This window comes from Devosia limi DSM 17137 (genome assembly GCF_900128975.1).
Lineage (GTDB): Bacteria > Pseudomonadota > Alphaproteobacteria > Rhizobiales > Devosiaceae > Devosia > Devosia limi.
In genome coordinates this window covers 182765-297775 of sequence record NZ_FQVC01000004.1, presented here as the reverse complement: position 1 = coordinate 297775, position 115011 = coordinate 182765, and the positions used below count along the sequence as shown (strand labels likewise).

The following is a 115011-nucleotide window of genomic DNA, read 5'->3' as shown; positions in this document are numbered from 1 at the left end:
GCGTAGCTCCCCGGCTGCGCCTCTTCCCCTTTTCAGCGCCCCAGCAACTTCCTATGATCCCCACACCTTGGGAGGGGGCGCGCAGATGAGCATTTCGGTGGGTATCGCCATTGGCGTCGCCATTGGCGCAGGCATTGGCCTGGTCATGGGCAATCTGACCGTGGGCATCGCTTTGGGCATTGCTCTCGGCATCGCCATCACGCTGGGCTTCGGCTACCGCAAGCGCAACAGCACCAGGGACTAGCTGGGGCCGGGAACTAGCTGGCGTCCGGCTCGTCTTGCGCCTGTTGTCGCAGCATGCGTTCGGCATTCGCCCGCATCTGGCGCATCCCTGTCAGCATAACCTGCTCCGCGTCGGGCGAAACGTCCTTGAGGAGCTTGCAGAACAGCGCCGTGCCCTCATCCTGCATCACTGAAAATACCGGCACGACCGGCGGGCTGAGATAGACCCGGCGCAGGCGACTGTCGGTGGCGTCGGCGCGTCGCTCGATCCAGCCCTTGGCCTCCAGCCGCTCCAGCAGCGTACCGGCAGAGGCCCGGCCCATCTGCATGATGGTCGCCAGTTCGGTCTGCGTCACGCCTTCGCGCTTGTAGATATGCATTAGCGCCCACCATTGGGCATGGGTGAGATTGTGCCGGATCATGACCTGATCGAACCCGGTACTGATCATCCGCGACAGCTCATGCATCAGATAGAGCAGTTCGCTATGCTCCATGCGTCCCGGATTTGCTCGTTCGCGTTCCCGCAGGACCGCCGTGCCGCCGATAACCCGCTTGCGCTCGCCCACCCTCGCCTCGCACCAGTTTCCTCCGGCCCTGTCATGCAACAAAACGCATCCGGGCGGAAGCGGGATTTCTCTCCAACTCCTGCGCAGCACCCTGCGCCATGCAGGCGGCACGGGACGCAGCCATCTTCCCTCTTTTCACCCGCGACCAGCTGTGGAACATCTCGGACAACCGCAGGAGTCCAAATGTCTTTCGCCAAACTTGATGATCTCGGCCGCAAGCTCGAAGCGCTGGAGCATGCCTTGTCCATTCTCGGTGCCGACGAGGCCACACATATGGCCGTCGGCGGCGGCGAGAAGCGCGCCGAAGCCATGTCGAACCTCGCCGGCATGTATCACGCCCAGGCCACCGCTCCCGAAATCGCCGACTGGATCGAGGCCGCAAAGCCCGAGAACGAGGACCAGCAACGCGCGCTCGCCGAGTTCAAGCGCCAATATATCAATGCCACGTGCCTGCCGACCGAGTTTGTCGAGCGCCGCACCGCCGCCACCATGCGCTCCGAGCAGCTGTGGCGCGAACTGCGCGCCAAAGGCGATTGGGACAGCTTCCTTCCCGCGCTGGAAGGCGTTGTCACCCTGGTGCGGGAAGAAGCGCAGTTGCGCGCCGATGCGCTCAAGCTGGCACCCTATGACGCGCTGATGGACCAGTATGATCCCGGCAACCGCACAGCCGAGCTCGATGGAGTGTTCGCCGACCTCAAGAGCTTCCTCAAAGGCTTTGTGCCAGAGGCGCTGGAAGCTCAGGCAGAGCGCCTGAGCAAGCGCCCGATCAAGCCGCTCAATGGCCCCTACCCGATTGAAAAGCAACGTGAACTTGGCCTCGCCGCCATGCGCGCCGTCGGCTTCGATTTCACCCATGGCTCGCTGGCCGTGTCGCATCACCCGTTCTGCGGCGGCGTGCCCACCGATGTGCGGATGACGACCCGCTACCGCACCGATGAGTTCCTGTCCTCGCTGATGGGCGTGCTGCACGAGACCGGGCATGCGCTTTATGAGCAGGGTCTGCCCAAGGCATGGTCGCATTGGCCGCTGGGCAAGGCGCGCGGCATGGGCATCCATGAGAGCCAGAGCCTGTTCGTGGAAATGCAGCTGGCACGCAGCCCCGAATTCTGGGAATTCGCCCTGCCGCTGGTGCACCTGCATCTGGGCGAAGACGCGATTCCGGGCTGGGATATCGAGGACGTACTGGCGCAGGTCAATTTCGTCGAGCGCGGCTATATCCGGGTCGATGCCGACGAGGTCACCTACCCGCTCCACGTGATCCTCCGCTATGAACTGGAGCAGGAGCTGGTCAATGGCAAGCTCGAAGCCAGCCAGATCCCCGAGGCCTGGGACGCCAAGATGACCGAATATCTCGGCATTTCGACCATCAACGATCCCAAGGATGGCCCGATGCAGGACGTGCACTGGCCCGGCGGCGCTTTTGGCTATTTCCCCAGTTATACCCTGGGCGCCATGATCGCCGCCCAGCAATGGGCCGCTCTGGAAAAGGCGCAGCCGAACGTTCGCGGCGCTATCGCCAAGGGGGATTTCTCCGGCATCAACCAATGGCGCAGCGACAATATCTGGAGCCAGGCCAGCCGCTTCTCCACCCCCGACCTGATCACCCGCGCCACCGGCGAACCGCTCAACGCCGACTTCTTCAAGGCGCACCTGAAGCAGCGTTATCTGTAGGTAAGGCGGGCGACTCCGGGGCGTCTGTGGTCGCAGATCCTTTCGTCCCCAATCCCTCCCCCATCGTCACCACCCGGCTTGTCCGGGTGGTCCACCTTCCGCCGCGCCGAAGATGGATTGCCCGGACAAGCCGGGCAATGACGGACTCAGGAGGTGATGCCGAGCTCCCACCCTCAAACGCGGTCCCCGACGCCTCCACAACGCCACATCAACGACCACGCCAATACGATGAACGCATTCTGAACTGCGGCTTCAGCCCCGGTTCGGGCACCTGAGTCTACTCCTCATGTCATCGGCAAGAAGCGCTCGGAGGGAGCGCAGCCAAACAGGAGAGAGATCAATGACCCGCAAGCTCATCATCACCAGTGCCGTCGCCGCCATCATCGCCATCACCGCCGCTCCGGCCATGGCCAATGACGTGTTCCTCAACCAGTGGGGCTGGGCCAATTCGGCCGGCGGCGCCCAGTTCGGCAATGGCAATGTCATCGGCGTCGACCAGAACGGCGCCTTCAACGAAGCTGTCGGCCAGCAGTTCGGCGACGGCAATGTCGGCGCCATCGGCCAGCAGGGCGTCAACAACTATGCCGACACCTGGCAGAACGGCGATTTCAATGCCGCCGGCGTTGGCCAGTTCGGCGCCAATCACAATGCCATCCTGACCCAGGACGGCAGCGGCAATATCGCGGCAGGCGTGCAGGTCGGCAATGGCTGCAATGCCAATGTCAATCAGGCAGGCGCCGGCAATGTCGCCGCCTTCGTCCAGGCCTGCCCCTGATCCCCAATGTGAGCCGCAACCGGCCGGAGGGCAGCCCCTTCCGGCCTGCCTCACTCAATTCAGGAGATGATCAGATGACCAAGACAAACCGCTTTGTTATGCCCGCGCTGCTCGGCCTCGCTCTGGTCGGCATCGCTGCCACCACCGGCTTTGCCGGCACCAATAATGCCGGCCCCGTGCAATGCGGCATCGCCGAAAAGACCGAAAGCGGCATGCTCTCGATCGAGGGCAAGATGCTGTCCAGCGTGCCGGTCGACGGGTCCTATCAATTCCGCGTTCAGGCCAGGGGCCCCGGCGGCAGTTCGCAGGTCAGTCAGGGCGGTGCCTTCACCGCCGCCGCCAATGATCCGGTCGTGCTCGGCAAGATGACGCTCAATAGCGGCGCCAATTACGATGCCGAACTCGCCATAACGGCCAATGGTGTCGCGGTAACCTGCGACATGGATATCAACGACCTGCGCTGACATGAAAACATCAACGGCCTGAGGGGGTTCCGGGAGACTGGAGCCCCTTTTCCATGCCCGGCGCACGGCGGAAAAATCGTGAATGGAAAGTGAATGCACCGCTCCGGATGGGTTCAGTCCAGCCCCGCCATATTGGGGTCATCGGCTGGAACACAACCAGCGCACCGCAACGCCAAACCAATCAGGAGAGACGCCATGACCACCAAGATCGTAAAGACCGCCCTTGCCAGCCTGCTTGCCGTGACCATGGGCGCCATTGCCCTCACAGCCCCCGCCTATGCCGGCGGCCAGGTCTCGCTGAGCTACACCCCCACCGATCCCGACGAAGCCCAGGCCTTGGGCACCGGACTGCAGCTGTTCTCGCTGTTCCAGGGCATGTCCGCCAACGGCGGCAATATCAGCCAGAACGGCTTCGGCAATGCCGCCGGCATCGGCCAGAACGGCTCGGGCAATCACGGCCTGATCATGCAGGAGGGCAATGGCCACGAAGGCAGCATCCAGCAGAACGGCAACAACAACAATTGTGGCCTGTTCCAGTTTGGCCAGAACACCAACGCCCAATGCGACCAGAACGGCAATGGCCAGTCGAGCGTCACCACGGTGTTTGGATTTTAGGTTTTTTGACTGGGGCAGCGGTGTCTCGGGCGACCACCGCTACCAACGACACCTCGCCCATCGACCGCACTACGCCAGCCGGCATGCTGGGCCTCAGAGCCGAGCCCAAGCCTCCCACCCACCGCGTCACCACCCGGCTTGTCCGGGTGGTCCACGCTTCCGCACACGCACAAAGATGGATTACCCGGACAAGCCGGGTGATGACGGTCGGGAGGGATTGGGGCTTATCGGGTGAAGTCGTGTTAGCGGGTCCAGCGGGAGGCGCAGCCATCACCAAAGGCCAAAAGCCCACGCCAAACAATCACCCAAAAACAAACGGGGCCCGAAGGCCCCGTTTCTATTGCATCAGATATAGCCGAGGCCGTTCGGCGCCGGAATGCCGGTATTGAGCACCACAACTTTCGAGCCCACGGTGACGCGCCCATAGAGATCGATGATGTCGTGATTGAACAGACGCACGCAGCCGCTCGAAAGTGACAGACCGATCGAGTGCGGATCATTGGTGCCATGGATGCGATAGAGCGTATCGCGGCCATTATTGTAGAGATACAGCGCCCGCGCCCCGAGCGGGTTGCCCAGCCCCGGCTCCATGCCCTTGGCCCAGGGGCCGTTCTTCTCGGGATCTTCGCGGATCATCGTCGGCGTCGGCGTCCAACGCGGCCAGGGTGCTTTGCGACCGACCGTGGCATTACCGGTGTAATCGTAGCCGGCACGGCCGACGCCAACACCATAGCGCATGGCCTGGCCGTCGCCCCGTACCAGGTACAGGAACTTGGCACCCGGATCGACGACGATGGTACCAGCGGTTTCAGCAGTCTGGTACGGCACCACCTGGCGCAACAGCTCCGGCTTGATCAGCGCGGGGTTGATCGCCGGAATCGGATAGGTTTCATTCGGCAGATCGCCATAGATCTGGCGGTACATCGGATCGACATAGGGGGTCGCTGCAACACCCGAGCCCGGCATCGTCCGGCTGGACGTGCAGGCAGCAAGGGCAAACGGAACGAGCGCCAAAAAACCGCGGCGCGAAACTTGATCAAACACTTTGGGGCAGTCCGTCTGTTAAGGTGACTAGAACGTATCGGAAAGCAGCAAACACTTTCCTAATTACTGCTGACCTAGCGCGTCCTATTTTGGACGAAAAGCGCCCACAGGCCACAGCGGCCGGGCAAAAGCCCCTTGCGGATAACATTCCCGCGATCAGCAAAACTTGACACAATAGTGTTGGCCACTATGTATGGCGCATCCGCAGCACCAGCAGGACGGTACCCAATGGAACTCTCGATGATCGACGGCCTCACCCGCATCGCCCATCTGGAATCCGCCCATGCCTGTTTCGGTTACACTCCAAAATCTCACCTATCGCACCCCTGACAATGCCCCCCTGTTCAGCGGCCTCGACCTTGCTTTCGGTCCCAACCGCACTGGCCTGATCGGCCGCAATGGCACGGGTAAATCCACCCTGCTGCGCCTGATCGCCGGTGAGTTGCAGCCGCTTGAAGGCAGCATCACATTTGGCGGCACGCTCGGCGTGCTCAGCCAGTCGGTGCAGGTGGACGACAATCAAACCTTGGCCGACCTGCTTGGCGTTGCCGATGGCCTGGCGCGACTTGATCGGCTTGCAGCCGGTATCGGCAGCGTCGATGACGCCGGCGAGGCCGATTGGACCCTGCCCTCGCGCATCGAAGCAGCGCTGGATCAGCTCGACCTGCCGCAATCGCCCCCTGACCGCCCGCTATCGAGCTTTAGCGGCGGGCAACGCACACGGCTGGCGCTGGCGGCATTGCTGCTCAACCAGCCCGACATGATCCTGCTCGATGAACCGACCAACAATCTCGATAGTGATGGCCGGGCCGCGGTGGCCGGCTTGCTGCGCCAGTGGCGCGGCGGCGCCATCGTGGTCAGCCATGATCGTGAACTGTTACGGGAAATGGACGCTATCGTCGAACTGACGACGCTCGGCGCCAAGACCTATGGCGGCAATTGGGACCATTATAGCGAACGCAAGGCCCTCGAACTCGCCGCCGCCGAACATGGCCTCGCCATCGCCGAGCGCAAAGTGGGCGAGATCGACCGCAAGGCACAGCAGACCGTCGAGCGCCAGGCCCGCCGCGATGGCGCCGGACAGCGCAAGCGCGACCGTGGTGACATGCCCAAGATCCTGCTCAATGCGCGCAAGGACAATGCCGAAAAGACCAGCGGCGAAAACGCCCGCCTGGCCAGCCGGCAACGAGCCGAAGCGGCGGAGGCGGCAGGCGAAGCCCGCGCGCAAGTCGAAGTGCTGACGCCGCTTTCGGTCAAGCTGGCCAGCACGAAGCTGCCCGCCGGACGAACGGTGCTGCAGGTTGATGGCCTGACCGGCGGGCCAGTGCCGGACCAGCCGATCATCCGCAATCTGAGCTTTTCCATCATCGGGCCGGAACGGGTGGCGATCACCGGTCCCAATGGCGCAGGCAAGACTACCTTGTTGCGGCTACTGACGGGGGAGCTGACGCCCATTGCCGGCGCGGTGCGGATCAACGGGCGCTTTGCCCTGCTCGACCAGACTATCAGCCTGCTCGATCCTCACCTGACCATTCGCGACAATTTCCGGGCACTTAATCCTGACGATGACGAGAATGCCTGCCGGGCCGCCCTCGCCCGCTTCATGTTCCGCGCCGATGCGGCGCTGCAAGTGGTAGGGAGCCTGAGCGGCGGGGAAATGTTGCGGGCAGGACTGGCCTCGACCATTGGCGGGTCTGCGCCGCCCGACCTGCTGATCCTCGACGAGCCGACCAACCATCTCGATATCGGGGCTATCCAGGCAGTCGAGGCGGGACTGCAGGCCTATGACGGGGCGCTATTGGTGGTTAGCCACGACAAGGCGTTTCTCCAAAATATTGGCCTCACGCGAGAAATTCGGCTCGGAGCCCTGTGACCGCCGAGATGCATCCTTGCGGGAAGGCCAATAGGTAGAATTAGCGCCGGTCCTCCGGGAATAGCCAGAGGTCGAGAGCTCTCGAAGAGTGAGATTGAGCGAGCACCGCGCGGTGCTCGCTCAGAGCTTAGCGGAGCACGCGATAGGAGCCGACATTGTTCTGCAACATGCGGTTCAGCACTGGCACGTCACGGTCGAAGAAAGTGCAATTGCGGAAATTGCGCGATGCACAGATGTCGACTGCAGCACGGCCATTGACCTCCACCGACATAATGCGATCACCCCATGACCCCAGGCGCGCTTCGCTGTCGCCCGGCCAGGCACAGAAACTGCGGCCGCGGAAATTGGGCTGGTCGAAGAAGCAGACATTGCTCTGACTGACGGGCGGACGAATGACCGGCGGCTGCACCACGGGCGGACGCGGTCCTGGACCCGTCTGAATGATATCGCGCAGATAATTGCGGGCTGCCCAGCCGGTTGGCCCGCGGCTTTCCACCAGGCACCAGCCATTGGAACACCGCAGGACATCGACTTCCTCGCCACGCTGCAGGACATGGACCACAGGATTGTTGGGCCCCGGGCCGCTGCGCACGTTCAGGTTGGTCGTCGCCACGGCGCGGTTCGCCGAGCCCCCGCCAGGGCCATCGGGCACCAGCACGAACGGTTGCTGCGCCAGCGCCGCAGGCACGCTCGCGGCCCCCAGTGCCAGAACCACGGCGGCAATCAGGCTGCGGACGATCTTGGATGCATTCATGGTGTTCTCCTTGGCAGCAGGTTACTGGGCACGCCTAGATGCGGTGCGCGTTGAAAGTCCGCGAACTGACGCCACGCACTGTCGGATGATAGGTACAACGCAGGCTCGACAGCACCGGCACATCCGGCACGATCACCCGTCCACCAACGCCGACACCACCGATTGGGCTGCAATCAATCGCTGCAGCCTCCCAGGCAACGCCATTGCCACAGGACGTCCGGTGCAGGTCGATGAAGATGTCACGCCGACGAACGTCGAAATCCAGACGCCCGTCGCAACGCACCCCGCCACCACGGATCTGGTAGGTGCCGCGCCGCTCCAGGCAGAAAGTCAGCCGATAGGGTCCGAACAGGTCCCGATCGGCCCGGAAGCAGCCATTGACCGCCACGCCACCACCACCCGGCTGGTCAGGCACCAGCACAAACGGTTCCTGCGCCATGACCGGGCCGGATAGCAGGCCGATCAGCATGAACAGGGCACTCATAAACCCAGCGAACGTCTTGCGCATCTTGGTCGCTCCAAAGCCAGTCCTCGATCGCCAAACCTAGCCTGTCTCGCTGCCCCGGGTAATGGCACCACGTCCAGAAACTAGGCATGGCGTTTCACCCTGCGCCACCGATGCGGTGATGCAGCATGCGCGCTATCGGCCTTTGCCGGAACGAAAAAGGGCCCGCATGACTGCGGACCCTTGCAATTTTCCTGAGCGAAAGAAGCCAATTCCCTGCAGCGGTAGCACTCCTCGCCGCTACAGCGAAATGCCTCTATTCGTCGCGATACACCTTCTCGCGCCGTTCATGCATTTCCTGGGCCTCAAGGCTCAGGGTTGCAATCGGGCGGGCATCGAGACGGGCAATCCCGATCGGATCGCCAGTTTCTTCGCAGAAGCCGTAAGTCCCGTCCTCGATACGCTTGATGGCAGCATCGATCTTGGAGATCAACTTACGCTGCCGGTCACGCGTGCGCAGTTCCAGCGAGCGATCACTTTCCGATGACGCCCGATCAGCCATATCTGGATGATTTTGGCTTTCTTCCTGCAGATTTTCGAGGGTTTCACGGCTTTCGCGGAGAATATCGTCCTTCCAGGCATTTAGCTTGGATCTGAAATATTCGCGCTGGCGCGGATTCATAAACGGCTCGTCGTCACTGGGCCGATATTCAACAAGGTCAACTACCGAAGACATTAGCAGACTCAACTCCAATGCACCCCTAAGGCGGCCTATATATGCGCGCACAACTCCATGGGCAAGCGCGCAAAGCATGCACGATGAACATGTGAAAGTGACGACAGCCCCATCTTCAATCTATGGAGCGCTAACGTCTTGGCAAAAAACGAGAATTATCAGGCGGGATAGCGGCCGAACTTGGCGAGTTCTACCCGCACCCGCAGCTCGATGTCATCGAGCAAAGCATCCAGCCCGGGCATCGACTGCTCGCGCGCCTCCGAAAGCAGGCTCATCAGCTGGCTGAGTCGGTCTTCGCTCACCCGGCCCACCAGCAGGTCCGCCTTCACGTCATCCAGGCTATCCAGCAGATCGGTCCCACGGGCGACGGCCCGCTTCTTGCGGCCCTGCAGCGGATCCTCGACACCCTGCAGCGCCAGGAGCGAACTCAGTTCTGCGGGAGCCGTCATCGGCGCCGTGCCGGCAACCCGCGCGGGTGTCTCGCCACCAATCGGCTGGAAAGCTGCACCGTTGCCTGTCCGGCCCGCATTGCTGCGGCCGTTCACTGCATTTGTGCTTTTGGTGCTGTCGATGCGCAAGGCGATGAGACTCAAATCATGGGCGGCGATACCGGCAAAATCTGCCGCCACCAGTTAACAGGACCTTAACGAGCCCGGCAAGAATTGCTCACCCACCCCATCCCCAGCGCAGAGGACACCACCGAAGCCGTCCAGACGCCAAAATTAATCACTTATTTTCAATGTCTTAACCGACGGCAATCGCATCTGGCACGATTTTCGCAATGCAACACCCGACGGCTGCACCATGGGGATGGCGCGGCCAGTAACGGGGATGACGATGCGCATTTCAATCTGGCGAATCCTGATGGCGGGGCTGATCGGCACCGCAATGATCCTGGCACCGGCAACGACAGCCAATGCAGCGACGGCGCGCATCAAGGATATCGTCGACATCGAAGGCGTCCGCGACAACCAGCTGGTCGGCTATGGCCTGGTGGTCGGGCTTAACGGCACCGGCGACAGCCTCAACAATTCCCCGTTCACCAAGCAATCTCTGCAATCCATGCTCGAACGGCTGGGCGTCAATACCGCCGGTGAGAATGTCCGCACGGCCAATGTCGCCGCCGTCATGGTCACCGCCAACCTGCCCGCCTTCTCCACCCAGGGCTCGCGGATGGACGTTTCGGTCGCCGCACTCGGGGATTCGGGCAGCCTGCAGGGCGGCACGCTGCTGGTCACTCCGCTGCTCGGAGCCGATGGCGAGGTCTATGCCATCGCCCAGGGCCCGGTCAGTATCAATGGCTTCAAGGCCTCGGGTGATGCCGCCACCGTCATTTCCGGCGTCCCCACGACCGGCCGCATTTCCTCGGGCGCGCTGATCGAGCGCGAGATCGAGTTTCACCTCGGCGCCCAGACTTCGCTTCGCCTGGCCCTGCGCAACCCGGACCTGACCACCGCCCGCCGCATCGCGCTCTCCATCAATGACTTCATCGGCACCCCTACTGCGACACCGGAAGACCCGGCCACCGTGCGCCTCACCCTGCCCCGTGGCTTCAATGGCAATATTGTCGACCTGCTGACCGATATCGAACAGCTGATCGTCCAGACCGATCAGACAGCAAAGATCGTCATCGACGAGAATTCCGGCATCATCGTCATGGGCAAGGACGTGCGCGTCTCCTCGGTCGCCGTTGCACAATCCAACCTGACCGTGACCATTGCCGAGAACCCCACCGTCGTGCAGCCGGCCCCGTTCAGCCGCGGCGTCACCGCAGTCGAGCCCAATACCACACTCGACGTGACCCAGCGCGATACTGCGCTCGCCGTGGTGGAGGAATCGGTGACGCTGCAGCAACTGGTCGATGGCCTCAATGCTCTGGGCATCTCCCCGCGCGACCTGATCGCCATCCTGCAGGCCATCAAGGCTACGGGCGCCCTTCAGGCAGAAATCGAGGTGCTGTGATGAACATCACCTCCGGCCTTCCAGCCTCGTCGCTCTCGCCATCGCAGGTCGCCCGTGTGCGCCAGCAGGCCGAGGAATTCGAGGGCGTGTTCCTCAATACCCTGGTCAAGGAAATGTTTGCCGGCGTCAAAAGCGACGGACCGTTCGGCGGCGGCTTCGGCGAGGAGACCTGGCGCTCCATGCAGACCGAACAGCTTGCGGCCACCATGGCCCAGAACGGCGGCCTCGGCATTGCCGACCAGATCATGGGCGACCTGATGGCGCTGCAGGAAGCAGCCCAGAACCAGCCCTTCGCAACCCAATCCAGTTCATCTCTCAAGGGATATTCAGCCAAATGACCGCCGCAGCCCGCCTTGCCGCCCTCGACACCCTGCCGGCCACCGAACTATGCGCGCGCGCCGAATCCGCGCTCACCGCGCTGGTCGATGTGATGAACCAGGAAACCACGCTGCTGCGCGCCGGCCATATGCGCCAGGCCAGCATTCTCACGCCCGACAAGGCGCGGCTGGCCCAGGACTATGTGGTGCTGGCCCGCTCGGTGCAGCGCCAGACGGAGCGACTCAAGCAGGAAGCCCCCAGCGCCGTCGATCGCCTGCGCAACGGCCATGAAAGCCTTGCCACCCAGATGGCGGAAAATCTGCGCGTCCTGGCAACTGCCCGCACGGTCACCGAAGACTTGCTCACCGACGTCGCCAAAGTTGTCGGCCAGAAAGAGCGCACCCACGTTTACGGACGGGCCGGCACGATTGCTAACGATCCATCCAGTTCTGCCCGCGGCATTGCCGTCAATCGCGCGCTTTAGACTTGCCGCAATTTGACGAAAACTGGATCAACTTGCGCAAGTTGACAGAAATTCTGGCTGTCCTATCCTGCGGACGGCATTGGTGCCAGGTTAGGACAGCGTCATGGTCTACGCCATCGATCCCGTATCGCCGGGAAATGCCAATATGGGCGACTTGCGATCACGCCATCAGACCGGCGACCGCGCCCTGTTGCCTGACAGTGCTCCACCGGCGCCGAGCAGCCCGGAAACCGGCGACAATTTCCCCAAGCGCGACGGTTCCCGCCAGGAACAGGAGCGGCCCGCTCCGCCGCCCCCCGCCCCGGCTGGCTCGATGTTTGCCGCCGCGGTGATTGCCGGCAATCTGCCCCCGCGCCCTGAAACCCTGGACGAATTGTTCCTGCGCATCGGCAATGCCCCGATTCCCCCCGAGTCCGAACTGCGGCTGCGCGACCTCGTCGTCTAGTTAACGCACCGTCACGAGGCACTTCCTGCCACAAACAAGCCAGAGCCCCGGTTTCCGGGGCTTTTTGCTATTCGCAAACCGGCGATACCAACAAAGTCGGTGCAAGAATCCGACATGGATTTAACGAATCCTTATGACCTGTCTGGCAAGGATTTCGATGTCTCAGGAAGAGGCGTTTCGTAATCGACTCCTAGAAAAGGATGCCATAAATGGCCGATATCAATCTTTCCAAAGCCGTCCGTTCCAACCTCTCGTCGCTGCAGAATACGGCGACGCTGATGGCCAAGACCCAGGACCGTCTCTCGACGGGCAACAAGGTCAACTCGGCACTGGACAACCCAACCAACTTTTTCACCGCTGCTTCGCTGAACAGCCGCGCCGGTGACCTGAACAACCTGATGGACTCGATGGCTAACGGCATCAAGACCATCGAAGCTGCTGACAATGGCCTGTCCGCCATCACCAAGAACCTGGAATCGATGCAGTCGACCCTGCGCCAGGCTCGCCAGGACAAGTCGTTCCAGACGGCATCGCTCGAAATCGGGCCGAACCTGACCGATGCCGAGAGCATCTCGTTCGACGGTGGCTCCATTGGCGCAACACCGATCACCATCGCTCTGGGCACAGCAGCAACCGCAGGCACCCCCGCGGTTCCCGGCACGCCTGCGGTCCCAGGCACTCCCGCTGTTACCTCTTCGGTGACTGGTGTTGGCGGTGCTGACCTTACCGCTGTGACGGCCGGTGACGTCACCGTTACCGTTGCTGGAGTTGACTTCAACGTCACCCTCGCCGACGGGGACGACGCCGCCGCCGCCGCCGGAAAGATCAACACTGCTGTCGGTTCGACCGTTGCCGACGTCGATGGTGGCGAACTTCGCCTGCAGAATGCCGCTGGTACTGGCATTTCGATCGCCGACGCTGGCGGCAACGGGAACGGCACTACTGCAGCAATCATGGGCACCCCGGCAACCGTCGCCGGTTCCGCCGCTGTTCCTGGTACCCCGGCAGTTCCGGGTACTCCAGAAGTTCCTGCCACTGCCGCCGCCTCCAAGAGCGTCGATCAGCTGGTCAACGAAGTGAACAACCACGCTGGCCTCAAGGGCAAGCTGCGCGCTTCGAACGACAACGGCAAGCTGCGCATCGAGAACCTGTCGACTCAGGAACTCAACCTTGGTGGTGTTTCGAGCACTGGCGTGATCGATGGCACCTCGACCGGCGCCAACAAGATCGACGGTAACAAGGTTCGTTCGGATCTGGCCAACCAGTTCAACGAACTGCGCGACCAGCTCGACAAGCTGTCGGACGATGCTTCGTTCAACGGTATCAACCTGCTGCGTGGCGACAAGCTGAAGATCACCTTCAACGAAACCGGCACCTCCTCGATCGACATCCAGACCAAGGGTGAAGAGGCAGTCAACGCCGGCACCCTGAAGCTGACCACCACCCTGACCGCTGCCGATCTCGACAGCGATGCCGGCATCGACAAGTTTCTGGACGAAGTTAAGGCCGGTCTGAACTCGGTCCGTTCGCAGGCTTCGGCCTTCGGTTCGAACCTCTCGATCGTTCAGAACCGTCAGGACTTCACCAAGTCGATGATCAACACCCTGGAAACCGGTGCTGGCAACCTGACCCTGGCCGACATGAACCAGGAAGCTGCCAACATGATGGCTCTCCAGACCCGTCAGTCGCTGGCCTCCTCGACCCTGTCGATGGCCAACCAGGCCGATCAGGGCGTGCTGCAGCTGCTCCGCTAATAGCGGCTTAGCCACAGATTGGAAAAGGCGGGCCCCGGCCCGCCTTTTTCTTTTTTCGCGTACACGCGCAGTGGGTTACACTCGCCGCGAAGTGATTCAATCCGGAGGCGGGCCGAATGGCGCTCAAGGTCGAACTGAAGCCGGGTGAAAAGCTGTTGGTGGGCAATTGCATCATCACCAATTCCGACCAGCGTACACGGCTGTTTATCGAGGGCCAGGCGCCCATCCTGCGCGAGAAGGATATCCTGACGCCAGCGACCGCCGACACCCCGGCCAAGCGCGTCTATCTGGCCGTCCAGATCATGTACATCGAGAACAATACCGACATTCTGCGCAGCGAGTATTTTTCGCTGATTAACGACATCGTCACGGCAGCGCCCTCGAGTACGGCAATCGTTGATAGGATCAATAACGACATCTTAACTGGGGCCTTATACAAAGCTCTGAAGTCGGCCAAACAGCTGATCCAGTTCGAAGAGGATCTGATTGCAAATGCAGCATCACGGGGCACTCGCCTATCAGCAGACAGCCAAGGCGACTGAATCGCCGCGAGAGCGCGAAGCCGCCTTGTTGATCAAGGCCGCAGCCCGGTTGCAGGCGATCCGCGACACCTGGCCCACCGATTTCGACCTTTTGCCGCCTGCCCTGACCTTCAACCGCAAGCTCTGGACCATCTTCATGAGCTCGGCCAATGGCGCGGATAATCCGCTGCCGGCCCAGACCCGCCAGAACATCGTCAATCTCGGCCTGTTCGTGCTGAACCAGACCCGCGAAATGATGATCGAACCCGCGCCGCAGACCCTGGACGGCATGATCAACATCAATCGCCAGATCGCCGCCGGCCTGCGCTCAATGCCCGCCTGAGGCACCTCATTGCAACAAAAAGCCCCCGATGCAGATCGGGGGCTTTTTTGTTGTCCGTATCGCGCGTCCTGGAGGAGAGGGCGACCCGCTTGGGGCGAGTGAGGGGCGTTGCCTGATGCGGCGCCCGACTGGTTTTGCCTCTTACAGGTAGTTCGCCAGGCTCAGTTTGCTGACCATGGCGGTCACCTGGTAACTGGCCTGCATGCGGGTCTGCAGCGCCAGGATTTCCATGGAGACATCTTCCTTGGAGACCGTTTCGACATCGCTCAACAGGTTGTCCAGCTGCGACTTGTAGTCGGTGTGGCGCTTGGCGGTATTCTCGAGCGAGCCCTGGGCAATACCCAGTTCCATGGTCAGGATCTCGATCGAGCCGCGCTTGGAATTGTGCGCTTCCGACAGCTGGGAATGCTGGCGCGTCGCCATGGCGTCAAAGCGCCCCTTGGCATTGGGGTCGCTGTCCGGATAGGTCTCGACAGACATGGCGCCAAGCGAGCGCACCATGCGCAGGAACCCGTCTTCATTGCCCTGCATGCCATAGGCCGTGCTGGTGCTGTCATCGATCTGGGCGGTGACGCTCTGGCGCGGATTGCCCTCGGCGGCCTTGGCAGCAATGGTGACGCTGGCATTGAGCGCGGTGGAGAAGTTGGCGGCCGTGCTGTTGACATCGCCACCGATGCGGAACTGGCCCGGGCCGGGCGTCCCGCTAACCGCCGTCAGCGTCAGGGTGCTGCTGGTGCCATCCGGCTTGGTCAGCGTCATGGTGACGGCTTCGTCTTCGGCCGGCACATTGGCGAAAGTCACCGCTATGCTGCTCGGATCGGTCGCGGTGTGGGCAGTGGTGATGTTGGCCGTCGACAGGCTCACATCGGTCAGCTGGAAGCCATGCTTGGGCGAGACCGGGGCATCTTCCGCCAGCGTGACTGCATTGGCGTTGGTGGCAATCCCCAGCCGCCCCAGCCCCTCGGCAGCAATTGCCGGGCTCTGGCCGCGATACCACATCACGGTGTCGGCCTCGGTGCCAACGCGCAGGGACGTGGCTGGATTGCCCGAAACGCGCAGCACCGGCTCGCCGGCGCCGTTGAAGAAGTTCTCGCTCGCCTCATAGACCGACGCCCCGGCCAGCTCGGAGCCGCCGACCTGGGTCAGCCGGGTCTCGAGCGCACCCTTGAAATTGGCGGCAGTCGCATCGGCGTCGGTGCCGATAGTGAACTCGCCCGCGCCCGGCGGGTTATCGGTGGTGGCGCGCAGCGTTATCTGGGTCTCGGTGCCGTCGGGCAGCGTGAAGCCCATGGTTACGGATTCGCCGGCCCTGATCTGCTCGGCCGGAGCCGGCGCAAAGGTCACGCTCAGATTCTTGGCCGTCGGCGGATTGGTGGCGGCCGGCGAAGTGTAGGTCACGGAGGTATTGGCGGCGGTGGTCGAGATATTGGACAATTTGAGCCCGAACGGGTGCACCCCGTCCTCGCCAAGGGTCACCGTGCCACCGGCAATGCCGGTATTGACGCGGCCATAGCCATTGGCACCGAGATCGGCGGCCTTGCGCTCGCTGACCACGGTCTTGAAGCCGGCGCGGCCCCCTGCCCCTTCGAGCAGTTCATTGGTATTGGGCAGCGGCGGCGCATCGGTCGCGGCGCCACCGAACAGGTAGCGGCCGGCCACTTCCGAATTCAGCATGGTGACAATTTCGTCGAACCGGGCCCGGGACAGGTCCGGCAAGGTCGCCATGTTGATATTGCCGGTGCCGTACTGGCCCTGAATGGCCGAATTGCGGGCTTCGCCCTCGATCTTGTCGAAGCGCGACAGGGTCTTGTCGAGAAAGCTCAGGCGCAGGTTGACGGTCTCGATACTGGCCGAGAACCCTTCGATACGATCGAGGCGCTGACGCACGCTCAGCGACAGCGGCAGGTCGCGGCCCATGCCGGCCAGGGTTGGCGACTTGGCCCCGGTGCCCAGCTGCATCTGCAGCGTCGCCATCTTGTCCTGCATCTGGGAGATGACGGAGAATCCGGTCTGGATCGGATACATCGACTTGTTGACGATCATCTACGTGCTCCCTAAACGGCGCCAAACAGGGCGTCGAGCAATTCCTTGACCACTGAAACCACCCGCGCATTGGCCGAGTATGAGTTCTGCAGCTCCATCAGCCGGGCCATTTCCGAGTTCACATCGACCCCGTACTCGGAATCCATCTGCTGGATCACCGTGTCGAGCGTCAGCTGCCGGTCATCGCGCCTGGTCAGGGCTGCGTTGATCGAAGACCCCTGGAAATTGATGACCTGGTTGATCACGTCGTTCAGATTGCCGGTCATCTGGAACCGGCCGTTGTTGACCGAGCCATCGCCGCCGGTGGCGAATTTCATATTGGCCAGCTGATCGACCAGGTAATTGGCGCGATCGGCATTGCCCAGCGTCTGGCCGGCCTTGTCCTGCACCAGCAGGCGGTTGTCGGCGATGACGGCCGGGTTGACCGAAATACGTGCAGCAAAGCCCAGCTTCTGCGGCGGATTGCCATTGATGCTGTTGGTAAAGGCATTGCCCCCATCGACGAACAGGGACATGGCGAGCCCGTCACCCTGCAATCCCTGCGAGGTCGCACGCTTGGTCAGCCCGGCAATTTCAATATTGCTGTCACCGGTGAACTCGAGCGCATTGCCATTGGCATTGACGGTAATGCCCAGAGCCGGCCCCGCAGCGCTTGGCGTGTTGAACGCCAGCTGCAGCTGGGCCGATGCTGCGGCAGCGCCGGCATCCATGTTGACACCGATGACGCGATTACCGGCAGCGTCCCGATAGTCAACGCCAGGCTCGGTGGTGTTGACGATCTTGACGTTCTGCTCGACGCCGCCAACCTTGATCTTGAGCAGCAGGTCATTGCCCGCCGCCATCCCCGACAGGTCGCTGGAGAAACCGCCGGCGATCTCCGTACCCGGCGTCTGTACGGTCGAGAACGCCTGGGCCAGCCCGGCAGCGATCTCATCGAGCTGCGACTGCGCTTCCACCAGGGTCTTGTCGCGCAGCGTGATCAGGCCCGCCAGCTCGCCGCCCTGCAGCACGCCTTCAGACACCAGATCAACCTGCAGGCCCGATGGCGTGGTCAGCAGCAGCCGGCCGACCTTGCTGGCGTCCGGATTGTGATCGAATTCAGAGGTCGCCGCCAGCGAACCAGCGCTTTCAAAGCTGAAAGTCGAGCCGCCGCCATCAAGCAGCCCGACGCCCGAACGGGTCATCAGCGCAACGGTGCCATCGGGGCGGTAGTCGGCGCGAACGTCGATCAACTCTGCAACAGAGGACACCAGGCGATCGCGCTGATCCAGCAAGGCCGAGCGCGAGGTATCGGTCATGCCCAGATCGAGCAGACGCGCATTGACCTCCTGCAACGACGACATCATGCCGTTCAGATTGTGGACGTTGGCGGCAATCTGCCCCTCCGTCTCCTGCCGCATGCCCTGGATATTGTTGGAGAGCCGGTTGAGGGTCTCGGCCATGGACTGGGCCTGCGCCACGACCTGCGCGCGCACGGTGTAGTCGTCAGGGCTGGTCGAAAGGCTCTTCAGCGAATTCTGCAGCTTGCCATAGACGGTATCGAGCGAATTGGCCGAACCCGGCTTGCCCAGGAAGCCCTGCAGGCGATCGAGATAATTGGCCTGAACGCCGGAATTGGCGGTGTCTGACACCTGCCGCGTATAATAGGTCTGCAGGCTCGAATTGAAGGCCCGCTCGACCCCAACGGTGCGGGCATAGCTGGACGACTGTGAATTGTAGTCGACAACGGTCAGCGACTGCCGGTGATAGCCCGGCGTCCCCTGATTGGCGATATTGCGGCTCAGGATATCGAGCGAATCCTGATTGGTCCGCAAGCCCGAGACGGCATTATTCAGCGACGTTGTAAGACCCATTGCTTGGGCTCCTCACAAGAGAGTACAGGTCCGGCCCTCCTGGGCCGAACCACGCAGAGAGCGATCCGCCTAGCGGACCATGTTCAGGGCTTCCTGCAGCATCTCGTCGGCGGTGCTGACGATACGCGTGCCGGCGGCATAAGCCTGCTGGGTCACGATGAGCTTGGTGAACTCGTCCGAAATGTCGGTATTGGAGGCTTCGAGCGAGCCGCCAATGATGCCCGAACCGGAGAGATCGAAGATCGCCTCGCCCGATTCCGTGGTGGAGGCGAACACGCCGCCATCCAGGCGCTTCAGCTGGTTGATGGCGTTGAACTGCGCCGTCACCACCTGGGCCATGTCGATGCGCTGGCCGTTGGAATAGCTGGCTACCACGCGGCCGCTGTCATTGATCGCCACCGAGACGAACTCGCCGGCGGCATAGCCGTTCTGGTTAAGCACCGAGACGTTGGCCTTGCCGTTGACGTCCGCGAACTGTGAGAGGCCCTTGGTGTCGTAGCGCAGCTCGACATTGTTGACCGCCACGCCATTGACGATGACCGAACCCAGATTGGTGGCGCCACTGGAGGGCGACAGCAGTGAGCCGTCCGGACCGAACTGGAAGGTCTCGTCGACGCGCTTCCACTTCTCTTCGCTGCCTTCAGCATTGGAGTTGGACGCGTAGTAGAGGTGCCAGGTATCGGCACCCGGTGGGGTGGAGGTCGAGCTATCGACCTTGGCCCAGCGCATCATCACCTGCGCCGGTGCGCCGTTCTCGGCGTAAATGGTAATAGCGCCGCCATAGATGGAGTTGGATTCAAACAGCGTGTTCTGATTGGCCGAAATCGAGTCGACTGGCGTGCCCTGCGGCACCGAGCTGATCGCCGGCGTTTCGGTGAAAGTGCCGATCCCGGCGGTGCCGGTCACCTTGAGAGCATGCCCTGAACCTGGCGGCATGGTGACCTGCAGCTTGCCAGTGCCATCGATAGCAACCGTCGCGCCGGCCGCGTTGGGGCGCGTCACCATATGGGTCTGGATGGCGGTTGCCACTTCAGCCGCAGTCGTCATGCCCGAGACGTCGATATACTGATTGGTGCTCGTATTGGTCGGCGCCGTGCCGCCCGAATAGAAATTGTACGTCATCGGCGTACCGGCCACCGTAATGGTGATCGACTGCGCCGTTGCCGGGGCGGCTGGAACCAGGTCGGCCGGGTTTGCCGGGAAGTTCGCCTGCGAGACCGACGTTGCCGGCGTGTAGGTGGCGCCAGCAACGTAATCGGCAGCGCGCAGCAATTCACTGCCCGGCACGGTCGGCTTGTAGGCGTCCGTCTTCGGCAGCTGCGGCAGGTTGGCCTGATAATTGATGCGCTGCGTCTGCTGGGCAGGCAGGAACGCATTGGTCAGGCGCAGCACTTCAGGCACCGAGCCGGAAACGTTGCCCGTACCCGGATCGATCGGCAGACCCTTGAGGTAATAGCCCGCGCCATTGACCAAAAGGCCATCCTTGTCGATCTCGAAATCGCCGCGACGGGTATAGTAATTGGTACCGGCAAAGGTCGGATCGCCATCGGACTGACCCGAGCGTGGCTCGACCACGAAGAAGCCATTGGAGTTGAGCGCGATGAAGGTCTCGTTGGAAACCGTCTTGATATCGCCCTGCACGTCATTGGTGCCACGCGACTGCGCCAGCACGGCGCCCGGCACCTGACGGCGCAGCGGAGCATCGGGGATCAGATCGATGAAGTCGGTTTCGATCCGCTTGTAGCCAGTGGTCTGCGAGTTGGCGATATTGCCCGAGATGTTCTCAAGCGCATGCGCCTGAGCCCGCAGGCCAGTCACTGCACTGGAAAGAGCCCCATAAATGCCCATCTAAAACTCCGTAAGCCCCATTGGCGTCCTGCGACGCATTTCAGGCCTAACGATGCAAGGCGAGTGCCAAGTCGGAACGCCATTGATATTGCTGGATAATTTTCCAACCGAGCCACGAAGCGCTGCCAAAACCCGGCAAGAGAGTCCGGGCATCAGGCAGAAATTGCCGCCTGCTTGTGTGGCCGGGGCAAGTGTTCTAAACGCAGGGGCACGTATTGCCGGGGCGAAGTCGTAATGCTGTTCAAATCCGCCGATGAGTTCGTGAAATCGCCAAGCCGGGCGGTCACCGTGTTCGGCATGGCCGGCGTCGGCAAGACCCGCCTGAGCGCCATGCTGCGCGCCAGCAACTGGTTTCACTATTCAGCCGATTACCGCATCGGCACGCGCTATATGGGCGAGTACATCGTCGACAATTTCAAGCGCGAAGCCATGAAGGTGCCGTTCCTGGCCGATCTGCTGCGCTCGGACTCGATCTATATCTCGTCCAACATCACCTTCGAAAACCTCGACCCGCTGTCGAGCTATCTCGGCACGCCCGGCAATCCCGAACGTGGCGGCCTGCCGCTGGAGGAATACCAGCGCCGTCAGGAGCAGCATCGCGTCGCCGAAGTCGCAGCCCTGCACGACGTGCCCTACTTCGTCGAGCGCGCCAAGCTGCTCTATGGCTATAACGACTTCATCGCCGATACCGGCGGTTCGCTGATCGAGGTGGTCGATCCGCACGACCTCAACGACCCGGTGCTCCAGACCCTGGCCGGCGCGACTGCCCTGCTCTACATTCGCGGCACCGACAAGGACGCCGCCGAACTGGTGCGCCGCTTCAAGCAGAGCCCCAAGCCGATGTATTACACCCCTGCCTTCCTCGTGCAGAAATGGGCTGAGTACAAGGCGCTCAACAATATCAGCGATGACCGCGATGTGGACCCGGCCGGCTTCGGCGCCTGGGGCTTCGAGGCACTGCTGCATGACCGGCTGCCGCGCTACCAGGCGCTGGCGGACAATTACGGCTACGTGGTTGAAGCATCCGATCTCGCCATGGTCCGCGACGGCGACGAATTCGTCGACCTGATGGCCGCAGCGATCGAGACGCGAATGCGCTAGCGCGTTCTCCTTCGGGAGACGCGCCAGCATGCATCACGCCGAATTGCACCACCCGAAAGAGGGTCATCATGCCTATCCGCATTCCCGATAACCTGCCCGCCCGCAAGACGCTCGAGGACGAGGGCGTCTATGTGATGGACTCGACCCGCGCTGCGCGGCAGGACATCCGCCCGCTCAAGATCGGGCTCCTCAATCTGATGCCCAACAAGGAGCGCACCGAGACCCAGTTCACCCGCCTCATCGGCTCGACCCCGCTGCAGGTGGAACTGACACTGGTGCGCGTCACCGATCACCAGTCCAAGAACACCTCCGAGGATTATCTGCGCACCTTCTACAAGACCTGGGAGGATGTGCGGGCCGAGAAGTTCGATGGCTTCATCGTCACCGGCGCGCCGATTGCCAATATTCCCTTCGAGGAGGTGCGCTACTGGCCCGAGATGATCGAAATCATGGATTGGACCAAGACCAACGTCCACCACACCATGTTCATCTGCTGGGGCGCGCAGGCCGCTTTGCACCATTTCCACGGCGCCGAGCGCTATCGCATGGAGCACAAGGCCTTTGGCGTCTTCCGCCACCAGGTGGTCAACACCCGCTCGCCGTTCCTGCGCGGCTTCTCCGACAGCCCGATGATCCCGGTATCGCGTTACAACGACATCGACCGCACGACACTGGGCGACAATCTCGAAGTGCTGATCGACAACGCGGACATCGGCGTCGCCATGCTCGGGGACCTCAAGCATCGCGCGGTCTATTTCCTCAACCACCTGGAATATGACAACCGCTCGCTAGCCGACGAATATGAGCGCGATGTCAAATCCGGGCTGGATACGCCGCTTCCCGCCAATCTGTTCCCCAATGACGACGTCACCGCCGAGCCGGAGAACCGCTGGCGTAGCCATGCCCATCTGTTGTTCCAGAACTGGATCAACGAGATCTACCAGACCACGCCTTACGAGCTGGATGAAATCGGCCAATAGGCCACGCAGCAGGGCGGGCCGGCGGCTATGCCGGCTCGCGCCTTGCGCCTATTCACCACTGCCATCTTGCTTTCCGCTCTCCAGCCCCTACGTTCTGGCCTGAACGAGGGACTAGCCGCTTGCCCCAAAATCCGACCAAGATCGTCGACGAACTGGGCATTGCCCTCGCCAATCTGGCCGACGCCGCCACCGGTAGCTTTACCCCCACTCTACGGTTGGGCGTGACCGGGCTGAGCCGCGCCGGCAAAACCATTTTCATCACCGCTCTGGTGCATAACCTGCTGACCGGCGGGCGCCTGCCCGGCTTCACCCCGCTGACCGAAGGCCGCTTCATCGGCGCCAGGCTGGCCGAATATCCCGAAGCCACCATTCCGCGCTTTGCCTATGAGCAGCACCTTGAGGCGCTGACCGCCAAGACGCCCTATTGGCCCGAAAGCACCCGCCGCATCTCGCAGCTGCGCATCGTGCTGAAATACCAGTCGGCCAAATGGTTCTCCGGCATGTCGGGACCTTCGACGCTCAATCTCGACATCGTCGACTATCCCGGCGAGTGGCTGCTTGACCTGCCGCTGCTGGGCCTGAGCTTTGCCGAATGGAGCGCCGAAGCACTGGAGCGCGCCAATCGCCCCGGCTCCGGCCGCGAAGCCCAGCCCTTCCTGCAATTGCTGGAAGGCATCGATCCGCTCAAGCCTGCCAATGATGGCGATGCCGAAAAGCTGGCTTTGGCCTTTACCGACTATCTCCGCCGCAGCCGCGAGCATGGCGCCCTCTCCACCCTGCCGCCGGGGCGCTTCCTGCTGCCCGGAGATCTCGAAGGCTCACCCGCCCTGACCTTCGCGCCGCTCCCCGCACAGGGCCACAGCATGCGCTCCACCAGCCTCTATGCCATGCTGGAGCACCGCTACGAGGCTTACAAGGACCAGGTGGTTCGCCCCTTTTTCCGCGATCACTTCGCCCGGCTCGACCGCCAGATCGTGCTGGTCGATACCTTGCGCGCGCTCAATGCCGGCCCCGCCGCCGTGGCCGATCTCGAAACCGCGCTGACCTCGGTGCTGGCCTGCTTCCGCCAGGGCGAAACCAATGTCCTGCTCCGCCCTTTCGTGCGCAAGATCGACCGTATCCTGTTTGCCGCGACCAAGGCCGATCACGTCCACCACACCAGCCATGACCGGCTGGAAAGCATCCTCAACCGCCTCGTCGCCAATGCCACCAAGCGCGCGCGATTTGCCGGTGCCGAGACCAAGTCGCTGGCCATTGCCGCCATCCGCGCCACCCATGAAGGCAGCATCAAGGAGGGTGGCGAGACGCTGCCCACCATCATCGGCACGCCGATGAAAGGGGAAAGCCTCGACGGCATCACCTATGACGGCAAGACCGAAATCGCCTTGTTTCCCGGTGACTTGCCGGCGCGCCCGGATTCACTGTTCGAGGATGGCGCCCCGGTCTCGCTCAACTTCCTGCGCTTCGTGCCGCCGCAAAAGCTCGACCGCAATGCCGAAGGCGACCTGGTCCTGCCCCATGTCCGCTTCGACCGCGCCCTCGACTTCCTGATCGGAGACCGGCTCGCATGAAACGCCCCATCGCCCGTCCCACCGCTGTCGCCGCTGATGACAATGCCCTCGTCCGCGCGCCCCGCGCCTTCGAGCCGGCCAAGGTCGAAATCGTCGAGCCCGCCTTCGATCCCGATCTGGACGAAACCCTGATCGCGCCGCCACCACGGCCGATGGGCTGGGCGGCCCGCGCCGCCTGGACCGCCGGCGGCATCCTGCTCTCGGCCGGACTGGCGCTCGCCGCCGACCGGCTGATCAGCGATCTCTTTGCCACCAATGCATGGCTCGGCTGGGCCGGCCTCGGCGTGCTAGGGATTTTCCTCGTCGCCGTGGTTATCCTCGCCGCCCGCGAAGTGCTCGCATTGCGCCGTCTCAAGGTGCTGGATGCCCTCAAACGCGACGCTGCGCTCGCCACCGCCGAGAATGACCCGGACCGCGCCAAGGGCGTGGTGACCAGCCTTGAACATATCTACGCCGCCCGCGCCGATCTGGCGCGGGCGCGCCAATCGGTGGCCGATAACGTGCCGCACATGTTCGATGGCCATGAAGTGGTGGCGCTGGCCGAGCGCACGCTGATGGCCCCGCTCGACGCCCGTGCCAAGGCCCTGACCGCCGCCAGCGCCCGCCGCGTGGCCCTGGTGACCGCCGTGTCGCCCCGCGCCCTCGTCGACATCGCCTTCGTGATCTATGAGAGCATCCGCCTCGCCGGGGCCATTGCAGCCCTCTACGGGGCCCGCCCAGGCTTCTTTGGCTTCTGGCGGCTCACCGGAGCCATCCTCGCCCATCTCGCCGTCACCGGCGGCCTGGTGCTCACTGACGGCATTGTCGAGCAACTGGTCGGCCAGGGCCTCGCCGCCAAACTCTCCGCCCGCCTCGGCGAAGGCGTGGTCAATGGCCTGATGACCGTCCGCGTCGGCATCGCCGCCATGCGCGTGGTGCGGCCATTGCCGTTCGAGACCCAGCCCCAGCCCATGGTCCGTGATTTCATTCCCGAGCTGACCAAGCTGACAGGGGATGCGGCGAAGTAGGGGCCACCGTAAGTCCAGTCGTCCGCATTGCCTGACTACCCGCTGAGTCATTCCCGCGCAGGCGGGAATGACCCGGTGGGTGTGGTGGACAGGAGCCGTCAAGCACGCCCCACGCGCGAGCGCCTACTCCGCCGCCTGCTTCATCAACGCCACATGCGCCGCCCGCTTGGGCATCGCTTCCGGATGGTCCTCAAGATACTGCCGCCGGGCTGCCAAAACCCTCGGCCGGTTGGCGATGGCCCATTCGCCGATAGCCGAGAGCGGCACCAGCAGATCCCGGCCAAGATCGGTCAATTCGTAATCCACCCGTGGCGGGATTGATGGCGTCACCGTTCGGGTAACGAAGCCATCCATCTCCAGATCGCGCAGCGTGGAAGTCAGAACCTTCTGGCTGATGCCGCCGACCATGCGCTTGAGTTCGCCAAAGCGTTTGGGGCCATCACCCAGCCGCGTGATGATCAGCACGGTCCATTTGCCACCAATCTGGTGGAGGATTTCGCCGACCGGGCGGCAATCCTCATGGGAATCTGTCGGTTTCAACTGGGCCTCGCGTAGTGAAAAAGTGCCGCCTTGCGACGGAAAAGACAGTCACTCATATAGCGTCAGTCACCAACAGATACCACAGCTTACGCCCGCCAATTCTGCATCAAACTGTCACGTTGAGCGGAGCCGCCGCGAGGCGCATAGAAGGGCAGTTACTAGTTTATACCGTCTGGATATCCAATGCCGACCGTCGCCGTCATCGTCGGCAGCCTCAGCGCTGCCTCCATCAATCGCAAATATGCCAAGGCCCTGGCCAAGCTGGGCGCGCCGCTGCTCGATTTCGACTTCATCGATCTGAGCGCACTGCCCCATTACAACAACGACCTGTGGCCCAACCCGCCCCAGGCCGTGCTGGACCTCAAGCGCCGCGTCGAAGCCGCTGACGGCGTGCTGATCGTGACCCCGGAATACAATCGCTCGTTTACCGGCGTCATCAAGAGCGCGCTGGAATGGGGTTCGCGCCCCTGGGGCAAGAGTTCATGGGGCGGCAAACCCGTCGCCATCACCGGCACCTCGGTCGGCGCGGTCGGCACTGCGGCCGCCCAGACCCAGCTCCGCACCATCCTGCCGCATCTCGACATGCTGGTCATGGGCCAGCCCGAAATCTTCCTGCGCACCACGCCGGGCCTGTTCGACGAAAACGACGACGTCACCAACGAAGAAACCCGCACGCTGCTGCTCGGCTTCATGCAGCGCTTCGCCACCTTCGTCGAACGTCACGGCACCCCCAACGTCCAGATTGCCGCCGAGTAAATGCATAAGCCGGGCTCATTGCCCGGCTTATTTGCTGCGCTGTTCGCGCCAGCGGAATGAGCGACGGTGGTCCGACACCCCAACAGCCGTCACCACCCGGCTTGTCCGGGTGGTCTAGCTTTTTAACAGGCAGATGGATTGCCCGGACGAGCCGGGCAATGACGATGGGGAAGGATCGGGGCGAAAAACGCAACAGCCCGCTCCAACCTCAGCAACCCTTACGCCGCTTCTTCCTTCGCCGCACTTGGCGCCAGGGTCAGCTTCAGCCCATCGAGCGCATCGCTCATCAGCAGCTGGCACGACAGCCGCGAATTGGAGCGGACGTCCCCGACGCTGTCGAGCATGTCCTCTTCCTCATCGCTGGGGGCACCGACCACGTCGAGCCAGCTCTTGTCGACATAGACATGGCAGGTGGCGCAGCTCAGCGCGCCGCCGCACTCGGCCTTGATATTGAGGCCCCAGTCGCGGATCACTTCCATCACGCGCCAGCCTTCGAGCCCTTCCAGCTCGTGCTCGGTGCCGACCTGATCGGTGACGAGGATCTTCATCTCAGGCGACGCCCAGTTTCTTCTGCAGCTTGGTCGAGGAGGTGGTGTACTGGAACACCACGCGCTCGTCCGGCGAGATGATCTTCTTGGCCCGCTGCGCCATCAGCGCCGCTTCGTGAAAGCCCGACAGGATCAGCTTGAGCTTGCCCGGATAGGTATTGATATCGCCGATGGCGAACACGCCGGGCACCGAGGTTTCGAACTTTTCGGTATCGACCACGATCAGGTTGTCATTGAGCTCGAGGCCCCAATCGGCGACCGGGCCCAGCTTCATGGTCAACCCGAAGAAAGGCAGCAAACGCGTTGCCGGCACGGAGAGATCGCCCGCATCGGTGGTCAGGTGGACATGGTTGATCTGACCGTTTTCGCCGTCCAGCTTGGCGATCTGGCCGAGCAGGAAATTGATCTTGCCCTCCATCACCAGCTCTTTCATCTTGTTGACCGAAGCCGGTGCAGCCTTGAAGGCATCGCGGCGGTGCACCAGCGTCAGCGAGCGCACGATCGGCTGCAGGTTCAGCGTCCAGTCGAGCGCCGAGTCACCACCGCCAACGATCACCACGTCCTGATCGCGGAAATCGTCCATCTTGCGGACCGAGTAGAACACCGACTTGTTCTCATACTGCTCGATGCCATCGACCGGCGGCCGCTTGGGCTGGAACGAGCCACCGCCGGCGGCGATCACCACCACCTTGGCGTGGAACACTTCATCGGCATCCGTCACCAGCACGAACGAGCCATCGTCCTGCTTGGTGATCGAATTGACCATGCGATTGAAGTGGAATTCCGGCGCAAACGGCGCAATCTGCGCCATCAGGTTCTCGGTGAGCCCCTGCCCGGTGATCATCGGGAAGCCGGGAATGTCGTAGATCGGCTTCTCCGGATAGAGCTCGGCGCACTGCCCGCCCGGGCGATCCAGAATATCGATGAAATGACATTTGAGGTCGAGCAGACCGAGTTCAAAGGCTGCGAACAGCCCGCAGGGGCCCGCGCCAATCACAACAACATCGGTGACGATTTCGTTTCCGCTCATTTCGATCTCAAGTTCCATTAGATGAGGTTCAAGGCCTCAGTTTGTCTCGGTGCATCTCCACCGCGGCGGAGCATCCATGGCATTTACGCCAGAAATTGGATTCCCGCCTGTGCAGGAATGACGCGGTGATTGAGTGACCGGCAGAGCGATCTGCCAATCGCGATGAACGCGCTCCGATTACCTCAATGCGCGCGGCGAAGATAGGGGCGCGTGCCGACCGGCACCTCTGTAACCCCCACAGGCTGATAGAATAAAGCCACTTCCGGCAGCCGGTTCTCCACCAGCGCCTGACGTGTCGGCTCATGCGTCACCACCAGCGCATTGATGCCGCAGCGCCGCATCAGCGGAATCTGATCCTGCAGAACATCCCCTACCGCGCGGATTTCATTGGCATAATGGTAGCGTTCAGCCAAAAGGCGCGCCGTTGAATAGCCGCGACCATCCGAGAAGGCCGGGAACTTGATGGCGATCGAGGCAAAGCGCCCGAGATCGGCCTCAACGCTCTCGATGGCGTCACCGGGCGACACCAGCAGCCCCATCGGATGCGGATTGGCCAGCACCGCATCGCGGCTCTCGAGAAACACTGGCAGCGGGATATGCTTGTAGCGCGCCGAGGCGGCATCATCCCCATCTTCCCAGGCGTGGAACGGGTCGGCAATGAAGGCGCCATCCTTGTGCAGCGTGAACTTGGCAGCAGACATCGGCGAGGCAATCGCTCCATTGAAGTCGAAATGGATGCCGCATTCCTTTTTGTTCAGGCCGCGCCACCGTCCGGCGCGCGGATCCTCACCTTCGGCAACCACCGAGGTGCAGGGCGCGCAGCCAATCGACTTGTAGCCCCGGGCGAACAGCGGGTGCTCGGGCAGGCCATGGTCGATCTTGTACTGGTTGACATCGGCATCGGTGAAATAGGCCAGCGGATTGATCTTGATGCGATCATCGCTCGTCAGCTCGAAATGCGGCAGCACGCCGCGTTCCTTGGTCTGGAAGCGCTTGCGCCCGGTCACCCAGCCGCCGAACTGCTCGGTGATCGGCTCCAGCGGCTCGGTCTTGCGGATATGGCAGCAGCTGTCGGGATCGGTTTCCCACAGATCGCCATTGGGATCGAAGCGCTTCACATCGGCCGGATCCGGATGAATGGCGATGACATTGATCAGCCCGAGTTGGCTTTTCAGCGTTTCGACATAGGCCAGCGTTTCGGCGAAATGCTTGCCGGTTTCGAGGAAATATACCGGCAGGCTGGGATCGACCTGTGCCACCAGATGCAGCAGCACGGCCGAGTCCGCCCCAAAGGACGAAACGATGGCCACGTCACCCGGCAGGATTTCCGCCGCCGCCTGACGCAGCACGCCGACCGCGTCCATTTCGTCGAACATGCCGTTGAGCGCCAGAATGCCGAGCGAGCGCAGCTTGTCGGGTTTGCGTTCCGAATGGAGCATTTTAGGCAGTCCCATATTGCGTCTCTGATGTGGCTGCCGGCGCGGCAGCGCCACCTCTCCCCGGGGGGAGAGGTCGACCCTCTTGGGTCGGGTGAGGGGGCCTATTCGCAACAAAGCGGATGAGAGAGGCCCCCTCACCCGTCGCTGCGCCCCGACCTCTCCCCCGGGGGGAGAGGTGAAGATCGCTAGCCGTTGCCATAAAGGGCCTCCTTGAACGGAGCTTCGCCCAGGCGTCGATAGGCGGCAATGAAGGTCTCGTCGGCGCTTTGCCGCCGCGCGATATAGGTATCGACCAGCGTTTCGATGGCGCCGGGCACCTTGTCGGCCTCAAAGCCGGGCCCGAGAATCTTGCCCACCGACGCGTCCTGCGTGGCATCACCCCCCAGCGTGATCTGATAGAGCTCGCCGCCCTTCTTCTCCACGCCCAGAATGCCGATATGGCCGACATGGTGGTGGCCGCAGGCATTGATGCACCCGGAAATCTTGATCTTGAGATCGCCGATTTCGGCCTGCCGCTCGGGCGCCGCGAATTTGTGCGAAATCGCCTGCGCAATGGGGATCGAGCGGGCATTGGCCAGCGCGCAGAAATCGAGGCCCGGGCAGCAGATCATGTCGGTGATCAGCCCGGCATTGCCTTCGGCCAGCCCGCTCGCCACCAGCGCATCATAGACTTCGCGGAGATCGGCAATCGCCACATGGGGCAGCACCAGGTTCTGCTCATGGGTAACGCGCAATTCGTCGAACGAATACCGCTCGGCCAGATCGGCCACCACATCCATCTGCGCATCGGTGGCATCGCCCGGCGCGCCACCCACCGGCTTCAGCGAAATCGTCACCGAGGCATAGCCGGGCTGGCGATGAGAATTGAGATTATGCTCCAGCCAGCGCCCATAGGCTGGATCAAGGATCAACTCGCGCGCCACATCGATCCGCGTCGCACTCTGCGATGGAAAGGCCGGCGGCTCGAAATAGGCAGAGATACGGTCCAGCTCTTCGCTGGGCAGTGTCAGCACCCCACCGCGCACTTCGGCGAACTCGGCCTCGACCTGCCCCTTGATCGTCTCCAGCCCCTCTTCATGGACCAGGATCTTGATGCGCGCCTTGTACTTGTTGTCCCGGCGGCCATAGCGGTTGTAAACGCGCATGATGCTTTCGAGATAAGCCAGCAAATGCTCATTGGGCACGAAGCTGTTGATCAGCTTGCCGATCATCGGCGTGCGGCCAAGGCCACCGCCAACCCAGACTTCCCAACCGACATCACCCGCCGCATTGGCCGCTGCCTGCAGGCCGATATCGTGGAAACGGATCGCGGCGCGGTCATTGGGCGATCCCGTGATGGCAATCTTGAACTTGCGCGGCAGATAGGAGAATTCCGGGTGCAGGCTCGACCACTGCCGGATGATCTCGCCCACCGGACGCGGATCGATGATCTCGTCCAGCGCCGCCCCGGCAAACTGGTCGGTGGTCACATTACGAATGCAATTGCCCGACGTCTGGATGGCATGCATCTCGACCGAGGCCAGCTCGCCCAGAATGACCGGAATATCCTTCAGCCGGGGCCAGTTGTACTGGATGTTCTGCCGGGTGGTGAAATGGCCATAGCCGCGATCATAGGTGCGCGCGATATGGGCCAGCTTGCGCATCTGGCGCGAATTGAGCGTGCCATAGGGCACCGCGACCCGCAGCATATAGGCATGCAACTGCAGATAGAGCCCGTTCATCAGCCGCAGCGGGCGGAACTGGTCTTCGCTCAGTTCGCCCGACAGGCGCCGCTTCACCTGATCGGCAAATTGCGCCGTGCGGCCTTCGACAAAGGCCGCGTCGAATTCGTCATATCGATACATGACCGTCCTCACCCAGATGCTGGCGGTCGTAGATCTCGCCGTTCAATGTCAGTGGTGCCGTCGGACCCAGCGCGCGGATGCGTTCGCGCAACCGCTTGGGCACGATGCGGCCGCCCAGGTCCTCGACTTCCTCGATTTCCAGACTGATGACACGCCCGCCCGCCTTGGTGGCGGCCAAAGCGGCGTCGCGGGCTTCGGCATCATCCTTGCCGAACAGCCGCGCCGCCTGCAGGCTTTCCACCCAGCGCCCATGCACATCCAGATAAACCGTCCCGCCGGACGTCAGCTCGTTGCCAGTCAGTATGTCCATCTCATGCCACCTTGAAGCCATCGGCGGCGACCTGGGCGGCGTCGCCCCAATCCCCCGCCGCAACGGCTTCGCCTACGAAAATGATTGCCGGGCCATCGGCGAAATCCACCGCGCCATTGGCCAGCCCGCCCAGTGTGCCCGAATAGAGCGCCTTGTCGGCCCGGCCCGCATTGACCACGATGCCCACCGGCAGCGCTGCACTGGCCCCATGCCCGATCAGCCGGCTGGCCACATCGGCCGAAATCGACTTGCCCATATAAAGCGCCAGCGTCAGCCCGGACTGCGCCAGCGCCGCCCAATGGGTGAGGTCGCTGTCATCGGCACCATGCGCCGTCGCCATGATGAAGCCGCTCGAAACCTTGCGCAGCGTCACCGGCGTCGCCGTATCAGCCGCGGCCGCCAACGCCGCGCTGACGCCGGGCACGATCTGATAGCCGATACCGGCCTTGCGCAATGCCGCGATTTCCTCGCCGGCCCGCCCGAAGATCATCGGATCACCCGACTTGAGTCGCGCCACGCGCTTGCCCTGCCCGGCCAGCCGCACGATCAGCGTATTGATCTGCGCCTGCGAAAACGAATGATGGCCTTTGGCCTTGCCCACCGAAATGCGCTCGGCATCCCGGCGGCCCATCTCGACCACCGCTTCGGGCACCAATTGATCATGCACGATCACATCTGCTTCCTGCAGTAGCCGCTGGGCGCGCAGGGTCAGCAGGTCTTCCGAGCCCGGCCCGGCCCCGATCAGCCAGACCACGCCAGCCCCGCCATTGGCAGCAGCATGCTGGGTCAGTAACTCGGTTGCAGCCGCCACGCCCTCGCCGCGCTGCTCGGCCGCTTCGATGGCTGGCGAGGTCACCAGCGCCTCATAGAAGCGCCGCCGGGCCGCGCCATCGTGAATCAGCTGTTCAGCCTTGTGGCGTAAGCTACCGGCCAGCCCAGCGATTTTGCCGATCCGCGGCGACAGCATCGCCTCGATCCGCGCCCGCACCAGCCGTGCCAGTACCGGAGCATCCCCCTCGGAGGAGATGGCAATGGTCAGCGGCGCCCGGTCGATGATCGAGGGTGTATAGAAATCGCACTCGGCCGGGACATCCACCACATTGAGCGGAATGCCCCGCGCCCGCGCCGCCAGCTTCGCCGCCTGGGCATCGGCGCCCTCTTCGGCAACGAACACCAGCGCCGTGCCATCGAGGTCGCCGGGCTCGAACGCCCGCTCGATCACGGTGACCGGCAGCGCCGAAAAATCGGCTTCGATATGGCGGGAGATAATCACGACTAAAGCAGTCGTCTTAGTGGCTAACCGGGTCTTGTTGAGGGCCTCGTCTCCACCGCCGACGATGACTATGCGCTGACCCTGCACTTTGTAGCTCAACGGAAATGTGTTGAGTTGACCCATTGGAACCCTGATGACTGACAGGGGCAAAATAATCCATTGCCCGCCACCCGGACAAGGCATTGAAATTCAATCGCTTTTATATTTCCCTACAGGCTCCGCGCTTAGAATGTTGCGCATGCCCACCGCCTAAACCCGCCAAATGAATCTGTGCGGGAATGGTGCAGAGCAAATTTTGCTTTGGGAAGCGGTGGGGCAGCAAGAATACGCGGCCGGCGGCACGCACGGTATCCGCCCAAGCCACAGGGTCATTCCCGCGCAGGCGGGAATCCATTCTTTGAGCGATGGATGATGGTCAGAAAGAGTGGATTCCCGCCTGCGCGGGAATGACTCCGTGGGTAAACGGAACGTCTGGCGGACGGAGTGCGTACGCTCCCCCAGCGCTCCCCGTCTTACCCCTGCCGGCTCGGCACGTGCACAACGAGCCCGTCCAGATGGTCCTTGACCTTGATCTGGCAGCTCAGGCGGCTGGTAGCCTTCACGTCGAAGGCGAAGTCCAGCATGTCTTCTTCCATGGCCGAGGGTCCGCCGACCGCTTCGGTCCAGGCGTCGTCCACATAGACGTGGCAGGTGGCGCAGGTGCAGGCACCGCCGCATTCGGCAATGACGCCGGGGACGCCGTTCATGATGGCTGTTTCCATCACCGTTGAGCCCAGCTGGGCTTCGGTCTCGATGCGCTCGCCGTCCTTTTGGACGAATGTGATCTTGGTCATGTCTGGGAGGTTCTTTCGGCTGGTGCCGCCGATATAGTCACTGATGCCCTTCGGGGCAAGTTTCACGCGGCGAGCAGGCGCTCCAGGTAATGATACTCGATGCCAAAGAAGGCCTTGGTCTCGGCAATCTTGGCCAGGATCGCCTCGCGGTCGCGACCGACACGGCCATCCTTCTCGGCAACGATCAGCACGTTCTTGGGCGTGTGCGCATCGGAGATGAACTCGAACACCTTGGTGCGATAGCCATGCAGCTCCAGCAGCAGCGAGCGCAGCCCATCGGTGACCATCTCGGCCTGTCGTTCCATGAAGGTGCCGTGCCGCAGCAAGAAATCCAGCATGCTGGCTGAATTGTGCCCCGCTTCCATCTGCCGGCGGATCTGCTTGTGGCAGCAGGGCGCGACGGTGATCAGCGCGGCACCGGCCTTTATCCCCTTGAAGATGGCGTCGTCGGTGGCGGTATCGCAGGCATGCAGCGCAATGACGGCGTCGGCACCGGTCGCGTCATAATCGAGGATCGAGCCCTGCTCGAAGCGCAGGCCATCGAACCCGGACTTATGGGCGATGTCATTACACAGTTCGACCAGCTCTCCCCGGAACTCGACGCCCTCCATCTCGACCGGGCGCTTCGCCACATTGGCCAGGTAGTCGTAGAGCGCAAAGGTCAGATAGCCCTTGCCGGCGCCCATATCGACGATCTTGGGATTATCGCCCGGAATAGCCTGAATCAGCGGCGCAAAGATTTCCACCATCTTGTTGATCTGGCGGAACTTATCCTGGCTGCCGGCCAGCACCTGGCCGTCGGCGCCAGTGATCTTGAGCGCCTTGAGATAGGGCTTGTCGCCGGCCGCAACCAACCGCTGCTTGGCGCGATTGTGATCGGTCGATGGTGCTTCGCGCCCCTCGACCTCGACGCGCTTCAGGCGGATCTTGTCCCCATTGCGCTCGAAGTTCATGTCGAACCCGGTGGTGGCCAGCTGAGCGCTGCGGAACTCGCTCCTGAGCCCGGTGCGCAGCAGCGCCATGCCCTCGGGCAGGATGTAGTTCTTGATGATGTCGCGCGTCTTGTAGCGATAGGTGAAGCTGAGCTTGTCCCCGCCCTTGACCGTGATTTTCTTGACCTCGACCGATTTCAGATCGGGCTCGCCGCCGTGATACCCGCCCAGCTTCAACCGCACCAATGCCCCATCGGCAAAGGCGGTCTTGATGGCGGATAACATTTCTTCGATGCGGTCTTGGGTCAATGCCGCTCCTTGGTGGCGAGGAAGCGGATCTTGGGGAAATCCTGCTTGGCGCGATCGGCCCACCAGGCATTTTGCGCCAGGAACACCGGCGCGCCGTTGCGGTCCTCGGCAATGTTCATCTTCTGGGCGGTGATGAAGCGGTCCAGTTCCTTGGGATCATCGCTTTCGATCCAGCGGGCCACTTCGTAATTGAGGCTCTCGAAGGTGATCGGCACGCCATATTCCTTGGCAACGCGCGAGCTCAGCACTTCCAGCTGCAACTGCCCGACCACGCCCACGATCCAGTCGGCGCCGACAATACGGCGGAATACCTGGGTGACACCCTCTTCCGACAGGTCCGACAGCGCCTTGGCCATCTGCTTGGTCTTCATATGATCGGTCAGGCGCACGCGCCGGATGATTTCCGGCGCGAAGTTCGGAATGCCGGTCACATTGATGATGGCGCCCTCGGTCAGGGTATCGCCGACCGACAGCGTGCCATGATTGGGAATGCCGACAATATCGCCCGCGACGGCCTGCTCGGCCAGCTCGCGGTCATTGCCGAAGAAGAACATCGGGTTGCTCACGGCCATGTCCTTGCCCGAACGCACATTCTTCAGCCGCATACCGCGCGAGAACGTGCCCGAACACAGCCGTACGAAGGCAATACGGTCGCGGTGATTGGCGTCCATGTTCGCCTGCACCTTGAACACGAAGCCGGTGACCTTCTTCTCGCTGGGGTCGATTGGCGCGGGAATGGCCGGCTGCGGGCGCGGCTCGGGCCCCCACTCGCCCAGGGTGCGCAGCAGTTCGGCGACCGAAATGCCCTTCAGCGCCGAGCCAAACAGCACCGGGCTGAGATGGCCGGCATGAAAGGTTTCCAGATCGAATGCCGGCAGCATGGCCTTGGCCATTTCCAGCGTTTCCAGCGCGATCATGAACACCGGATCATCGACCAGCGCTGCATTGTCCAGCAGATCCTCGATTGCCTCATATTCGGCAATCGGCTTGCCCTGCGGGCTGACAACGCGCTTCTCCAGCAGATCGATATAACCGCGGAAATCCACGCCCTGCCCGATCGGCCACAGCACCGGAGTCAAATCCAGCGCCAGCTTGCCCTGGATTTCATCGATCAGGTCGAGTGGCGCCAGGCCCTCGCGGTCCACCTTGTTGATGAAGGTAATGATGGGAATATCGCGCAGGCGGCAAACCTCGAACAGCTTGAGCGTCTGCGCCTCGATGCCTTTGGCCGAGTCGATCACCATGATGGCGGCGTCAACGGCGGTCAGGGTGCGATAGGTATCTTCGGAAAAGTCCGAGTGGCCCGGCGTATCCAGCAGGTTGAGCGTCAGCCCGTCATACTCGAAGGTCATCACCGAGGAGGTGATGGAGATACCGCGCTGCTGCTCCATTTCCATCCAGTCCGAACGGGTGGAGCGCACACCAGCCTTGCCGCGCACCGCGCCCGCCGACTGGATGGCCCCCGCCGCGGCCAGCAGCCGCTCGGTCAGCGTGGTCTTGCCGGCGTCCGGGTGCGAGATGATCGCAAAGGTCCGGCGCGTACGGAACGGTTCGGCATTGGACCGGGGCGAAGCCTCGGCGGCGGTCGATAGGGTCATGGGAACTGCTGGATTTTTGGGCCGCAGCGTGAGCGCGGCGCGTCAGATATTGGCCGCTATATAGGGGATGGGGCCAAAAGGGTCAATTTGGGAAGCACGGACCGGCCAGCGCGCCGGTCATCCGCCTCGCCCCCCGAGGCAGGCTCTATGCAGGCAGCTTTGCCTCGGCCAGGTTTGATGAGAGCCGGCAGCAGGTTACGGCACGGCACGCCGGCATGGTTCGACCAGCGGCGTCTCGAACGGCAGCAAAGGCTCAGCGCAGCCGCCAGGCGACCTCTATTCGGGCTCGTTGGCGAGCATTTCCGTGATGAAAGCGCCCACCTCCTCGATTGCCATGGCGATATCGTGGATATGCTCGCTCGTCAGGGGACGGCCTTCGCGTAGCTCGTCTTCGGCATGCTTGGCCAGATCAGCCAGCGTGAATGCGCCAACCCCGACTGATGCACCCTTGATCGAATGCACATTGGCCAGCAGGTCGTCGAAGCTTTCTGCCTGTTCCAGGCGTTTGCGATAGGTCTTAATGGTGGTGTCATAGAGCCGCAGCACCTCATATTCGAGATGCTCGTCACCCAGACACTGCTTGGCGAGATGGACCAGATCTATCGGGCGTTCTGCCCGTCTTTCCTGCTCCGGCTCGCCCTTTTCGACCTGCAACGATCCTTGTGCCATACTGGCCTACCCCATACTCGGCGCGGCACTCGTTTTCCCCGTGTGGAAAACATCCGCTGGGGGCAAGCCTAGTTTGGCCGGGTGAACAGGTGATTAAGCCATATCTTTGCCTTTCTTTGGCATTCTGGTCCGGCCGTTTCCCACTCCAAAAATTAACCTTTGGGTAAGAAACCATTCGGTTTGCTTCAAATTGAATGTATTAATGGGCTTTGAACCAGCGCGCGGCGGCGAAGGTTGCGGGGACGATGCGGGGCATTTGCATCGAATTGTCACCTTTTGGCGACTGACACGGAAACGGGTCGGGAGTCATCACAACTCAAGATTGCCGCCTAGTTGCGCTGAGCCGACGCGAGAGTTGTAAAGAGTATGGCGAAGAATCCGACCCCCAGTAACGATCCTGCCGCGCTGGCGTTCTCCGCCGTTGAGGACGCCCTCAAGGAATCGGTGTTCAGCATCGATACCCCGGCCCAATCGCCACAGGAGAAGCGCCTCTCCGAGCAGAAGCCGCGCTCCGAGCGGTTGCGGACGGCCGACAAGATCGCCGCGCAGGCAAGCAGCGTCGCCAATGACGACCGCTTCCCCACCTCCAAGATTCTCTATGGTCTGCAGCACCAGTCGTCGGCCACCCCGACATGGATCGCGGTGGTCCTGTCCGTTGTCTGGCTCGCCGCCACCGGCATTGCCGGCTATATGCGTTTCTCCAGCCAGATGGCCAATTTCGGCGCCTTCGCCGGCACCATCGAGTTCATCGCCCTCGCCGCGATCATGATTTTGCCCGTGCTGGGCTTCTTCGCCGTGGCGACGTTGTTTCGCCGCGCGCAGGACCTGCGCAACGCCGCCTCCTCGATCACCCAGGCCGCCATTCGCCTGGCCGAGCCCGAAATCACCGCTGCCGACAAGGTTGCCTCGGTTGGCCAGGCCGTGCGCCGCGAAGTCAACGCGCTGGGCGATGGGCTGGAACGCGCCCTGTCGCGCGCCGGCGAACTTGAAGTGATGATCCACAACGAGGTCACCGCGCTCGAACGCACCTATTCGGACAACGAATCGCGCATGCGCGCGCTGATCGCCGAACTGGCCAGCCAGCGCGAAAGCGTCCTCACCAATACCGAGCGCGTGCGCGAGGCCATCACCGAGAGCCATACCGGTCTCGTCTTCGATCTCGACATGATCAGCCAGCGCATTGCCGGCACCATCGTCGAAAGCGGTGGCAACCTGACCAAGGCGCTCGAAACCGCTGGCAATACGCTGACCAATTCGTTTGGAGAGCGCACCGACAGCTTCGTCTCACTGGTCGATAACCGCACCAGCGACTTCATCTCGGCGCTCGATGACAGCCAGGGCCGCCTGGCGCTGACCTTTGAAGAGCAAACCTCTTCGATGTCGCGCAATTTCGAAAACCACACCAGCGAACTCGGCGCCACCATCGAGAACCGCATGGCTGCTCTGACCGAGGCCCTTGACGGCCGCGCCGCGACCCTGTCGGGCGAATTCGAAGACCGCACCAATTCGCTGGCTGGCCTGCTCGAAGACCGCACCAGCGTGCTTTCCGCCGTGCTGCAGCAGCGCACCGGCGACCTCTCGGGCGCCATTGGCGAGCAGACTGCGGCCCTGTCACATCTGTTGACCGATGGCGGCGCTGCCCTGCTCGGCCAGCTGCGTGACCGCGGCCACGAAGTCAGCGGCGCCCTCGACATGATCGGCAGCCGCATTTCGGAAGATATTTCCAGCCGCTCGCGTGAAGCAGAAGTGCTGCTGAGCGCCCTTGGCCGCCAGCTGGACGAAAGCGTTTCGATCCAGCTCAACGCCATGGACAGCCGCCTGCAGTCCGCCGTCATCGAGATCAACGGCGCGCTGGACGACACCTCCGAACGCGCTCGTATCACCCTGTCCTCGGCCGGCGCGGATTCGCTGGGCCAGTTCGATGCCCGCCTGACTGAAATCGCAGGGATTCTCGATTCGCGCCTGCACACCCTGGACGGCGTCATCGGCGACAAGGGCGACAAGCTGATCGAAGCCCTCGAAGCCCATGGCAGCAGCTTCGCCGCCCGCGCCAACGTGCTCGAAATGGCGCTGAACGAAGAATCCGGTCGCTTCAACGACGTGGTTGCCGATCGCACCCGCGAGATGAACGAAGTGCTGGGCGCCCGCACCAAGGCGATCACCGAATCGCTGGGCCACCGCAGCCGCGAGCTGTCGGACTCGCTGGAAGGCCATGCCGAAATCATCGCCGAGGCCCTTGATGGCCGCACCAAGCAGATCGACGATCTGCTCGGCGGTCGCACCAGCGAAATCAAGGCCGCCCTCGATGAGCGCGCCAACGAACTCAACGAGACCCTGTCTGGCCACAGCCGCGATCTCAGCGAAGCCATCCGCGTGCGTTCTCAGGAACTGGGCGATACGCTGGCCGGCGGCACCCAGGCCTTCGATCAGGCCATTTCGGGCCGCACCCAGCGCCTGTCCGACACGCTGCTCGGCCGCACCGAAGCGCTGAATGCCCAGCTCGACGAACGGACCGGCACGCTGGCTTCGACCATCGATGCCCGCACGGAATCGCTCGCCGCCACCCTGGACGCCCGCGCTGAATCGCTGGCTTCCACCATCGGCACCCACACAGACTCGCTGTCTGCCACCATCGGCACGCACACCGATGCGCTGGCGGCGACGCTCGAAGAGCGCACCGCGACCCTCACCGCGTCGATCACCCAGCGCACCACCACCCTGGCATCGAGCATCGACCAGAGCACCGGCAACTTCGCCCGTACGCTCGACCAGCGCACCAGCACCCTGGCCAACGCACTCGATGAGCGGACCGGCTTCCTAACCGGCGCCCTGGACGAGCGCGCCAGCACGCTGACCGGTGCCCTCGATGAACGCACCAGCACCCTGACCGGTGCCCTGGACGAACGCACCAGCGCCCTGACTGGCGCCCTCGACGAACGCACCAGCGCCCTGACTGGCGCCCTCGATGAACGCGCCAGCGCGATGACCGGCGCTCTCGATGAACGCGCCAGCGCACTGACCAGCGCGCTGGATGAACGCACCACTGCTCTCAGCGGCATCCTTGACGACCGCGCCGGCGCATTCACCGGCGGTCTGGACGAGCGCACCGCCGCCCTCGCCGCGACCATCGATGAGCGCGCTGCCGCCCTGTCCGGCCAGATCGACGCCCGCGCCGGCGAGTTCGCCGTGCAGGTGGAAAGCCGTGGCGCCGAGCTCACCAGCCAGCTGGATCGCGGTACCCAGCAGCTGGCCAGCGCCGTTGGCACCCGGACCCAGCAGCTCAACGATGCGCTTAACCAGCGCACCCAGCAGCTGTCCGATACGCTGGCCACGCACACCGCCTCGATCTCCGAGACGATGGGCCTGCGCACCAGCGAACTGGCCGACACCATGGAAGCGCAGGGCAATGAAGCCCGCACCCGGATCGATGCGTCGCTGCGCAATGTTACCGAGACCATGGGCGAACGCGTCACCACCATGTCGGACATCATTGCCGGCAAGGTTGCCGAGGTGAACGAAAGCCTCGGCCACGGCATCGACAACGCCATCGTGCGTATTTCCGATGCCGAGCATGGCGTCAGCGCCCGCATCGACGCCGCCAGCGCCACTGTTGGCGAAAGCGCCCGCAAGGCCGCCGACCTCATCGAGAGCGGCGTCAATTCGGCCCGCCAGGCAATCACCGAAATGGTCGACCAGCGTCTTGGCACCCTCCCCGAGGCCATCACCGCCCGCGCCGATATCACGGCCGAGCGCCTGGCGGCCCTCAACGCCTCGATCAACACCTCGATCACCCAGTCGATGGCCGACCTCGAAGCCGGTGCCGACCGCATCGAAGAAACCATCGCCACCCGCATCACCGCGGCCACCGACAACATCGTCGCTGACGTCACCACCACTGCCAATCGCATGGATGGCGCCGTCCGCCAGGCGCTTGAGCAGATCCGCATCGCCGCTGGCGACATCGACCAGATCGTGTCGGTCAAGGCAGTCGGCGCCGTCGATACCATCGGCACCCGCCTCGCCGACATCAATCGTTCGGTCAGCGAGCAGACCAACGCCTTTGCCGCGCTGGTCAGCGAAAAGTCGGACCAGCTGCAGGGCGCCCTGCTCAGCCACGGCAACGTGCTGCGCGATGCCCTGGGCGAGAATGCCCGCGAGGCAGAAGCCATCATGTCGGTTTCCACCTCGCGCATCCTCACCGACGTCACCGCAGCACTCGGCAAGCTCAACGACAGCAACCTGCTGCTGCAGCGCGTGCTCGATGCCTCGACCGCCAACCTGGCGAACCTGGAATCCAGCGTTGCCCAGCAGACCGCGACCTATTCCTCCACGGTACGCGACGCCATCGGCCAGACCGAAGAAGCCGGCCAGATGGTCAGCCAGCATGTCGGCGCCCTGCAGCATACCATCCGCTCGATGGTCGACGAGTTCGCTGGCGTCCTCGGCAAGCTCGATGCCGAAGCCGCCAACATGACCCAGGCGTCCAACGCCCTGTCGACCACCTCCAGCGTTGCGCTGGAGACCCTGGAAGATCGCCGTGGTGCCATGGATTCGCTGGCCGCCAGCTTCGCCTCGCGCGCCGACGATATCGATGGCCGCATGCGCATGTTCGCCCAGTCGATCGCCGATACGGTCAACGATACCGAACGCCGCCTGATCGGCGCCCGCCGCGCCATGGACGAAGCGCTGAACGCCACGACCCACACCGTGACCGACGCCCTCTCGACCACGACCAGCGCCGTCAATGAGGCCCTGAGCACCACTCAGGCCAACGTTGCCGACCTGCTCAACTCGACCAGCACCAGCGTCAACGACGCGCTCTACACCACTTCCGAGCGCTTCAGCACCCAGCTCACCTCCAGCACTTCGCAGATGGACAATGCCCTGCGCCGCGCCAGCGACGCCGCCTCGGGCACCCTGCACGAAACCACCGAGCAGATCAGCGCCGCTCTGGAAGACAATGCAGCGCGCGTCAGCAATGCCCTGTCCCAGACCGGCGACCGCGTTGGCGACGTGCTGGCCGCGACTGCCGGCAATGTCACCGACGTGCTCAATTCGACCACCACGACGCTGGCCGAAACCATCAATGACAGCACAGCATCGGTTCGGAACACCGTTGCGGCCCATACCGGCTCGCTGCGCCAGGCGCTCGATCAGACCACTGGCACCTTCCGCCAGGCTCTGGACAAGACCACCGACGATGTTGCGACACGCCTCGGCGATTTCCGCAGCACTGCCGATGCCGAAGGCCAGCGCGCCAATGAAGCGCTGCACCAGGCCCAGCAGCAGATGGTCGCTGAAATGCAGCGCGCCATCGAGGAAGCCACCAAGCGCTTCAACGACACCGCCCGGGCCATGCGCGACACCGCCCGCGAAGTGGGCAGCGAGCTCGAAGCCACCCGCTCCGAGCTGGCCCGCGGCGTCACCGAGCTGCCAGAGGAAACCCGCGCCAGCGCCGCCGCCATGCGCCGGGTTGTCGCCGAGCAGATCGAGGCGCTCAGCGAGCTCAACGCCATCGTCCGCGCCCAGCCGGCAACGCACGATCTCAATGATCGCCGTCCGCCGCAGCGCCCTGCCGTCCAGCACCGTGCCGAACCGCAGCCCCAGCCACGCGTCGAAGCCCCCTACCAGGCTCCTGCCCAGCGTGCGCCGGAACCGCGTCCCGAACCCGTCCGCCAGCAGGCAGCGCCGGTGCGCACCACCGAGCCGCGTCAGCCCTCTGCTCCCCAGCAGCAGGCTGCGGTCGCCGAAGCCGATGCCGGCGAGGGCGGTTGGTTGCGCGACGTGCTGCGCAATGCCAGCGCCAAGCAGGCCAGCGCCCAGCCGCAGGCAGGCCTGTCCGGCCTGACCGAAGAGATTGCCCGCTCGATTGACGATGCGGCGCTGTCTGAGGCCTGGGCCCGCTACCAGGCCGGCGAGTCCAACGTGTTCTCGCGCCGCATCTACACGCTGACCGGCCAGGGCACCTATGACGAAGTCCGCAAGAAGCTGCAGCGCGACGCCGAGTTCGCCCGCACTGCGAGCGCCTATATGACGGAATTCGAACAGCTGCTGAAGCGCGCCGCCGCCGGCGCCAACCCAGCCGCCGAAACCCGCGAATACCTGCTCTCCGACCGCGGCAAGGTCTACACCACCCTCGCCCACGCCAGCGGCCGCCTGAGCTAAGCTGCAAACAACGTCACAAGCAAAGACAGCCCCGGGAAACCGGGGCTGTTTTGGTTTGTCGGGATAGTGATTGAGGTAACGGAGATTCCTGGCTGTGCGGGAACGACTCTGTGGGTGGGTTGTCGTGCCGCCATGAGAGAATTCGGAGTCATTCCCGCGCAGGCGGGAATCTCCTTCTGGCTACTCCACCGCCCGCAGCCAGCCCCCTAAGCGTCCTTGGGCTGCATCATCCGCAGGGACAGCCAGACGCACCCTGCCCCGATCAGCGCGAACAACGCCGAGACGAAATAGGCATGGGCCCCCATGGCCGGCACCAGCCAGCCGAAGCCGATTACCGCAATAACCGAGAGCCCCTGCTGCAGCACCGTGTAGAGGCTCTGCGATTCAGCGGCCATATCCTCGCTGGTCCAGTTGGCAATGAAGTGGACGCAGCCGAGATAGCCCAGCGCGAAGGTGACGCCATGGGTCATCTGCAGCAGCACCAGCACCCAGACCGGCGGCGACAGCGCCATGGCCGCCCAGCGCAGCACCGAGGAAACGCAGGCGATCAGGATCAGGTGGCGCGCCGACAGTTTGCCGCCAAATCGTTTCCACACGAACATCATCGCGGCCTCCGAAAAGGCGCCCAAGGCAATCAGCGGGCCGATGATGTCCTCCGCGATCCCCTGCTCCTTCCACAGCAGCGAGGAAAACGCGTTGAGGATATAATGGGTGCCATAGACCATGGCGAAGCCGAACAGCGGCAGGATGAACCAGGGCTTCATCAGCTCGCGCACACGATTGGCGACCGGCTTGGTCACCGCCGCCACGGTGACCTGTTCAGCCGGAGCCCGAAACCGCGGCAACAGGAACGCGGCGCCAGCCCGCAGCAATGCCAGCCCGACAAACAGGGGCACGAACACAACCGGCCCAAACCAGACCACCAGGAAGCCGGTCAGCGCATTGAACAGCATATAGCCGAGCGTGCCCCAGGCACGAATGGTACCGAAATCGGTGCCATTGCGCTTGGTCAGCCGCATGGTGGCTGCATCCAGCACCGGCCCCACCGCCCCGCCGGGGAGAGAGGCCAGCGTCCAGACCAGCAGGATCCCCCAGAATTCATTGACGAAGAACAGCGCGATTGGAACGATACCGGCGATCAGCGCTCCGATGACAATGACCTGTCGCCAGTCATCGGCCTTGTCGGCCAGTCGCCCCACGATCAGGTTCAGCGCCAGAATGGCGATGATCGGCACCGCATTGATCACCCCGATCTGCTCGGGCGAAATGCCCTGCCCGGTCAGCCAGATCGGCAGGAACATGGTCGCCGCGCCGGGCGCCATGAAATAGGTGAAATAGAACGCCGTCGTCCGCTGTTCGGGAGAGAGGCGCGGGGCAGCAGCTTCCAGCACGGCCATATCGCAATGGTCTCGGTTAGGGGCGACCCTGCCCAGATTGGCCGGTTCGCAAGGCGGGTGAATGACGGAATAGTTTCAGCTGTATCGTTTCAACCGGCGGCGTCAACGGGCATCCTTGGGCGGCCGCAGTTTGAGCGACAGCAGCACGCAGATGATGCCAAGCGCGGCGAAGCCGGAAGCGGCAAGGAACGAACTGGCGCCGAAGCGGCTGACCAGCCAGCCAAAGCCCATCAGCGCCACCACCGAGGTTGCCTGCTGCAGCATATTGGCAAAGCCCTGCGCCTCGGCGGCGATCTCTTCGCGCGTCCAGTTGGCAATGAAATGCACCACGCCGAAATAGCCGACACCATAAGTCACGGCATGCAGCATCTGCACCACGAACAGCACCTCCACCGAGGGGCTGAACGCCATCACCGTGAAGCGGAACAAGGACGCCGCACAGGCCGCCAGGATCATGTTGCGCGCAGTGATGCGGCCTCCAAAGCGGCGCCACATGAACATCATCACCGCCTCGGCTGCGGCGGCGGTAGCCAGCAACGGTCCGATGAAATAATCGGGAATGCCGCCCTCGTGCCAGACCAGCGCGCCGAACCCGCCGACCACCGCGTGATTGGCATTGATGAGGGCAAACGCCAGCAGCGGCAGCACGAACCACAACTGCAGCGAGGCGCTCAGACGCACCTTCGGTTTGCTGATCTCCGCGACAGTGACCTGATGCTCGGGCGCCCGGAATCGTGGCAGGAGCAGCGAGGCCAGCGCCCGCAGCAATGCCATGGCAAAGAACAACGGCACGAACGCCGACGGCCCAAACACGGTGATCGCCGCACCAACGCCAGCGGCGGCGGCGACATAGCCGACCGTGCCCCAGGCCCGAATGACGCCGAAATCGCTGCCCCGTCGCTGCGTCAGCCTGACCGTGGCCGCATCGACCACCGGCGGGATCGAACCCGAGGCCATAGCGCAGAACGCCCAGACCAGCACGATGCCCCAGAATTCATTGACGAAGAAAAGCGCCAGTGGAAATGCCCCGCCCAGCAAGGCAATGATGATGATGACAGTGCGCCAGTCACCCGCCTTGTCGGCCAGCCGGCCCACCACGATGTTGAGCGCCAGCAGGCACAGCACCGGCACCGAATTGACAATGCCGATCTGGTCGGCGGGAATGCCCTTCTGGCTGAGCCAGATCCCCAGATAGACCGACGCGACAGCACCCGGCAAAAACACCGTGAAGTGGAATATCGAGGCGCGCAGCTCGGGACTGGCCAAGCGCGTGAGAGCCGAAGGCATGAAAATGAACTCCGGGCGAGATGGCCGCCCGGAATCAGTCGTCGCCCGTCTTGTCGACAAGTTCAAGAGGGCCTGTAACCGTGGTTACACTTCCAGCTGTAGTGATGCGCAGAAGTCGCGAAAATCCGGCACCGCCAGCCAAATGCTTCCACTATTGTGGAGGCGCCGCCTCAGCTCTGCTGCTCGGCCTTGGGCGTCATCACCATGAGCGACCCCAATACCAGAACCGCACCGATGCCACTCATCACCGCCGCCGCATAGAAAGCCCCCGCCCCGAAGGGGCCGACCAACAGGCCGAAGCCCAGCAGCGCCACCACGGTCACCACCTGCCGGAGCATCACGAAGAAGCTCTGCGCTTCAGCCGCAATGTCCTCGCTGGTCCAGTTGGCGATGAAATTGGTGATACCGAGAAAGGTTAGCCCCACCGTCGCCAGGTGCAGTGTCTGCAGCAGCACCAGCACCCAGATATCGGGCTCGAGCGCGAAGCCCCACCAGCGCAGCGCCCCGCAGAGGCAACCGAGCAGAATCAGGTGGCGCGCTGCGAACCGCTTGGTGATGCGCTCGAAATAGACCATGGCGAGGATTTCGGCCGTTGGCGCGACAGCCCAGAGCAGGCCGATAGCCCAGCCGGGCACCCCCTGCTCGGCCCAGACCAGCGCGCCGAAGCCCATCTGCATCATATGGCTGCCATGCAGCAGCGAGGCCCCGACCAGCGTCAGCAGGAACCAGGGTCGCCACAACTGGCCGATGCGAATGGCAATCAGCGGATTGATCGGCGCATCAATGGGGTGGATGGGGCGCGAATAGTCATCAGGCGCGCGGAACAGCGGCAGGCCCAGGGAGAACACCGCCCGAGCAAGACTGGCAACGATCAGCAATGGCACGAAGGCGCCGGGGCCGTACTGGCCCAGCAGAAACCCCGCCAGCAGCGTCACCGCGACGAAGCCAATCGTGCCCCAGACCCGAATGGCGCCGAAATTCAGACCGGTCCGCCGCGTCATCCGATAGGCGGCGGCATCGACCACCGGCGCAATGGCCTGGAACGGCACGATCAACAGCGTCCAGATGATCAGGATGGCGACATAGCCATCCATGAACAGCAGGAAAAACGGCGGAACGGCCGCGATCAGCGAACCGATGACGATGACCGTGCGCCAGTCGCTGGCCCGGTCGGCCAACCGCCCGACGATCAGGTTGATCAGGATCATCGCAAAGATCGGCGCGGCATTGATCACGCCGATTTCGGCCGTCGAAATGCCCTTCTCGCTCAGCCAGATCGGTAGGAACGGATTGGAAACGGCGCCCGACGCAAACAGCGTGGCATAGAACAGACTGGTTCGTGAGGCAGGCGAGGCCAGACGCGCCGCCAAGGGCAGACCCATCGCAATACGGCTCCGGGGAAAGGACGCAAATCAATGCCCGTCACCATGCGCCGCAGTTGCAGTGGAGGCAAGGATAGATGGGCTGCGGGTGGGAGTTTTGGTCCCGGCTTTCGCCGGGATGACGCGGTGGTGGGGCGTGAGATGCGGTGTATGGGCCGAGCCAGCAGGGCCGCAGCCCTCACCCTGACCTGCGCATCACATTGCAGCTGGACGATCGGCCCTGCGGATGCGGAATTTGCGGGGTTCGCCGGCGACCATTTCGGTCCACTTGATCAGCTCGAAATTGCCTTCTGGCGTTTCCACGATGGCGGTGCAGCTTTCCACCCAGTCGCCGGTATTGATGTAGTGGATGCCCAGCCGGTCATGCATGTCGGCGAAATGGATGTGGCCGCAGATGACGCCGTCCACGCCCGACTCGCGGGCCTCGTGCACCAGCGCTTCCTCGAAGCGGCCGATGACCGAGACGGCGTTCTTGACCTTCTGCTTGGCCCAGGCCGAGAGCGACCAATATTGCAGGCCGAGGCGGCGGCGCACCCAATTGATGGCAATATTGACGCGCAGCGCGGCATTATAGGCCCAGTCGCCAACATGGGCGAGCCACTTGGCATTCATCACCACCACGTCGAACTGGTCGCCGTGGATGACCAGATAGGTCTTCCCGGTCGCCGTGGTGTGCACCGTGCGGTCAACGAGTTCGACCTCACCAAAGTAAGTGCCGAGATATTCGCGCAGGAATTCGTCGTGATTGCCCGGCAGGTAGACGATGCGGGCGCCGGCATTGGCCTTGTCGAGCAGCAGCTGGATCAGCACATTGTATTCGGCCGGCCAGTGCCAGGCCTTGGCCAGGCGCCAGCCGTCGAGAATGTCGCCGACCAGGTAAATGGTCTCGGCGTCGTGGCAGCGCAGGAACTCTATCAACTGACCGACGCGAATCGGTTTCATGCCCAGATGCACGTCCGAGATGAACATGGCGCGTACAAATCTGGTCTCGCGGCTGTCGGTCATCGGCCGGTCGTCTCCTGCTTCTGCCCCCCCACATACAGGGCGAAGGGAGGCGCAGTCTATCCGCGCCGCTCCCAAGAGGAAACAGCCGACCGCGCCGCACCTAAAAGCCCCGGAAAACCGGGCTTTCTGCCGTGGAAAAGCGTCTACGCAGCGCTGGCGGACAGGCGAATCGGCCTAGTTGAGCCGCGCTTTGAGGGCCAGGATGCGCCGGTAGCTCTCTTCGATCCGGGCCGCGAAGGCCGGATCGGCTTCGGCAGTCGCCACCAGGATCGCCCGGATTTCATCGGCAAGGCTCGCACGGTACTTGGCGGTGTTGGAGAACAGCAGCACGTCCATCCCGGCCCGAACCGCCATGGTCACGGTCTGCTCCAGGTCAAAATGCTCGCGGATGGCGCCCATTTCCAGATCGTCGGAGATGACGACGCCCGTAAAGCCCAGATCCTTACGCAGCACCCCGGTAATCCATTCGGGAGATAGCGACGACGGCAGGCGGGTGTCCCCACCCGAATAATCAGCGTGGTAGAGGTGGCCGACCATGACGAACTCGTCATAGCCATCGGCAATCAGCGCCCGATAGGGATCAAGTTCGACATCGTTCCAGGTCTGCGTGATGTCAACAAAGCCCTCATGGCTATCGGCAGTCGATGAGCCATGACCGGGGAAATGCTTCAGCGAGGTCAGCACCCCAGCCTGCTGGTGCGCCGCGATGAAGGCCTTGTCATAGGCCGTAACCGTCTCGGCATCCTTGCCAAAGGCGCGGCCAAACTTGGCAATCACCTGGTTGTCTGGATTGAGATTGATATCGGCTACCGGGCCGAAATTGACCGTGAAGCCAAGCTTGGCAATACCGTCGGCCATGCCGGCGTAAATGGCTTGCGCCTCGGCGACTGAACCCTTGGCGACGGTCGCCGCATTCGGCACTTCCTTGAAGCCGACATCTTTGGTCAGCCGCTCGACTGCCCCGCCCTCCTGGTCGAGCGTGAGAAAGGGAACCAGGTTGGGGCTGGCGGCGCGGAACGCAGCATTCATCGCGCCCACGGCGTCGAGGCTTTTGACATTGGTCTTGAGAAACATGACCCCGCCCAGTTGCCCGGCGGCCAATTCGTCTGCCAGCGCCTTGACGGACGCATCACCGGCGCTATCGCCCTGGAACCCGACAACGATCATCTGGCCCGCCATTTCCTCAAGGCTTGCCGCCATGCTGGGGGTGGCAAAGCCAATGACAAGGGCGAGCGCGGTGAGGCACCGGGGAAGCGAAAACAGCACAGGATCATCCGGGGAAAAGATTCGATGTCCCAAATTGACCCCAAAATGCCGTCGAAACAATGGCATCATCCATTTGGAGGATGAACTGCCCGCCTGAAAATGCAACGATGCAGACTGGCGTATCGGGGGCGTCCGCCGTTCTTCAACCTTTCGGCTGACGACGCCGCGCCAAAAAGATCGGGCGGAAATCTTGGGATTTCCGCCCGTGACCTTGTTCAGATCATGCTGCGATCAGCGATTCTGCCGGTTCTCGATCAGATCGGTGACCACGGCCGGATCGGCCAGCGTCGAGGTATCGCCCAGCGAACCAAAATCGTTCTCGGCGACCTTGCGCAGGATACGGCGCATGATCTTGCCTGAACGCGTCTTGGGCAGGCCCGGCGCCCACTGGATCAGGTCCGGCGTGGCGATCGGGCCGATTTCCTTGCGGACCCAGTTACGCAGCTCGATCTTGAGCGCCTCATCGCTGGTCTCGCCCGACATCAGGGTAACATAGCAATAGATGCCCTGCCCCTTGAGATCGTGCGGATAGCCAACGACAGCGGCTTCGCTGACCTTGGGATGGCTGACCAGCGCGCTTTCGATTTCGGCGGTGCCGAGGCGGTGACCGGAGATGTTGAGCACGTCATCGACGCGCCCCGTGATCCAGTAATAGCCGTCTTCGTCACGGCGGCAGCCGTCGCCAGTGAAGTAATAGCCCTTATAGGTCTCGAAATAGGTCGAAACGAACCGGCTGTGGTCGCCCCAGATGGTGCGCGCCTGCCCCGGCCAGCTCTCCTTGATGGCGAGCACGCCTTCGGCCTTGGTCTGCTCCTGCAACCGCCCTTCGGGCGACAGCACGATCGGCTCGACGCCAAAGAATGGCAGCGTGGCCGAACCCGGCTTGGTGGCAATGGCGCCGGGCAGCGGCGAAATCAGCACGCCACCGGTTTCGGTCTGCCACCAGGTATCGACGATCTCGCAGCGGCCGCGGCCCACATTTTTGTGGTACCACATCCAGGCTTCCGGATTGATCGGCTCACCCACCGTACCCAGGAGGCGCAGCGACGACAGATCGGCCTTTTCCACCCATTCGGTGCCGGCGCCCATCAGGGCGCGGATGGCGGTCGGCGCAGTGTGGAAGATATTGATCTTGTGCTTGTCGACGACTTCCCAGAACCGGCCCACATCGGGATAGCTCGGAATGCCTTCGAACATCACGGTGGTCGCGCCATTGGCCAGTGGCCCATAGACGATATAGGTGTGCCCGGTGACCCAGCCGACGTCGGCGGTGCACCAATAGACCTCGCCATCGCGATAGTCGAAATTGAGCTGGTGGGTCAGCGACGCATAGACGATGTAGCCGCCCGTGGTGTGCAACACGCCCTTGGGCTTGCCGGTCGAACCCGACGTATAGAGGATGAACAGCGGATCTTCCGCATTCATCGGCTCGGGATCGCAGAATGGCTCGACGCCGGCAGCGGCTTCATGCCACCACACGTCGCGGCTGCCCTTCATGAGCACGTCCGCACCGGTATTGTGGACCACCAGCACCTTTTCGACGCCGGGGGCGTCCTGCAGCGCCTTGTCGACATTGGCCTTGAGCGGCACGGTCTTGCCACCGCGACGGCCTTCGTCGGCGGTGATCACCACCTTGGAATCGCAGTCATTGATGCGGCCGGCCAGCGCGTCGGGCGAGAAACCGCCAAACACCACCGAATGGATCGCGCCAATGCGGGCACAGGCCAGCATGGCGTAGGCCGCCTGCGGAATCATCGGCAGGTAGATGGTGACGCGGTCACCCTTGCGCACGCCCAGCGACTTCAGGACATTGGCGCAGCGGCTGACCTTCTCGTGCAGCTTGGCATAGGTGATATATTCGGCCTCGGCCTTCGGATCATCGGGTTCCCAGATGATCGCGACCTGATCGCCGCGCTCGACCAGATGCCGGTCGATGCAATTGGCAGAGATGTTGAGCACGCCATCTTCGAACCATTTGATCGACACATCCGGATATTGGAAGGTCGAGTTCTTGATGATCGTCGGCGACTTCATCCAGTCGATCCGCTGCGCCTGCTCGGCCCAGAAGCCGTTGGGATCGCTGACGGAGCGCGCATAAAGCTGCTCGTACTGATCTTTGGTTACATGGGTGCGTGCGATCGCAGCCGCACTTGGCTGGAATACGAGCTGCTCGCTCATAGTCTTCCTCCCTATCTCTCCCGAGAACCGTTCTAGTGTCCGCCCCTGCCTGCGGCAAGGGTTGGCGGGTGCGACTTAGTGGGTATTCCCCTCCGCGTCCACACTACGGGCCATTAACTGCGTAATGTGCCCCCGCTTCGGGTTCGATGACCCGTTTGCTATGCTCTGTCAACTCGATGGGGGCACGATGACTGAAATGACAGTACGGGCAGCGACGCCCGCCGATATCGACATGATCCACGCTCAATTGATGGACGTGATCCAGACCTCGCCTCATTACAGTGACCGCTTCAAGGTCCATGAAATGGGCCGTCTCAACAAGACGTTTCTGCGCAATCTGATGGCGCTGGACCCCTGGCACATCATGATCATGCAGAGCGATGGCAAGCCCGGCGGCGCCATGGTTTCCGGCCCCGAATGTGGCGCCATTTTCCGCTACTGGTCCTGGGTCTTCCCCGATTTCCGCGATACCAAACTGGGCATGTTCGGCATGCGCGCCTTCGACGCGCATTGGGACAATGGCCGCTTCCACAAGGCCTATACCTTCGTTCGCCCTGAAAACGCCGTCGCCCTGCTGCTGCTGCGCCGCTACGGCTACAAGGAAGTCTGCGTGCTGGAAAAGCACATTTTCGGCCAGGACTACGTCTTCGTCGAAAAGCCCTACACCAAGGTCAGCGACGACTACGACAGCGGCGTCAATATCGGCCGCCTGGGCCGGCTCCGGAAGCGATTCGAGAGCTTGGTGGGGGCGTAAGGAGGGCGCGACTGGCGCGCACCACGCACTGCCGCCGCCCCATTCAACCGCCATTCCCCCCTTTTCACCGGGTCATTCCCGCGTAGGCGGGAATCCATTCTTCATCCAGCGTTTCAAGAATGGATTCCCGCCTGCGCGGGAATGACTCCGTGGGTTGCAGCGGCGGCAGTGTGCGGACATGCGCAAGTCACCCCACATCTCCCAACTCCCCACCGGGCTGTCCACGGGCCTGACCCGTGGACCACTCGCCGCTTGTGCCGCGCTGAGAATGGCCCTCGGATCAAGTCCGAGGGCAGCGCTGTGAATGGCGGAAATGAAGCTAGCGGATCAACGACCTACACCCGCGCGGCCTCTCGCCGCCCACGCCAATGCGCCATGATCGACACATCGACCTTGGCCGTGCGCAGCGCCAGCCACCACAGCGCCACCGACCACAGCGTGATCGCCGAGATCGCCGCCAGCGCCGCCCCCATCAATCCGAAGGGTGGCACCAGTACGGCATTGAACGCCACCAGTGAAACCACGCCCAGCCCCACCGCCGGCAGGCTGGCATAGGGCCGATCATGGATGGACAGCACCAGCGATGCCGGCCCCATCACCGAACGCACCACCAGCGCCAGACACAACACCGCCAGCGGCATGGCCCCGACGGCGAAGCTGGGGCCGAACAGCATCAGCGCAAATGGCCCAAGCACCAGCATCATCAGGAACAGCAGCACCGACAGGCCACTGGCCACGAGGTTTGCCTCGCCAATCTTGCGGTTGAATTCGGCGCGGTCGGCCTTGGCCTCGCTCTCGAACATATCGGGCAGCGTCACCGCATAGACCGCCGCAACGCCAAACGAGACCAGCGAGAAAATGCGGGTGCAGACGCCGAACACCGCCAGTTCCTCGCGGCTGAGGCTATGCGACAGCAGCAGCAGATCGATATCGAAGAAGAAATCCGTCGCTAGCGAGATCAGCACCCAGGGCAGCGCAAACCGCCACCACCGCCGCACTTCGCCGTCGCGAATGGGCTTATCATCGGGCATTGTCCGCACCGTCAGCATGACGAAGCCAAAATGCACCAGCGCCACGCTCACATAGCCCAGCGCAATGACCCAAAGCATCTGGGAAAAGCCTTCGAACGGCGTTGCCAGCGTGCTCGCCATCAGGAAGGCGCAGAACACGATCATCGGCCGAAAGATCGTGTCGGCGAGAAACCCCGCCAGCGGCCGCTTCAGCCCCACCAGCACCGCGCCATTGACGTAGACCATGGCGGTGGCGAAGGCGAGCAGGCACACCGGCCCGAAATGTTGTGCCAGCACCGAGCCGGACTGCCCCAGAAGCGCGAGCACCGGCTGGCCCAAAATCAGCACCAGCACCAGCACCGCTGCGATATGCCCATAGGCCCGCATCAGAAACCGGTTCAGCGACGACCGCTCATTGCGCGCCCGGTACTCGGCGGCAAAATAGGTGCCGACCGTATGAAAGCCCAGCGGCATCACCACCGCGATCAGGTTCACCGTGGCAACAGCGATCAGATACTCGCCCAGCAGGTCCGCGCCCCAATTGCGGGCGATGAGCGCCTGCACGAGGAAGATCAAACCGGCCCCGCCGAGGCGGGCGCCGAAGATCACGCTCGATTGCGAGGCCAGGCGCCGGGCGAGGCTCATGGCGCCGACTCGTCGCCCCCGGCGCGTGCCTGATTGGGCCGCGCCTTGGATGACAACAGCCCCTCGGCCATGCGCCGCAACTGGTAATAGGCATCGCGCGCCAGAAACGCGCCATTGCCCAGCAGGTATGCCAATGGCTTCGACGCATAATTGGCCACCGGCGGCACCGGCTCGATCACGCCGGCATCGCCGACCATGCCCTTCTTGAACTGATGCAGCCCCTGGAAGCCATCGGTGCCACCCAGGTCATACCAATTGGCTGGCGTATTATCGCGCAGCCAGCGGATGATGTGCCAATGCATGAAATAGCCGGCGCGCAGCGGCAGCGCCTTGTCATTGGTGGCGCCATAAAGGTAGACGGCGCGCTCGCCCGCCTTGAAGATCACCGCCCCCGCGACCAGTTCGCCCTCATGGCGAACAAAGAACAGCTCTGGCCGCAGCGCCGGCTCGTCCAGCGCCATCAGCAGCGGCACCGTGTCATAGGCCGAATGATCCGGAAACTGCTTGCGATCGGCCATCGCCTGATACAGCGCCTCGAACTCCCCCACCCGCTCGGGCCCGGCATGCTCGAAGCTCAGCCCGGCCTTTTCCGACTTGTTGAGGTGGTAGCGCCATTTCTGGTTGAAGCTCTTGCGCTGCGCCGCATCGTCGAGACGCAGGTTGACGATGTAGCGATTGGGAAACATCAGCGCGCTACCGCGCTTGAAGCCGCGCTTGATCAGATGGGCATATTCGCCATTGCCGGGCGCCAGCGACGCGCGTGGCAGCACCGAGAGCATCAATCCACGCTTGTGCGCATATTCTGCCATCAGGGCCTCGATCATGCCGGCATAGATGACATCGGCATCGGCGCGGCTGCCATCGCGCTGCATTGGTCCCCATTTGGAAACCGCGATATGGCTGAGGCCCAGGGGCAAGGGCTGGATCATCACCAGCGCGCCGCCAACCACTTCGCCCCCCAGCAGGAACAGCATGGGCTCCTGCTTGACTGCAGGCCAGCGCGCAACGGCAAAGGCGTAAAGCTGCTCCTGGCAGACCGCGTCGAACCCGGCGACGATCCGGTCCCATTCAGGGCCCGAGACCATCCGCATCTCGAGTTCGGCAGCAGGTGTGGCCGACGCCGCGACCTTCTGGTGGCCCACGGCCGTATTCGGCTGGACCAATCGATCGGCGGTTGCAGACATCTTGGGGGTTCCGGCACAATTCAGGACTGCCGAACGCTAGCTCCCCAAGATGAGCAATTTCCTATCTTTGCGGCAGCAATGCCGCAAAGATCATTGGGTGGTTACCAAAGACTAAGCTGCCGGGACCACAACAGGAACCGGGGGATGCCCACCGCCGATGAACGGAATGGTTGGCAGCGTATAGCCCAGCAACTGGTCGGCGCCTTCGTAGATCATCTTGACGGCGACGTAGAGGATGATGACCAGGCCGACCCAGGCGATCCAGCGATGCCTGTTGAGCAGCGAGGCGATGAACGAGGACGCCAGGCCCATCAGCGCAACTGACAGGATCAGACCGAACACCAGCACTTCGGGATGGTGCTGCGCGGCGCCGGCCACGGCCAGCACGTTGTCCAGCGACATCGACACGTCGGCAATGATGATCTGGATGACGGCCTGACGCAGCGTCTTCGCCTTGGGCGCAGTTGCATTGCCATCGGCGTCGAGAACGACCGGGTGGTCATCGGGATGACCGGCCTTGAGCTCCTGGTACATCTTCCAGCAGACCCACAGCAGCAGCAGGCCACCGACCAGCAGCAGGCCAGTAACCGCCAGCAGCTGGGTGGTGATCAGGGCAAAGCCGATACGCATGACGGTCGCGGCCGCGATGCCGATCAGGATGGCCTTGCTGCGCATCTCCTTGGGCAACCCGGCGGCGGCAAGGCCGATAACGACGGCATTGTCGCCGGCGAGGACGAGGTCAATCATGATGACCTGGAAGAACGAGCTGACGAAGCTGGCGTCGAGACCGAACATTGTGGGGTTATCCCTCTGGGGTTGGGCAAATACAATTGTGCTGCGCTAATAGCGCCCAAGCCGTCCAAGGGAAAGCGCGAAGCGACAGCTCACCAACCAAAGTCGCAGAATTCTTGGGGTTTGAGGCCCGCCATGACAGCTTAGCGACAGACTCCTCCGTCCCCGCCCGCACCGGGCAATCATCGGAACGGCAAGAACTGGCAAGGCAAACACCGGCAGCGCGCTTTCGCCCGTTCCGGTGGCAGCATTCATCGGCTTGTGAATTTCCCCTGTATTCCCGGGGGAGGACTTTGGTGGGCGAGCACGGATTCGAACCGTGGACCCGACGATTAAGAGTCGTCTGCTCTACCAGCTGAGCTACTCGCCCACTGCCTGGGGCTCCAAAGTGAGCGCTGTATAGCCAAGGGATTCTCGCCTGTCTAGCGCCCTTGGCCAGTTTCCTCGTCGCAAAGCTTTGCTAAGATGTCGCAGCGGCGCGGAAGCCGCAGCAATCCTGGACTTTTTTCTTTATGCCCGATTCCGATTTTCTCTATCTGCCTGTGCATTGGCTGGCCGATCATGCCGTCCTGGTGCTGACCGCCGCCGCGCTTCTGCTCGCCGGCTGGTTCCTCGCCCGCCTGGCGGCGCGCGGCATCCTCCGGCTGTTCTCGCGCGCCAATGGCGTGGATCAGAATTACGGCCCGCTGCTCTCGCAGGTGGTGCGCTATGGAATCATGGGATTTGCCATCATCGCCGCGCTCAACCTGCTCGGTGTGGCCAGCACGACGATTCTGGCGGTGCTGGGCGCGGCGGGTCTGGCAATCGCATTGGCGCTGCAGGGCACGCTGTCCAATATCGCCGCCGGCCTGATGCTGCTCTGGCTGCGCCCCATCGCCATTGGCGAGTTCATCCAGGGCGATGGCGTCGCTGGCGTGGTGGTGGAAATCGGTCTGTTCGGCACCCGGCTGCGCTCATCGAGCGGGCTTTACATATTTACGCCCAACCAGAAGCTGTGGGCATCGGCCATCACCAACCACAGCCGCGAGCCGCGGCGGCGGGTGGACGTCAATGTCAGCGTGCCCGACAGCATCGACATTGCCAATTCCCGCAAGATCCTGTTGCGGATCGCTACCAGCGACGAGCGGGTTGAGGTCAATCCACCCCCTTCGGTGCATGTCGACAGTTTCACAGGCTCTGCCGTCAACATGCAGTTGCGCGCCTGGGTAAAGACCCCGCAATATCTGGCCGTGCTCTTTGATCTGACCGAGCAGGCCAAGCTGGCTTTGAACAGGGAACTGGACGGGAGCAAGGAAGAGAAGGCGCTGATCAATGTCGCGCCAAACCCCAATGAGGCCAATCCGGAAACTCGAACCGGCATATAGGCCATCCGCCCGGGGCGCCTTCTGGCGCCCTGGGCAGATTGGGCAATCAGATGATTCCGCGCTGGCGGCGGATGCTTTCGAGATCCAGGATGTTTTCGTTCTCCGGCGCTTCCTGGCGGCGGAAATCGTCCATCAAGGCGATGGTGCGTTCAATGATGTGGCGCAGTTGCTGGGAGCGACTGTCCGTGCCCTGCAGGATGGTGGCCGCACGCTCGAGATGGTCACGGGCAAGCACATAGGTGGGAGGCATCGCAGGAGCTCCTGAGTTAAGCGAATCGACGGAGAGGCACCGTTTGGTGTGAGCAGAAACTGGGCCCTTCATGCCTTCTGCAATCTTTCGCGGATCGGCGGGATTTGTTTCAAATGCAATCTAATAACAAGGGCCGCAAAGCACCCGATTTCCGGGCCTTTCAGCCGCGCACACGCCCCAGGCCCTGTGCATAACCATTCTAGACTGTGCCAGTGTTGTCATGGCTGGGCCATGCCAGTAACCATTTGCCGCTGCGGCGTTAACGACTGCTCGCTATCGCGGCCAATCCCTGCCGGGCCCAGGCAAATCGCGGCCTTGCAGGCCTCGCACGTCCGAATAGGATGGCAGGCGAATCTGTACCGAGACCCCAGCCATGATCCGGCCTGCACTGACCCCGATTGCCGCCCGCCTGCCCGAAACCGTGCCCTTTGTCGGGCCAGAGGCGCTGGAACGGGCTTCTGGCCGTGCCTTTCGCGCCCGGCTGGGCGCCAATGAGTCTCGCTTTGGCCCGGCCCCCGCAGTTCTTAACGCCATGATCCAGGCAACAAATGACAGCTGGAAATACTGCGATCCCGAAGTCTTTCTGCTGCGCCAGACTTTGGCTGATCATCACGGCATCAAGGCCGATGAAGTCACCGTGGGAGAGGGCGTCGACGGCGTGCTGGGGCTCTGCGTCAGGCTGTTCGCCGGCCCCGGCGACAGCGTGGTCACTTCGTTGGGCGGCTATCCCACCTTCAACTATCACGTGACCGGCTTTGGCGCCCAGCTGCATACAGTGCCCTATATCGATGATCGCGAGGATCTCGAGGGCCTGCTGGCCGCTACCCGGCGCCAGCAGGCCAAGATCGTCTATCTGGCCAACCCCGACAATCCGATGGGCAGCTGGTGGCCCGCCGAGGCCGTACAGCGCTTTATCGAGGCGGTGCCGCCCACGACCCTCTTGCTGCTCGACGAAGCCTATGGCGAGCTGGCGCCGGCCGGCACGCTGCCCGCGATCGATACCAGCCGCCCCAATGTGCTGCGGCTGCGCACCTTCTCCAAGGCCTATGGCATGGCCGGGCTGCGCTGCGGCTATGCCATTGGCGAAGCAACGACGATTCGTGCCTTCGAGCGGGTCCGCAACCATTTCGGCGTTAACAATATCGCCCAGGCCGCCGCCATCGCCGCCATTGGCGAGCATGCCTACCTGGCCGAAGTGGTCGAGCGCACTGCCGCAGCCCGTCGCCGCATCGCCCGCATTGCCGAAGCCAATGGCCTCGTGCCCCTGCCCTCCGCCACCAATTTCGTCGCCATCGACTGCGGCCGTGACGGCGCTTTCGCCGGCGCCGTGTTGAAAGGCCTCGCCGAACGCGGCGTCTTCATCCGCAAACCGATGACACCGGGCCTGGATCGCTGCATCCGCGTGTCGGTTGGGTTGGACGCAGACCTGGACCTGTTCGAGGCCATGTTGCCAGAGGCTGTGCAGCACGCGGGGCGCTAGTAGTCGCCCTCTCGGTGCAAACGTCTCGCAGGTCATTCTCAAATCCCCGGAGTCATTCCCGCGAAGGCGGGAATCCATTCTTCGGCTCCGGTGCAAACAAGAATGGATTCCCGCCTTCGCGGGAATGACTCCGGGTTTGGATCAGGAATGAAGCAAGCTGCAAGCTCAGCGTGGGCGCCACCAACCGCCCACCCCCCTACTCCGCCAACCGCACCTTCGCGATCAGTCCAAAATGGTTCGACCCGAACGATGATGGCGTGGCGCTGATCGATTCGATCACCGCCCCGTGCCGCGAGAATACATTGTCGATGGGCACGCCAAATGCCCCCGCGCGAACCGGCCAGGTCGCGGGATAGGACGGCGGCGGTTCTAGCCCGGACTGCTCGACAAAGCGGGCAACGCTGCGCGACCAGGCGGCAGCGTTGAGATCGCCCGCCAGCACCATTGGCCCGTCAACGCCAATCAGGGCGTCCTCGACGCTCTCCAGCTCGATGTTGGCAGTTTCGTCGAAATACGGCTTGCTGAGATGCACGCCGACAATATTGACGCTCTGCCCGGCAATTTCGGTCACGCCAAGGATCAGCCGCTCCCGGTTCAACGGATAAAGCGGCAACACCCGACCACTGGTAAACGGCGTGCGCGACAGCACCATCAGATCGCAGGTGGCACGGCCCTCGCAGCCAAGCTTGTAGGGAAACGTCTGCAGCAGGTCGGGCAAATAGCGCGCAATCCCAGGCGCTTCCATGATCACCGCAATATCGGGCGCCGAGGCGATGATGTAATCCGCCAGCTCCCGCCCGGAGCGATTGCTGGAAAGGACGTTGAAACTCATCAGCGTGAAGGCCGGGGCATCCTCCCCCGGCAGCGGCGCGCGCGTCGCCTGCTGCGCCCGCACGATCAGCGCCCCCTGCCCGAGGCTGAGCGCCACCAGCAAGCCCACCAGCGACGCGCGAATCCAGGCGCCGTTGATCAGCAGCAACAGCGGCAGGACCAGGCAGACCAGGGCGATGTGGAACCGCAGGCTATGCAGCAATTCCTGCCCGGGAATGCGGGGCGGCATGCTGATCGCCACCAGCACCACCGCCGCCACCAGCGACACGCCGGTCAATATCCCGCGAATTTCAGACCTGAGCGTCAATGGCGGGGGTGCCCCTGATGATTGCCATCCAACTCGTGCCGCAAAGCAGCGTCACGCGCAAGATGAGCCGGGCACCCCTGCCATGCAGTTCTAGCCGGCCATCGCGCCCTGTGCCGAAGCACCGCGTTCGATCAGCAGGCGATTATAGGCATTGAGGTAAGCGCGAGCCGAGGCCACCAGCGTATCCGGCTCGGCCGCATTGCCCGAAACGATACGGCCGTTCATCTCCAGCCGCACATGCGCCGATGCCTGCGCATCGGTGCCGCCAGTGACGCCATCGACGGCATAGAGCACCAGATGCGGCTGCTGGCCGACTGCTTCCTTGATGGCGTTGAAGATCGCATCGACCGAGCCGGTCCCCTCAAAGCTCACCGAAGTTTCTTCGCCGTCGATCGTGAGGGTAATGTTGGCCTTGTGCACGCCGCCGGTCTTGGACACGACTTCCATGTCCACCAGCTTGATGCGGTCGCCGACCGAGCCGACTTCATCATCCACCAGCGCCACGATATCGGCGTCATAGACATGCTTCTTGCGGTCCGCCAGATCCTTGAAGCGCTGGAAGGCTTCCTGGAAGGCATTGTCGCCCAATTCGTAGCCCAGTTCCTTCAGCTTGTCCTTGAAGGCGGCGCGGCCCGAATGCTTGCCCATCACCAGGGTGGTTGCCTTGATGCCGACGCTGGCCGGGGTCATGATTTCATAGGTCTCGGCATTTTTCAGCATGCCATCCTGATGGATGCCGCTTTCATGCGCGAAGGCATTCTTGCCGACGATGGCCTTGTTGTACTGCACCGGGAAATTCGCCGCTGCCGAAACGATGCGGCTGGCGCGAGCGAGATGGGTGGTTTCGATTTCTGTCTGGTAGGGCAGGATGTCGCCACGGGTGCGCAGCGCCATCACGATTTCTTCCAGCGCCGCATTGCCGGCACGTTCGCCCAGGCCATTGATGGTGCATTCCACCTGACGGGCGCCACCGCGCACCGCGGCCAGCGAATTGGCCACGGCCAGGCCCAGATCATTGTGGCAATGGGCCGAGAAGATCGCCTTGTCGGCGCCCGGCACCGAGGTGATGATGGTCCGGAACATGGCCTCATGCTCGTCGGGCACCGCATAACCCACCGTATCGGGCAGGTTGATGGTGGTGGCACCGGCCTTGATTGCGGTCTCGACGCAGCGCTTGAGGAATTCCAGCGGCGTGCGGGTCGCGTCCATTGCCGACCATTCGACATCGTCGATCAGGTTGCGGGCCTGCGCCACGGTGCGGGCGATGATCTCGATCACCTCGTCCTCGGTCTTTTTCATCTGGTGGGCCAGATGGATCGGCGAGGTGGAAACGAATGTGTGGATGCGACCCTTCCGGGCGTGGCGCACCGCCTCGCCGGCGCGGTCGATATCGGCAGTGATGGCGCGGGCCAGCCCGGCAACAGTGGCATTTTTGACCTGCTTGGCCACGGCCACCACAGCCTCGAAATCGCCGGTGGAAGCAATGGGGAAACCGGCCTCGATGATATCGACGCCCATCTCGTCCAGCGCCTCGGCGACCTGCAGCTTTTCTTCGAGCGTCATCGTCGCGCCGGGCGATTGCTCGCCATCACGCAGCGTGGTGTCGAAGATGAAAACGCGGTCTTTATTGGTCTCGGTATTGGCGGCGGTCATGCTGGTCGTCCTATCAAGCGGCCCAAAGCTCATGGCTCTGCAGGCCGGACATTTGCTGTTCGGCTTATGGCGTAATCCCCTGACGACCCGTCCGCATTAGCGAACTGCCGGTGATCAGGGGCTGATAAGAAGGAGGATGAGCGCGGGAAGCAGCAGCATGCCAGCAGCAATCAACAGCCGGGCCTGAAAGGCCTGGCGCTGTTCGATAGCAATGGCGATTGCGCGCTTGCGCTGCATAGGTTCAGTCCCGATTTCTGAACAGAGAATGCGCGAATCCACCGCCCGGTGCAAGCCCAAGGCGGTGCCGATAGTCACTTTTTGCGACCGGTGCCCTAGCCGAAGGCAAAAACCGCGGCGAGAATTACTCCAGCGAAGGCCGCACCGGTAATCTTGTGCGCGGTTTCAGCGACCTGTTCGGCCGCATGGTCCCCGGCCTGCGCCTTCTTGTCATTGATCCCGCCAATGACGATGGCCACCAGCATCACCGCCACCAGCACCATCTTGATCCAGAACCAGATGCTGGCCCCGTCCAGCCCGCCATAGCGCAGCCACAGGATCAGCGGCCCGCTGACCAGCAGGGCCACCATGGCGACCTTGCCCACCTGCGCCAGCTGGTTCATCACCCCATAATAGGCATCGCGTTGCGCGGGCGTCGCCCCACCCAGCCGCGCCGCGATTACCGGCCCAACCACACTATTGGACCCGCCGGCGATAAATGCCACGATGTGCACAAAGATTACAATATTGATGAAAACGTCCACGTCCCCGCCCCTCAACGTTGGAAATGACGGCGTTACTTAGCACGACTTGCAGAGGCTCGCCATTGGTGCTGATCAACAAGTCAAGCGCACCCCACCGCGCTGCCCACGGTTGCTTGACCCGTGGGCCGCTCACCGCTTGTGCCGTGTTGGGAATGACCTGCGGATCAAGTCCGCGGGCAGCAAGGAAGAGGAAGGTGAATGGCAGGTGACAGACGGCTGGCGACAGAAAAAACTGCCGCCGACACTAATCACCCAGATCCAGCACGCCCTCACCGACAATCACCGCATGCCCGCCGATGCCACCATGGGTCAGCACCTCGTTTTCCATCCGCAACTGGATGGTGATGCGGCAGGGGCGGCCCATTTCATGGCCCTGGCGCAGCACGAAATCGGTCTGGCCATTGGCGACATCGCTATTCTCGGCCAGCAGCCCGATCAGCGCTGCGGCGGCCGAGCCGGTGCCCGGATCCTCGCCCACATCCATCCCGAACATCCGCGCCGCCAGGTCATTGTCGGACTCCTCGGGCGTGCGGGTAAAGACATAGGCCGAGTTGTGGTCATGCGAGAATACGCTATCCCATATCCTTGTATTGATATTGATCCGGCGGAGCACCTCGGCATTGCGCACCGGCACGAGGTGGAAGGTTACGCCGGCCGAGAACACCGCCGGCTGCAACACATCGCAACCGATGTCGTCGATATCGATGCCCAGGGCCTGCGCCATGCCGAGCCGGTCGGTCAGCGACGCAATCCGGCTGGGTAGGCGCGGCAGCGCGAAGCGCGCCTCACCGCCCCGCTTGTCACGACGCTCGAACAGGGCCGTGATCAGCCCCACCTTCTCTCGATCCGCACCGCCGTGACCTTGTTCTGCAGCCCCAGCACCACGGCAGACCCAACAGTCGGGTGGCCGGCAAATGGCAGTTCCGTCGTCGGCGTGAAGATGCGCACTGCGGCCGTATTGCGCTCGGCCTGCGGCTTGAAGATGAACACCGTCTCGCTAAGGTTGAACTCACGGGCAATCGCCTGCATCTCGCCATCGAGCAGGCCATCGCCCTTCGTCACCACCGCCAGCGGATTGCCTGCCAGGCGATCCTGCGTGAACACGTCGAGCAGCAGATAATTGAGTTTCATCACAGCATCCCAGTGCAGAAAAATCGCAACATCGAGCGCACTATTCCGGCAACAGCGCGAACGCGGCCCGGTCTCGCCCCAGATGGTCGCACAGGGCATCGACGGCAACACCATGATCAGAGCGCCCCGGCAGGCCCGAAATCGTCAGGCAGCCGATAATCCCGGCTCCGGCAACCCGCAATGGAAATCCACCTCCGGCGATAACGTAATCGGCTGGATCAACGCCGGACTGCGGCAAAAACGGCCCCTCGCCGCGCTCCAGCACCAGCCGATAGCTGGCGCGCTGGAACCGACGTACGGAATTGATCTTGCGGCGTACCCATTCGGCATTGTCGGCACTGGTGCCCGCGGTCGCCGCAAAGAACATCTGCCGGTCCCAGGTCCGGATATCGACCACCAGGCCAAGGCCTTCCGCCAGCGCACGCGCGCGGATCGACGAGCCCAGCGCATAGGCAACCGCCTCATCGAATTGACTCAGCACCAATTCCTGCTCCTGGCGTTTCACCAGCGCGATATCGGCGTCATTGGCCATGGTCGAATCCCCCCCAGGGCCCGATCGGGCCGCGCACAGGTTTAGATCAGGCTGGCGCCGCTGGGGAGTCTGCTAAAACGCAAAATGTCGGGACCACCGGGCATCGAACAAGATAATGGGCCGGCAAGCGACAAAAGTCGCGCCGGCCCATTACCATCTGACGCCATTTTACATAGCGGCGTGCGCTGCCATATAGGCCTTCAACGCGACCGCGAACTCGTCTTGGTTCAGGTTCCCGTCCTTGTCCGAGTCAGCGTTCATGTACTGGCCCAGGGTAATATCCGGCGCCCGTGCCTGTGCTTCGGACATCGAGACGTAATTGTCGCCGTCGATATCAACGTCCTTGAACACATAAACGGGGTTCGTCCCCTGCGCGAATGCGGACCCGGCAAGTGCAGTAAAACCAATCGCCAGGAAGATAAGCTTCTTCATTGGTAATCTCCGACTTCAGTGTGCCCGTTTAGCCTCACCGCGAGCACGGAACGGTGTTCAAGAAATCGACAAGCCTCGCGCGGCATAACTGCCACCCGTCGAAAATCGCCTGGGATCTAAGCGTCTGAAAATCTGGCGTCAGGACGATGCACTGCACGCCATGCAAGCCATCGAAGCCGCGATGCGCCATGGCTGCAGGAAGAACGAACGGACCCAACAAAGGTTCCAGGGTTCCTTGGAGATGAATAAGAGGCTGAACAAAACAGAATATTCATCGAGACAAACGCTTCTATTATTGAATAAAATACTCAATTTTAGATCGATCGACGAATTTATTCAGCTTTGAACTATATAGAATTCAAATTTACTATCAAAGCCCAGCCCGACATCGCACTGGGATCTGCTGTATACTGAAAATAGCGCGCAAAAGAAAACGGGGGCCGAAGCCCCCGTTTGTAATCGTCTTAGTTCTTTGCCTTGTCGACCAGCGCGCCGGCCTTGATCCAGGGCATCATGTCGCGCAGCTGCGCGCCGACGGCTTCGATCTGGTGTTCGTCAGCCAGACGACGGGTCGCCTTGAAGCGCGAGCCGCCGGCCTTGATTTCCTGCATCCAGTCGCTGGTGAACTTGCCCGACTGAATGTCGTGCAGCACGCGCTTCATCTCGGCCTTGGTTTCCGAGGTGATGATGCGCGGACCGGTGACATACTCGCCCCACTCAGCAGTGTTCGAGATCGAGTAGTTCATGTTGGCAATGCCGCCCTGGTAGATCAGGTCGACGATCAGCTTCACTTCGTGCAGGCACTCGAAATAAGCCATTTCGGGCGCGTAGCCGGCTTCCACCAGCGTTTCGAAACCAGCGCGGATCAGCTCGACCAGACCGCCGCAAAGCACGGCCTGTTCGCCGAACAGGTCGGTCTCGCATTCTTCGCGGAAATTCGTCTCGATGACGCCCGAACGGCCGCCGCCAACACCCGATGCATAGGCCAGCGCGATGTCATGGGCATTGCCCGACGCGTCCTGGTGCACGGCGATCAGGCATGGCACACCGCCACCCTTCTGGTATTCGCCACGCACGGTGTGGCCCGGGCCCTTGGGCGCGATCATGATCACGTCGACAGTCGACTTGGGCTCGATCAGGTTGAAGTGCACGTTGAGGCCGTGCGCAAATGCCAGCGCGGCGCCGTCACGGATGTTCGGCTCGATGTGCTGCTTGTAGATATCGGCCTGGAGCTCGTCCGGGGTCAGCATCATGATCACGTCTGCCCACTTGGCAGCGTCGGCAACCGACATCACCTTGAGGCCTTCGCCCTCGGCCTTCTTGGCCGATGGGGAGCCGGGACGCAGCGCCACGACGACGTCGGTCACGCCCGAGTCGCGCAGGTTCAGCACATGGGCATGGCCCTGCGAACCGTAGCCGACAATCGCGACCTTCCTGGACTTGATGATGTTGAGATCGGCATCACGATCGTAATAAACGCGCATGGTTGTTCCCCTTTATTGCGTTGTATCCGCCCCGTAGAGGGCAAAGAACTGGTCTGTCGCGGCCTTGGCATCGGCCTCGATATTAGTCTGGGCCAGGGTCTTGTCGCCGAGCAACATGCGGATTTGCACATCGCGGACAACCAGCCCGAAAAAGGTACGGAAGGCATCCTCGCTGCTGTCGAAACGCAGCAGGCGGGCATCGCGCCCGGCCTCGAAGATCGGCTTCAGCCGGCGACGGATCGCCAGCGGGCCATTCTCCAGCACGATAGTGCCGAGACTGTCCTTCTCCTGGGCGGCGTGGGTCACGGCTGTGCGGTTGAGCGTCACCGAGATTTCGCCGGTCAGCACCGTCAGCAGGTCGCGGGCGAACTGCTCGACGCTGCTGCGCAGCGCCTTGGCATTGAGGTGGGAACGGTCGACCACCGGCATGCGCACCTTGGCCGCCTGCCATTGGACGGTCGCCGTTAGCAGGCCATCGCGGTCACCGAACCACTTGTAGAGCGTTTCCTTGGAGCAGGAGGCGCGGCGTGCTACGGCGGTCATGGTCAGCCCATCGCCATTTTCGACGAGCAGATCCAGCGCCGCCGTCAGCACAGCCTGCTGGCGGGGGGTGAACGTCTCTTCGTTGACCTTGATGGTCAGGGCCACGGGTGATCCTCATACAGTGCCGTCGGACGGGTCCAGCCGACTTCGTGCAGAGGCGTACCGTACGGTACGGTTCTACGCAAGAGATTTGTTGTGAAGTGCACTTTCGCAGCCCACGCGCACGACGCCGCCACGCCACCACGCCACGCAGCGCCCCATCGCCTGCCTGAAACCATCGCCAAGCGGGCCCAATCCAATAAAACAAGCGATTGCTTTTTTAATTGGCCGGAATATAACAAGCCAAGACTTTTGAAATTATGAGTTCATCCCATGTCCGACACTGCCGACAGCAATGGTAGCTGGGCCGAGATTTTCACCCCGCGCTATGCCACGGTGACGCTGATCCTGTGCCTAGGCGTTGCCCTCTTCGCCTTCAATGCCTTCCTGGCCTCGACCGCCCTGCCCACTGCCGTCCAGCATCTGGGCGGCCTTGAACTGATCGCCTGGGCGCTGACGCTCTATCTGGTCTTGGCCATTATGGGCGGCGCTGGTGCGGCATTGCTCAAGCAGCGTCTGGGCGCCCGCACCGCACTGCTGGTGGCCGGCGCGGTTTTCCTCTTCGGCACGCTGATTGCCGCCAATGCCGGCACCATGACCGAGGTGCTGATCGGACGATCCTTCCAGGGACTGGGAGAAGGCGTCGTCGCGGCAATCTGTTTCGCGCTCATTCCCGAACTGTTCCCTGCCCGCCTCGTGCCCAAGGTCTTTGGCATGCAGGCCGTGGTCTGGGCTGTCGCCGCCTTTGGTGGCCCCGTCCTTGCAGGCCTTTTGACCGAGCTGGTCTCCTGGCGCGCCGCCTTTCTCGTCAACGTGCCGCTGGTGCTGATCTTTGCGGCCATGGTGGCGGTCGTCGTGCCTGGCAAAGCCGACACCACGAACGAAAGCCCCGGTTTTCCGGGCATTCGACTGCTCACCATTGGCAGCGGCATCATGCTGGTCGCGCTGGCCAGCATCGCGCCGCCGCTGCAGGCTGCCGCCCTGCTGGTTGGTGCTGCCATCCTGCTTGTCGGCTCGGTCTGGCTCGATCGCCGCAGCCGCGTGCGGTTGATGCCGACAGGCGCCTTCTGGCCCAATTCGGTCATCGGCTCGGGCTTGCTGGTCGTGTTGTTCATGCCCGTCGCCGGCGCGACCTCAGCCGTCTATCTGGTGCTGCTGACCCAGCAGCTCTGGGGTTACGGCCCGACCCTTGCCGGCGCCATCGGCGCGGTCATGGCTGTCGCCTGGAGCCTCTCGGCCATCACCGTCGCCAATATCCGCCAGCGCGAAACCCGCAAATTGCTGATCCGCACTGGCCCCGCGCTGATTGCCCTCGGCCTGATCGGCATTCTCATCGGCCTGCTCACCGGCCAGCTGATCATCGTCCTGCTCTCCCAAATCGCCATCGGCTCTGGTTTTGGCATATCCAATGGCTATCTGAACCTGACGCTGATGGAAGCCGCCTCCGACGCCGAGCGCGACCGCACCTCGGCCCTGCTGCCGACCACCCAGTCCGCCGGTAATGCCATCGGCGCGGCTTTGGCCGGCGTCGCTGCCAACACCGCCGGCTTTGCCACTGCCATCACAGTCGAACAGATCCACCTCGCGATCATTCCGGTGTTTGTCGTCGGCGCCACCATGGCCGGCTTCGCTTTCCTCGCCGCCCTGCGCATGACCCGCCTGATGAACGCCCACGCCACCCAATCGAGCTTTGCAGCGGCCCAATAATTGCCCCCGCTCCACTGCGCGGGATGCGATCCTCCCGATCCCATTCCCGCGCAGTCTCGCTGTCGGGCCCCACCTTCATGGATAGCCGTCACATCGATTTGCTTTCATCGGTACTTGCCGATGGATGCGCGAATGTGCATCTTCTGGTCCCGTCGTCCCCGACCGTGAACCCAGAGCCCCTCATGTCCCAGCTGTTTTCGCCCGCCACCCTGCGCGGCCTCACCCTGCGCAACCGCACCGTCGTGGCGCCGATGTGCCAATATTCGGCCAGGGACGGTCTCGCCAATGACTGGCATCTGGTCCATCTCGGCCGCTTCGCCATTGGCGGCTTTGGCGCGGTGATCCTCGAGGCGACCGGCGTCACCCCCGAAGGCCGCATCTCTTATGCCGATCTCGGCCTGTGGAAGGACGAGCAGATCGCGCCCCTCGCCCGCATTGTCGATTTCCTCCACAGCCAGGGCGCTGCCGCCGGCATCCAGCTCGCTCACGCCGGCCGCAAGGCCTCCTCGCCGGTGCCGTGGCGCAATGGCTTCACCGAAACCGAGGCCGAAAAGGCCCAGATCGGCTTCGAGCACTGGATACCCGTCGCCCCCAGCGCCATCGCCCATTCCAGCAATCCGAACTACCAGACCCCGACCGCCCTCGACGCCGCTGGCATCAAGGGGGTCATCGACGCCTTTGTCGCCGCCGCCATCCGCGCCGATCAGGCTGGCTTCGATATCGTCGAGGTCCACGCCGCCCATGGCTATCTGCTCAATCAATTCCTCTCGCCATTGGCCAATAAGCGCACCGACGACTATGGCGGCAGCCGCGAAAACCGCATGCGCCTGCCGCTGGAGGTGACCAAGGCCGTTCGTGCCGTCTGGCCCGCCCACAAGCCGCTCTTCGTCCGTCTCTCGGTGACCGATTGGCACCCCGATGGCTGGCAGATCGAGGACAGCATCGTGTTGGCGCGCGAACTCAAGGCGCTCGGCGCCGACGCCATCGACGCCTCAACGGGCGGCTTTGACGGCGCCAGCGTCCCCGTCGGCCCCAATTACCAGGTGCCCTGCGCCCGCGCCGTGCGCGAAGGCGCCGATATCCCCACCATCGCGGTCGGCCTGCTTGGCGCGCCCGAGGAAGCCGAAGCCATCATCACCAATGGGGATGCCGACTTCATCGCCCTGGCCCGCGGCGCGTTGGACGATCCCAATTGGCCGCTGCACACCCGGCTGGCAGTCGGCGACAATGACTACAGCCTGTGGCCCGTCCAGACCAACCGCGTCCGCGAACGCCACCGCTCGCTCAAGCAGCATGGATTTAGTGCCCCATAACCAGTCTTTAAGCCGCATCTGCTAGGCGTCGATCCATCAGGAGTACCTTGATGGATCGACACGAGCGCACCGCAAGACAGTATCTCGCCGCATTGCGCTCGGCTATTGGCGCTGACCTACCCCTTTACATTATCGCCGCGCTCTACGTTATTGGCGGCTACATGCTGATGGCGGGCATGGAACAGACGGCGTTTGGAACACTGAATGCCTACTACTTCGCCTGGTCGATCAATTTCGGTATTGCCGCGCCGATCTTTGTAGCCGTTATCGGTTTCAGCCACATTACGATCCGCCTCAACAGGCGACGCGCGCTCGCCTACCGGGCAATGTTTGCGCCAGCCCGCGTGGCCCGGTTTGCGGCAGGGACGATCCTGCTCCTGACGGCGCTTTTGCTGTTCACCACGATGTTCTCATCGATCAAGTCGACATTCCCACTGGCCAGTGGCTTCCTGTTCGATGTGGCTCAGGCCGACATCGACAAAGCTATCCATCTTGGTACCGACCCCTGGCGATACCTCTACGCAATAGCCCAGCATCCGATCGTGCTTCGGGTGGTCGAATTCAATTACAACGTCGTCTGGTTCATCCTCTGCTACTTCACACTCTATTGGGTGGTGACATCGCCCAGGGCGGACCAGTTCCGCTTGCGCTACGTGCTGACCTGGATGCTGAGCTGGGTCATCATCGGCAACCTGATCGCCGGCACCTGGCTCTCGGCCGGTCCGGCATTTTACGGCCTGGTCACAGGCGACACCGAGCGCTTCGGCGAACAGCTGGCCTTCCTGGGCATCACCGCCGGAGAACGCAACTCCGCCCACAATTTGCAGGCCTATCTCTGGGACCTCTATGAAACCGGCAATGTCGGCATTGGCTCGGGTATCTCGGCATTCCCGTCCATCCACGTGGCCATGGTCGTCCTCAATGCCCTATTCATCGGCGAGCTGTCACACCGCCTCGGCGCACTGATGTGGTGCTATGTGGCTTTCATCATCATGAGCTCGGTCTATCTGGGTTGGCACTATGCCATCGATGGTTACGTGTCTGTAGTGGCGGTACTGGTCATCTACTGGGCTCTGCGCAAGCTCCTCCCCAAGATCGCCATGCGCGCGAACGCCGCCGTCACCGAACCTGTGACCAACGCAACATAAAATTCCACAAACCGTCGAATCCGCAACGCAAAAAGGCCGCTTTCGCACCGCCACTCTTGCGGCGGCGGCGGGCGATCACCAGATCAGCGAGCACCACGGGGAGTGACGGCATGGATACCAAGACCGCGATTATTGCGCTGATGAGCGTCTGGGGGGTTGGTACCTGTGCCACCCTGCCGGCAAATGCCCAGGAAAAGGCCGAGCCGACCGAAGACGCCGTCGAAGACACCGCGCCGCAAAACCCACTGCTCAATCGCGTCTGGGTGCGTGCCGATGCCGATCCCGGCCTGCCCGGCCCGATGCAGATTTTCCTCGAGGATGGCACCCTCGTGACCGATAGCTGCTGGGAAACCTATCGCCTGTCCAAATGGCAGCAGGTCTCCGATTCGGCGATCAGCTGGGACGAGGACGGCATGACCATCAATGCCGATATCGCCACCCTGAGCGACACCGAACTGGTGCTGAACCTCAAACTCGGCAGCGATGTGCAGGAACAGCGGTTCGTGCCGGCGAACGTGCCCTATCTCTGCCCCGACATGGTCAAATAGGCCGCCGGCGCCGCTTCGGGCGTCTTTGGCCGCATTGGCGACGGCAAGGCTCCGACGAACGGCGCCACCGCCAATGCTAGAGCACCACCTGCGTGCCGATCTCGACCACCCGGCCGGTCGGAATATGGAAATACTCCGTCGCGTCGCTGGCATTGCGCGCCAGCCGCACGAACAGCCGGTCCTGCCAGAAGCGGAACAGGCTGGCCTTGGGTGCCGGCTTCAACGAGCGGCGCGACAGGAAGAACGATGTCGACATGATATCGAACTTCCAGCCCAGCTTGCGGCCCAGTGCCAGGGCCTTGGGAATATTGGGGCTTTCCATATAGCCGAAGGTCACGACCACGCGGCTGAACAGCTCGTTATAGGCCTCGATGATCACCTTCTCGTCGTCATTGACGCGCGGTGACGTCGAGGTCCGCACTGTCAGGATGACATTCTGTTCATGCAGCACCTTGTAGTGCTTGAGGCTGTGCAACAGCGCCGTCGGCGCGCCTTCGATATCGCTGGTCAGGAACACCGCGGTGCCAGGCACCAGGGTGGGCTTTTTCTTCGACAGGTTCTCGACGAGGAATTGCAGCGGCACCTCATCGCGTCGGGTCTTTTCCGACAGGCGTTTCCGCCCAGCCATCCAGCTTGCCATGATCACAGCGACAATCAGGGCCACCACGGCCGGCACCCAGCCGCCCTGGAACAGCTTGGTGGCATTGGCGGCGAAGAACCCACCATCGATCACCGCGAACACGATGCCAAATCCGATCACCGCCAGCGGGTGCCACTTCCAGTTGCGCCACATCACCACCACCAGCAGCGACAGCGTCATCACCATCACGCCCGACACCGCGATGCCATAGGCATGCGACAGTGCCGAGGAGCTGCCAAAGGAAAGCACCAGCAGCAGCACGCCCAGCATCAGCATGGTGTTGATCTGCGGCATATAGATCTGGCCGCTCTGGGTTTCGGAAGTGTGCCGAACCACCATACGCGGCAGCATATTGAGCGCGATGGCCTGCTGGGTCAGGCTATAGGTGCCAGAAATCACCGCCTGGCTGGCAATGATGGTTGCGGCGGTCGCCAGCGCCACGAATGGGCCGATAGCCCATTCCGGCTGCATCTCGAAGAACGGGCTGTCCACGTTCTCCATGCCCACCTTGAGTACGAACGCGCCCTGCCCGAAATAGTTGAGCAGCAGGCACGGAAACACCAGCGCAAACCAGACGATGACGATGGGTTTGCGGCCGAAATGGCCGAGATCGACATAGAGCGCCTCGGCCCCGGTCACCGCCAGGAAGATGGCGCCGATGACGACAAACGAGACACTGAAATGGGTGGCGATGAATTCCACCCCCAGATACGGATTGAGTGCCCAAAGCACCGCCGGATAGTCGATGATATGGACCAGCCCGGAAAAGCCCAGCACCAGGAACCATAGCCCGGTAATCGGCCCGAACACCGCCGAAACCTTGGCCGTGCCGAAGCGCTGCACGAAGAACACGCCCAAGATGATCACCAGCGTGATCGGCACCACGAAGCGCTCGAGATGCGGCGCCACGAGCTTGACGCCCTCGACAGCCGACAGGACCGACATGGCTGGGGTAATAATTGCGTCGCCGAAGAACATCGCCGCCCCCATCACGCCCAGAACGGTGATCCAGGCCGGCGGATTGGTGAAGGTCTTGCGCGCCAGCGCCATCAACGAGAGCGTGCCGCCTTCGCCATTATTGTCGGCGCGGGTGACGAAGAACACATATTTGACCGCCACGGTCAGGGTGAGCGCCCAGACGATCAGCGACAGCAGGCCCAGAATCTCGCTGGAACTCGACTCCACGCCCGGTCGGACATGCATGGCCTCGCGAAAGGCATAGATCGGGCTGGTACCAATATCGCCATAGACCACACCCAACGCGCCCATGAGCAGCAATGGCAGATCTTTTCTGGATTGGGGATCGTGGCCGCTCGCATCGACACCGGCGCTTTGGCCGGCAGTATTCGTCTGCGTCATGAACCGTGTCTTTCTGGTCGAAGGCGGGCGCCGCTATACACCCGACTAGGCTCACATACAACTCCTTACCCGACAATGGCATGTCCCATGCAGAAAGGGCCGCCCCTTGCGGAGCGGCCCTCGCCGGTAAACGAAAGTCCGGACAGGACCTTCGAAAGTTCTATTCTGCGGCCTGGGCGAGCGCTGCGTCTTCATCGCGCGCCGTCCGGGTGGCCTTGGCCCACCAGGTCAGCTGGTCCAGCATATCCTTGGCCGAACCGCCAATGGATGGCGCCAGGTCTTCGATCGATTTGGTACCGCCGAAGGCCGGGTGCACCGACACGAAATCAGCACCGCCAATATGAACAGCCGAGCGGACGGGAACCATCTGCAGCTCGACACCGATTGTGCGCAGGTGTTCGACAGCGCGGGCGCCACCAACACTGCCGTAGCCAACAGCGCCGAACGGCTTCTTGTTCCAGTTCACATAGGCCTGGTCGAGCGCGTTCTTGAGCGCACCGGTGATCGAGCGGTTGTACTCGGCGGTGACGAACACATAGCCGTCGAATTCGCTGATCTTTTTCTGCCACTTGACGGCATTGGCGTTCTGCGAGGGCATCCAGGCATTGGAGGCCATTTCGTCAAAGAACGGCAGATCGAAATCGCGCAGGTCGACGATTTCAGCGGTCAGCTCGTCGCGCTGGTTGATCTGTTCGGCAATCCACTGTGCCGGCTTGTCGCCAAAACGGGTCGGGCGGGTGGACGAGATAATCACGGCAATCTTGAGTTTGGACATTGGAGCCCTCCTTGGTAACAAATCGTAACTGAGGCGATATATGTGCCTTTCCCGATTGGTCACAAGGGGGCACCGAATTGTCGCCCGCGCACACGCGGCTACCTAGGGCACCAAAAGGTAAGTATCGGTAGAGATTGGGATTTCCATCGATTCTGCGGTCGCGCAGTCGGGTATTTTCCCGCCCATGCGGCAATACGGAACGCAGCGTTCAGGATAAGCGATCAAATGAGGCCGCAATAACTGCCAACAAAACGGGCGCCGCGCTGCTGCGACGCCCGCAAATCTGTCGACGCATCGAGACGCTTAGCCGCCGAGCACTGTCCGGTAGCGCCGCACCGCCTCGGGAAACCCCATCAGCAATGCATCGGCGGTTATGCCGTGGCCGATCGAGACTTCGGCGATTTCGGGCATGACCTGCATGAAGACCGGCAGGTTCTCCAGCGTCAGGTCATGGCCGGCATTGACCACCAGCCCCGCCGCATGCGCCGCCCCGGCCGTTGCCGCCAGCAGCATCAGATGCCGGTCTCCCTCTTGCGTGCCATAGCTGCCGCCATAGGGCCCGGTATAGAGCTCAACCCGATCGGCGCCGATGGCCTTGGCGGCAGCCGGCACGCTGGGATCTTCGTCGATGAACAGCGAGATGCGGATGCCCGCCGCCTTCATCCGGGCAATTGCTGGTTCCAGTACGCCACGATTGGCCTCGATGTCCCAGCCATGATCCGATGTCGCCTGCTGCGGATCATCGGGCACAAACGTCACCTGGTCGGGTGCCACCGCTTCCACCAGCGCCAGAAAGTCCGCGCTCGGATAGCCCTCGATATTGTACTCGGCGCGCGGATACTCGGCCCGCAGCAGGGCCTCGAGCTCGTGCACATCGGTCAGCCTGATATGCCGCTGATCGGGACGCGGATGAATGGTGATGCCACTGGCACCTGCATCGAGCACAACACGCGCCATTCCGGTCACGCTGGGCCACGGCAGATCGCGGCGATTGCGCAGCTGGGCGACGGCATTGAGATTGACGGAAAGAACAGTCATGGGAGCATCCGGATCATTTCGGCGCGACCATTACACCAATGACGCCGCAAGCCCAATCGAACCTTTTGATAAGCCCCATCAGCTGCGGAAATGAGGGAGCGCCCTCAGGGTCCCAGTCCCACCACAATGGACGCAACACCGAGGACAAACCGGGCGGCGCCGTGACGCCGCCCGCGTTTCTACATGCCCTGCGGGCCGCGCGAAATGGCAGCCAGCCCGGTGCGCACGACTTCAACCAGCCCCAATGGCTGCATCAGGGCGATGAAGCTGTCGATCTTGGCCGGCTTGCCGGTCACTTCAAACACGAAGCTTTCCACCGAGGCATCGACGATCTGGGCGCGGAAGGCATCGGCCAGCCGCAGCGTCTCGGCGCGGCTATCGCCCGAACCGGCAACCTTGATCAGTGCCAGTTCACGCTCCAGCGAGGCACCTTCGGCGGTCAGGTCATGCACCTTGTGCACGGGCACCAGGCGCTCGAGCTGCAGCTTGATCTGGATCAGGGTCTTGGGCGTAGCGATGACGACAACGGTGATGCGACTAAGTCGACGTCCGTGTTCGGTCTCGCTGACGGTCAGGCTTTCGATATTGTAGCCACGCGCCGAAAACAGCCCCACCACCCGCGCCAGGATACCGGGTTCGTTGTCGACGAGGACCGAGAGCGTGTGGCGCTCGATTTCCTGGGTTTCCTTGGTCAGGAAGTATGCCGACCCTGTCGGCTGCAAATGTGCGTTCATTTTCTTGTTCCTCAAAGGCCTGGGCAGATCGTTTCCAAAACCACTGTGTCATTCCGGCGAAGGCCGGAATCCATGCTGTGTCCTGTCCGCAAACGCGTTGGCGCGGTTGGCCTTCAGCATGGTCCCCGGCTGGCGCCGGGGTGACCCTGTGGGCGTGGCGACAATCACACCAAGGCGCGTCCCTTCTCGTCGATGATGTCCCCGATATTGGCGGTATCGGGCAGGATGATCTCATTGTGCGGCTTGCCCGAGGGGATCATGGGCAGGCAGTTTTCGTCCTTCTCGACGATGACGTCGAACAGCACCGGGCCGTCATAGTCGAACATTTCGGCGATTGCCGCGTCGAGCTCGGCCGGGTTTTCGCAGCGGATGCCCTTGCCGCCATAGGCTTCGGCCAGCTTGACGAAGTCGGGCAGCGATTCCGAATAGGAATGGGCGTAGCGCGAGCCATGCAGCAGGTCCTGCCACTGGCGCACCATGCCCATGCGCTCATTGTTGAGAATGAAGATCTTGATCGGCAGGCGATACTGCACCGCCGTCGACAATTCCTGCATGGTCATCTGCACCGAGGCTTCACCGGCAATATCGATCACCAGCGCATCGGGATGGGCAACCTGCACGCCGACCGCTGCCGGCAGGCCATAGCCCATCGTGCCCAGGCCGCCGGAGGTCATCCAGTGGTTCGGCTTGTCGAAATGGAAGTGCTGGGCGGCCCACATCTGGTGCTGGCCAACCTCGGTGGTGATGAACACCTCCTTGCCCTGCTTCTTGGACGCTTCATACAGCCGCTCGATGGCGTATTGCGGCTTGATGACGGTGTCCGAGTTCTTGTAGCCAAGCGAGTCAACGGCGCGCCATTTGGCGATCTGGTCCCACCAGGGGGCCAGTGCTTCGGTGCGCGGCTGGTTGGCCTTGCTGCGATAGATGCGGACCATTTCGGCCAGCACGCGTTCGCAATCGCCGATGATCGGCACGTCGACGCGCACGACCTTGTTGATCGAGGACGGGTCGATATCGACATGGATCTTGCGGCTGCCCGGCGAGAACGCGTCGACGCGGCCGGTGATCCGGTCGTCAAAGCGCGCGCCGATATTGATCATCAGATCGCAGTCATGCATGGCGAGGTTGGCTTCGTAGGTGCCATGCATGCCCAGCATGCCCAGCCATTGCGGGTTGGACGCCGGGAAGGCGCCAAGCCCCATCAATGTCGAGGTCACCGGGAAGCCGGTGATCTCTGCCAGTTCGCGCAGGTGCGCGGAGGCTTCCGGGCCGGCATTGATCACGCCACCGCCGGTATAGAAAACCGGGCGTTCAGCCTTGAGCATCATGTCGACGGCGGCGGTAATGGCGGCGGTGTCGCCATCCATCTGCGGGCGATAGCTCTGGTGGCGCAGGGTGTCGAGGTCGGGCATGTAATAGTCGCCGAGCGCAAACTGCACGTCCTTGGGAATATCGATGACCACCGGACCCGGGCGACCGGTGGTCGCGATCAGGAAAGCCTCGTGCATGATCCGCGGCAGGTCTTCGACGCGCTTCACCAGATAATTATACTTGGTGCAGCTGCGGGTGATACCGACGGTGTCGCATTCCTGGAAGGCGTCCGAGCCAATGAGATTGGTCGGCACCTGGGCGGTGATGCAGATCAGCGGGATCGAGTCCATCAGCGCGTCGGTCAGGCCGGTAACGGCATTGGTCGCGCCGGGACCGGAGGTGACCAGCACCACGCCGGGCTTGCCGGTCGAGCGGGCATAGCCTTCGGCCATGTGGGTCGCGCCCTGCTCGTGCCGGACCAGGATGTGTTGGACCTGTTCCTGCTGGAACAGCGCATCATAGATCGGCAGTGCCGCGCCGCCGGGATAGCCGAAGATGTGCTCGACCCCCTGATCGGTCAGCGCCTGTATCACCATTTCCGCGCCGGTCATCTTTTCGGCCATTGCCCTAGTCCTTCCAAGTCATCGTTTTGCCCCTCACTGAGGGAAACCGTCTGCCATGTTCGCGCCTGTTGTCCGCATTGGCGGAAAAAAGGCAATAAAAAAGGCCCCATTCGGGACCTGTGTTCGGCGCACCAGCAATCGCGCGGGGTTTCACCCCACGTTGCCAATGCGCCTGCGTACTACGAGAATGGATGCCCGCACCGGACCTCTCCTAAATTCAATGCGCGTATTGATAAAAGCATTGCGCCGGGGGTGTCAAGCGTTTCCCTCCCGGCCTTCGGCGACCGCTTTCAGGTTGGCCAGCCCCTGCTCGAACTGCCCGCCCACCAGGCGCTCCATGCTCAGCACAATGCCCATCAGCCGTCCCATGAATGTCAGCGGACCATGCATCGCCCACGTCACTTCGGTGCCATTGGACTGCTGCACCAGGGTGAATTCGGCAATATTCTGCGCCTCGAACGGCTTGATGAAGTGCAGCTTGGCGACAATCTTGCGGCCGGGCTGCGCGTCGACGATTTCCATCCGCCCCGCCCCGACTGTCTTGTTGCCCTCATAGGTGTAGATCGCGCCCAGCCCGATCGGGGCGCCCTCATAAGTGCGCTTCATCTCGGGATCGAGATTGTCCCAGGGCGACCACAGTGCCCATTTGCGGAAATCGGCGATCAATGGATAGATCGTCTCGGCCGGCGCCGCGATAACAATGCTGCGCTGCAGCCTGAATTTGTTGGGCCGGGTGGCCGCAAAAACCACGATGGCCACCAGCAGCAGCGCGACAAGGATCAGCACGGTTTCGATGATGGCCTCCATCTTCCGGGCGATTGTTGTTCTGGCTCCGGACCATCTGAGCATCGCTATTTTCGGCCAGACGCGCAACCCGCCTTTGGTCGGCTCCTCTACGACCCATCACTTAGCTAGTCACTTAAGCATTGACAGTGCCAAACCCTTTACTTAAGGTTTCTCTTAACCAATAAGGAGAAGGAGAAAGACCATGACCGACCATTCCATTGTCCACGGCACCTTCGTCATCGAACGCAAATTCGCCGCCGACCCAGCCCGCGTTTTTCGCGCCTGGTCTGATCCGCAAATCAAGCAGCGCTGGTTCGGCTCGTCCGAAGATGGCAAGGGCGTGTTCGATTTCCGCGTCGGCGGCCGCGAGCATAGCGGCGGCAAGGGTCCCAATGGCGCGCTGTTCAGCTTCGACGTGCTTTATCAGGACATCGTTCCCGACAATCGCATTGTCTATTCCTATGACATGACCATGGACGGCCGCCGCATCTCGGTCTCGGTCGCCGCTGTCGAGCTTTTCCCCGATGGCACCGGCACCCGCATGCAGGTCACCGAACACGGTGCCTTTCTCGATGGCCTCGACAAGCTCAGCGATCGCGAAAGCGGCACCAATTGGCTGATGGACAAACTCGCCGCCGAACTGGACCGCCAGCTCAAGGACTAAATGTCTCCCGTCCCAGCCTCGCGCTGGGACATTTCTGTCGACAACCGATCAATTCGGCGGCGATCACGGCATTATTCTGTGGCAAGCCGGGCGATGAATGCTAAGGGCGCACCACGATTCAATGTGACAGCCAGAAAACATGACCAAAAGCGCCCTCGACAAGGACCTGCAGCGGGTTTCGGGTTTAGAAATCGCCACGCATGACCTGGCCCGTTCGCTCGCCGCCCCCGGCATCGCTCTGGTTTTCCTGCTCGCGGCCATGGTCTGGGCGATCTTCGCCGTCACCGATGGCCCGATGAGCTACCTGGCCGTCATCGCCGCCGTCATCGCTGGCTATATGGCGCTCAATGTCGGCGCCAATGACGTCGCCAACAATATGGGTCCCGCCGTCGGCTCCAAGGCGCTGACCATGGGCGGCGCCCTGGTGATTGCAGCGGTATTTGAATCCGCCGGCGCTCTGCTTGCCGGTGGTGACGTGGTCAATACGGTCGCGCGCGATCTCCTGGTTCCCGGCACGCATCTGTCCAATACCACCTTCGTGCTGGTGATGATGTCGGCTCTCCTGGCCTCGGCCCTCTGGGTCAACCTGGCGACCTATATCGGCGCTCCGGTCTCCACCACCCATGCGGTCGTCGGCGGCGTTGTCGGCGCCGGTGTGGCGGCAGCCGGCTTTGGCGTTGTCGCCTGGCCGATGATTGGGGCGATCATTTCGAGCTGGGTCGTCTCTCCGGTTCTGGGTGGGGTATTCGCCGCCATCCTGCTGGCTTTCATCCGCAAGACCGTCACCGGGCGCATCGACAAGGTGTCCGCCGCCCGCATCTGGGTTCCCGTCCTCGTCGCCCTGATGACCGGCATCTTCGCCATGTACCTCGCCACCAAGGGCCTCAAGCGCATCTGGTCCCCCGATATGGTCACCACCATTGCGCTGGGCCTGGCCTTTGCCGGGCTGGGCTGGATCGCAGCCATGCCCTGGGTGCGCGCCCGCTCGCTGACCATGGAAAACCGCAAGAAGCACATTGCCTCCCTGTTCCGCCTGCCCCTCGTGGTCGCGGCTGCCCTGCTCTCGTTTGCCCATGGCGCCAATGACGTGGCCAATGCCGTGGGTCCGTTTGCCGCCATTGTCGCCGCCATCCAGTCCGGCGAAGGCAGCATTGGCAGTGTCGACATGCCGTTCTGGGTGCTCTCGATCGGCGCCATCGGCATCGCGCTGGGCCTGGCTTTGTTCGGCCCCCGCCTGATCCGCACCGTTGGCGAGCAGATCACCAAGCTCAATGAAATTCGCGCCTTCTGCGTTGCACTGTCGGCGGCCTTTACCGTGCTCACCGCGTCGGCGCTCGGCCTGCCGGTATCATCGACCCATATCGCCGTAGGCGGCATCTTCGGGGTCGGCTTCCTGCGCGAATACTGGTCCTATCGCGACATGAAGGGTGCCGCGGTGCCCGTGCATGCCCGCTTCATTGATCCGGCCATGCTCAATGCCACGCCCGCTGAAGCGCTGGCCCGCGAACGCAAGCGCGAACGCCGCCGGCTGGTGCGCCGCCATCACGTCCTCAGCATTGCCGCCGCCTGGGTGGTCACCGTGCCGGCATCGGCGCTGCTGGCAGCCATGCTCTATCTCGGGGTCAATGCGCTTATCGGGTAGCGCCGCGTGCGCTTAGCCGGCTGCTCAGCAGTTCCACATGGCGGCTGAGCGCCGGGTCCGCCAGCAGGCGGCGCGCCTCTGGCAGCAAAGTCCAATGGCGCAGGCGCTGATCCATTTCCTGCCACTCATCCAGCTGGGTTAGCACCCGCAGCGGGAACAGATCGACATCGATGAGTTCGCTGCCGCTGCTGCTGGCGCGATAGCTGCCAATGGGGGTGTTGCTGATCTCGCCGGTGACGCCGCCCTCTTCCATTGCCTCGCGGGCCGCACTTTCCCATGGCGTCAGGCCGGAACCGACCGCGCCCTTTGGGAAAATCCAGCGCCCGGTCCGCCGGGAGGTGATGAGCAGGAAAGTGGCGCGGCCATCGACCACGCAATAGGGCAAGGCGGCCGATTGGCGCGCCCCGGCTGCCTCGGCCACATTGGGGCTCCAGTTCCGCAAGAACTCGCGCATTTGCATGGTGTCGTTCTCCGTTGCTGCTGCAGCAGGTTTGGCATGGACCGGCGCGTGGTGTCCATCACGCCGCCCGCCAAGGGCGGGTTTCAGACAACAAAAAAGGCCCCGCTAAGGGCCTTTCTCGTCGTGCGATTCAACTAAGGCTTAGCTGATCAGGGTCAGGTTCGTTGCCGAAACCTTGCCATCGCGGCCGGTTTCGAGCTCGTAGGTGACCTTGTCGCCTTCATACAGGCCCTGCAGGCCCGAACGCTGGACAGCGGAGATGTGGACGAATGCGTCCTTGTCGCCGCCTTCAGGCGAGATAAAGCCGAAGCCCTTGGTGGTGTTGAAGAATTTGACGGTGCCGGTAAAGGTCGACATGCTTGTGATCCTCACAAATGAGTGTTCGCCGCCGCAGCGGCGGCTAAGGGTTGAAAACCGATTACTGCAATATGCAGTGCACGGGCCTAACGATTCACAGATCAGGAGGTAGCCAAGCTTCCCGGCGGGCCGGTCGATCAGATAGCGCAAGACGAGTGTAAACGTATCTACGATATATGGCGGTTATCGGTGGCGAATACAAGGCAATTCCCGAATTCCATTAAAATCACCCGACCTGGACAAGACTCCAGATCGGGCTGCTTGGCGCCTCGGGGCGCGTGCCGCGCGTTTGTTACGCAGCCCCTGGATTAGCCGCGTGGGCAGTAATCGATGTAGCGCGTGCCATTCGGGCGTTCGTAAACGCACTTGTCCGGGCTGTCCGCAACCTTGCCGACAATGCTGCCGGTCGCTGCGCCAACAACGGTACCGATACCGGCACCGATCACCGTGCCAGCCACCGATCCGGTGGTCGCCGCACCAACGATTGCACCCGCGCCCGCGCCGAGGGCCGCGCCCTGCTGGGTGGAAGTGCAGGCGGCCAGCGACAGTGCGGTGGCAGCGATAATCAGAAACTTATGCATGTGAACCCTCCGGGAAATAGTCAAAGACAAATGCGACAGCCCATCTTTGGTTCCATCCAAGGATTTTCGCAAGTTGATTCAGTTAAGCTTTTTTAAGGGATTTATTGTTGCCCCTGCCACCATCAGGGCTGCCCAGCCACCGATCATAGCGATGCCACCAAGCGGTGCGGCCAAGGGAAACGCCCCGTGTCCCAGCCATTCACGCACCATGAGATCGCCAGCGAATATCACTGTCCCGGCCCCGATCAGACCTGCCGCGACTGCCAGGATTCGATGTCGGAGCCCCGATAGTCCCAGCGCCAGAAGCGTCGGTCCATGCGCCAGGCAAACGGCTGAAATCGCGGCCAGATTGCGCGTTTCCTCGCCATGGGAAGCGCCTGCCGCAGCCATCACGCCGGCTCCGCCCACCAGGCCCCCGACCATCAGCGTCGCCCGGACGGCCATCGAGATATCCTGTGTCATCGGCAATTCTCCCTGCGGCACCCGCCGCTCGCCCCTGCGGCGGCACCGGTAGCACCAGCCGCGCGCCAAGGCGCCCGCTCGCGCGACTATCCGCCTGGCTTCCCCCCCGCTCTATCATGGGTTAGAGCTTGGCGGCGAGTAGGACAAATTTCATGAGTGACGAGACAACGGCAGCGCGCCACGCCGCCGCACGACCCTTTTCCGCCTTCGATGGCTGGACGCGCGAATTGGCAGCGACCTTTACGCTGGCCTGGCCGCTGGTCATCGCCCAATTGGCCCAGACAGCGCTGACCACTACCGACGTTATCATGCTCGGCTGGCTTGGTCCCCAGGCGCTCGCTGCCGGCACCCTGGCCACCACCTTTCTCATGCCATTCATGGTGGGGGCGGTCGGCATTGTCGGTGCCGTTGCGCCGCTGGCCGCCCAGGCGCGCGGCGCCCGCAATATCAAGGCAGTCCGCCGCATCGTCCGCCAGGGCTTCTGGGCCGCGATCCTGCTTGCCACCCTGCTGATCCCGATCCTGCTGCAGATCCGCACCATTTTCGGCTGGCTGGGCCAGGACCCGACCAATGCGCGCCTCGCCGAGGAATACATCCATGTCGGCGTCTGGATGCTCTATCCCGCATTGATGGCCGTCGCCCTGCGCTCGCTGCTGTCCGCCTTCGATTCCACCCGCGCCATTCTCGTCATCACCGTCAGCGGCGTCTTCTTCAACGCCGCGCTCAATTACGTGCTGATCTTCGGCAATTACGGCTTTCCGCGTCTTGAACTGCGTGGTGCCGCACTCGCCACCATGATCACCAGCTTCATCATGTTTGCCATGATGCTCGGCTTTGTGCTGCGCCATCGCCGCTTCAAGCGCTTCAACATCCTGTTGCGCTTCTGGAAGCCCGACTGGGCCCGCTTCCGCGAAATCTTCCGCATCGGCACGCCCATTGGCCTGACCGTGCTGGCCGAGGTCGGGCTGTTCACCGCTGCCGCGCTGCTGATGGGGCTGCTGGGGACCGATGAGGTGGCCGCCCATGCCGTCGCCCTGCAATGCGCCTCCATGGCCTTCATGGTTCCGCTGGGCCTGGGCATCGCCGCCACGGTTCGCGTCGGCCTCGCCTATGGCCGCGGCGACGTCGATGGCATCACCAAGGCGGGCTGGACCGGATTTGCACTGGGCACCGCGTTCATGCTCCTGTCATGCATCGTCTTCCTGCTGTTCGCCCCCAATATCGTCACCATCTTCCTCAGCCCCAGCGATCCCGCCAATGCCAACGCTCTGGCGCTGGCGGCGACATTCCTCGTCATCGCCGGCGTGTTCCAGCTGGTCGATGGTGCCCAGGTTGTGGCCGCCCATGCCCTGCGCGGCCTGAGCGACACCAAGATCCCCATGCTGCTGGCCATCTTCGGCTACTGGGCGGTTGGCCTGCCGGTCGCCTATGTGCTGGGTTTTGTGTTGGAATGGCGCGGCGTCGGCATCTGGATCGGCCTGGCTGCGGGGCTGGCCTTTGTCGCCGTAGTGCTGGTCGCCCGCTTCGCCATGCGCGAGCGCCTGGGCCTGCTCGACGGGCTCCCCCGCTAGGGAGCGGCGGCAGTCTCAGTGAAGCCGCGGCCAGTCGCCCATGCGGTTGCGAAACCATGTGCGTTGCCGCTTGGCATATTGCTGGGTGGCGATCACCGACAGGCTGATGGCCTCCGCGCGCGACATCCGCCCGGCCAGCCATTCGCCGATCTCGCGGACACCGATGGCTTTCATCGCCGGCAATTGCGGATCGAGATGCTGCGCCATCAGCGCCTCGACCTCTTCCACCGCCCCGCTTGAGAACATCGCCTCGAAGCGCTGCGCGATCCGCCGCCGCAAGAGATCGCGGTCCGGGTCCAGAACCAGCATTTCGCAAGCAAACCCGGCAAGCAATCCAGCATGCTGGCTGTTTTGGTAGCTCGAAAGGGTGTTTCCGGTCGCCCGCTTGACCGCCAGTGCCCGGGTCAATCGCTGCGGATCGGCCACTTTCAACCGCGCCGCCGTCTCCGGATCCTCCCGCATCAGCAGCGCCAGCCGCTGCGCGCCATCCAGCGCCGCAATCTCCTGTTGAACCGCGAGCGCCACCGCCTCCGGCACCTCGGGGACATCGGCAAATCCGTTGAGCAGCGCATCGAAGTAAAGCCCCGTACCGCCAACGAAAATCAGCGGCATATCCTCGGGCAATGTCGCGAGGACATCGCGCACGGCATCCAGATATCGCCCGGTGGAAAACCGCGTCGCCGCCGGCACAAAGCCATAGAGCCGATGCTCCGCCAGCGCCTCATCCTCGGCGCTCGGCCGCGCCGTCACCACCCGCAGCGTGTCGTAAACCTGCATCGCGTCGGTGTTGATAATCACCCCGCCGCCCACCTGCGCCCGCGCAAGCGCCAGCGCCGACTTGCCGCTGGCAGTCGGACCCGCTATCAGAACTGCGCGTCTGCGGCCGCTATCCACACAAAACCTCCAGAGACATCAAAGCCATGCCGGTTCTTTGCCTCATCGCCAATCCCACCGAATCCGACCTCGACGTGGCCCTGGCCGCGGCTGTTGTGAAGGAGACGGGCGGCGAACTCAACTGGCTCAACCACTCCATTGCCTGCGAAATCATCGAGCCGAAGTCAACCGATGCGCTGGCAATCGCCCGCAATATCATCGGTAATCGCCCCGTCGATACCGCCCTCCTCCCCACCGAAGGCCGCCGCAAGCGCATCCTCGTCGCCGACATGGATTCCACCATGATCAACGAGGAATGCATCGACGAACTCGCCGCTGCCCTCGGCATCAAGGACCAGGTCGCCGAAATCACCGACCGCGCCATGCGCGGCGAGCTGGATTTCGGCGAGGCCCTCGACACCCGCGTCGCCCTGCTCAAGGGGCTGGAGCGTAAGGTTATCGAGGAAATCCGCCGCGAAAACATCACCTTGGCGCCCGGTGGCCGCGCGCTGATCCAGACCATGAAGGCCTATGGTGCCTATACCTCGCTGGTCTCGGGCGGTTTCACCTTCTTCGCTGACTTCTTCGGCAAGCGCATCGGCTTCGACGAGGCCATCGCCAATGTGCTCGAATTCGACGGCGACCGCCTGACGGGTACCGTGCAGAAGCCCATCGTCGACAAGTCAACCAAGCGCGAGCGCCTGCTGTCTCTCGCCGCCGAGCGCGGTTTCACCGCCGCCGACACGGTTGCAGTGGGCGACGGCGCCAATGATCTCGACATGATCGGCGTGGCCGGCCTCGGCGTGGCGCTGCACGCCAAACCCGCAGTGGCCGCCGAAGCGCAGGTACGCATCGACCATGGCGACCTGACCGCCCTGCTCTATCTGCAGGGCTTCACCGACGAAGATATCGTCCGGTGAGGCTCGAAACCAAGCGTTTGATCCTGCGGGAATGGACCGACGCCGACCGCGATGCCTTCGCTGCAATCGTCGGCGATCCGCATGTCATGCGCTATTATCCCTCGACCCGCCGCCGGGCCGAGGCCGATGCCTGGATGGACAAGATGATCGCCGGCCTCGCCGAGGGCACGTCACACTTCCTCGCCGTCGAGCGCAAGGATGACGGCGCCCTGCTCGGCCTGACCGGCACCGCCAACATCAACTTTGTCATTCCGACCAATCCAAAGGTGGAAATCGGCTGGGTCCTGGGCCAGTTCTATTGGGGACAGGGCTATGCTCCGGAGGCGGCCAAAGCCGCGCTGCAGCATGGCTTTGAAGTGCTCAAGCTACCCGAGATCGTCGCCTTCACCGCTGCGATCAACCAGCCGAGCCAGCGCGTCATGACCAAGATCGGCATGGTCCGCGATCCCGCCGCCGATTTCGAGCACCCGCGCGTGGCCGAAGGCCACCCGCTGCGCTCGCATGTGCTGTACCGGGTGACGAACCCTACTCCAGCCGTACCGCGATAAAGCGGCTTGACCCTGCGGGGTCGGTGATCTTGAACAGCACGGCGGCCCGGTGGGCCGCATGCGCCTCCGCCACCAACCGCTCGACTTCCTCGACACTGGTCACCGGGATCTGATTGACCTCACGGATTATCAGGCCGGGAATGAACCCCTTGTCATAGGCATCGCTGCCATCGCTCACCTCGGTGATCAATGCGCCCGCCACATTGAGCTCGATGCCGAACTCTTCGCGGGCGGCATCATCCAGCGGTGCGATGGCAAAACCAACGATGCCGATCATCCCGCCCGGCAAGTCCGCCGTCGGCTCCGCCTTGGCCGGCGCAACGACCGCTGCGACGTCAATAGGAGCTTCCAGGCGCCCCAGGGTAATGTCGAGCGATATCTCGGTGCCGTTGCGCAGCACGGTGATCGGCACCGCACGGCCCACCTGGGCTTCGGCGACAATGCGCGGCAGATCCCGCATCCGTTCGACAGCCTTGCCGTCAAAGCGCAGGATCAGGTCGCCCTCCTCCAGCACGCCCTCCGCTGGCCCGGTCGGATCGATATCGACGACGATGGCGCCATGGGTATTGGGACGATCAAGGCTGAGGGCAATGTCGTCGCTGACCTCTTGAATGCCGACGCCGATCCAGCCACGCCTTGTCTCGCCAAACTCGGCCAATTGCATCACCACCGGCCGCGCCAGATTTCCGGGAACTGCAAAGCCGATGCCCAGCGACGAGCCGCCGCGGGCAATGATCGCCGTATTGATCCCCACCACTTTGCCAAACATGTCGAAGAGCGGGCCGCCCGAATTGCCCTGATTGATCGAGGCATCGGTCTGGATGAAATTGTCATAAGGGCCGGAATTGATGTCGCGATTGCGCGCCGAGACAATACCGAGAGTGACAGAGCCGCCAAGGCCGAATGGATTGCCGATGGCCATCACCCAATCGCCAACCTCAGCCGTATCGCTATCGCCAAACTCCACGAATGGCAGCGCCGCATCGGCGTTGACGCGCAGCACCGCCAGATCGGTCTTGTCGTCCTTGCCAACCAGCGTCGCCGGCAGGCGCCGCCCATCTGTCAGGAACACATAGATTTCCTCGGCCCCTTCGATGACGTGATTATTGGTGACCACGAACCCTTCGGCGCTGATGATGAAGCCCGAGCCAAGGCTGCGCGCCTCCATCATCTGGTCGGCACCCAAGCCATGATTGGGGTTGAGCTGATCGAACATGTCGCCCAGAGGCGAGCCATCGGGGAATTCCGGAAAGGGCGTACCGCCACCACCCGGCAGGCGCCGCGTCGTGCCGATATTGACCACGGCAGGCGAGAGTTCAGCGGCCAATGCCGCCACCGATTGCGGGCCGCGCGGCTGCGCCTGCGCCATGGCCGGGGTCAGCGGTGCGAGCAACAAAGCCATGGCCAAGCCAATAGTGCCGATGGCGGAAAAGTGCATGCGGTTCTCCTCGGTGATGGCCGATCAGACCACCGATGGGTTCACAAAAGAACAAGGACCGGCCCTGCACAAGGCAAACGGCTGCACGAAAAGGTGATGCCGGCATCGCGTCAAGCAATGCCGGCATCATCAAGTCGGAAGCAAGGCGACCTTCCGGCCGCCTGCTATTTAGGGGCTGACTGCGGGGGTCGCAGGTGCCTCGGCCGGAGCGGCAGGCGCCTCCACCGGTGCCGGAACTTCGGTACCGATAGTTGGCGACAGCTGCGAGCCATCATCCAGAGTCAGGCTCGGCGCTACGCTTTCTTCGATCCCCAGTCCGTCAAGGGCCGGTCCCGAAGACGACGGGGTGATCGGAGCCGCCTGCGGCTGGATCGGCGTCGCCAGATTGGGATTGGCTGCTGGGAGCGAACCGTTGGAGCCAAAATAGCGGAAGAACTCGCTATCAGGGGACAACACCATAGTCGTGCCGGTATCAGCCAACGCCTTACGGTAAGCGTCCATCGAGCGATAGAACTCGAAGAACTCCTGGTCCTGCCCATAGGCCGCAGCGAAGAGGCGGTTGCGCTCGGCATCACCGGTACCACGGATGATTTCCGCATCACGGGTTGCCGCAGCCACGATTTCGACAGCCTGACGGTCGGCGATAGCGCGAAGCGACTGAGCCTGTTCCTGACCACGAGCCCGCAGCAGGGCGGCCTCAGCCAGACGTTCGGCACGCATACGCTCATAGGTCCGCTCGAACACATCGGGCGAAAGGTCGGTCCGCAGGATGCGCACGTCGACGACTTCAATGCCCAGCTGCTCGAGATCCGGACGGATAAGGTCACGGGCTTCCAGCATCATCTGGGCGCGCTGCTCGGAGAGAGCGGCGTTGAATTCGCGGAGGCCATAAACCTGGCGCAATACGGCGGCGAAGCGGGTCGCGATACGATCTTCAACCACCGAAAGCTGACCCTGGGCGCGTTCACGGAACAGCTTGGGGTCTACGATGCGGTAGGTGAGGAAAGCATCGACTTCATAGAAGGCGCCGCCGGAAACCTGGACACGCAGGTCGGAAATGTCCTGGCGCAGGAGACGATCTTCAATGATCTGCACGCTATCAACGAAATCGGTCGGGATCTTGAAATAGATGCCCGGTTCGGTGCGAATATCGGTGATCGCGCCGAAGCGCGTGACGATGGCTTGTTCGCGCTCGTTGACCACATACATGGACGAGAACAGAACGTAGAGAGCAGCCAGAACGACGGCGCCAATGATAATGAGACGGTTGTTCATGGCTTAGTTCCCCGCCGGAGTGGTGGTCGTGCCGGAGCGCAGCCCAGGCAACGGCAGATAGGGAATGACGCCCTGTCCGTTGGTTCCGTTTTCGATCAGCACTTTTTCCGACTTGCCGAGCACTTCTTCCATGGTTTCCAGGAACAGACGCTTGCGGGTCACTTCGGGCGAGTTGACGTATTCGGCGTAGATGGCGTTGAAGCGCTCTGCCTCACCGGTTGCTTCCTGCACCACGCGGTTGGTGTAGGCGGCGGCATCTTCGCGGAGCGCCGCGGCACGACCACGCGCATCGCCCAGAAGCGTATTGGCGTAGGAGCGTGCTTCTTCCTGCACACGGTCTTCGTCCTGCTCAGCACGCTGAACTTCGTTGAACGCATCGGCCACTTCCGCCGGAGGCGCAGCGCCTTCGATGGAGATCTGGCTGACGGTCACGCCGAGACCGTAGCTGTCCAGGATACCCTGGGTGATCTGCTGGACCTCGGCGGCAATGCCGGCCTGGTCATCACGGAACACGTCATTGGCCGGACGGCGGCCCACGACTTCGCGCATCGCGCTTTCAGCGGCATTGCGAACCATGTCTTCAGGATCACGCACGTTGAACAGGTATTGGACCGGGTCGGAAACCGCCCAGAACACCGAGAACCGCACGTCAGCAATGTTCTGGTCACCCGACAGCATCAAGCCATCATCGCCTGTTGTCCGCGTGCCAGTGGAGTTTGCCGAGCCAATCGTGATCTGGTTGACGGTCAGAGGAACGCGTTCAACAGTTTCGATGGGCCAAAGGTGGAAATGTAGACCCGGCATGGACAAGTCGGGCTTGGGCGCGCCAAAGCGCAACTCGACGCCGACTTCCTGGGGATCCACCGTGTAGATTGAATTGACGCCCCAGAACGCTACCAGCGCCAGCAGGCCACCGATAATGGCCCAACGGCCGCCTGGAATGCCGCCGCGGAACTGATCGCGTCCGCGATTGAGGATTTCTTCGAGGTTGGGCGTGTTGCCGCCGTTTGGACGGCGCGGTCCACCACCGCCACCAGGGGCCTGACCCCATGGGCCGCCATTGTTGCGGCCACCCCCGTCTCCATTACTCTCCCACGGCATCGCGTCCCTTTCAGCTATTTCAAGAATTCGTTCTCGACCTATATAGGGAAGCCCACCCCCTCGATCAATGCGGCGTTCCTTTACGTACGCCGTTCATACACTTTGACGCGGTAGCTCGCTTCATCCCGCTCGGACGGCACGACTTCCGGCAAATCCACCACCGCCCAGTCTTCATGCGCAAAGGCAGGAAAGACAACATCGCCGACAGGCTGCAGGTCCACATGGCTAATGTAAAGCCGATCGGCCAGCGGCAATGCCTGAGCATAGATCTCGCCGCCGCCAATGATCATCACTTCATCGGCACCGTCAGCCGCCGCGATTGCCTTGCCTCGCTCGATCGCCGTGGCGAGATCATGGACCACAATGACCCCATCAGGCTGGTAGGTAGTCTGTCGCGTAATCACGATATTTGCACGTCCCGGCAAGGGCTTACCGACCGTTTCATATTGCTTTCGCCCCATGACCACGGGCTTGCCCATCGTCGTGCGCTTGAAGAAAGCCATGTCCGAGGGAATGCGCCACGGAATGGTCTGGTCGCTGCCGATCACACCATTTTCGGCGACGCCGGCAATCATGGCAATCCGAACGCTCATGGCTTGCCCAGCGCCAGCAACGCCTCCCCGTCAATGCGCACCTTGGTCCATTCGTCCTGCATCACGCCACCCTGCGATTTGTAGAATTCGATCGACGGTTCGTTCCAGTCGAGCACCCACCATTCGAAGCGTCCAAGCCCTTCCGCGACGCATCGCCGCGCCAGATTGACCAGCAGTGCCTTGCCAATACCTTTGCCCCGCATCGTCGGATCGACATAGAGGTCTTCCAGCCACATGCCCTGGCGCCCCTGAAAGCTCGAATAGGTGTAGAACCAGAGCGTGAAACCTACCGGTTTTCCCTGCCACTCGGCGATCTCGCAAAACACTCGCGGCTGATCCCCGAACAGGTCGCGGGCAATATCGGCCTCTTTGGCCTTGGCCTCGTGGCTCAGTTTTTCGTATTCGGCCAATTCGGCAATGAACTGCACCACAAGGGCAGCATCGCCAGGAACGGCCGCGCGGATCACAAGATCATCGGCAGACATGTACGCACTTTCAGATTGCAATGGGTCGGGGCGAGCTAGAACCCCTCGTGGCGCTCCAGGATCAGGATTTCGATTTCCTTCTCCGGGTAAAAATCGGTCGCCACCATTTCAAAGGTGGTCGGACCGATCTTCCTGACATTATCGCCGCAGAAGGAGACCAGGTTCTCGGGATCTCCCTTGTCGATCACCAGCCGGAAATTCTCGATACGCCCACCGCTCCAATTGCCGCCGGTTGTCAGGATATAGGAAATCCAGCTCTCGAAGAATGGCGCCGACCAGGGGGCTTCCTCGTCCTTGAGCGTTTTGCGCACGGCGGCAATGAAGCTCTCGTCGATGCAGTACTTCCTGGCATAGTCAGCGGCCGGGTCATACCCTTCATAGGGTTCGCTGAGGAAGGTCACGCCCGTCGTGCCGCCAACGCTTGGCGTGTAGCGATGCTCGACCTTGACCGTCTCGCCAGCCGGGAAATCGCCTTCCCAGGTATACGTGGCCCGATAGGTCCAGGTTGGGTAGAAGTGATCTTTTATCCCATCGCCGAGGTCGTGCTGATCGGGCACCAACAGGCCCAGGTGCAGCATCTCGGCGGTGGTCGCATCATCGAGCGCGTCAGTCGCCGCGCTGGTGCTTTGGGCAAATGACACCAGCGACAGTCCCTTTTCGCGCAGGTAACTGGAACGGTCGACACCAGCGGCGATGGCATATTCATGCAGCGTCGCATCGACACGCTGGCCGTTGAAGGTGGTCTGGAAATTGAACAGATTGTCGAGCGGACCATCGGGAAACGCCGTCGGCGACCACCAGTCCGGCACGATGTCTGGCATCGGGAAGGCCACCAGCACGTTCTGGTCTACCTGGCCGTTATTGCGGAACTCGTAGATCACCCGGATTTCTTCCCGTGAGATGAAGAGCTCCTCGCTCACCATCTGGATATCCTGATTGGTGATGAACTCCAGGCCCCCCGTGGTCAGCTGCGCCGCCGTATCATTGGCCGCAGCTGGCAGGGCGACGCCGCAGGCAAGCATCAGCGCCAAAGTGGACAACGTCTTCATCGCCAGGCCTCCAAAAGTCACAATAATTACAATGAAGTAGCGCTAGAACGGGGCATTGTGCAACCGCATGCGCGCCTTCGCGCAGGGTACCATAGACAAAGGCACCATAGGCAACCGGCCTCAACGCGGCAAATGCGCATACCATTTGCGATCCAGCGCCGCATCGAGATCGATCGCGTTGTGCCGTGCATAGAGCAGCAGCATGGCCAGCACATCGGCCGCCTCATCCGCCCTGGCTTGCTTGATCGTTTCGGCGGAGGCACCCTTGAGCCGCCCTCGCCCCGATGCCTTGAGGTGCTCGGCCGTCAGCTCACCCAGCTCTTCCTGGAGCTTGAGCATGAACCAGTCATCATCCCTGGTGATGTCGTTGCGGTCGGCATAAATGTCGGACACCTGGGCCAACAAGACAGTCAGCTCCGACAGTGTCCGGCTCATACCGCGACCGCCGCCTTGATATGCGGATCTGGGTCGTAGCCGGTGATGGTGAAGTCCTCGAATGTGAAGTCTTCCAGCCGGGTGATCGCTGGGTTCAGCGTCAGCGTTGGCAATGGCTTGGGCTGGCGGGTCAGCTGCAGCCGGGCCTGCTCGAAATGGTTGGAATACAGGTGCACATCGCCAAAGGTATGGACGAAATCCCCCACCTTCAGCCCGCAGACCTGCGCCACCATATGGGTGAATAGCGCATAGGAGGCGATGTTGAACGGCACGCCGAGGAAGGTATCGGCGGAGCGCTGATAGAGCTGGCAGCTCAGCTTGCCATCGGCCACATAGAACTGGAACAGGCAGTGACACGGCGGCAGCGCCATCTCGTCGATCTCGGCAGGGTTCCAGGCCGATACGATGTGGCGGCGCGAGTCCGGCTTGTTGCGGATCGAATCCAGCACATTGGCGATCTGGTCGATCTTGCGGCCATCCGGCGCCGGCCAGCTGCGCCATTGCGAGCCATAGACCGGGCCGAGATCACCATTTTCGTCGGCCCACTCGTCCCAGATCTTGACGCCACGCTCCTGCAGCCAGCGCACATTGGTCCCACCACGAATGAACCAGAGCAGCTCATAGACGATGGACTTGATGTGCAGCTTCTTGGTGGTCAGCAGCGGAAAACCCTGCGCCAGATCGAACCGCATCTGGTAGCCGAACAGGCTCCGCGTGCCGGTGCCTGTGCGGTCGGACTTGTCGACGCCGGTTTCGAGGATATCGGTGAGGAGGCGATGATAGGGCTGCATGACCTTAATCCTAGTTCGATTCGGCCAATTTTGGCTCCGACTCCAGTCGCCTTTCCACCAGCCGCTTCACCCACATCATCTGCAGATCAGATTGACGACGAAGAAGAGGGATCGGGGGCGCCTGCAGCAGGTTCAAGCGGCTCCCTCCCCCGGGCGCAGATTGACGCAACCAGAAACCGGCAGAACCAGTTACACTGCAAGCCCGTGAGACCAGTTTCAGAATCGCTCATGGGCGGGCCACAGGGCCAAAGCCAAGGGAGACGATCATGCCCATTGAACATCTCAATCCAGATGGAATGTATAAAAGCCCCGTCTTTTCCCAGGGCATCATTGTGCCGGCTGGCGCCCGCATGCTGCTGATCGGCGGGCAAAACAGCGTCAACGCCAGCGGCGAAATCATCGGCAAGGACGACACCGCCCGGCAGACGGAACAGGCCCTCGAAAACCTCCAGACTGTGCTCAAGGCCGCCGGCGGCAGGCTTGAGGACCTGGTGAAGGTGACGATCTACATCCGGCAGGATGCGGACCTGCGCGCGGGCTTCGGTGCCTGGATGGCAGTATGGGGTGATCGCGGCCATCCGCCCACAGTGTCCGGCATACGCGTTGCAGCGCTCACCAATCCCGATTTCCTGATCGAGATCGAAGCTCAGGCGGTGCTGCCGTGAGCCCGGTGCAGCGCCCCCTGCGCAAACGCGAGGACATGCCAGACTTCGTCGCCGAGGCCCTTGAAGCCAGCGGCCTTCGCGAGAAGTACGATGCCCGCCCGCCTTACCAGCGCAACGATTATCTATTGTGGATCAACAAGGTCAAACGCGAGGAAACCAAGCAGAAGCACCTCAGGCAGTTGCTCGAGGAGCTGGAGACCGGCGGCGTTTACATGGGCATGGCCTGGAACGGCTAGCGCTCAGCCCTGCAGAACCGACATTGCAGGGGACAATTTCAGCTCAACGCGATCGCGATTTGCATACTGCCTTGGGGTTCCCTATATTGGAGGGGCTCGCAAGAGCTATGGCGATAAACTGTCATCGTAATAAACCTTTCGGACCCGGGGGCAGTACCCGGCGCCTCCACCATCTTACCCGGCAACGGGGCAGCCAATGGGGGCGAAACAGGATCGACGAGGGCGTAAAGGGTGTGCTTTTGCTCGGTGAGGTACCACCGTTATCGGTCCGAAACTTATAGTTGCAAATGACAACCATAAGGCTCCAGTCGCTCTCGCTGCGTAAGCAGTGCTAGCATTGGGAAATTAAGTCCTCCGCTCCTAGCCGGGCGACAGGCGGGGTCCGCAGGCACCTGGCAACAGAAGCCTGCACCTTCCCTCAAGCCGCCACGCATCAATCATCGAGCTTGATACGCCTTTGTCCTTGAAATCTTCGGGATGGCGAGGTTGATATGGGAAATCGGGATTCTCCTCCCGCTAATGCTGGAAGGGCGCCGATGGCCGAAGATCTGATCCGCTATGACATTCTTGCTCAGGAAGCGCTCCGCGGCGTCGTCCGCAAAGTGCTGTCTGAAGTTGCCAAGACCGGTCTGCCCGGCGAGCATCACTTCTTCATCTCCTTCATGACTCGCGCCCCCGGCGTTCGGCTGTCCGAGAAGCTGCTCGGCCAGTACGACAAGGAAATGACCATCGTCATCCAGAACCAGTACTGGGACCTCAAGGTCACCGAAACCGGTTTTGAAATCGGTTTGTCCTTCGACGGGCAGCCCGAAATGCTGGTCATCCCCTTCTCGGCGATCAAGGGCTTTTTCGACCCCTCCGTGCAGTTCGGCCTGCAGTTCGACCCCGTTGGCACCGTCCCCGGCGCTGACGAAGAGGACGAAAGCGATGCCGAAGTCAGCGCCACCGAAGGCGAGACGGCCAAGGACGGCGAGCAGAGCGGCGAAAAGGTCGTCAGCCTCGACGCATTCCGCAAAAAGCCCTGACAGCCTGCGATGGAAAAGCGCTCGCTCTCCATCGCCGGCCACCGCACCAGCATCGCCCTGGAGCCGGAATTCTGGGCGGCCTTGACGGCTATGGCTGTTGAGGCCGAGCAGCCGCTTGCCGGGCTGATCCGCACCATCGATGAACGCCGCGCCACCACGAACCTATCGTCAGCGGTGAGAGTTGCGGTGCTGGAATGGTATCAGGGCAAGGTGGAATAGCGGAGTGGGTGCTGCCCCCCCTTGCCGCGTCTAGCGTCTTTCCGCTCCCAGTCACTTCATTCCATCACCGCGCTGCCCACGGGCTTGACCCGTGGGTCACTCTCAACTCGGCACAAGCGGTCAACGGTCCACGGGTCAAGCCCGCGGACAGCGCGGTGTTTGTTGAGCGATCGCCTGACAAAGAGCGCGTTTGCGATCGGCTGCAATTGCGTAACCCTAGCCAGCACGCCTTAAAACTGCGGCTGAATACCCCCACCCTGGAACTGCCCATTGATCGGTGGCAGACTCAAATCCAGCGGCCCTGTCGTCACCGGCGCCTCAGCCGGCGGCACGACCTGCTGCTCCAGAAGTCGCTGTTCCTCCTGAACCCGAAGCTCTTCCTGCCGCCGCGCCTCTTCCTCCTCCGCCAGTCGTGCGGCTTCCTCGGCGGCGATGCGGCGTTGTTCGGCGATCAGCCGATTGCGTTCCTCGGCGGCGGCGCGTTGGCGTTCCGCGTCTTCAGCGCGCAGTGCTTCCAGCCGATCCACCTCGATCTCATTGGCGCGAACCTGTAGCGCCGCAACCATGATATCGAGATCGAGTGCGTTGACCGGAGCCGGGACCGTACCGCTGAGCCGGGTCACAATTCGCGCCGTATTGGCATCGACCAGGCCATTGGGGTCATCAAAGCCGAGCGGTGTCATCGCAAAACTGCCATCGAGGCCCAGCGTCTCGACCGTCAGGTTCAAGCCGCCGGCTAGGCTGGCGCCATCGCCTTCGACAATCAAATTGGCCAGCCGGGCAACACCACCGGCAATCGTGAACGCGCCAGCCAGTTCTGGGGCTTTGAAAGCCCCCTGCTCCAGCCCCTGCCCGATGATGATTCCAAGCGCATCGGCGTCCATTTCCAGCACACCGTCCAGCGCCGCAACCGTGGCAAAGACCCCGGGATCAAGCTTGTCGACGGTGAAGTCGGCAATGGTGAAATTGCCCTCGCCCGCCAGCACCTGCGCCAGTGCCGCAAAGCTGGCACCGGTCGCTTCAAAGCGCAGTCCGCCATCGATCACGCCACCCAAAGCATCCGCTAGAGCGGGCGGCGCAATCTCGTCGATACCAACGCCGTCCAGCGTCAGTCGACCGGCCACGGTCTTGTCCGCCAGCGGGCCCGAGCAACAGACCGAGACGTCGAACGTCACCTTCCCGGTGCCAATGCCCGCCTCGAACCGCGCCAGGCGCATGCGAGTCTCGTCCCAACTGAGATCGAACTTGGCATCGCGCATCATCGAAGCGCCACCGACTGTGACAGCAGGCGTAGTCACCGCGACGGTGCCGCGCGTGCTGCGGGCCGTATCGCCAATATCGATCGGGCCATCCGGCCACGGCCCGCTGCCCCGGATCAAGGCCGCCGGACCGAACATGGCCGCAGCCAACGCGGTCACATCGACACTATCCAGCGCCACCGCGCCCGCAACCATGGCGCTGCCGCCGGTGCGCGACAGCGAGAGTTCGCCAGTGAACCCAGTCTCACCCGAGCGGCCTTCGATCCCAGTCAGGCGCGCCAGCCGCCGGCCTTCGAAATGCAGGTCAGCGTGACCTTCTGCCATCGGCAGGCTGAGCCCGCGCGCTCCAGCCAATTGGGCCAGCCCGGCAGCCTCGACCAGCTTGCCTTCAATGGTTCCGGTCCCCTCAATCTCGGCATTGCCAGCCACCAGCAGGTCGCCGGAGAAGCTCAGATATTCCTCCCCCGCGCTGGCAGTGACCTGGCTCTTGAGCCCCTCGCCCGGCACGCCGACGAAATTCAGAGCCACCATAATCTCACCGGCATCGGGGAAAACCTCCGCGTCGCCAAAACCCAGTTGCCGGGTAAGCGCCGGCGGGTCGCGCGATTCCAGCGTGCCGTTGATCCGCAGAGCCTGGGTCAGTGCCCCATTCAAGCCGCCAGAAAGCTGCGCCGTCAGATCCAGATCGGCGACGCCGAGCCGGCCGCCCAGCGTCAATGTCTGCGCGCCTTCGGTGTTGGCAGGCGTCAGATCAAAGATCACTTCGCCGGGCAGCGATAGCGCAAGCGCGTCGCGCCACGACGCTGGGGTATCGGCCCGATCATGGAGCGCCACCAAAGCCGGCGCATCCGCCGTGCCGGCGCGAATGACACCCGAGCCGGAAACCTGCGGATCGGCCAGAGTGCCTTGCAGCGTCAATGCTACCTCGAAGCCAACGCCGCCAAAGTCCTGCGCCGAAAGACGGGTGAATTGCAGCTGGCCATCGCCCCATTGCCCCTCTGCGACCAGTGTCGTTGCGACCTGCTCGGCAATCCGCGCCGATTTCGCGCTGACCGTAAAGCTGCCATCTGGAAAGCTGGTTGCAAAACCAGCACCCGACGTATCTGGCAGCAACGCCGCCATCGCGGCACTTTCCGCTTTACCAAGATCGGCAAAATGGACGGTCACATCGAGCCTCCGCTCATCGGCAAAGCCCAGCCTCAGGTCCACCGCGTGAGCTGTTTCCTCCAATGTCAGCACGCCGCCACTCAGCCCCAGTGCACTTCCGCCCAGCATCACCTTGCCCTCGAGCGAGCCCGGAACATTGAATAATGGATTGTCATCACCCGGCTTGCGCCACAGCGCCGCCAAGGCGTCCAGCCGTTGGCTGCTGATCGAAACCTGTCCGGTGAACCCCGGCAGGCCCTCATTGGAAATCAAACTGCCGCTGGCCCGCACCTCCGTATCGCCCGGCAGGTGCGCTATGGCCTGGCTGATCTCCCAACTGGTGCCATCGGTGGTCGCATCCAGCCGGACCTGGCGCAGCGAGAATCCGCGCAATCCGACCTCTGCCAGGTCGACTCCCACCCTTCCGGGCATCGGTGGCAGCAAGGGGGGCGGCAGTTCATCGAGTAGCCGCACCAACTCAAATGGCAGGAGCGTCGCGTCCTCAGACGCGTCGCGCGGCGGCAGCGAGAACACCCCACCCGAAACCACCGCGTCAAAACTGCGCCTCTCGCCCAATTGAATGCTGGCCGCGCCGGTTAGTCGCGCGCTTGCGCGGTTCTCGTCCGGCTGCAGCACATAGCCCGAAAGCACAATCCGGTCGGTCGAGGCTTGCACCTTGCTCTCGAATACCAGGTCACCGCGAATACCGGCGGCCGGCTCGGCAGCAGGCGGCGCCTGGCGCAGGACGATGGCGCCATCGAATTTGGGCGCGATGCCGGTCGACAGAATACCTTCGCTCGATAGTGTAAACGCCCCATCGACCGGCTGCAGGAAGCTGCTGATGCGCGTATTGCCATCGACATCGACCAGTGCCGAATTGAACCGCAGCGAATAGCGCTGCGCATTGAATTCAGCCGTGCCCTGGAACTGGAACGGGCCGCTGAAGCTGGCCAGCCTGAGGTCTCCATCGAGATTGGCGGCGACGAAGCGCTCGCCCGTGCGAACATCTTCAAGCCGGACAGTGCCATCAATGATCGAAGCCTGCGCCAGTGACACTGCCGACTTGCCGGTCGCTACCTCGATGCCACTGCCAAAGAGCCCATTTTCGTCGATTGTCAGGTCTATGACCGGCTGGGCGAGCACCAGACGCGTGACATTGTAATTGTCGCGCAGGAACTCCATCAGCGAGAAATCAGCCTCGACTGCGCCGACCGTAGCGGCCGGCGCCTCGATCGAGCCGACCACCACATCGGTAAAGCTCAATCGCGGCTGCGGCAGCAGCGAGAATTCGATGTCGCCACGAATGGTAACGTCTTCGCCCAGCGCCTCGGTGGCCAGCGCTTCCATGCGGTCACGATAGTCGCCCCACTGGATGAACCGGGGGGCAATGAAGGCTCCGGCGAGCGCAATAATGGCGAGCACGCCGATGATGATATAGATGCGGTTCAGCACGGGTACGGGCGCCTCGATTTGGTGCGCAGAGTGTAGGCAAGTCCACTCCCCGCGCAACCCCGCTATTGCCTTGTTTTCATGCCGGTAAAATGGCCATCGCGACGCGGCACAATCACGCTTGCGTCAATCACCAAAGACAAACGGCCGGGCGCCCGCCGCCCGGCCGGTCGTTTTGGTCCCGGACGCAGATTAGAGCGCGCCGATCGACCAGACCAGGGTTTCGCCGGAGCTGTCGGCAACGCCGTCATTGTCGGTGATCACAAAACCATTTCCGGCGGCGTCGACGGCAAAGCTTTCCACCTTGTCGAGGACATAACCGTTATTGCCTGCGAGATCGGGCAGGAAGTCGCGCACCAGTTCCTTGCTGACCAGTGGCAGTTCGCCCCCCAGCTCAGCCGCCACGAGGTCGGCCACCGGCACGCGATAGAGCGCCTTCAGCTGGGCCTTGTCGCCGATCTGGTTGTCGCGCTCGACGATATAGACATAGTCGCCATGCGCGGTGATTTCGCTGAGACCAACCCAGGCGCCCTCGGCCGGGGCTTCGAGTGGATAGGCAACAGCGCCCCATTCCTTGCTGGCAGGCGTATAGCGCAGCAGCTTGACCTGCCCCTTGGGGTCGTCCTTCCACTCGCGCTGCATCGCCACCCAGAGCACCGCCTCGTCGCCTTCGCCGATACGGGTGACGCCTTCGGCGCCAAAGCGCACGCCATTGGCCGTCAGCGCATCGGGCAGCGCCACTTCGGCCAGGATCTTGCCATCGGCATCGACATGGAACAGCGCATGCGGCGTCAGCTTGGCGCTATCGCCTTCCGAAGCCAGCCAGAACCCGCCCTCGCCATCCAGCGTGATGCCTTCGAGGTCGAGCTTCTGGGCAGCTGCACCGCCTCGGGTGATGATGGTCTTGGCGGTGATGCGGGCCGGATGAGCCGTTGCGTCGATAGTGTAGATGGCCGGCTCGGCCGAGAGCACGCTGTCGCTGACGGCGTAGAGAATGCCCGGCTTTTCAGCATCGGCAACAGCGCCAGAGATCGCGGCCCAACCCAGCGGGCGGCCATCGGCATCGAGATCGGCGATCAGCTGCGGATAGGCGGCTTCGCCTTCGCTCAGCTCATAGACCATGACATGCGAGCCAACGCCGCCATTTTCGCGCAGATCGACTTCATTGGCGGTGACCAGCAGATTGCGCGCCGGAATGGCAACCAGGCCTTCCGGCGAAATGCCCGATGGCAGCAACTGGACGAATTCCGGCTCGGCGCCCGTGTCCTTGTAGACGGCGATCAGCGAGGAGCGTTCCTCGGCAATGAAGATGTACTGGTCATCGCCAAACTTCGCGACTTCCAGGCCCTCTGGCTCGACGCCCTTCTTGTTGCGCGCATCGGGATAGTGACCAACGCGGGCAGCATAGTGGTCCAGCGCGTTGCCGCTATCGAACAGCACAACGCCGTCACGGCCGAAGATGGTGAAGCCGCGCGTGCCGCCATTCCAGTCGCCTTCATTGGCGACGACGAGACGGTCGGCATCCAGCCACTTCACCGCATCGGGCTCGCGCGGCAGGTCATCCTGCTTGCCGGTGAAGCGCAGCGCGCCGTCCTTCTTGGTATCGGCATCGGTAAGCGACACGGCGCCGGCCGAGAAGCCGCCCGTGACTGCGCCGGTCTTGCCGTCGATGATGGCGATATGGTTGTTTTCCTGCAGCGTGACGACGATCTCGTCATTGGCGTTGAAATCAACGAATTCGGGCTCCGGATCATCGCCGCCGATTGCGGCAATGCCAATCAACTCGACCGTCTTTAGCGACTTGGCGGCGACATCAAAGATCACCACGAACCCGGCAGGCGCCTGCGGAAGGCCGCCATCGCCCAGGTCTTCATCGCGCTCGTTTTCGATGGCCACGGCAATCAGCGTGCCGGCTGCATTGTGCGCGACCGAGTCAGGCTGCCCGCCAAGGTCATACTCGGCCTCGACAGCCTGGGTCGCGATATCGACCACGGCCAGCTTGCCGGAAGGATTGGTGAAGCTCTCGGAGGTGTTGACGCCAACATAGGCCTTGTCGCCGATAATGGTCACCGAGGTGGGCTCGCCATTAAGCGACAGGAACCCGGCGGCCTTGGGCGCCTTGGGATCGGTCAGGTCGACAAAGCCGATGCCACCGGCCGGACTGTCCGAATAAATTGCCAGCATGCCGTCTTCAGTGGCGGCGATGATTTCGGAGGAGGTTACTTCAGCCTCTGGCGCATTCTGCGCGACGGGAAAGCTGGCGACGCGGTTGAAATACTGGGCGGCGCCAGCCGAAACGGTGGTCGCCAGCAATGCCGCGGTCAGCGCGGCCAAGAGTTTTGCACTATGCATGATGAAGCCCCTGTTGAAGTCGGGGTTTCGCATAAGCACGCCACAATACACTCAGATGACGGGCCTGTGACAGCACGGTGACAGGCCTGACTTCTATACATCGCGGGCATGGATGCCTATATTGCCAACGAGAACAAAATGAGATTCGTCAATCCCGCCGCAGCAGCCTCCTCTGCGCGCGCGGCGCTCTGAAAGTCATTCATGCCGGGCAAAGCCAACCCTTTCGACCGCCCGTCTGCCGGGCCGATCACCAGCCAGTTCGGCCGGCAGCAGCAACCCGACTATCTCAGTGGGCTCAATGAGGAGCAGCGCGACGCTGTGCTCAGCATCGACGGGCCGCTGCTGGTTCTGGCCGGCGCCGGCACGGGCAAGACGCGCGTGCTCACCACCCGCATCGCCCATATCCTGACCACCAAGCGGGCCTGGCCGTCCGAAATCCTGTCGGTGACCTTCACCAATAAGGCTGCCCGCGAAATGAAAGAGCGCATCGCCAAGCTGGTCGGTGCTTCGGTCGAAGGCATGCCGTGGCTGGGCACATTCCACTCCATCGGCGCGCGCATCCTGCGCCGCCATGCCGAACTTGTCGACCTCAGGTCCGATTTCACCATCCTCGATACCGACGACCAGATCCGCCTGATCAAGCAATTGCTCGACGCGGAAAACATCGACGAGAAGCGTTGGCCGGCCAAGCAGTTCGCCGGAATGATGGACAGCTGGAAAAACCGCGGCCTGCTGCCCAAGGACGTGTCTCCGGCCGATAGTGGCAGCTATGCCAATGGCCGCGGCGCCAAGCTCTACGCCGACTACCAGGCGCGGCTAAAGGTGCTCAATGCCGCCGATTTCGGTGACTTGCTGCTCGAATGCATTCGCCTATTCCGTGAATATCCGGACGTTCTGGCCGATTACCACAAGCGCTTCAAATACATGCTGGTGGATGAGTATCAGGATAGCAACGTCGCCCAGTATCTGTGGCTGCGCCTCTTGGCGCAGGGCAAGCCGGCCAGCCAGGCCAATATCTGCGTCGTCGGCGACGACGACCAATCCATCTATGGTTGGCGTGGCGCCGAGGTCGATAACATCCTGCGCTTCGAAAAGGATTTTCCGGGCGCCAAGGTCATCAAGCTGGAGCGCAATTATCGCTCCACCGCCAATATCCTCAAGGCCGCCTCCACCCTCATTGCCTATAATGAAGGCCGCCTCGGAAAGACGCTGCAGACTGACATGGGCGAAAAAGGCGAGCCGGTCTCAGTCACCTCGGTCTGGGACTCTGCAGAGGAAGCTCGCACCGTCGGTGACGACATTGAGGGCTATCAACGCGCTGGAGAGACACTCAACTCCATGGCGATCCTCGTCCGTGCCTCATCCCAGATGCGCGAATTCGAAGAACGCTTCATTACCCTAGGTCTGAACTACCGCGTCATCGGCGGCCCGCGCTTCTACGAGCGCAGAGAAATCCGCGACGCTATCGCTTATCTACGTGTCGTCTCCAATCCGTCCGATGGCCTAAGCCTCGAGCGCATCGTCAATGTGCCCAAAAGAGGATTGGGCGATAGCACCGTGCAAATTCTCCACAACACCTCGCGCGCCGCCAACGTGTCGCTGCTGGCGGCCACCCGCATGCTGCTCGAAACCGAAGAGCTCAAACCCAAGCAGCGCACCACCCTGCGCGAGCTGGTTGGACAGTTCGATTCGTGGTCCGAGCTTGCGAAGCCCCGCAATTTTGTTGAGACCAGATTCGACGAAGATATCGGTGAAGATGTCTACATCGACAAAGAGCTCGCTCCGGTTCCCCATTGGGAGCTTGCGCAGCAGATTCTCGATGAAAGCGGCTACACTGCCATGTGGCAGACCGACAAATCCCCTGAGTCACAAGGCCGCCTTGAGAACCTCAAAGAACTCGTGCGCTCAATGGAAGAATTTGAGACGCTTGGCGGATTCCTCGAACATATCTCACTCGTGATGGACCGCGATACCGCGGAAGCAGAGGATGCAGTTTCCATCATGACACTGCATTCGTCCAAGGGGTTAGAATTCAACACGGTTTTCTTGCCCGGATGGGAAGAGGGCCTGTTCCCCTCCCAGCGCACCATGGACGAAAGCGGCCGCGCCGGGCTGGAGGAAGAGCGGCGCTTAGCCTATGTCGGCATCACCCGCGGCCGCAAGCGCGTCCGTGTATCCATGGCGCAAAACCGTAGCACATTTGGCCGTTGGCAGTCGGCTATCCCCAGCCGCTTCCTCGATGAGCTCCCGCCCGATACCGTGGAAGTCACCGATACCGGCTCGTCCTATGGCGGCTATGGCTATGGCGGCGGCGCTGCCGCACGCTTCAATAAGGCCGATCCATTCGAGAGCGTCTACGAAACCCCCGGCTGGCAGCGCGCGCGCGCCCAGCAGGCCTCGCGCAAGGGTGGCGGTCCGCTGACCATCGAGGGCGATCTGGTCGCCCGCTCGGTCGATCTCGGTGGCGACAGCTCGGCCTTCTCCTTTGGGGAGCGCGTCTTCCACCTCAAATTCGGCTATGGTGCCATCTCCGGCATCGAGGGCAATAAACTGACCATCGATTTCGAAAAGGCCGGTCGCAAGAAGGTGCTCGAAAGTTTCATCAAGAAGACCTGAGGCCCCTTGATCCAGGTCATTCCGGCCGTCGGCTTGCGAGGCCTAAGCTGCAGGCACCCTCCCTGAAGAATAGAGTTCAGCATGGCTGTACCGCAGACCAGAAGCGAATTACTCGCTGCCATCGAAGCCAATTATGCCAAGCTCACCAAGGATTTGGCCGAAGTGCCGACCGAGACTGCCGGCGCGAAGACGCTCGCTGGGCACAAGCAGGACACCATGATGAGTGTCCACGATCTCGTAGCCTATCTCATCGGCTGGAACGAACTCGTGCTCAAATGGCATGAGCGCCGCGCGGCGGGCGAAGTGGTGAGTTTCCCCGAAGCCGGGTTCAAATGGAACCAGCTTGGCGATCTGGCGCAGAAGTTCTACGCCGATTATGCAGACCTCTCCTGGCCCGCGCTGTTGGCACGGTTTGAAGCAGCCAAGAGCCGGATCATCGCGCTGGTAGAAGGCTATGACAACGATCAGCTGTACGGGACGCCGTGGTATGAGAAATACACGATGGGCCGGATGATCCAGTTCAATACGTCGTCGCCCTATGCCAATGCCCGGGCGCGGTTACGGGCGTGGCAGAAGAGCCTCTAGCTCTTGAAAATCCTGGTCTTTATCAATCTACCGCTCTCGTCATAGCTCAGCCATTCGCCGGTTTTCTTGCCGGCAACATAGTGGCCACTATCCATCAGCTGGCCATTCGCATGCCATCGCTGCCAATGCCCGGTTTGCAGGCCGGCGGCGAAGCTGCCTTCCTGCAGACGCCGACCATTGGCGCGGTTCCATATCCACGGGCCGGTGATTTCATCTGCAGAATAATCCCCCTCGGCCTGCAGGCTCCCATCCTTGAAATAGTAGCGCCAGCGGCCGGTCTTCTTGCCGCCAGAGACACTGCCTTCGGCAGCAGTTATGCCATTCTTGAACTGCTGCCGGAACGGTCCATCCGGCGCATTGGCTGTCGCCTCTAACTTCATGGCTGCTCGCGCAGCTGTGGCGGATCGAGACCAATGCCGCCCAGCGGTTCGGTCTCGAAACGCTCACCAAATCCCGCGATCAGGGGGCGCGCCTTGGCGATCATCGCCTGCACCTGCGGCAACTCAAGCGAGCCGGCATGACTGCCCTTGTTATCCCACACCTCGGTGACCCAGATCGCATCGTCATTACCAGGATCGATGGCCACGATATAGCTGAGGCAACCGGGCATGGAATCATTACCATCCATTAGGATTTCGAGCAGTTCGACCCGGCGTCCGGGCACGGCCAGCATCTTGCCGATCAAACCATACATCGCGCGCTCCTTTGGCTTAGGGGCGGATCAGCCCGCCGTGATAGTGCAACGCATAAGCCTCGATCCCGTCGCACAGAATTGCTTCGCGGCCAAAAAATTGCGCCACATCGCCATCGGACTTGTCCACGTAGCGGCCATGCGGCCCCGACCAGCTGAAACCGCCGAGAAACCGGCCCTCTTCGTACATGAGCGACAGGGCGGCCTTGATGGTTTCCCCGGCGCGCGTGCCGTCCATCAGGTCGGGGCGGATGATGAAACCATAATAGTTCATCGCCCAGACCGGCTCGTCACCGCGCCACATGGTTTCCTGCCCGATGAAGTCGGTGCCACCGAAATAGCTGTCGCGATAATGCCAGTCGCCATCGCGCCAGACGAGGTCATGCGATCCGGTCCGGCTAGCCACAGTGCGCTCGCCGCCACCGACATAACAACCCTGCTTTGCCGCCACTATGAAGCGGTTGAGTTCAATAATATTCATCCGTCACCCCCAGATGAACGAAACATGAACAGACTCGGGCGAAGCGTCAAGTCGGATCGGCCGCATTGACTTGCCTGCCTGCTTTGCCGCAACAAGGGACAAATCCCCAGCCACAAGTGATCTATCCATGTCCGTCGATCAGCTCTCCGCCCCGCTTACCAAGGATCAGGCCTATGCGCTGGTCGATGCCGTCATGGAGCGGGAGGATCTGGCGTTGACCGCGTCGGCACATGAGAACGAGGACACCGGCGAATGGTTCTTTGAGGCTGCCTGCGATAGTCCACCAAACCTCGAGGCCTTCATCGCGCTGGCGCAGGAGACATTGGGCATCCCGGTGACGTTCTCGGTGAGCCCAATCGATCCCGAAATCAACTGGGTCGCCAAGTCACTTGAGGGCCTGGCGCCGGTCGAGGCCGGCGGTTTCTATGTCTATGGCAGCCACGAGACCGGCCCGATCCCCGAGGGGCTGACCGCAATGCGGATCGACGCCGCACAGGCCTTCGGCACCGGCCACCATGAAACCACCACCGGGTGCCTCGAAGCGATCGACACCCTGCTCAAGACCAAGCGTCCGACCGCGATGATCGACGTCGGAACCGGCACCGGCGTGCTGGCCATCGCCCTTGCCAAGCGGTTGTCGGACAAGGTGCTCGCCACCGATATCGATCCGATTGCGGTGACGACAACCATCGAGAATGCCGAACAGAATGGCGTCGGCGACTATATCGATGCGATTGAGGCGACCGGGCTGGACCATGCCGAGATCGTGGCGCGCGGGCCTTATGACCTGCTGGTCGCAAACATCCTGGCCGGCCCCCTGACCGAACTGGCACCGGGCATGGCGGCCATCGCCCAGCCGGGCGCGACGGTCATCCTGTCGGGCATTCTCAACACCCAGGCAGATTGGGTCATCGGCGCCTATGTCGATGCCGGGCTAACGCTGGTAGACCATCTCAAGCGCAAGGAATGGACAACACTGGTGCTTGAGAAGCGCTGAGCGCTCTCGCTCTTTCTGAATTGTCCCATGCACTGTGCTGCCCGCGGACTTGATCCGCGGGCCATTGGCCGCTTGTGCCGTGATGGGAGAGGCCCACGGATCAAGTCCGTGGGCAGCGCGGTGGGTGCCAAGGCGTCGGTAGCGACGGATTGAGCTGGGTCAGCACCTCGAGCAGCGAGCGCACCCTTCCTGCCACTACCCCCAGAAAAGCAAAATCCCCGAAGCGAGCTCCGGGGATCGTCAGATCGTCAGCAGTAGACTGCAGCGGCCTTACGGACGCTTGGTAAATGCGCCGATCAGCTGGTGCTGCATGCGATAGCTGACCTGGCGGCTCGATTCCCGGCCACGGGCGTCGATGACGGACCCCAAAGCCTTGCGGAAATCGTTCTTGCTCTCGGTCATCTTAATCTTCTCCATGCCTTCTGACGAAGGTCTGTTGCCATCGTCACAGTCTATCTAGACGTTACCGGACCAATTGGTTAGGCCCGAAAGCTCACACCAGCCATGCTGGCCATGCAGAGCCTCTTACCGCTTCGTAAACACGTCCTTGGCGCGGGGATGCTCACGCTCGAAGCGTTCGACATAGCGCTGGGCTTCGCGGGCACGGCCTTCCATGATGGCTTCGATGGCTCGGCTGAAGAAATTCTTGCTCTGTGTCATCTTCGTTCTCCATTATCTTGCAGCTAAGATAAGGCTTTACGGCCAGATCACTAGGCCCAGAGCAGCAAGCCAGCCATGACCGGAACGCAGTCCGGAACCGGGATTTTTCAGACCATGACCGCCAAAGCCTTCCCACCCGCCATTTTCCAGAGTTTTTCGGAGAAGGCCGATCCAAAAAACGTTGCCCCGCGCCTCGCCACCTTGCGTGCCGAATTGACGCGGGCTGGCCTCGACGCCTTCCTCATTCCGCGCGCCGACGCGCATCGCGGCGAATCTGTGCCCGCCGGCGAAGCGCGCCTGGCCTATATGACCGGCTTCACCGGCTCGGCTGGCCTCGCCATTGTCGGCCGCGACAAGGCGGGCCTGTTCATCGACAGCCGCTATACCCTGCAGGCACCGGCCCAGACCGATACCACCCTGGTCAATGTGCTCGAAGTGGGCCAGGGCTCAATTACCGACGAGGTCGTCAATTACGTACCGGCCGGTGGCACCATCGGCTTTGATCCCTGGCTGCATACCCCCGGCGAAATCCGCGACCTGGCCGAACGCCTGGGTGACCGCGTCACGCTGGTGCCCAGCGCCAATCTGGTCGATGCCATCTGGACCGACCGCCCCGGCGCGCCGGTATCGCAGATCGAATTTCTCGGTCACAACCGCGCCGGCAAAACCGCGCAGGACAAGATCGCCGATCTGCAGGCATCGCTGGTCGCCGACAAGGCCGATGCCGCGGTGCTGACGCTGCCCGAGTCCATCTGCTGGCTGCTCAATATCCGCGGCCGCGATGTGCCCAATACACCCTTCGTGCTCGGCTTCGCCATCATTCCGCGCGATGGCCAACCAACGCTGTTCCTCGACGCTGCCAAGATCACCGATGATGTCACGCGCAACCTCGAAGGCGTGGCCAATGTTGCAGCGAGCAGCACCCTGCCCCAAGCGCTCGCCGCGCTCGGCCAGGATGGCAAGGCCGTGCTGATCGACCCGGCATCTGCCCCGTTGGCCATCGCCGCGACGTTGGAAAGCGCTGGCGCGACGCTGGTGCAGAAGCGCGATCCGGTGCTGCTGCCCAAATCGCGCAAGAATGACGCCGAACTGGCTGGAATGCGCGAAGCCCATCGCCTCGACGGCATCGCTCTGGCCAAGTTCCTCGCCTGGTTCGATGAAAATGCCCCCACAGGCACGCTGACCGAAATCGGCATTGTCACGGCTCTCGAAGCCTTCCGCCGTGAGGAAGAAAGCATCGTCGATGTCAGCTTTGACACCATCGCAGGCGCAGGGCCCAATGGAGCCATTGTCCACTATCGTGTGACGACCAATACCGATCGCACACTCAAGCCCGGCGAAATCATGCTGCTCGATAGCGGCGCGCAATATCTCTCGGGCACCACCGACATTACCCGCACCATGTCGACCGGTTCATCGACCGCCGAGCAGCGTGATCGCTTTACCCGCGTGCTCAAGGGCATGATCGCTATCTCGACGGCGAAATTCCCCAAGGGCACCTCGGGCGCCCAGATCGATGTGCTCGCCCGCCAATTCCTGTGGCAGGCTGGCCTCAGCTATAGCCACGGCACCGGCCATGGTGTTGGTGCCTTCCTCGGCGTGCATGAAGGCCCGACCGGCATTTCTCCGCGCTACACGCTGCCCCTGGAAGCCGGCTCGGTGCTGTCCAACGAGCCGGGTTATTACAAAGCCGGCGAATACGGCATCCGCATCGAAAACCTGATCACCATCCACGATAGCGCCACCACGCCGGGCTTCCTCGAATTCGAAACCCTGACGCTTGCCCCCATCGACACACGCCTGATCGACCGGGCGCTGCTGACCGAGGACGAACGCAACTGGCTCAATGCCTATCACCAGCGCGTCTGGACCGAGATCGGGGCCGCCGTTGCGGGCGACGTCAAGACCTGGCTACAGCAGGCGACAGCCGCCATCTAGAGCGGCCCATGCCGGCATAGTCGCGTCCCGGGACGGCCCGGGACGCCCCCAGACCGCCAGACAGGAATCAGCGCGCCGAGTGCCGCCGACCACATTTTGGCAGCGGTGTTACAGGCCTTCGGCTTCGAGGAAGATCTGGCGAAGCGAATATTCGCTGCCCGGGGTCAGCGAGGTCACGTCGTCGATCTTCCAACCGCCCTCCTCCAACACCAGATCATAGGTCAGCGTGCGCGGTTCACCGAAGTTCTTGAAGCGCACCTCGACCGAGGCGAGCGCCCCTGCAATACCGTCTTCAGCGATTTCGAGATCAGTGATTTCGTAATCCTGGCCGTCAATATAGGGGTCAAAGCTCAACGCGCCCATTTCCCCCACCGGCGTCGAACTGGCATCGCCATTATAGAGAGCCTGCAGACCCGCCGAGCGGAAAACCGACTCGTCATCGACAAACTCGCCGGTGAAATAGGGCTGATAAAACGCCTCCAGCAGGTCCTGGGGCGTTTCATAAGGTTGGGCAAAAACCAGCCCGGTCATGGCCAGAAACAGGCCCGAGGCAAAGGCAGCAAGGCGCATGGCAAAATCTCCAGTCGGCAGCAAATCAGTTTGGCAACGGGTCTTCGGCAAGCAATTCGCTTTGGGCGCATGCCTCAAGCGCAAAAATGTCATCGACATTTCAGCCACCTCGACAAATGCCGGAGGCGGAACCGCAGATTTCGTCCCGCACCTCAATTAAACCAGAACGCGTATCCCAGCAGGTTGTCACCAAAGACGCGATTGGCCGCAGCAAAGCTCTCCGCATCGGCAATCGGTCCATCCTTGAGGAAAGGCAGCGCGCCATACCCCGTCAGGATCAGGACCAGATCGGTTTCAGTAGCGGTTTCGAAATAGGCTTTGAGATCAAAGCCCTGCTTGAACCGCCCATGGGGGATAAGCAATTGCCCTTCCAGGATCCGGTCGACACTATCAAGCGTTTCCATCCAGGCCGTGACTGTTTCCTCGGTCACCGCCGCCTCGGGAAACAGAGAAGTTTGTGTCGGCGATGGCACAAGCTCGCGATAGTCATCGGTTTCCAGCAGAATAGCGCCCCAATTGCGGCGCGAAAAACTGGTGATCGCCTGCAGCCGCTTCAGTACACCCGCCAACCTGTCGGAATCGATCACCGGAAAATCCAGCTGGTGAATGCCAGCGATCATATCGGCAATACCGGCATCGCCATCCGCATCCAGAATCTGGGTGCCACCGGCAACGAAATCCTGCATCGGCAGACCGGCCTTAGGGAAGACCCGGTGCAGGTAGACATTGAAGAACTGCTCGAAGTCATGAGCGAGCACGAAATCGACCTGTGCTGCGAGAACCTGGCTATAGCCGGCCATCCAGAGCGCGTCGGCCCGATCAAAACCAATCGTGGTATCGAGCTGTGCTGGCGGGCCCTTGGTCTTGTGGCCAGGCAGGGGCTCAGCCTCGAGCGGTATGTCGACCATGTCGAGCAGCGGCCGCAGCATGCTGCCAAGGCTCTCCGCCTCGGAGGCGACACCATCGCCATCAATATCCATGCGGAACTGCAGAGGATCGAGCGGCACAACGTAATCGCCCCCCTCGCCACCCGCTTCCAGCAGCGTACGGGCCGCATCGAGATCGGTCAGGAATTCGGCAAAGATAGTGCGCAGCCCCTGATAAGTCAGTCGCTCGGGGTTGGGATTGGCAGGCCTAGCATCCTGGTCTGCGCCCCCACCAAACAGCAGGACCGCTGCTGGCATGGCGGGTGTCGTCGCACCATGGCGGTAAAAATCCTGCGCTAGCCCCTCGGCGGCGCCAGCAAAGGTCAGAAAACCAGCGGCAAAACTTGCCTCTGCATCGCCCGCTTCGGCCAAAGGAGCGACCGCGGCGAGCCCTTCGGCCAGTGTTCCGGCATAGAGGTGATCGCGCAGCAGATCTCCGGCTTCGCCAGCCTGTGCTGCCCCGCTCAGGGCCAGCGTCAACAGCGTCCCGACGGCCAGTACGCCTCGTTTCATTCAGCCCTCCTCACGGCCCGCAGGCCTATCTGGCAATCAATTCAAACCAGTCGTCTTCGCTGATCACGCTAACGCCAAGTGCTTCCGCGGTCTTGAGTTTGGAGCCCGCGCCAGGTCCGGCCACAAGAATATCGGTTTGCGCCGAAACCGAGCCCGCGACCTTGGCCCCGTGCCGTTCGGCCATAGCCTTGGCTTCCGATCGTGTCATTTTTTCGAGGGAGCCGGTGAACACCACCGTCTTGCCGGCCACGGCACTATCGGCGGAAACTGTCAGCACATAGGGCTTGGGGTGAACCTCCCTGAGCAGGTCGTCCAGCGCCTGCAAATTGCGGTCATTGGCAAAAAACGCCATCACCGAAGCGCGCACGGTATCGCCAATGCCGTTGATCGAGGGGAACACGGCATGTTTGTCGCCATCATGGCGGGTGGCGGCAACGGCGGTATCGCGGAAAGCCTCGATGGTGCCAAAGGTCTTGGCCAGCAGTGCCGCGGTGGTTTCACCGACATGGCGGATGCCGAGCGCGAAGATGAAACGATCAAGCTCCGGTTCGCGGCGGGCGTCGATGGCGTCGAACAGTTTCTTGACTGACGTGGTGCCGAAACCCTCGGCATCCTTGAGCTTCTTGATCGCGCGTTCGTCGCGGGCCTTGAGCGTGAATACATCGGCGGGACGGGCAATGCGGCCCTCGGCATAGAACTGGGCCACCTGCTTGTCGCCCAGACCGTCGATATCGAGCGCATTGCGCGAGACGAAATGCTTGAGGTTTTCGACTGCCTGCGCCGGGCAGATTAACTCGCCGGTGCAGCGGCGCACTGCGTCGACCTTGCCGGACTTCTCATTGACGTCGCGCACGGCTTCCGAGCCACAGGCCGGGCAGATATGGGGGAAGGCATAGGGCACGGCATCGGCGGGGCGCTTGTCCAGCACCACATCGACGATCTGCGGGATGACGTCGCCGGCACGCTGCACGATCACCGTGTCGCCGATGCGCAGATCGACACCATTGCGGATCAGCTCGCCATTGCCCCCAATGCCCTTGATGTAGTCCTCATTGTGCAGCGTGGCGTTCTCGACCACGACACCGCCCACGGTCACCGGAGCCAGGCGCGCCACGGGCGTCAGCGCACCGGTCCGGCCGACCTGGATGTCGATGCCGGTGAGCACGGTTGTCGCCTGCTCGGCCGGGAATTTATGGGCAATGGCCCAGCGCGGCGCGCGGGCAACAAAGCCCCAACGCCCCTGCAGATCAAGCCGGTCGAGCTTGTAGACGACGCCATCAATGTCGTAGCCGAGGCTGGAGCGCTGCGCCTCGATGGCGCGGTAATGGGCCAGCAATTCCTCGGTGCTGGTGGTGCGGATCATCAGCGGATTGATGACAAAGCCCCATTCGCCGAACTTCTGTACCGCCTCATATTGGGTATCGGCGGGCTGGGCGCTGGTTTCGCCCCAGGCATAGGCGAAGAATTTCAGATTTCGGCTTGCTGTGACTGACACATCCAGCTGGCGCAACGAGCCAGCGGCGGTATTGCGCGGGTTGACGTAAACCTGCCCGCCAGATGCGGCCGATTTCTCGTTGAGCGCTTTGAACTCGGCATGGGTCATGTAGACCTCACCGCGAATTTCGATCACCGCCGGCCAGCCACTGCCTTTGAGCTTATGCGGGATATCGGCAATTGTTCGCAGATTCTCGGTAATGTCCTCCCCGAAGGTACCATCGCCGCGCGTCGCGCCTTTGACAAAGACGCCATTTTCGTAGCGCAACGAGGCCGAGAGGCCGTCGATCTTCGGTTCGGCGGTGAAATTGAGCTGGAAACCCGGATCGCGGGCAAAGTCGCGCTCGAAGAACTTGCGGCCGCGATTGACGAAATCGACCACGTCCTCATCGGCAAAGGCATTTGCAAGGCTGAGCATGGGAATGCCGTGCCGCACCTTGGCGAAGCCATCGGCCACGGCGGCACCCACGGCGACCGAGGGGCTGTCCATGCGCACCAGCGCCGGGAACCGCGCTTCGAGATCGGCATTGCGTCGGCGCAGGGCGTCATAGTCC

108 protein-coding genes, 1 tRNA gene and 1 other RNA gene (1 of these 110 running past the window's edge) are annotated in these 115011 nt (G+C 62.5%); 40 read left to right on the top strand and 70 right to left on the bottom strand.

What is annotated here, in order from left to right; translation table 11 throughout:
* Positions 1–85: 85 nt before the first annotated feature.
* Positions 86–244, top strand: a complete 159-nt coding sequence (locus BUA69_RS20945) for a glycine zipper domain-containing protein (RefSeq protein WP_169749452.1) — start codon at positions 86–88, stop codon at positions 242–244.
* A 13-nt stretch (positions 245–257) separates the two neighbouring features.
* Here the strand turns inward: BUA69_RS20945 and BUA69_RS08900 are convergent, their stop codons facing one another.
* Positions 258–788, bottom strand: coding sequence for a MarR family winged helix-turn-helix transcriptional regulator (locus tag BUA69_RS08900; RefSeq protein WP_052950482.1), 531 nt, complete (start codon positions 786–788; stop codon positions 258–260).
* Between the two features lie 183 nt (positions 789–971).
* On the opposite strand from BUA69_RS08900, the gene BUA69_RS08895 reads away from it, so the two are divergent.
* The 4 genes from BUA69_RS08895 (at position 972) to BUA69_RS08880 (ending at position 4313) form a co-directional block, all read left to right on the top strand.
* Positions 972–2459 (top strand): carboxypeptidase M32, encoded by a 1488-nt coding sequence (locus tag BUA69_RS08895; RefSeq protein ID WP_046134850.1) that lies wholly within the window; start codon positions 972–974, stop codon positions 2457–2459.
* A 340-nt stretch (positions 2460–2799) separates the two neighbouring features.
* The gene (locus BUA69_RS08890) at positions 2800–3234 is read left to right on the top strand and encodes a curlin (RefSeq protein WP_046134851.1); all 435 of its coding nucleotides are present in this window, start codon (positions 2800–2802) and stop codon (positions 3232–3234) included.
* A gap of 74 nt (positions 3235–3308) precedes the next feature.
* Positions 3309–3698 (top strand): curli-like amyloid fiber formation chaperone CsgH, encoded by a 390-nt coding sequence (csgH, locus tag BUA69_RS08885; RefSeq protein WP_052950483.1) that lies wholly within the window; start codon positions 3309–3311, stop codon positions 3696–3698.
* Between the two features lie 195 nt (positions 3699–3893).
* Positions 3894–4313 (top strand): hypothetical protein, encoded by a 420-nt coding sequence (locus BUA69_RS08880; protein WP_046134852.1) that lies wholly within the window; start codon positions 3894–3896, stop codon positions 4311–4313.
* Positions 4314–4658: 345 nt separating this feature from the next.
* Here the strand turns inward: BUA69_RS08880 and BUA69_RS08875 are convergent, their stop codons facing one another.
* Positions 4659–5357: a L,D-transpeptidase gene (locus BUA69_RS08875; RefSeq protein WP_046134853.1), complete on the bottom strand. Its 699-nt coding sequence runs from the start codon at positions 5355–5357 to the stop codon at positions 4659–4661.
* Positions 5358–5640: 283 nt separating this feature from the next.
* On the opposite strand from BUA69_RS08875, the gene BUA69_RS08870 reads away from it, so the two are divergent.
* Positions 5641–7230, top strand: coding sequence for an ABC-F family ATP-binding cassette domain-containing protein (locus tag BUA69_RS08870; RefSeq protein ID WP_046134854.1), 1590 nt, complete (start codon positions 5641–5643; stop codon positions 7228–7230).
* Between the two features lie 127 nt (positions 7231–7357).
* Here BUA69_RS08870 and BUA69_RS08865 read toward each other — a convergent pair whose 3' ends face one another.
* The 4 genes from BUA69_RS08865 to BUA69_RS08850 all read right to left on the bottom strand — a co-directional run bounded on the left by BUA69_RS08865 (position 7358) and on the right by BUA69_RS08850 (position 9743).
* Positions 7358–7984: an SH3 domain-containing protein gene (locus BUA69_RS08865; RefSeq protein ID WP_052950484.1), complete on the bottom strand. Its 627-nt coding sequence runs from the start codon at positions 7982–7984 to the stop codon at positions 7358–7360.
* Positions 7985–8018: 34 nt separating this feature from the next.
* The gene (locus BUA69_RS08860) at positions 8019–8492 is read right to left on the bottom strand and encodes a hypothetical protein (RefSeq protein WP_046134855.1); all 474 of its coding nucleotides are present in this window, start codon (positions 8490–8492) and stop codon (positions 8019–8021) included.
* Positions 8493–8745: 253 nt separating this feature from the next.
* Complete coding sequence (gene dksA / locus BUA69_RS08855) at positions 8746–9165, bottom strand: RNA polymerase-binding protein DksA (protein WP_046134856.1); 420 nt, start codon at positions 9163–9165, stop codon at positions 8746–8748.
* Between the two features lie 158 nt (positions 9166–9323).
* A complete protein-coding gene (locus BUA69_RS08850) occupies positions 9324–9743 on the bottom strand; it encodes a flagellar assembly protein FliX (protein ID WP_046135020.1) in 420 nt (139 codons plus the stop codon).
* Between the two features lie 286 nt (positions 9744–10029).
* Here BUA69_RS08850 and BUA69_RS08845 point away from each other — a divergent pair, with 286 nt between their 5' ends.
* The 7 genes from BUA69_RS08845 (at position 10030) to flaF (ending at position 14992) form a co-directional block, all read left to right on the top strand.
* Positions 10030–11127: a flagellar basal body P-ring protein FlgI gene (locus tag BUA69_RS08845; protein ID WP_211197780.1), complete on the top strand. Its 1098-nt coding sequence runs from the start codon at positions 10030–10032 to the stop codon at positions 11125–11127.
* Positions 11127–11465, top strand: coding sequence for a rod-binding protein (locus BUA69_RS08840; RefSeq protein ID WP_046134857.1), 339 nt, complete (start codon positions 11127–11129; stop codon positions 11463–11465). The genes BUA69_RS08845 and BUA69_RS08840 overlap by 1 nt, the downstream gene beginning before the upstream one ends.
* Positions 11462–11929, top strand: a complete 468-nt coding sequence (locus BUA69_RS08835) for a hypothetical protein (RefSeq protein ID WP_052950486.1) — start codon at positions 11462–11464, stop codon at positions 11927–11929. Before BUA69_RS08840 ends, BUA69_RS08835 begins: the two co-directional genes overlap by 4 nt.
* 103 nt (positions 11930–12032) lie before the next feature.
* Entirely contained in the window at positions 12033–12374 is a 342-nt protein-coding gene (locus BUA69_RS08830; RefSeq protein WP_046134858.1) for a hypothetical protein, read from the top strand.
* 209 nt (positions 12375–12583) lie between these two features.
* Positions 12584–14128, top strand: a complete 1545-nt coding sequence (locus BUA69_RS08825; RefSeq protein WP_046134859.1) for a flagellin N-terminal helical domain-containing protein — start codon at positions 12584–12586, stop codon at positions 14126–14128.
* Between the two features lie 116 nt (positions 14129–14244).
* Positions 14245–14670 (top strand): flagellar biosynthesis repressor FlbT, encoded by a 426-nt coding sequence (gene flbT, locus BUA69_RS08820; protein WP_046134860.1) that lies wholly within the window; start codon positions 14245–14247, stop codon positions 14668–14670.
* Positions 14621–14992 carry a flagellar biosynthesis regulator FlaF gene (gene flaF / locus BUA69_RS08815; RefSeq protein ID WP_046134861.1) on the top strand — a complete coding sequence of 124 codons (372 nt, stop codon included), beginning with the start codon at positions 14621–14623 and terminating at the stop codon, positions 14990–14992. The genes flbT and flaF overlap by 50 nt, the downstream gene beginning before the upstream one ends.
* Positions 14993–15133: 141 nt before the next feature.
* Here flaF and BUA69_RS08810 read toward each other — a convergent pair whose 3' ends face one another.
* From BUA69_RS08810 to BUA69_RS08800, 3 genes are all read right to left on the bottom strand, one after another.
* Positions 15134–17035 carry a hypothetical protein gene (locus BUA69_RS08810; RefSeq protein ID WP_046134862.1) on the bottom strand — a complete coding sequence of 634 codons (1902 nt, stop codon included), beginning with the start codon at positions 17033–17035 and terminating at the stop codon, positions 15134–15136.
* An 11-nt stretch (positions 17036–17046) separates the two neighbouring features.
* Complete coding sequence (gene flgK / locus BUA69_RS08805; protein WP_046134863.1) at positions 17047–18888, bottom strand: flagellar hook-associated protein FlgK; 1842 nt, start codon at positions 18886–18888, stop codon at positions 17047–17049.
* A 69-nt stretch (positions 18889–18957) separates the two neighbouring features.
* On the bottom strand, positions 18958–20736 hold the full coding sequence (locus tag BUA69_RS08800) for a flagellar hook protein FlgE (protein WP_046134864.1): 1779 nt from the start codon (positions 20734–20736) through the stop codon (positions 18958–18960).
* A gap of 234 nt (positions 20737–20970) precedes the next feature.
* On the opposite strand from BUA69_RS08800, the gene BUA69_RS08795 reads away from it, so the two are divergent.
* The 4 genes from BUA69_RS08795 (at position 20971) to BUA69_RS08780 (ending at position 25395) form a co-directional block, all read left to right on the top strand.
* Complete coding sequence (locus tag BUA69_RS08795) at positions 20971–21837, top strand: hypothetical protein (protein WP_046134865.1); 867 nt, start codon at positions 20971–20973, stop codon at positions 21835–21837.
* A 68-nt stretch (positions 21838–21905) separates the two neighbouring features.
* On the top strand, positions 21906–22817 hold the full coding sequence (locus BUA69_RS08790; RefSeq protein ID WP_046134866.1) for a homoserine O-succinyltransferase: 912 nt from the start codon (positions 21906–21908) through the stop codon (positions 22815–22817).
* A gap of 119 nt (positions 22818–22936) precedes the next feature.
* Positions 22937–24388 (top strand): YcjX family GTP-binding protein, encoded by a 1452-nt coding sequence (locus BUA69_RS08785; RefSeq protein ID WP_046134867.1) that lies wholly within the window; start codon positions 22937–22939, stop codon positions 24386–24388.
* Positions 24385–25395 (top strand): YcjF family protein, encoded by a 1011-nt coding sequence (locus tag BUA69_RS08780; protein WP_046134868.1) that lies wholly within the window; start codon positions 24385–24387, stop codon positions 25393–25395. The genes BUA69_RS08785 and BUA69_RS08780 overlap by 4 nt, the downstream gene beginning before the upstream one ends.
* Before the next feature lie 123 nt (positions 25396–25518).
* On the opposite strand, the gene BUA69_RS08775 is transcribed toward BUA69_RS08780, so the two are convergent.
* Entirely contained in the window at positions 25519–25935 is a 417-nt protein-coding gene (locus BUA69_RS08775; protein WP_046134869.1) for a winged helix-turn-helix transcriptional regulator, read from the bottom strand.
* Between the two features lie 183 nt (positions 25936–26118).
* Between BUA69_RS08775 and BUA69_RS08770 the strand changes: the two genes are divergently transcribed.
* Entirely contained in the window at positions 26119–26691 is a 573-nt protein-coding gene (locus BUA69_RS08770; RefSeq protein ID WP_046134870.1) for an NADPH-dependent FMN reductase, read from the top strand.
* Positions 26692–26909: 218 nt separating this feature from the next.
* On the opposite strand, the gene BUA69_RS08765 is transcribed toward BUA69_RS08770, so the two are convergent.
* The 10 genes from BUA69_RS08765 to BUA69_RS08720 all read right to left on the bottom strand — a co-directional run bounded on the left by BUA69_RS08765 (position 26910) and on the right by BUA69_RS08720 (position 37476).
* Complete coding sequence (locus BUA69_RS08765) at positions 26910–27239, bottom strand: 2Fe-2S iron-sulfur cluster-binding protein (RefSeq protein WP_046134871.1); 330 nt, start codon at positions 27237–27239, stop codon at positions 26910–26912.
* Between the two features lies 1 nt (position 27240).
* A complete protein-coding gene (locus tag BUA69_RS08760) occupies positions 27241–28269 on the bottom strand; it encodes an NAD(P)/FAD-dependent oxidoreductase (protein WP_046135023.1) in 1029 nt (342 codons plus the stop codon).
* Positions 28270–28451: 182 nt separating this feature from the next.
* Positions 28452–29708: a phosphoadenylyl-sulfate reductase gene (locus BUA69_RS20745; RefSeq protein WP_072866511.1), complete on the bottom strand. Its 1257-nt coding sequence runs from the start codon at positions 29706–29708 to the stop codon at positions 28452–28454.
* A gap of 185 nt (positions 29709–29893) precedes the next feature.
* Positions 29894–31552, bottom strand: a complete 1659-nt coding sequence (locus BUA69_RS08750) for a nitrite/sulfite reductase (RefSeq protein WP_046134872.1) — start codon at positions 31550–31552, stop codon at positions 29894–29896.
* Positions 31539–31862, bottom strand: a complete 324-nt coding sequence (locus BUA69_RS08745) for a DUF2849 domain-containing protein (protein WP_046134873.1) — start codon at positions 31860–31862, stop codon at positions 31539–31541. Before BUA69_RS08745 ends, BUA69_RS08750 begins: the two co-directional genes overlap by 14 nt.
* A 1-nt stretch (position 31863) precedes the next feature.
* The gene (cysG, locus tag BUA69_RS08740) at positions 31864–33258 is read right to left on the bottom strand and encodes a siroheme synthase CysG (protein WP_046134874.1); all 1395 of its coding nucleotides are present in this window, start codon (positions 33256–33258) and stop codon (positions 31864–31866) included.
* Between the two features lie 389 nt (positions 33259–33647).
* On the bottom strand, positions 33648–33968 hold the full coding sequence (locus tag BUA69_RS08735) for a 2Fe-2S iron-sulfur cluster-binding protein (RefSeq protein ID WP_046135025.1): 321 nt from the start codon (positions 33966–33968) through the stop codon (positions 33648–33650).
* A gap of 62 nt (positions 33969–34030) precedes the next feature.
* Positions 34031–35209, bottom strand: coding sequence for a class I SAM-dependent methyltransferase (locus BUA69_RS08730; protein WP_201777447.1), 1179 nt, complete (start codon positions 35207–35209; stop codon positions 34031–34033).
* Positions 35206–36807: a peptide chain release factor 3 gene (locus BUA69_RS08725; RefSeq protein WP_046134875.1), complete on the bottom strand. Its 1602-nt coding sequence runs from the start codon at positions 36805–36807 to the stop codon at positions 35206–35208. The genes BUA69_RS08730 and BUA69_RS08725 overlap by 4 nt, the downstream gene beginning before the upstream one ends.
* Positions 36808–37083: 276 nt before the next feature.
* A complete protein-coding gene (locus tag BUA69_RS08720) occupies positions 37084–37476 on the bottom strand; it encodes an Hpt domain-containing protein (protein ID WP_052950488.1) in 393 nt (130 codons plus the stop codon).
* 366 nt (positions 37477–37842) lie between these two features.
* On the opposite strand from BUA69_RS08720, the gene BUA69_RS08715 reads away from it, so the two are divergent.
* Positions 37843–43641: an apolipoprotein A-IV repeat region-like domain-containing protein gene (locus tag BUA69_RS08715; RefSeq protein WP_046134876.1), complete on the top strand. Its 5799-nt coding sequence runs from the start codon at positions 37843–37845 to the stop codon at positions 43639–43641.
* A gap of 206 nt (positions 43642–43847) precedes the next feature.
* On the opposite strand, the gene BUA69_RS08710 is transcribed toward BUA69_RS08715, so the two are convergent.
* The 6 genes from BUA69_RS08710 to acs form a co-directional block, all read right to left on the bottom strand.
* Complete coding sequence (locus tag BUA69_RS08710) at positions 43848–45038, bottom strand: MFS transporter (protein ID WP_046134877.1); 1191 nt, start codon at positions 45036–45038, stop codon at positions 43848–43850.
* A 102-nt stretch (positions 45039–45140) separates the two neighbouring features.
* Positions 45141–46325 (bottom strand): MFS transporter, encoded by a 1185-nt coding sequence (locus tag BUA69_RS08705; protein ID WP_046134878.1) that lies wholly within the window; start codon positions 46323–46325, stop codon positions 45141–45143.
* Between the two features lie 170 nt (positions 46326–46495).
* Positions 46496–47707, bottom strand: a complete 1212-nt coding sequence (locus BUA69_RS08700; RefSeq protein ID WP_046134879.1) for an MFS transporter — start codon at positions 47705–47707, stop codon at positions 46496–46498.
* A gap of 195 nt (positions 47708–47902) precedes the next feature.
* A complete protein-coding gene (locus tag BUA69_RS08695; RefSeq protein ID WP_046134880.1) occupies positions 47903–48712 on the bottom strand; it encodes a UDP-2,3-diacylglucosamine diphosphatase in 810 nt (269 codons plus the stop codon).
* Between the two features lie 174 nt (positions 48713–48886).
* Positions 48887–49978: a glycoside hydrolase family 3 N-terminal domain-containing protein gene (locus BUA69_RS08690; protein ID WP_160300120.1), complete on the bottom strand. Its 1092-nt coding sequence runs from the start codon at positions 49976–49978 to the stop codon at positions 48887–48889.
* A gap of 231 nt (positions 49979–50209) precedes the next feature.
* The gene (acs, locus tag BUA69_RS08685) at positions 50210–52156 is read right to left on the bottom strand and encodes an acetate--CoA ligase (RefSeq protein ID WP_046134881.1); all 1947 of its coding nucleotides are present in this window, start codon (positions 52154–52156) and stop codon (positions 50210–50212) included.
* Between the two features lie 187 nt (positions 52157–52343).
* Here acs and BUA69_RS08680 point away from each other — a divergent pair, with 187 nt between their 5' ends.
* Positions 52344–52910 (top strand): hypothetical protein, encoded by a 567-nt coding sequence (locus BUA69_RS08680; protein WP_072866510.1) that lies wholly within the window; start codon positions 52344–52346, stop codon positions 52908–52910.
* A gap of 335 nt (positions 52911–53245) precedes the next feature.
* On the opposite strand, the gene BUA69_RS08675 is transcribed toward BUA69_RS08680, so the two are convergent.
* The 4 genes from BUA69_RS08675 to BUA69_RS08660 all read right to left on the bottom strand — a co-directional run bounded on the left by BUA69_RS08675 (position 53246) and on the right by BUA69_RS08660 (position 56911).
* A complete protein-coding gene (locus BUA69_RS08675; RefSeq protein WP_046134883.1) occupies positions 53246–54565 on the bottom strand; it encodes a lipopolysaccharide biosynthesis protein in 1320 nt (439 codons plus the stop codon).
* Entirely contained in the window at positions 54562–55749 is a 1188-nt protein-coding gene (locus BUA69_RS08670; RefSeq protein ID WP_052950489.1) for a lipid II:glycine glycyltransferase FemX, read from the bottom strand. The genes BUA69_RS08675 and BUA69_RS08670 overlap by 4 nt, the downstream gene beginning before the upstream one ends.
* A 111-nt stretch (positions 55750–55860) precedes the next feature.
* Positions 55861–56544: a TerC family protein gene (locus BUA69_RS08665; RefSeq protein WP_046134884.1), complete on the bottom strand. Its 684-nt coding sequence runs from the start codon at positions 56542–56544 to the stop codon at positions 55861–55863.
* Between the two features lie 291 nt (positions 56545–56835).
* A tRNA-Lys gene (locus BUA69_RS08660) sits at positions 56836–56911 on the bottom strand.
* 142 nt (positions 56912–57053) lie between these two features.
* Here BUA69_RS08660 and BUA69_RS08655 point away from each other — a divergent pair.
* A complete protein-coding gene (locus tag BUA69_RS08655; RefSeq protein ID WP_046134885.1) occupies positions 57054–57905 on the top strand; it encodes a mechanosensitive ion channel family protein in 852 nt (283 codons plus the stop codon).
* A 46-nt stretch (positions 57906–57951) separates the two neighbouring features.
* On the opposite strand, the gene BUA69_RS08650 is transcribed toward BUA69_RS08655, so the two are convergent.
* Positions 57952–58155 carry a hypothetical protein gene (locus tag BUA69_RS08650; RefSeq protein WP_046134886.1) on the bottom strand — a complete coding sequence of 68 codons (204 nt, stop codon included), beginning with the start codon at positions 58153–58155 and terminating at the stop codon, positions 57952–57954.
* 373 nt (positions 58156–58528) lie between these two features.
* On the opposite strand from BUA69_RS08650, the gene BUA69_RS08645 reads away from it, so the two are divergent.
* Positions 58529–59635: a pyridoxal phosphate-dependent aminotransferase gene (locus BUA69_RS08645; RefSeq protein ID WP_046134887.1), complete on the top strand. Its 1107-nt coding sequence runs from the start codon at positions 58529–58531 to the stop codon at positions 59633–59635.
* Between the two features lie 196 nt (positions 59636–59831).
* Here BUA69_RS08645 and BUA69_RS08640 read toward each other — a convergent pair whose 3' ends face one another.
* The 10 genes from BUA69_RS08640 to BUA69_RS08600 form a co-directional block, all read right to left on the bottom strand.
* On the bottom strand, positions 59832–60773 hold the full coding sequence (locus BUA69_RS08640) for an endonuclease/exonuclease/phosphatase family protein (protein ID WP_143154475.1): 942 nt from the start codon (positions 60771–60773) through the stop codon (positions 59832–59834).
* A gap of 90 nt (positions 60774–60863) precedes the next feature.
* The gene (locus BUA69_RS08635; protein ID WP_046134889.1) at positions 60864–62426 is read right to left on the bottom strand and encodes a 2-isopropylmalate synthase; all 1563 of its coding nucleotides are present in this window, start codon (positions 62424–62426) and stop codon (positions 60864–60866) included.
* Positions 62427–62540: 114 nt separating this feature from the next.
* A complete protein-coding gene (locus tag BUA69_RS21425; protein WP_280136802.1) occupies positions 62541–62663 on the bottom strand; it encodes a hypothetical protein in 123 nt (40 codons plus the stop codon).
* A gap of 95 nt (positions 62664–62758) precedes the next feature.
* Entirely contained in the window at positions 62759–63187 is a 429-nt protein-coding gene (locus BUA69_RS08630; protein ID WP_046134890.1) for a hypothetical protein, read from the bottom strand.
* Between the two features lie 244 nt (positions 63188–63431).
* On the bottom strand, positions 63432–64022 hold the full coding sequence (locus BUA69_RS08625) for a PhzF family phenazine biosynthesis protein (protein ID WP_052950490.1): 591 nt from the start codon (positions 64020–64022) through the stop codon (positions 63432–63434).
* Complete coding sequence (locus BUA69_RS21420) at positions 64013–64318, bottom strand: PhzF family phenazine biosynthesis protein (RefSeq protein ID WP_052950491.1); 306 nt, start codon at positions 64316–64318, stop codon at positions 64013–64015. The genes BUA69_RS08625 and BUA69_RS21420 overlap by 10 nt, the downstream gene beginning before the upstream one ends.
* A gap of 40 nt (positions 64319–64358) precedes the next feature.
* Positions 64359–64850, bottom strand: a complete 492-nt coding sequence (locus tag BUA69_RS08620) for a heme-degrading domain-containing protein (protein WP_046134891.1) — start codon at positions 64848–64850, stop codon at positions 64359–64361.
* 168 nt (positions 64851–65018) lie between these two features.
* Entirely contained in the window at positions 65019–65282 is a 264-nt protein-coding gene (locus tag BUA69_RS08615; RefSeq protein ID WP_046134892.1) for an EF-hand domain-containing protein, read from the bottom strand.
* A gap of 464 nt (positions 65283–65746) precedes the next feature.
* Positions 65747–66766, bottom strand: a complete 1020-nt coding sequence (gene ilvC / locus BUA69_RS08605) for a ketol-acid reductoisomerase (protein WP_046134894.1) — start codon at positions 66764–66766, stop codon at positions 65747–65749.
* Between the two features lie 12 nt (positions 66767–66778).
* Positions 66779–67414 (bottom strand): TetR/AcrR family transcriptional regulator, encoded by a 636-nt coding sequence (locus tag BUA69_RS08600; protein ID WP_046134895.1) that lies wholly within the window; start codon positions 67412–67414, stop codon positions 66779–66781.
* A 267-nt stretch (positions 67415–67681) separates the two neighbouring features.
* Between BUA69_RS08600 and BUA69_RS08595 the strand changes: the two genes are divergently transcribed.
* The 4 genes from BUA69_RS08595 (at position 67682) to BUA69_RS08580 (ending at position 72124) form a co-directional block, all read left to right on the top strand.
* Complete coding sequence (locus BUA69_RS08595; RefSeq protein ID WP_046134896.1) at positions 67682–69115, top strand: MFS transporter; 1434 nt, start codon at positions 67682–67684, stop codon at positions 69113–69115.
* Between the two features lie 182 nt (positions 69116–69297).
* Positions 69298–70428, top strand: a complete 1131-nt coding sequence (locus tag BUA69_RS08590) for an NADH:flavin oxidoreductase/NADH oxidase (RefSeq protein WP_046134897.1) — start codon at positions 69298–69300, stop codon at positions 70426–70428.
* Positions 70429–70478: 50 nt separating this feature from the next.
* Positions 70479–71576: a phosphatase PAP2 family protein gene (locus BUA69_RS08585; protein ID WP_046134898.1), complete on the top strand. Its 1098-nt coding sequence runs from the start codon at positions 70479–70481 to the stop codon at positions 71574–71576.
* Positions 71577–71686: 110 nt separating this feature from the next.
* The gene (locus tag BUA69_RS08580) at positions 71687–72124 is read left to right on the top strand and encodes a hypothetical protein (RefSeq protein ID WP_052950492.1); all 438 of its coding nucleotides are present in this window, start codon (positions 71687–71689) and stop codon (positions 72122–72124) included.
* Positions 72125–72200: 76 nt separating this feature from the next.
* Here the strand turns inward: BUA69_RS08580 and BUA69_RS08575 are convergent, their stop codons facing one another.
* The 6 genes from BUA69_RS08575 to BUA69_RS08550 form a co-directional block, all read right to left on the bottom strand.
* Entirely contained in the window at positions 72201–74123 is a 1923-nt protein-coding gene (locus BUA69_RS08575; protein ID WP_046134899.1) for a potassium transporter Kup, read from the bottom strand.
* 160 nt (positions 74124–74283) lie between these two features.
* On the bottom strand, positions 74284–74898 hold the full coding sequence (locus tag BUA69_RS08570; RefSeq protein ID WP_046134900.1) for an NADPH-dependent FMN reductase: 615 nt from the start codon (positions 74896–74898) through the stop codon (positions 74284–74286).
* Between the two features lie 303 nt (positions 74899–75201).
* On the bottom strand, positions 75202–75936 hold the full coding sequence (locus BUA69_RS08565; RefSeq protein ID WP_046134901.1) for a pyridoxine 5'-phosphate synthase: 735 nt from the start codon (positions 75934–75936) through the stop codon (positions 75202–75204).
* A 179-nt stretch (positions 75937–76115) separates the two neighbouring features.
* Positions 76116–76670, bottom strand: coding sequence for an acetolactate synthase small subunit (gene ilvN / locus BUA69_RS08560; RefSeq protein ID WP_046134902.1), 555 nt, complete (start codon positions 76668–76670; stop codon positions 76116–76118).
* A 164-nt stretch (positions 76671–76834) separates the two neighbouring features.
* The gene (locus BUA69_RS08555; RefSeq protein WP_046134903.1) at positions 76835–78604 is read right to left on the bottom strand and encodes an acetolactate synthase 3 large subunit; all 1770 of its coding nucleotides are present in this window, start codon (positions 78602–78604) and stop codon (positions 76835–76837) included.
* A gap of 255 nt (positions 78605–78859) precedes the next feature.
* Entirely contained in the window at positions 78860–79453 is a 594-nt protein-coding gene (locus BUA69_RS08550; protein WP_244468729.1) for an SRPBCC family protein, read from the bottom strand.
* A 139-nt stretch (positions 79454–79592) separates the two neighbouring features.
* On the opposite strand from BUA69_RS08550, the gene BUA69_RS08545 reads away from it, so the two are divergent.
* Both BUA69_RS08545 and BUA69_RS08540 read left to right on the top strand, forming a co-directional pair.
* Positions 79593–80054: an SRPBCC family protein gene (locus BUA69_RS08545; RefSeq protein WP_046134904.1), complete on the top strand. Its 462-nt coding sequence runs from the start codon at positions 79593–79595 to the stop codon at positions 80052–80054.
* A gap of 139 nt (positions 80055–80193) precedes the next feature.
* Positions 80194–81696, top strand: a complete 1503-nt coding sequence (locus BUA69_RS08540; protein ID WP_046134905.1) for an inorganic phosphate transporter — start codon at positions 80194–80196, stop codon at positions 81694–81696.
* Here the strand turns inward: BUA69_RS08540 and BUA69_RS08535 are convergent.
* The 4 genes from BUA69_RS08535 to BUA69_RS08520 form a co-directional block, all read right to left on the bottom strand.
* On the bottom strand, positions 81686–82156 hold the full coding sequence (locus tag BUA69_RS08535) for an NUDIX hydrolase (RefSeq protein WP_052950493.1): 471 nt from the start codon (positions 82154–82156) through the stop codon (positions 81686–81688). The genes BUA69_RS08540 and BUA69_RS08535 overlap by 11 nt on opposite strands.
* A gap of 141 nt (positions 82157–82297) precedes the next feature.
* Positions 82298–82513, bottom strand: coding sequence for a cold-shock protein (locus BUA69_RS08530; RefSeq protein ID WP_046134906.1), 216 nt, complete (start codon positions 82511–82513; stop codon positions 82298–82300).
* Positions 82514–82821: 308 nt separating this feature from the next.
* Positions 82822–83094: a membrane protein gene (locus BUA69_RS08525; RefSeq protein WP_046134907.1), complete on the bottom strand. Its 273-nt coding sequence runs from the start codon at positions 83092–83094 to the stop codon at positions 82822–82824.
* Positions 83095–83172: 78 nt separating this feature from the next.
* Positions 83173–83556, bottom strand: coding sequence for a DUF423 domain-containing protein (locus BUA69_RS08520; RefSeq protein ID WP_052950494.1), 384 nt, complete (start codon positions 83554–83556; stop codon positions 83173–83175).
* Between the two features lie 152 nt (positions 83557–83708).
* Between BUA69_RS08520 and BUA69_RS08515 the strand changes: the two genes are divergently transcribed.
* Positions 83709–85127 (top strand): MATE family efflux transporter, encoded by a 1419-nt coding sequence (locus BUA69_RS08515; protein ID WP_052950495.1) that lies wholly within the window; start codon positions 83709–83711, stop codon positions 85125–85127.
* Between the two features lie 15 nt (positions 85128–85142).
* On the opposite strand, the gene miaA is transcribed toward BUA69_RS08515, so the two are convergent.
* Complete coding sequence (gene miaA / locus BUA69_RS08510) at positions 85143–86021, bottom strand: tRNA (adenosine(37)-N6)-dimethylallyltransferase MiaA (RefSeq protein WP_046134908.1); 879 nt, start codon at positions 86019–86021, stop codon at positions 85143–85145.
* Positions 86022–86047: 26 nt separating this feature from the next.
* Between miaA and serB the strand changes: the two genes are divergently transcribed.
* Positions 86048–86920, top strand: a complete 873-nt coding sequence (gene serB, locus BUA69_RS08505) for a phosphoserine phosphatase SerB (RefSeq protein ID WP_046134909.1) — start codon at positions 86048–86050, stop codon at positions 86918–86920.
* The gene (locus BUA69_RS08500; protein ID WP_046134910.1) at positions 86917–87468 is read left to right on the top strand and encodes a GNAT family N-acetyltransferase; all 552 of its coding nucleotides are present in this window, start codon (positions 86917–86919) and stop codon (positions 87466–87468) included. Before serB ends, BUA69_RS08500 begins: the two co-directional genes overlap by 4 nt.
* Here the strand turns inward: BUA69_RS08500 and BUA69_RS08495 are convergent.
* From BUA69_RS08495 to BUA69_RS08460, 8 genes are all read right to left on the bottom strand, one after another.
* The gene (locus tag BUA69_RS08495; protein ID WP_046134911.1) at positions 87446–88906 is read right to left on the bottom strand and encodes a Do family serine endopeptidase; all 1461 of its coding nucleotides are present in this window, start codon (positions 88904–88906) and stop codon (positions 87446–87448) included. The genes BUA69_RS08500 and BUA69_RS08495 overlap by 23 nt on opposite strands.
* 168 nt (positions 88907–89074) lie before the next feature.
* Positions 89075–90181 carry a protease modulator HflC gene (gene hflC / locus BUA69_RS08490; protein WP_046134912.1) on the bottom strand — a complete coding sequence of 369 codons (1107 nt, stop codon included), beginning with the start codon at positions 90179–90181 and terminating at the stop codon, positions 89075–89077.
* A gap of 3 nt (positions 90182–90184) precedes the next feature.
* The gene (gene hflK, locus BUA69_RS08485) at positions 90185–91282 is read right to left on the bottom strand and encodes an FtsH protease activity modulator HflK (RefSeq protein WP_046134913.1); all 1098 of its coding nucleotides are present in this window, start codon (positions 91280–91282) and stop codon (positions 90185–90187) included.
* An 80-nt stretch (positions 91283–91362) separates the two neighbouring features.
* Entirely contained in the window at positions 91363–91875 is a 513-nt protein-coding gene (locus BUA69_RS08480) for a dihydrofolate reductase (RefSeq protein WP_046134914.1), read from the bottom strand.
* Positions 91872–92360 (bottom strand): GNAT family N-acetyltransferase, encoded by a 489-nt coding sequence (locus BUA69_RS08475; protein ID WP_046134915.1) that lies wholly within the window; start codon positions 92358–92360, stop codon positions 91872–91874. Before BUA69_RS08475 ends, BUA69_RS08480 begins: the two co-directional genes overlap by 4 nt.
* A gap of 35 nt (positions 92361–92395) precedes the next feature.
* On the bottom strand, positions 92396–93409 hold the full coding sequence (locus BUA69_RS08470; protein ID WP_046134916.1) for a DUF4424 domain-containing protein: 1014 nt from the start codon (positions 93407–93409) through the stop codon (positions 92396–92398).
* A gap of 120 nt (positions 93410–93529) precedes the next feature.
* Positions 93530–93844 (bottom strand): nucleoside triphosphate pyrophosphohydrolase family protein, encoded by a 315-nt coding sequence (locus BUA69_RS08465; protein WP_046134917.1) that lies wholly within the window; start codon positions 93842–93844, stop codon positions 93530–93532.
* The gene (locus tag BUA69_RS08460; protein ID WP_046134918.1) at positions 93841–94635 is read right to left on the bottom strand and encodes a thymidylate synthase; all 795 of its coding nucleotides are present in this window, start codon (positions 94633–94635) and stop codon (positions 93841–93843) included. The genes BUA69_RS08465 and BUA69_RS08460 overlap by 4 nt, the downstream gene beginning before the upstream one ends.
* A 266-nt stretch (positions 94636–94901) precedes the next feature.
* Between BUA69_RS08460 and BUA69_RS08455 the strand changes: the two genes are divergently transcribed.
* The 5 genes from BUA69_RS08455 (at position 94902) to BUA69_RS08435 (ending at position 96780) form a co-directional block, all read left to right on the top strand.
* Positions 94902–95300: a RidA family protein gene (locus BUA69_RS08455; protein ID WP_046134919.1), complete on the top strand. Its 399-nt coding sequence runs from the start codon at positions 94902–94904 to the stop codon at positions 95298–95300.
* Between the two features lie 35 nt (positions 95301–95335).
* On the top strand, positions 95336–95536 hold the full coding sequence (locus BUA69_RS08450; protein ID WP_143154474.1) for a YdeI/OmpD-associated family protein: 201 nt from the start codon (positions 95336–95338) through the stop codon (positions 95534–95536).
* Between the two features lie 55 nt (positions 95537–95591).
* Positions 95592–95949: a transfer-messenger RNA gene (gene ssrA, locus BUA69_RS08445) on the top strand.
* Between the two features lie 123 nt (positions 95950–96072).
* Complete coding sequence (locus BUA69_RS08440) at positions 96073–96561, top strand: SspB family protein (RefSeq protein WP_046134921.1); 489 nt, start codon at positions 96073–96075, stop codon at positions 96559–96561.
* 9 nt (positions 96562–96570) lie between these two features.
* Positions 96571–96780, top strand: a complete 210-nt coding sequence (locus tag BUA69_RS08435; protein WP_046134922.1) for a ribbon-helix-helix domain-containing protein — start codon at positions 96571–96573, stop codon at positions 96778–96780.
* A gap of 230 nt (positions 96781–97010) precedes the next feature.
* Here the strand turns inward: BUA69_RS08435 and BUA69_RS08430 are convergent, their stop codons facing one another.
* Both BUA69_RS08430 and BUA69_RS08425 read right to left on the bottom strand, forming a co-directional pair.
* Positions 97011–100637, bottom strand: coding sequence for an AsmA family protein (locus BUA69_RS08430; RefSeq protein ID WP_046134923.1), 3627 nt, complete (start codon positions 100635–100637; stop codon positions 97011–97013).
* A gap of 189 nt (positions 100638–100826) precedes the next feature.
* Positions 100827–102986 (bottom strand): esterase-like activity of phytase family protein, encoded by a 2160-nt coding sequence (locus BUA69_RS08425; RefSeq protein WP_046135035.1) that lies wholly within the window; start codon positions 102984–102986, stop codon positions 100827–100829.
* A gap of 201 nt (positions 102987–103187) precedes the next feature.
* Between BUA69_RS08425 and BUA69_RS08420 the strand changes: the two genes are divergently transcribed.
* Positions 103188–105602, top strand: coding sequence for an ATP-dependent helicase (locus BUA69_RS08420; RefSeq protein WP_046134924.1), 2415 nt, complete (start codon positions 103188–103190; stop codon positions 105600–105602).
* Between the two features lie 81 nt (positions 105603–105683).
* Positions 105684–106187 carry a ClbS/DfsB family four-helix bundle protein gene (locus BUA69_RS08415; RefSeq protein ID WP_046134925.1) on the top strand — a complete coding sequence of 168 codons (504 nt, stop codon included), beginning with the start codon at positions 105684–105686 and terminating at the stop codon, positions 106185–106187.
* Here BUA69_RS08415 and BUA69_RS08410 read toward each other — a convergent pair.
* The 3 genes from BUA69_RS08410 to BUA69_RS08400 are packed head-to-tail and all read right to left on the bottom strand — an operon-like array spanning position 106184 to position 107359.
* The gene (locus BUA69_RS08410; RefSeq protein WP_052950496.1) at positions 106184–106567 is read right to left on the bottom strand and encodes a toxin-antitoxin system YwqK family antitoxin; all 384 of its coding nucleotides are present in this window, start codon (positions 106565–106567) and stop codon (positions 106184–106186) included. The two genes, BUA69_RS08415 and BUA69_RS08410, sit on opposite strands and share 4 nt — an antisense overlap.
* The gene (locus BUA69_RS08405) at positions 106564–106881 is read right to left on the bottom strand and encodes a putative quinol monooxygenase (protein ID WP_046134926.1); all 318 of its coding nucleotides are present in this window, start codon (positions 106879–106881) and stop codon (positions 106564–106566) included. Before BUA69_RS08405 ends, BUA69_RS08410 begins: the two co-directional genes overlap by 4 nt.
* A gap of 16 nt (positions 106882–106897) precedes the next feature.
* The gene (locus tag BUA69_RS08400; RefSeq protein WP_046134927.1) at positions 106898–107359 is read right to left on the bottom strand and encodes a DUF5680 domain-containing protein; all 462 of its coding nucleotides are present in this window, start codon (positions 107357–107359) and stop codon (positions 106898–106900) included.
* A gap of 127 nt (positions 107360–107486) precedes the next feature.
* Here BUA69_RS08400 and BUA69_RS08395 point away from each other — a divergent pair, with 127 nt between their 5' ends.
* On the top strand, positions 107487–108356 hold the full coding sequence (locus tag BUA69_RS08395; protein ID WP_052950497.1) for a 50S ribosomal protein L11 methyltransferase: 870 nt from the start codon (positions 107487–107489) through the stop codon (positions 108354–108356).
* A gap of 270 nt (positions 108357–108626) precedes the next feature.
* Here BUA69_RS08395 and BUA69_RS21415 read toward each other — a convergent pair whose 3' ends face one another.
* Positions 108627–108758 carry a hypothetical protein gene (locus BUA69_RS21415; RefSeq protein WP_263574796.1) on the bottom strand — a complete coding sequence of 44 codons (132 nt, stop codon included), beginning with the start codon at positions 108756–108758 and terminating at the stop codon, positions 108627–108629.
* A 123-nt stretch (positions 108759–108881) separates the two neighbouring features.
* Positions 108882–109016: a hypothetical protein gene (locus tag BUA69_RS21410; protein WP_280136804.1), complete on the bottom strand. Its 135-nt coding sequence runs from the start codon at positions 109014–109016 to the stop codon at positions 108882–108884.
* 114 nt (positions 109017–109130) lie between these two features.
* Here BUA69_RS21410 and BUA69_RS08390 point away from each other — a divergent pair, with 114 nt between their 5' ends.
* Complete coding sequence (locus BUA69_RS08390) at positions 109131–110954, top strand: aminopeptidase P family protein (RefSeq protein WP_046135038.1); 1824 nt, start codon at positions 109131–109133, stop codon at positions 110952–110954.
* 108 nt (positions 110955–111062) lie between these two features.
* Here BUA69_RS08390 and BUA69_RS08385 read toward each other — a convergent pair whose 3' ends face one another.
* The 3 genes from BUA69_RS08385 to ligA form a co-directional block, all read right to left on the bottom strand.
* Positions 111063–111524 carry a DUF3828 domain-containing protein gene (locus BUA69_RS08385; RefSeq protein ID WP_046134928.1) on the bottom strand — a complete coding sequence of 154 codons (462 nt, stop codon included), beginning with the start codon at positions 111522–111524 and terminating at the stop codon, positions 111063–111065.
* 152 nt (positions 111525–111676) lie between these two features.
* On the bottom strand, positions 111677–112963 hold the full coding sequence (locus BUA69_RS08380) for a hypothetical protein (RefSeq protein WP_046134929.1): 1287 nt from the start codon (positions 112961–112963) through the stop codon (positions 111677–111679).
* A 25-nt stretch (positions 112964–112988) separates the two neighbouring features.
* A protein-coding gene (gene ligA, locus BUA69_RS08375) for an NAD-dependent DNA ligase LigA (protein ID WP_046134930.1) crosses the window boundary here: on the bottom strand, positions 112989–115011 show its 3' portion. Its footprint extends 179 nt past the window's final position; only the last 2023 of its 2202 coding nucleotides appear in the window; its start codon lies off the right edge, out of view; its stop codon occupies positions 112989–112991.

Bases quoted from the DNA above. Each gene is read 5' to 3' on its own strand.
- BUA69_RS08570 (WP_046134900.1), bottom strand. From the start codon at position 74,898: ATGTCCAAACTCAAGATTGCCGTGATTATCTCGTCCACCCGCCCGACC.
- acs (WP_046134881.1), bottom strand. From the start codon at position 52,156: ATGAGCGAGCAGCTCGTATTCCAGCCAAGTGCGGCTGCGATCGCACGC.
- BUA69_RS08595 (WP_046134896.1), top strand. From the start codon at position 67,682: ATGTCCGACACTGCCGACAGCAATGGTAGCTGGGCCGAGATTTTCACC.
- BUA69_RS08675 (WP_046134883.1), bottom strand. From the start codon at position 54,565: ATGAGCCTCGCCCGGCGCCTGGCCTCGCAATCGAGCGTGATCTTCGGC.
- BUA69_RS08830 (WP_046134858.1), top strand. From the start codon at position 12,033: ATGGTCTACGCCATCGATCCCGTATCGCCGGGAAATGCCAATATGGGC.
- BUA69_RS08555 (WP_046134903.1), bottom strand. From the start codon at position 78,604: ATGGCCGAAAAGATGACCGGCGCGGAAATGGTGATACAGGCGCTGACC.
- BUA69_RS08525 (WP_046134907.1), bottom strand. From the start codon at position 83,094: ATGCATAAGTTTCTGATTATCGCTGCCACCGCACTGTCGCTGGCCGCC.
- BUA69_RS08460 (WP_046134918.1), bottom strand. From the start codon at position 94,635: ATGCAGCCCTATCATCGCCTCCTCACCGATATCCTCGAAACCGGCGTC.
- BUA69_RS20745 (WP_072866511.1), bottom strand. From the start codon at position 29,708: ATGCTCCATTCGGAACGCAAACCCGACAAGCTGCGCTCGCTCGGCATT.
- BUA69_RS08715 (WP_046134876.1), top strand. From the start codon at position 37,843: ATGGCGAAGAATCCGACCCCCAGTAACGATCCTGCCGCGCTGGCGTTC.
- csgH (WP_052950483.1), top strand. From the start codon at position 3,309: ATGACCAAGACAAACCGCTTTGTTATGCCCGCGCTGCTCGGCCTCGCT.
- BUA69_RS08620 (WP_046134891.1), bottom strand. From the start codon at position 64,850: ATGGCCAATGACGCCGATATCGCGCTGGTGAAACGCCAGGAGCAGGAA.
- BUA69_RS08385 (WP_046134928.1), bottom strand. From the start codon at position 111,524: ATGCGCCTTGCTGCCTTTGCCTCGGGCCTGTTTCTGGCCATGACCGGG.
- BUA69_RS08890 (WP_046134851.1), top strand. From the start codon at position 2,800: ATGACCCGCAAGCTCATCATCACCAGTGCCGTCGCCGCCATCATCGCC.
- BUA69_RS08535 (WP_052950493.1), bottom strand. From the start codon at position 82,156: ATGCAAATGCGCGAGTTCTTGCGGAACTGGAGCCCCAATGTGGCCGAG.
- BUA69_RS08565 (WP_046134901.1), bottom strand. From the start codon at position 75,936: ATGACTGTTCTTTCCGTCAATCTCAATGCCGTCGCCCAGCTGCGCAAT.
- BUA69_RS08465 (WP_046134917.1), bottom strand. From the start codon at position 93,844: ATGAGCCGGACACTGTCGGAGCTGACTGTCTTGTTGGCCCAGGTGTCC.
- BUA69_RS08545 (WP_046134904.1), top strand. From the start codon at position 79,593: ATGACCGACCATTCCATTGTCCACGGCACCTTCGTCATCGAACGCAAA.
- BUA69_RS08405 (WP_046134926.1), bottom strand. From the start codon at position 106,881: ATGTATGGTTTGATCGGCAAGATGCTGGCCGTGCCCGGACGCCGGGTC.
- BUA69_RS08700 (WP_046134879.1), bottom strand. From the start codon at position 47,707: ATGGGTCTGCCCTTGGCGGCGCGTCTGGCCTCGCCTGCCTCACGAACC.
- BUA69_RS08745 (WP_046134873.1), bottom strand. From the start codon at position 31,862: ATGGACATACTGACTGGCAACGAGCTGACGTCCGGCGGGACGGTTTAT.
- BUA69_RS08665 (WP_046134884.1), bottom strand. From the start codon at position 56,544: ATGTTCGGTCTCGACGCCAGCTTCGTCAGCTCGTTCTTCCAGGTCATC.
- BUA69_RS08770 (WP_046134870.1), top strand. From the start codon at position 26,119: ATGCCGACCGTCGCCGTCATCGTCGGCAGCCTCAGCGCTGCCTCCATC.
- flaF (WP_046134861.1), top strand. From the start codon at position 14,621: ATGCAGCATCACGGGGCACTCGCCTATCAGCAGACAGCCAAGGCGACT.
- dksA (WP_046134856.1), bottom strand. From the start codon at position 9,165: ATGTCTTCGGTAGTTGACCTTGTTGAATATCGGCCCAGTGACGACGAG.
- flbT (WP_046134860.1), top strand. From the start codon at position 14,245: ATGGCGCTCAAGGTCGAACTGAAGCCGGGTGAAAAGCTGTTGGTGGGC.
- BUA69_RS08655 (WP_046134885.1), top strand. From the start codon at position 57,054: ATGCCCGATTCCGATTTTCTCTATCTGCCTGTGCATTGGCTGGCCGAT.
- cysG (WP_046134874.1), bottom strand. From the start codon at position 33,258: ATGGGTCAACTCAACACATTTCCGTTGAGCTACAAAGTGCAGGGTCAG.
- BUA69_RS08415 (WP_046134925.1), top strand. From the start codon at position 105,684: ATGGCTGTACCGCAGACCAGAAGCGAATTACTCGCTGCCATCGAAGCC.
- BUA69_RS08870 (WP_046134854.1), top strand. From the start codon at position 5,641: ATGCCTGTTTCGGTTACACTCCAAAATCTCACCTATCGCACCCCTGAC.
- BUA69_RS08760 (WP_046135023.1), bottom strand. From the start codon at position 28,269: ATGAGCGGAAACGAAATCGTCACCGATGTTGTTGTGATTGGCGCGGGC.
- BUA69_RS08440 (WP_046134921.1), top strand. From the start codon at position 96,073: ATGGCCGAAGATCTGATCCGCTATGACATTCTTGCTCAGGAAGCGCTC.
- BUA69_RS08810 (WP_046134862.1), bottom strand. From the start codon at position 17,035: ATGATCGTCAACAAGTCGATGTATCCGATCCAGACCGGATTCTCCGTC.
- BUA69_RS08475 (WP_046134915.1), bottom strand. From the start codon at position 92,360: ATGTCTGCCGATGATCTTGTGATCCGCGCGGCCGTTCCTGGCGATGCT.
- BUA69_RS08410 (WP_052950496.1), bottom strand. From the start codon at position 106,567: ATGAAGTTAGAGGCGACAGCCAATGCGCCGGATGGACCGTTCCGGCAG.
- BUA69_RS08590 (WP_046134897.1), top strand. From the start codon at position 69,298: ATGTCCCAGCTGTTTTCGCCCGCCACCCTGCGCGGCCTCACCCTGCGC.
- BUA69_RS08735 (WP_046135025.1), bottom strand. From the start codon at position 33,968: ATGACCAAGATCACATTCGTCCAAAAGGACGGCGAGCGCATCGAGACC.
- BUA69_RS08765 (WP_046134871.1), bottom strand. From the start codon at position 27,239: ATGAAGATCCTCGTCACCGATCAGGTCGGCACCGAGCACGAGCTGGAA.
- flgK (WP_046134863.1), bottom strand. From the start codon at position 18,888: ATGGGTCTTACAACGTCGCTGAATAATGCCGTCTCGGGCTTGCGGACC.
- BUA69_RS08495 (WP_046134911.1), bottom strand. From the start codon at position 88,906: ATGCACTTTTCCGCCATCGGCACTATTGGCTTGGCCATGGCTTTGTTG.
- hflC (WP_046134912.1), bottom strand. From the start codon at position 90,181: ATGAACAACCGTCTCATTATCATTGGCGCCGTCGTTCTGGCTGCTCTC.
- BUA69_RS08575 (WP_046134899.1), bottom strand. From the start codon at position 74,123: ATGACGCAGACGAATACTGCCGGCCAAAGCGCCGGTGTCGATGCGAGC.
- BUA69_RS08800 (WP_046134864.1), bottom strand. From the start codon at position 20,736: ATGGGCATTTATGGGGCTCTTTCCAGTGCAGTGACTGGCCTGCGGGCT.
- BUA69_RS08710 (WP_046134877.1), bottom strand. From the start codon at position 45,038: ATGGCCGTGCTGGAAGCTGCTGCCCCGCGCCTCTCTCCCGAACAGCGG.
- BUA69_RS08670 (WP_052950489.1), bottom strand. From the start codon at position 55,749: ATGTCTGCAACCGCCGATCGATTGGTCCAGCCGAATACGGCCGTGGGC.
- BUA69_RS08790 (WP_046134866.1), top strand. From the start codon at position 21,906: ATGCCTATCCGCATTCCCGATAACCTGCCCGCCCGCAAGACGCTCGAG.
- BUA69_RS08780 (WP_046134868.1), top strand. From the start codon at position 24,385: ATGAAACGCCCCATCGCCCGTCCCACCGCTGTCGCCGCTGATGACAAT.
- BUA69_RS08845 (WP_211197780.1), top strand. From the start codon at position 10,030: ATGGCGGGGCTGATCGGCACCGCAATGATCCTGGCACCGGCAACGACA.
- BUA69_RS08895 (WP_046134850.1), top strand. From the start codon at position 972: ATGTCTTTCGCCAAACTTGATGATCTCGGCCGCAAGCTCGAAGCGCTG.
- BUA69_RS08540 (WP_046134905.1), top strand. From the start codon at position 80,194: ATGACCAAAAGCGCCCTCGACAAGGACCTGCAGCGGGTTTCGGGTTTA.
- BUA69_RS08835 (WP_052950486.1), top strand. From the start codon at position 11,462: ATGACCGCCGCAGCCCGCCTTGCCGCCCTCGACACCCTGCCGGCCACC.
- BUA69_RS08420 (WP_046134924.1), top strand. From the start codon at position 103,188: ATGCCGGGCAAAGCCAACCCTTTCGACCGCCCGTCTGCCGGGCCGATC.
- BUA69_RS08450 (WP_143154474.1), top strand. From the start codon at position 95,336: ATGCCAGACTTCGTCGCCGAGGCCCTTGAAGCCAGCGGCCTTCGCGAG.
- BUA69_RS08695 (WP_046134880.1), bottom strand. From the start codon at position 48,712: ATGACCGACAGCCGCGAGACCAGATTTGTACGCGCCATGTTCATCTCG.
- BUA69_RS08520 (WP_052950494.1), bottom strand. From the start codon at position 83,556: ATGACACAGGATATCTCGATGGCCGTCCGGGCGACGCTGATGGTCGGG.
- BUA69_RS08750 (WP_046134872.1), bottom strand. From the start codon at position 31,552: ATGTATCGATATGACGAATTCGACGCGGCCTTTGTCGAAGGCCGCACG.
- BUA69_RS08580 (WP_052950492.1), top strand. From the start codon at position 71,687: ATGGATACCAAGACCGCGATTATTGCGCTGATGAGCGTCTGGGGGGTT.
- BUA69_RS08680 (WP_072866510.1), top strand. From the start codon at position 52,344: ATGACTGAAATGACAGTACGGGCAGCGACGCCCGCCGATATCGACATG.
- BUA69_RS08825 (WP_046134859.1), top strand. From the start codon at position 12,584: ATGGCCGATATCAATCTTTCCAAAGCCGTCCGTTCCAACCTCTCGTCG.
- BUA69_RS08720 (WP_052950488.1), bottom strand. From the start codon at position 37,476: ATGGCACAAGGATCGTTGCAGGTCGAAAAGGGCGAGCCGGAGCAGGAA.
- BUA69_RS20945 (WP_169749452.1), top strand. From the start codon at position 86: ATGAGCATTTCGGTGGGTATCGCCATTGGCGTCGCCATTGGCGCAGGC.
- BUA69_RS08380 (WP_046134929.1), bottom strand. From the start codon at position 112,963: ATGAAACGAGGCGTACTGGCCGTCGGGACGCTGTTGACGCTGGCCCTG.
- BUA69_RS08645 (WP_046134887.1), top strand. From the start codon at position 58,529: ATGATCCGGCCTGCACTGACCCCGATTGCCGCCCGCCTGCCCGAAACC.
- BUA69_RS21415 (WP_263574796.1), bottom strand. From the start codon at position 108,758: ATGACCGAGAGCAAGAACGATTTCCGCAAGGCTTTGGGGTCCGTCATC.
- BUA69_RS08390 (WP_046135038.1), top strand. From the start codon at position 109,131: ATGACCGCCAAAGCCTTCCCACCCGCCATTTTCCAGAGTTTTTCGGAG.
- BUA69_RS08425 (WP_046135035.1), bottom strand. From the start codon at position 102,986: ATGCATAGTGCAAAACTCTTGGCCGCGCTGACCGCGGCATTGCTGGCG.
- BUA69_RS08650 (WP_046134886.1), bottom strand. From the start codon at position 58,155: ATGCCTCCCACCTATGTGCTTGCCCGTGACCATCTCGAGCGTGCGGCC.
- BUA69_RS08725 (WP_046134875.1), bottom strand. From the start codon at position 36,807: ATGACCCTATCGACCGCCGCCGAGGCTTCGCCCCGGTCCAATGCCGAA.
- BUA69_RS08395 (WP_052950497.1), top strand. From the start codon at position 107,487: ATGTCCGTCGATCAGCTCTCCGCCCCGCTTACCAAGGATCAGGCCTAT.
- BUA69_RS08840 (WP_046134857.1), top strand. From the start codon at position 11,127: ATGAACATCACCTCCGGCCTTCCAGCCTCGTCGCTCTCGCCATCGCAG.
- BUA69_RS08455 (WP_046134919.1), top strand. From the start codon at position 94,902: ATGCCCATTGAACATCTCAATCCAGATGGAATGTATAAAAGCCCCGTC.
- BUA69_RS08480 (WP_046134914.1), bottom strand. From the start codon at position 91,875: ATGAGCGTTCGGATTGCCATGATTGCCGGCGTCGCCGAAAATGGTGTG.
- BUA69_RS08550 (WP_244468729.1), bottom strand. From the start codon at position 79,453: ATGCTCAGATGGTCCGGAGCCAGAACAACAATCGCCCGGAAGATGGAG.
- serB (WP_046134909.1), top strand. From the start codon at position 86,048: ATGCCGGTTCTTTGCCTCATCGCCAATCCCACCGAATCCGACCTCGAC.
- BUA69_RS08585 (WP_046134898.1), top strand. From the start codon at position 70,479: ATGGATCGACACGAGCGCACCGCAAGACAGTATCTCGCCGCATTGCGC.
- hflK (WP_046134913.1), bottom strand. From the start codon at position 91,282: ATGCCGTGGGAGAGTAATGGAGACGGGGGTGGCCGCAACAATGGCGGC.
- ilvN (WP_046134902.1), bottom strand. From the start codon at position 76,670: ATGAACGCACATTTGCAGCCGACAGGGTCGGCATACTTCCTGACCAAG.
- BUA69_RS08435 (WP_046134922.1), top strand. From the start codon at position 96,571: ATGGAAAAGCGCTCGCTCTCCATCGCCGGCCACCGCACCAGCATCGCC.
- BUA69_RS08705 (WP_046134878.1), bottom strand. From the start codon at position 46,325: ATGCCTTCGGCTCTCACGCGCTTGGCCAGTCCCGAGCTGCGCGCCTCG.
- BUA69_RS08880 (WP_046134852.1), top strand. From the start codon at position 3,894: ATGACCACCAAGATCGTAAAGACCGCCCTTGCCAGCCTGCTTGCCGTG.
- BUA69_RS08515 (WP_052950495.1), top strand. From the start codon at position 83,709: ATGAGTGACGAGACAACGGCAGCGCGCCACGCCGCCGCACGACCCTTT.
- BUA69_RS08470 (WP_046134916.1), bottom strand. From the start codon at position 93,409: ATGAAGACGTTGTCCACTTTGGCGCTGATGCTTGCCTGCGGCGTCGCC.
- BUA69_RS08615 (WP_046134892.1), bottom strand. From the start codon at position 65,282: ATGAAGAAGCTTATCTTCCTGGCGATTGGTTTTACTGCACTTGCCGGG.
- BUA69_RS21425 (WP_280136802.1), bottom strand. From the start codon at position 62,663: ATGCAGCGCAAGCGCGCAATCGCCATTGCTATCGAACAGCGCCAGGCC.
- ilvC (WP_046134894.1), bottom strand. From the start codon at position 66,766: ATGCGCGTTTATTACGATCGTGATGCCGATCTCAACATCATCAAGTCC.
- BUA69_RS21420 (WP_052950491.1), bottom strand. From the start codon at position 64,318: ATGAAACTCAATTATCTGCTGCTCGACGTGTTCACGCAGGATCGCCTG.
- BUA69_RS08865 (WP_052950484.1), bottom strand. From the start codon at position 7,984: ATGAATGCATCCAAGATCGTCCGCAGCCTGATTGCCGCCGTGGTTCTG.
- BUA69_RS08400 (WP_046134927.1), bottom strand. From the start codon at position 107,359: ATGAATATTATTGAACTCAACCGCTTCATAGTGGCGGCAAAGCAGGGT.
- BUA69_RS08530 (WP_046134906.1), bottom strand. From the start codon at position 82,513: ATGTCGACCTTTACCGGCACCGTCAAATTCTTCAACACCACCAAGGGC.
- BUA69_RS21410 (WP_280136804.1), bottom strand. From the start codon at position 109,016: ATGACACAGAGCAAGAATTTCTTCAGCCGAGCCATCGAAGCCATCATG.
- BUA69_RS08635 (WP_046134889.1), bottom strand. From the start codon at position 62,426: ATGACCGCCGCCAATACCGAGACCAATAAAGACCGCGTTTTCATCTTC.
- BUA69_RS08795 (WP_046134865.1), top strand. From the start codon at position 20,971: ATGCTGTTCAAATCCGCCGATGAGTTCGTGAAATCGCCAAGCCGGGCG.
- BUA69_RS08860 (WP_046134855.1), bottom strand. From the start codon at position 8,492: ATGCGCAAGACGTTCGCTGGGTTTATGAGTGCCCTGTTCATGCTGATC.